This window comes from Aminobacter sp. UC22_36 (assembly GCF_044056035.1).
Classification (GTDB): Bacteria; Pseudomonadota; Alphaproteobacteria; order Rhizobiales; family Rhizobiaceae; genus Aminobacter.
Window position 1 is genome coordinate 1,848,742 of sequence record NZ_CP171996.1, and the last position, 107,653, is coordinate 1,956,394.

Annotated in this window: 120 protein-coding genes and 2 pseudogenes (1 of these 122 cut by a window edge); 63 read left to right on the plus strand and 59 right to left on the minus strand. The window is 63.3% G+C overall.

All coding sequences use genetic code 11. The annotated features are described in order from the left end of the window. Positions 1-47 precede the first annotated feature (47 nt). Together soxR and ACHMW7_RS12220 are read right to left on the minus strand one after the other, a co-directional pair. Positions 48-491 (minus strand): redox-sensitive transcriptional activator SoxR, encoded by a 444-nt coding sequence (soxR, locus tag ACHMW7_RS12215; protein ID WP_395450490.1) that lies wholly within the window; start codon positions 489-491, stop codon positions 48-50. Positions 492-654: 163 nt separating this feature from the next. Further along, positions 655-1,113 carry a tRNA (cytidine(34)-2'-O)-methyltransferase gene (locus ACHMW7_RS12220; protein WP_395450491.1) on the minus strand — a complete coding sequence of 153 codons (459 nt, stop codon included), beginning with the start codon at positions 1,111-1,113 and terminating at the stop codon, positions 655-657. 387 nt (positions 1,114-1,500) lie between these two features. Here ACHMW7_RS12220 and ACHMW7_RS12225 point away from each other — a divergent pair, with 387 nt between their 5' ends. The 9 genes from ACHMW7_RS12225 to ACHMW7_RS12265 all read left to right on the plus strand — a co-directional run bounded on the left by ACHMW7_RS12225 (position 1,501) and on the right by ACHMW7_RS12265 (position 11,936). After that, a complete protein-coding gene (locus ACHMW7_RS12225) occupies positions 1,501-1,719 on the plus strand; it encodes a hypothetical protein (RefSeq protein ID WP_395450492.1) in 219 nt (72 codons plus the stop codon). Positions 1,720-1,876: 157 nt separating this feature from the next. Continuing rightward, complete coding sequence (locus ACHMW7_RS12230; RefSeq protein WP_395450493.1) at positions 1,877-3,757, plus strand: ABC transporter ATP-binding protein; 1,881 nt, start codon at positions 1,877-1,879, stop codon at positions 3,755-3,757. Between the two features lie 202 nt (positions 3,758-3,959). Then, positions 3,960-5,837 carry an ABC transporter ATP-binding protein gene (locus tag ACHMW7_RS12235; RefSeq protein WP_395450494.1) on the plus strand — a complete coding sequence of 626 codons (1,878 nt, stop codon included), beginning with the start codon at positions 3,960-3,962 and terminating at the stop codon, positions 5,835-5,837. Positions 5,838-5,903: 66 nt separating this feature from the next. Next, the gene (locus ACHMW7_RS12240; RefSeq protein WP_395450495.1) at positions 5,904-7,772 is read left to right on the plus strand and encodes an ABC transporter ATP-binding protein; all 1,869 of its coding nucleotides are present in this window, start codon (positions 5,904-5,906) and stop codon (positions 7,770-7,772) included. Positions 7,773-7,781: 9 nt separating this feature from the next. Continuing rightward, a complete protein-coding gene (locus ACHMW7_RS12245) occupies positions 7,782-8,327 on the plus strand; it encodes a DUF6665 family protein (protein WP_395450496.1) in 546 nt (181 codons plus the stop codon). 150 nt (positions 8,328-8,477) lie between these two features. After that, entirely contained in the window at positions 8,478-8,981 is a 504-nt protein-coding gene (gene petA / locus ACHMW7_RS12250; RefSeq protein ID WP_395451315.1) for a ubiquinol-cytochrome c reductase iron-sulfur subunit, read from the plus strand. Between the two features lie 19 nt (positions 8,982-9,000). Continuing rightward, positions 9,001-10,302 carry a cytochrome bc complex cytochrome b subunit gene (locus tag ACHMW7_RS12255; protein WP_395450497.1) on the plus strand — a complete coding sequence of 434 codons (1,302 nt, stop codon included), beginning with the start codon at positions 9,001-9,003 and terminating at the stop codon, positions 10,300-10,302. Between the two features lie 30 nt (positions 10,303-10,332). After that, complete coding sequence (locus tag ACHMW7_RS12260; RefSeq protein WP_395450498.1) at positions 10,333-11,196, plus strand: cytochrome c1; 864 nt, start codon at positions 10,333-10,335, stop codon at positions 11,194-11,196. 194 nt (positions 11,197-11,390) lie between these two features. Then, positions 11,391-11,936, plus strand: coding sequence for an adenine phosphoribosyltransferase (locus ACHMW7_RS12265; RefSeq protein ID WP_395450499.1), 546 nt, complete (start codon positions 11,391-11,393; stop codon positions 11,934-11,936). A 120-nt stretch (positions 11,937-12,056) separates the two neighbouring features. Here ACHMW7_RS12265 and ACHMW7_RS12270 read toward each other — a convergent pair whose 3' ends face one another. Continuing rightward, positions 12,057-12,632, minus strand: a complete 576-nt coding sequence (locus ACHMW7_RS12270; RefSeq protein WP_395450500.1) for a dihydrofolate reductase family protein — start codon at positions 12,630-12,632, stop codon at positions 12,057-12,059. Between the two features lie 449 nt (positions 12,633-13,081). Between ACHMW7_RS12270 and ACHMW7_RS12275 the strand changes: the two genes are divergently transcribed. Then, positions 13,082-14,464, plus strand: a complete 1,383-nt coding sequence (locus ACHMW7_RS12275) for an FAD-binding oxidoreductase (protein WP_395450501.1) — start codon at positions 13,082-13,084, stop codon at positions 14,462-14,464. 213 nt (positions 14,465-14,677) lie between these two features. On the opposite strand, the gene ACHMW7_RS12280 is transcribed toward ACHMW7_RS12275, so the two are convergent. The 9 genes and pseudogenes from ACHMW7_RS12280 to ACHMW7_RS12320 all read right to left on the minus strand — a co-directional run bounded on the left by ACHMW7_RS12280 (position 14,678) and on the right by ACHMW7_RS12320 (position 21,825). Next, positions 14,678-15,136 (minus strand): MaoC family dehydratase, encoded by a 459-nt coding sequence (locus ACHMW7_RS12280; protein ID WP_395450502.1) that lies wholly within the window; start codon positions 15,134-15,136, stop codon positions 14,678-14,680. Beyond that, on the minus strand, positions 15,133-15,594 hold the full coding sequence (locus ACHMW7_RS12285; RefSeq protein ID WP_395450503.1) for a MaoC family dehydratase: 462 nt from the start codon (positions 15,592-15,594) through the stop codon (positions 15,133-15,135). Before ACHMW7_RS12285 ends, ACHMW7_RS12280 begins: the two co-directional genes overlap by 4 nt. Positions 15,595-15,677: 83 nt before the next feature. Next, entirely contained in the window at positions 15,678-16,652 is a 975-nt protein-coding gene (corA, locus tag ACHMW7_RS12290; RefSeq protein ID WP_395450504.1) for a magnesium/cobalt transporter CorA, read from the minus strand. A 233-nt stretch (positions 16,653-16,885) separates the two neighbouring features. After that, positions 16,886-17,681 (minus strand): annotated as a pseudogene (locus tag ACHMW7_RS12295) (APH(3')-II family aminoglycoside O-phosphotransferase). Between the two features lie 450 nt (positions 17,682-18,131). Then, a complete protein-coding gene (gene ychF / locus ACHMW7_RS12300) occupies positions 18,132-19,235 on the minus strand; it encodes a redox-regulated ATPase YchF (protein ID WP_395450505.1) in 1,104 nt (367 codons plus the stop codon). 74 nt (positions 19,236-19,309) lie between these two features. Further along, positions 19,310-19,852, minus strand: coding sequence for a dihydrofolate reductase family protein (locus ACHMW7_RS12305; protein ID WP_395450506.1), 543 nt, complete (start codon positions 19,850-19,852; stop codon positions 19,310-19,312). A gap of 100 nt (positions 19,853-19,952) precedes the next feature. Further along, a complete protein-coding gene (locus tag ACHMW7_RS12310) occupies positions 19,953-20,360 on the minus strand; it encodes a GFA family protein (protein ID WP_395450507.1) in 408 nt (135 codons plus the stop codon). A gap of 89 nt (positions 20,361-20,449) precedes the next feature. Further along, on the minus strand, positions 20,450-21,187 hold the full coding sequence (gene pth, locus ACHMW7_RS12315) for an aminoacyl-tRNA hydrolase (RefSeq protein ID WP_395450508.1): 738 nt from the start codon (positions 21,185-21,187) through the stop codon (positions 20,450-20,452). A gap of 26 nt (positions 21,188-21,213) precedes the next feature. Next, positions 21,214-21,825: a 50S ribosomal protein L25/general stress protein Ctc gene (locus ACHMW7_RS12320; protein WP_395450509.1), complete on the minus strand. Its 612-nt coding sequence runs from the start codon at positions 21,823-21,825 to the stop codon at positions 21,214-21,216. A 269-nt stretch (positions 21,826-22,094) separates the two neighbouring features. On the opposite strand from ACHMW7_RS12320, the gene ACHMW7_RS12325 reads away from it, so the two are divergent. The 3 genes from ACHMW7_RS12325 to chrA all read left to right on the plus strand — a co-directional run bounded on the left by ACHMW7_RS12325 (position 22,095) and on the right by chrA (position 25,119). After that, positions 22,095-22,859: a sulfite exporter TauE/SafE family protein gene (locus tag ACHMW7_RS12325; RefSeq protein WP_395450510.1), complete on the plus strand. Its 765-nt coding sequence runs from the start codon at positions 22,095-22,097 to the stop codon at positions 22,857-22,859. A gap of 120 nt (positions 22,860-22,979) precedes the next feature. Continuing rightward, complete coding sequence (locus tag ACHMW7_RS12330; RefSeq protein WP_395451316.1) at positions 22,980-23,783, plus strand: chromate resistance protein ChrB domain-containing protein; 804 nt, start codon at positions 22,980-22,982, stop codon at positions 23,781-23,783. A gap of 1 nt (position 23,784) precedes the next feature. Beyond that, the gene (gene chrA, locus ACHMW7_RS12335) at positions 23,785-25,119 is read left to right on the plus strand and encodes a chromate efflux transporter (protein WP_395450511.1); all 1,335 of its coding nucleotides are present in this window, start codon (positions 23,785-23,787) and stop codon (positions 25,117-25,119) included. Positions 25,120-25,191: 72 nt separating this feature from the next. Here the strand turns inward: chrA and ACHMW7_RS12340 are convergent, their stop codons facing one another. From ACHMW7_RS12340 to lgt, 6 genes are all read right to left on the minus strand, one after another. Further along, positions 25,192-26,127, minus strand: a complete 936-nt coding sequence (locus ACHMW7_RS12340; RefSeq protein WP_395450512.1) for a ribose-phosphate pyrophosphokinase — start codon at positions 26,125-26,127, stop codon at positions 25,192-25,194. 113 nt (positions 26,128-26,240) lie between these two features. Then, a complete protein-coding gene (locus tag ACHMW7_RS12345; RefSeq protein WP_395450513.1) occupies positions 26,241-26,837 on the minus strand; it encodes a hypothetical protein in 597 nt (198 codons plus the stop codon). Between the two features lie 43 nt (positions 26,838-26,880). Beyond that, on the minus strand, positions 26,881-28,032 hold the full coding sequence (locus ACHMW7_RS12350) for a M24 family metallopeptidase (protein WP_395450514.1): 1,152 nt from the start codon (positions 28,030-28,032) through the stop codon (positions 26,881-26,883). A gap of 4 nt (positions 28,033-28,036) precedes the next feature. Beyond that, complete coding sequence (gene pgeF, locus ACHMW7_RS12355) at positions 28,037-28,828, minus strand: peptidoglycan editing factor PgeF (RefSeq protein WP_395450515.1); 792 nt, start codon at positions 28,826-28,828, stop codon at positions 28,037-28,039. Between the two features lie 105 nt (positions 28,829-28,933). Next, positions 28,934-30,019: a class I SAM-dependent methyltransferase gene (locus ACHMW7_RS12360; protein ID WP_395450516.1), complete on the minus strand. Its 1,086-nt coding sequence runs from the start codon at positions 30,017-30,019 to the stop codon at positions 28,934-28,936. Next, entirely contained in the window at positions 30,016-30,870 is an 855-nt protein-coding gene (gene lgt / locus ACHMW7_RS12365) for a prolipoprotein diacylglyceryl transferase (RefSeq protein ID WP_395450517.1), read from the minus strand. Before lgt ends, ACHMW7_RS12360 begins: the two co-directional genes overlap by 4 nt. Before the next feature lie 204 nt (positions 30,871-31,074). Between lgt and ACHMW7_RS12370 the strand changes: the two genes are divergently transcribed. From ACHMW7_RS12370 to ACHMW7_RS12380, 3 genes are all read left to right on the plus strand, one after another. Next, complete coding sequence (locus ACHMW7_RS12370) at positions 31,075-31,389, plus strand: accessory factor UbiK family protein (RefSeq protein ID WP_192568600.1); 315 nt, start codon at positions 31,075-31,077, stop codon at positions 31,387-31,389. A gap of 320 nt (positions 31,390-31,709) precedes the next feature. Then, positions 31,710-32,210: a YbjN domain-containing protein gene (locus ACHMW7_RS12375; protein ID WP_214389781.1), complete on the plus strand. Its 501-nt coding sequence runs from the start codon at positions 31,710-31,712 to the stop codon at positions 32,208-32,210. A gap of 8 nt (positions 32,211-32,218) precedes the next feature. Beyond that, positions 32,219-32,578 carry a tRNA-binding protein gene (locus ACHMW7_RS12380; protein WP_395450518.1) on the plus strand — a complete coding sequence of 120 codons (360 nt, stop codon included), beginning with the start codon at positions 32,219-32,221 and terminating at the stop codon, positions 32,576-32,578. Between the two features lie 6 nt (positions 32,579-32,584). On the opposite strand, the gene ACHMW7_RS12385 is transcribed toward ACHMW7_RS12380, so the two are convergent. Continuing rightward, positions 32,585-33,589 (minus strand): glycosyltransferase family 4 protein, encoded by a 1,005-nt coding sequence (locus ACHMW7_RS12385; protein WP_395450519.1) that lies wholly within the window; start codon positions 33,587-33,589, stop codon positions 32,585-32,587. A 300-nt stretch (positions 33,590-33,889) separates the two neighbouring features. Here ACHMW7_RS12385 and ACHMW7_RS12390 point away from each other — a divergent pair, with 300 nt between their 5' ends. The 3 genes from ACHMW7_RS12390 (at position 33,890) to ACHMW7_RS12400 (ending at position 36,534) form a co-directional block, all read left to right on the plus strand. Then, positions 33,890-34,738 carry a MetQ/NlpA family ABC transporter substrate-binding protein gene (locus ACHMW7_RS12390; protein WP_395450520.1) on the plus strand — a complete coding sequence of 283 codons (849 nt, stop codon included), beginning with the start codon at positions 33,890-33,892 and terminating at the stop codon, positions 34,736-34,738. Positions 34,739-34,811: 73 nt separating this feature from the next. Then, the gene (locus tag ACHMW7_RS12395; RefSeq protein ID WP_395450521.1) at positions 34,812-35,897 is read left to right on the plus strand and encodes a methionine ABC transporter ATP-binding protein; all 1,086 of its coding nucleotides are present in this window, start codon (positions 34,812-34,814) and stop codon (positions 35,895-35,897) included. Further along, positions 35,878-36,534 (plus strand): methionine ABC transporter permease, encoded by a 657-nt coding sequence (locus tag ACHMW7_RS12400; protein ID WP_395450522.1) that lies wholly within the window; start codon positions 35,878-35,880, stop codon positions 36,532-36,534. Before ACHMW7_RS12395 ends, ACHMW7_RS12400 begins: the two co-directional genes overlap by 20 nt. Here the strand turns inward: ACHMW7_RS12400 and ACHMW7_RS12405 are convergent, their stop codons facing one another. The 4 genes from ACHMW7_RS12405 to ACHMW7_RS12420 all read right to left on the minus strand — a co-directional run bounded on the left by ACHMW7_RS12405 (position 36,535) and on the right by ACHMW7_RS12420 (position 39,938). After that, positions 36,535-37,947: an ATP-binding protein gene (locus ACHMW7_RS12405; protein WP_395450523.1), complete on the minus strand. Its 1,413-nt coding sequence runs from the start codon at positions 37,945-37,947 to the stop codon at positions 36,535-36,537. 391 nt (positions 37,948-38,338) lie between these two features. Beyond that, entirely contained in the window at positions 38,339-38,578 is a 240-nt protein-coding gene (locus tag ACHMW7_RS12410) for a hypothetical protein (RefSeq protein ID WP_395450524.1), read from the minus strand. 120 nt (positions 38,579-38,698) lie between these two features. Further along, a complete protein-coding gene (locus ACHMW7_RS12415) occupies positions 38,699-39,418 on the minus strand; it encodes a response regulator (RefSeq protein WP_395450525.1) in 720 nt (239 codons plus the stop codon). After that, the gene (locus ACHMW7_RS12420; RefSeq protein WP_067959459.1) at positions 39,408-39,938 is read right to left on the minus strand and encodes a MarR family winged helix-turn-helix transcriptional regulator; all 531 of its coding nucleotides are present in this window, start codon (positions 39,936-39,938) and stop codon (positions 39,408-39,410) included. Before ACHMW7_RS12420 ends, ACHMW7_RS12415 begins: the two co-directional genes overlap by 11 nt. Before the next feature lie 240 nt (positions 39,939-40,178). Here ACHMW7_RS12420 and ACHMW7_RS12425 point away from each other — a divergent pair, with 240 nt between their 5' ends. From ACHMW7_RS12425 to ACHMW7_RS12435, 3 genes are all read left to right on the plus strand, one after another. Beyond that, entirely contained in the window at positions 40,179-41,072 is an 894-nt protein-coding gene (locus ACHMW7_RS12425; protein ID WP_395450526.1) for a branched-chain amino acid aminotransferase, read from the plus strand. 151 nt (positions 41,073-41,223) lie between these two features. Next, positions 41,224-41,514: a hypothetical protein gene (locus ACHMW7_RS12430; RefSeq protein ID WP_184766852.1), complete on the plus strand. Its 291-nt coding sequence runs from the start codon at positions 41,224-41,226 to the stop codon at positions 41,512-41,514. 274 nt (positions 41,515-41,788) lie between these two features. Then, the gene (locus ACHMW7_RS12435; protein WP_395450527.1) at positions 41,789-42,430 is read left to right on the plus strand and encodes an MBL fold metallo-hydrolase; all 642 of its coding nucleotides are present in this window, start codon (positions 41,789-41,791) and stop codon (positions 42,428-42,430) included. A 227-nt stretch (positions 42,431-42,657) separates the two neighbouring features. Here the strand turns inward: ACHMW7_RS12435 and ACHMW7_RS12440 are convergent, their stop codons facing one another. The 4 genes from ACHMW7_RS12440 to ACHMW7_RS12455 all read right to left on the minus strand — a co-directional run bounded on the left by ACHMW7_RS12440 (position 42,658) and on the right by ACHMW7_RS12455 (position 44,518). After that, on the minus strand, positions 42,658-43,092 hold the full coding sequence (locus ACHMW7_RS12440; protein ID WP_395450528.1) for a BA14K family protein: 435 nt from the start codon (positions 43,090-43,092) through the stop codon (positions 42,658-42,660). Positions 43,093-43,298: 206 nt separating this feature from the next. Next, a complete protein-coding gene (locus ACHMW7_RS12445) occupies positions 43,299-43,511 on the minus strand; it encodes a cold-shock protein (protein ID WP_018428999.1) in 213 nt (70 codons plus the stop codon). 183 nt (positions 43,512-43,694) lie between these two features. Continuing rightward, complete coding sequence (locus tag ACHMW7_RS12450; protein WP_395450529.1) at positions 43,695-44,105, minus strand: hypothetical protein; 411 nt, start codon at positions 44,103-44,105, stop codon at positions 43,695-43,697. A gap of 200 nt (positions 44,106-44,305) precedes the next feature. Further along, positions 44,306-44,518 carry a cold-shock protein gene (locus ACHMW7_RS12455; protein WP_067959476.1) on the minus strand — a complete coding sequence of 71 codons (213 nt, stop codon included), beginning with the start codon at positions 44,516-44,518 and terminating at the stop codon, positions 44,306-44,308. 433 nt (positions 44,519-44,951) lie between these two features. On the opposite strand from ACHMW7_RS12455, the gene ACHMW7_RS12460 reads away from it, so the two are divergent. Continuing rightward, on the plus strand, positions 44,952-45,416 hold the full coding sequence (locus ACHMW7_RS12460) for a Kazal-type serine protease inhibitor domain-containing protein (protein WP_395450530.1): 465 nt from the start codon (positions 44,952-44,954) through the stop codon (positions 45,414-45,416). Positions 45,417-45,464: 48 nt separating this feature from the next. Here the strand turns inward: ACHMW7_RS12460 and ACHMW7_RS12465 are convergent, their stop codons facing one another. After that, positions 45,465-45,851, minus strand: coding sequence for a hypothetical protein (locus ACHMW7_RS12465; protein WP_395450531.1), 387 nt, complete (start codon positions 45,849-45,851; stop codon positions 45,465-45,467). 371 nt (positions 45,852-46,222) lie between these two features. Between ACHMW7_RS12465 and ACHMW7_RS12470 the strand changes: the two genes are divergently transcribed. Further along, positions 46,223-46,615, plus strand: coding sequence for a GFA family protein (locus ACHMW7_RS12470; RefSeq protein ID WP_395450532.1), 393 nt, complete (start codon positions 46,223-46,225; stop codon positions 46,613-46,615). A gap of 157 nt (positions 46,616-46,772) precedes the next feature. Here the strand turns inward: ACHMW7_RS12470 and ACHMW7_RS12475 are convergent, their stop codons facing one another. After that, entirely contained in the window at positions 46,773-47,402 is a 630-nt protein-coding gene (locus ACHMW7_RS12475; RefSeq protein ID WP_395450533.1) for a TetR/AcrR family transcriptional regulator, read from the minus strand. A 110-nt stretch (positions 47,403-47,512) separates the two neighbouring features. On the opposite strand from ACHMW7_RS12475, the pseudogene ACHMW7_RS12480 reads away from it, so the two are divergent. Both ACHMW7_RS12480 and ACHMW7_RS12485 read left to right on the plus strand, forming a co-directional pair. Then, positions 47,513-48,152, plus strand: a pseudogene (locus tag ACHMW7_RS12480) (glutathione S-transferase N-terminal domain-containing protein). A 20-nt stretch (positions 48,153-48,172) separates the two neighbouring features. Continuing rightward, positions 48,173-48,556: a nuclear transport factor 2 family protein gene (locus ACHMW7_RS12485; protein WP_395450534.1), complete on the plus strand. Its 384-nt coding sequence runs from the start codon at positions 48,173-48,175 to the stop codon at positions 48,554-48,556. An 11-nt stretch (positions 48,557-48,567) separates the two neighbouring features. On the opposite strand, the gene ACHMW7_RS12490 is transcribed toward ACHMW7_RS12485, so the two are convergent. Both ACHMW7_RS12490 and ACHMW7_RS12495 read right to left on the minus strand, forming a co-directional pair. Then, entirely contained in the window at positions 48,568-50,127 is a 1,560-nt protein-coding gene (locus ACHMW7_RS12490) for a serine hydrolase (RefSeq protein WP_395450535.1), read from the minus strand. 82 nt (positions 50,128-50,209) lie between these two features. Next, on the minus strand, positions 50,210-50,389 hold the full coding sequence (locus ACHMW7_RS12495) for a hypothetical protein (protein WP_395450536.1): 180 nt from the start codon (positions 50,387-50,389) through the stop codon (positions 50,210-50,212). 107 nt (positions 50,390-50,496) lie between these two features. Between ACHMW7_RS12495 and ACHMW7_RS12500 the strand changes: the two genes are divergently transcribed. The 9 genes from ACHMW7_RS12500 (at position 50,497) to ACHMW7_RS12540 (ending at position 57,888) form a co-directional block, all read left to right on the plus strand. Continuing rightward, positions 50,497-51,411 carry a LysR substrate-binding domain-containing protein gene (locus ACHMW7_RS12500; protein ID WP_395450537.1) on the plus strand — a complete coding sequence of 305 codons (915 nt, stop codon included), beginning with the start codon at positions 50,497-50,499 and terminating at the stop codon, positions 51,409-51,411. Between the two features lie 95 nt (positions 51,412-51,506). After that, positions 51,507-52,082: a hypothetical protein gene (locus ACHMW7_RS12505; RefSeq protein WP_395450538.1), complete on the plus strand. Its 576-nt coding sequence runs from the start codon at positions 51,507-51,509 to the stop codon at positions 52,080-52,082. Positions 52,083-52,190: 108 nt separating this feature from the next. Continuing rightward, positions 52,191-52,889, plus strand: coding sequence for an aspartate/glutamate racemase family protein (locus ACHMW7_RS12510; RefSeq protein WP_395450539.1), 699 nt, complete (start codon positions 52,191-52,193; stop codon positions 52,887-52,889). Between the two features lie 192 nt (positions 52,890-53,081). Continuing rightward, on the plus strand, positions 53,082-54,041 hold the full coding sequence (locus ACHMW7_RS12515; protein WP_395450540.1) for a helix-turn-helix transcriptional regulator: 960 nt from the start codon (positions 53,082-53,084) through the stop codon (positions 54,039-54,041). A gap of 182 nt (positions 54,042-54,223) precedes the next feature. Beyond that, a complete protein-coding gene (locus tag ACHMW7_RS12520; RefSeq protein WP_395450541.1) occupies positions 54,224-54,913 on the plus strand; it encodes an outer membrane protein in 690 nt (229 codons plus the stop codon). 161 nt (positions 54,914-55,074) lie between these two features. Then, the gene (locus ACHMW7_RS12525) at positions 55,075-55,785 is read left to right on the plus strand and encodes an outer membrane protein (protein WP_395450542.1); all 711 of its coding nucleotides are present in this window, start codon (positions 55,075-55,077) and stop codon (positions 55,783-55,785) included. A 246-nt stretch (positions 55,786-56,031) separates the two neighbouring features. Further along, entirely contained in the window at positions 56,032-56,676 is a 645-nt protein-coding gene (locus ACHMW7_RS12530) for a VOC family protein (protein ID WP_395450543.1), read from the plus strand. Positions 56,677-56,842: 166 nt separating this feature from the next. Next, a complete protein-coding gene (gene gfa / locus ACHMW7_RS12535; protein ID WP_395450544.1) occupies positions 56,843-57,415 on the plus strand; it encodes an S-(hydroxymethyl)glutathione synthase in 573 nt (190 codons plus the stop codon). A 179-nt stretch (positions 57,416-57,594) separates the two neighbouring features. After that, the gene (locus tag ACHMW7_RS12540; protein WP_395450545.1) at positions 57,595-57,888 is read left to right on the plus strand and encodes a GYD domain-containing protein; all 294 of its coding nucleotides are present in this window, start codon (positions 57,595-57,597) and stop codon (positions 57,886-57,888) included. 61 nt (positions 57,889-57,949) lie between these two features. On the opposite strand, the gene ACHMW7_RS12545 is transcribed toward ACHMW7_RS12540, so the two are convergent. Then, positions 57,950-58,741: a polysaccharide deacetylase family protein gene (locus tag ACHMW7_RS12545; RefSeq protein WP_395450546.1), complete on the minus strand. Its 792-nt coding sequence runs from the start codon at positions 58,739-58,741 to the stop codon at positions 57,950-57,952. Positions 58,742-58,979: 238 nt separating this feature from the next. On the opposite strand from ACHMW7_RS12545, the gene ACHMW7_RS12550 reads away from it, so the two are divergent. Then, positions 58,980-59,579, plus strand: a complete 600-nt coding sequence (locus tag ACHMW7_RS12550) for a class I SAM-dependent methyltransferase (protein WP_395450547.1) — start codon at positions 58,980-58,982, stop codon at positions 59,577-59,579. A 39-nt stretch (positions 59,580-59,618) separates the two neighbouring features. On the opposite strand, the gene ACHMW7_RS12555 is transcribed toward ACHMW7_RS12550, so the two are convergent. Continuing rightward, complete coding sequence (locus tag ACHMW7_RS12555) at positions 59,619-60,107, minus strand: hypothetical protein (protein WP_395450548.1); 489 nt, start codon at positions 60,105-60,107, stop codon at positions 59,619-59,621. A gap of 141 nt (positions 60,108-60,248) precedes the next feature. Here ACHMW7_RS12555 and ACHMW7_RS12560 point away from each other — a divergent pair, with 141 nt between their 5' ends. From ACHMW7_RS12560 to ACHMW7_RS12570, 3 genes are all read left to right on the plus strand, one after another. Then, positions 60,249-60,836, plus strand: coding sequence for a TetR/AcrR family transcriptional regulator (locus ACHMW7_RS12560; protein WP_395450549.1), 588 nt, complete (start codon positions 60,249-60,251; stop codon positions 60,834-60,836). Positions 60,837-60,900: 64 nt separating this feature from the next. Continuing rightward, a complete protein-coding gene (locus ACHMW7_RS12565; protein WP_395450550.1) occupies positions 60,901-61,473 on the plus strand; it encodes a helix-turn-helix domain-containing protein in 573 nt (190 codons plus the stop codon). A gap of 6 nt (positions 61,474-61,479) precedes the next feature. Beyond that, positions 61,480-62,007 carry a GNAT family N-acetyltransferase gene (locus ACHMW7_RS12570; protein WP_395450551.1) on the plus strand — a complete coding sequence of 176 codons (528 nt, stop codon included), beginning with the start codon at positions 61,480-61,482 and terminating at the stop codon, positions 62,005-62,007. Here ACHMW7_RS12570 and ACHMW7_RS12575 read toward each other — a convergent pair. Together ACHMW7_RS12575 and ACHMW7_RS12580 are read right to left on the minus strand one after the other, a co-directional pair. Beyond that, positions 62,004-62,843: a DUF2182 domain-containing protein gene (locus ACHMW7_RS12575; protein WP_395450552.1), complete on the minus strand. Its 840-nt coding sequence runs from the start codon at positions 62,841-62,843 to the stop codon at positions 62,004-62,006. The genes ACHMW7_RS12570 and ACHMW7_RS12575 overlap by 4 nt on opposite strands. Then, positions 62,840-63,484, minus strand: a complete 645-nt coding sequence (locus tag ACHMW7_RS12580) for a DUF1326 domain-containing protein (protein WP_395450553.1) — start codon at positions 63,482-63,484, stop codon at positions 62,840-62,842. Before ACHMW7_RS12580 ends, ACHMW7_RS12575 begins: the two co-directional genes overlap by 4 nt. Positions 63,485-63,816: 332 nt before the next feature. Here ACHMW7_RS12580 and ACHMW7_RS12585 point away from each other — a divergent pair, with 332 nt between their 5' ends. The 3 genes from ACHMW7_RS12585 (at position 63,817) to ACHMW7_RS12595 (ending at position 68,870) form a co-directional block, all read left to right on the plus strand. Then, positions 63,817-64,422: a TetR family transcriptional regulator gene (locus ACHMW7_RS12585; protein WP_395450554.1), complete on the plus strand. Its 606-nt coding sequence runs from the start codon at positions 63,817-63,819 to the stop codon at positions 64,420-64,422. Between the two features lie 53 nt (positions 64,423-64,475). Continuing rightward, positions 64,476-65,615, plus strand: coding sequence for an efflux RND transporter periplasmic adaptor subunit (locus ACHMW7_RS12590; RefSeq protein WP_395450555.1), 1,140 nt, complete (start codon positions 64,476-64,478; stop codon positions 65,613-65,615). Between the two features lie 111 nt (positions 65,616-65,726). Continuing rightward, entirely contained in the window at positions 65,727-68,870 is a 3,144-nt protein-coding gene (locus ACHMW7_RS12595) for an efflux RND transporter permease subunit (RefSeq protein ID WP_395450556.1), read from the plus strand. A 116-nt stretch (positions 68,871-68,986) separates the two neighbouring features. Here ACHMW7_RS12595 and ACHMW7_RS12600 read toward each other — a convergent pair whose 3' ends face one another. From ACHMW7_RS12600 to ACHMW7_RS12610, 3 genes are all read right to left on the minus strand, one after another. Continuing rightward, positions 68,987-70,189, minus strand: coding sequence for a serine hydrolase (locus tag ACHMW7_RS12600; protein WP_395450557.1), 1,203 nt, complete (start codon positions 70,187-70,189; stop codon positions 68,987-68,989). Continuing rightward, a complete protein-coding gene (locus ACHMW7_RS12605; RefSeq protein ID WP_395450558.1) occupies positions 70,170-70,295 on the minus strand; it encodes a hypothetical protein in 126 nt (41 codons plus the stop codon). Before ACHMW7_RS12605 ends, ACHMW7_RS12600 begins: the two co-directional genes overlap by 20 nt. Positions 70,296-70,499: 204 nt before the next feature. Continuing rightward, a complete protein-coding gene (locus ACHMW7_RS12610) occupies positions 70,500-71,705 on the minus strand; it encodes a diaminopropionate ammonia-lyase (protein WP_395450559.1) in 1,206 nt (401 codons plus the stop codon). A gap of 112 nt (positions 71,706-71,817) precedes the next feature. Between ACHMW7_RS12610 and ACHMW7_RS12615 the strand changes: the two genes are divergently transcribed. Beyond that, the gene (locus ACHMW7_RS12615; RefSeq protein ID WP_395450560.1) at positions 71,818-72,282 is read left to right on the plus strand and encodes an Lrp/AsnC family transcriptional regulator; all 465 of its coding nucleotides are present in this window, start codon (positions 71,818-71,820) and stop codon (positions 72,280-72,282) included. A gap of 29 nt (positions 72,283-72,311) precedes the next feature. Beyond that, positions 72,312-72,791, plus strand: coding sequence for a hypothetical protein (locus tag ACHMW7_RS12620; protein WP_395450561.1), 480 nt, complete (start codon positions 72,312-72,314; stop codon positions 72,789-72,791). Here the strand turns inward: ACHMW7_RS12620 and ACHMW7_RS12625 are convergent. The 3 genes from ACHMW7_RS12625 to ACHMW7_RS12635 all read right to left on the minus strand — a co-directional run bounded on the left by ACHMW7_RS12625 (position 72,788) and on the right by ACHMW7_RS12635 (position 74,516). Continuing rightward, positions 72,788-73,042 (minus strand): hypothetical protein, encoded by a 255-nt coding sequence (locus tag ACHMW7_RS12625; RefSeq protein WP_395450562.1) that lies wholly within the window; start codon positions 73,040-73,042, stop codon positions 72,788-72,790. The two genes, ACHMW7_RS12620 and ACHMW7_RS12625, sit on opposite strands and share 4 nt — an antisense overlap. Positions 73,043-73,162: 120 nt before the next feature. Beyond that, on the minus strand, positions 73,163-74,107 hold the full coding sequence (dapA, locus tag ACHMW7_RS12630) for a 4-hydroxy-tetrahydrodipicolinate synthase (RefSeq protein ID WP_395450563.1): 945 nt from the start codon (positions 74,105-74,107) through the stop codon (positions 73,163-73,165). Further along, a complete protein-coding gene (locus tag ACHMW7_RS12635) occupies positions 74,082-74,516 on the minus strand; it encodes a hypothetical protein (protein ID WP_395450564.1) in 435 nt (144 codons plus the stop codon). The genes dapA and ACHMW7_RS12635 overlap by 26 nt, the downstream gene beginning before the upstream one ends. A 233-nt stretch (positions 74,517-74,749) precedes the next feature. On the opposite strand from ACHMW7_RS12635, the gene ACHMW7_RS12640 reads away from it, so the two are divergent. After that, a complete protein-coding gene (locus ACHMW7_RS12640; RefSeq protein ID WP_395450565.1) occupies positions 74,750-75,361 on the plus strand; it encodes a glutathione S-transferase family protein in 612 nt (203 codons plus the stop codon). Positions 75,362-75,421: 60 nt separating this feature from the next. Here ACHMW7_RS12640 and ACHMW7_RS12645 read toward each other — a convergent pair whose 3' ends face one another. Both ACHMW7_RS12645 and ACHMW7_RS12650 read right to left on the minus strand, forming a co-directional pair. After that, the gene (locus ACHMW7_RS12645) at positions 75,422-75,850 is read right to left on the minus strand and encodes a VOC family protein (RefSeq protein WP_395450566.1); all 429 of its coding nucleotides are present in this window, start codon (positions 75,848-75,850) and stop codon (positions 75,422-75,424) included. Positions 75,851-76,049: 199 nt separating this feature from the next. After that, positions 76,050-76,922 (minus strand): LysR family transcriptional regulator, encoded by an 873-nt coding sequence (locus tag ACHMW7_RS12650; RefSeq protein WP_395450567.1) that lies wholly within the window; start codon positions 76,920-76,922, stop codon positions 76,050-76,052. 87 nt (positions 76,923-77,009) lie between these two features. On the opposite strand from ACHMW7_RS12650, the gene ACHMW7_RS12655 reads away from it, so the two are divergent. Then, positions 77,010-77,225, plus strand: a complete 216-nt coding sequence (locus tag ACHMW7_RS12655) for a hypothetical protein (protein WP_395450568.1) — start codon at positions 77,010-77,012, stop codon at positions 77,223-77,225. 179 nt (positions 77,226-77,404) lie between these two features. On the opposite strand, the gene uvrB is transcribed toward ACHMW7_RS12655, so the two are convergent. Together uvrB and ACHMW7_RS12665 are read right to left on the minus strand one after the other, a co-directional pair. Continuing rightward, positions 77,405-80,320, minus strand: a complete 2,916-nt coding sequence (gene uvrB, locus ACHMW7_RS12660) for an excinuclease ABC subunit UvrB (RefSeq protein WP_395450569.1) — start codon at positions 80,318-80,320, stop codon at positions 77,405-77,407. Between the two features lie 110 nt (positions 80,321-80,430). Beyond that, positions 80,431-80,865 (minus strand): SH3 domain-containing protein, encoded by a 435-nt coding sequence (locus ACHMW7_RS12665; protein ID WP_395450570.1) that lies wholly within the window; start codon positions 80,863-80,865, stop codon positions 80,431-80,433. 248 nt (positions 80,866-81,113) lie between these two features. Here ACHMW7_RS12665 and ACHMW7_RS12670 point away from each other — a divergent pair, with 248 nt between their 5' ends. The 3 genes from ACHMW7_RS12670 (at position 81,114) to ACHMW7_RS12680 (ending at position 84,401) form a co-directional block, all read left to right on the plus strand. After that, on the plus strand, positions 81,114-82,253 hold the full coding sequence (locus ACHMW7_RS12670) for a glycosyltransferase family 4 protein (protein WP_395450571.1): 1,140 nt from the start codon (positions 81,114-81,116) through the stop codon (positions 82,251-82,253). Then, the gene (locus ACHMW7_RS12675; protein WP_395450572.1) at positions 82,250-83,338 is read left to right on the plus strand and encodes a CapA family protein; all 1,089 of its coding nucleotides are present in this window, start codon (positions 82,250-82,252) and stop codon (positions 83,336-83,338) included. Before ACHMW7_RS12670 ends, ACHMW7_RS12675 begins: the two co-directional genes overlap by 4 nt. A gap of 109 nt (positions 83,339-83,447) precedes the next feature. Continuing rightward, a complete protein-coding gene (locus ACHMW7_RS12680; protein WP_395450573.1) occupies positions 83,448-84,401 on the plus strand; it encodes a DUF3137 domain-containing protein in 954 nt (317 codons plus the stop codon). Between the two features lie 14 nt (positions 84,402-84,415). Here the strand turns inward: ACHMW7_RS12680 and ACHMW7_RS12685 are convergent, their stop codons facing one another. After that, positions 84,416-84,673 (minus strand): SemiSWEET family sugar transporter, encoded by a 258-nt coding sequence (locus ACHMW7_RS12685; RefSeq protein ID WP_395450574.1) that lies wholly within the window; start codon positions 84,671-84,673, stop codon positions 84,416-84,418. 465 nt (positions 84,674-85,138) lie between these two features. Here ACHMW7_RS12685 and ACHMW7_RS12690 point away from each other — a divergent pair, with 465 nt between their 5' ends. Then, positions 85,139-85,381, plus strand: a complete 243-nt coding sequence (locus tag ACHMW7_RS12690; protein WP_395450575.1) for a DUF1344 domain-containing protein — start codon at positions 85,139-85,141, stop codon at positions 85,379-85,381. A 139-nt stretch (positions 85,382-85,520) separates the two neighbouring features. Here the strand turns inward: ACHMW7_RS12690 and ACHMW7_RS12695 are convergent, their stop codons facing one another. Continuing rightward, on the minus strand, positions 85,521-85,925 hold the full coding sequence (locus tag ACHMW7_RS12695; protein WP_395450576.1) for a hypothetical protein: 405 nt from the start codon (positions 85,923-85,925) through the stop codon (positions 85,521-85,523). 320 nt (positions 85,926-86,245) lie between these two features. Between ACHMW7_RS12695 and ACHMW7_RS12700 the strand changes: the two genes are divergently transcribed. Beyond that, a complete protein-coding gene (locus ACHMW7_RS12700; RefSeq protein WP_395450577.1) occupies positions 86,246-87,184 on the plus strand; it encodes a diacylglycerol/lipid kinase family protein in 939 nt (312 codons plus the stop codon). Between the two features lie 75 nt (positions 87,185-87,259). On the opposite strand, the gene ACHMW7_RS12705 is transcribed toward ACHMW7_RS12700, so the two are convergent. The 4 genes from ACHMW7_RS12705 to ACHMW7_RS12720 all read right to left on the minus strand — a co-directional run bounded on the left by ACHMW7_RS12705 (position 87,260) and on the right by ACHMW7_RS12720 (position 91,611). After that, positions 87,260-87,481: a DUF6500 family protein gene (locus ACHMW7_RS12705; protein ID WP_395450578.1), complete on the minus strand. Its 222-nt coding sequence runs from the start codon at positions 87,479-87,481 to the stop codon at positions 87,260-87,262. A 215-nt stretch (positions 87,482-87,696) separates the two neighbouring features. Next, positions 87,697-88,614, minus strand: a complete 918-nt coding sequence (locus tag ACHMW7_RS12710) for an NAD(P)-dependent oxidoreductase (RefSeq protein WP_395450579.1) — start codon at positions 88,612-88,614, stop codon at positions 87,697-87,699. Beyond that, complete coding sequence (locus ACHMW7_RS12715) at positions 88,611-89,822, minus strand: mandelate racemase/muconate lactonizing enzyme family protein (RefSeq protein ID WP_395450580.1); 1,212 nt, start codon at positions 89,820-89,822, stop codon at positions 88,611-88,613. The genes ACHMW7_RS12710 and ACHMW7_RS12715 overlap by 4 nt, the downstream gene beginning before the upstream one ends. Before the next feature lie 172 nt (positions 89,823-89,994). Next, the gene (locus ACHMW7_RS12720) at positions 89,995-91,611 is read right to left on the minus strand and encodes a GMC family oxidoreductase (RefSeq protein ID WP_395450581.1); all 1,617 of its coding nucleotides are present in this window, start codon (positions 91,609-91,611) and stop codon (positions 89,995-89,997) included. 181 nt (positions 91,612-91,792) lie between these two features. On the opposite strand from ACHMW7_RS12720, the gene ACHMW7_RS12725 reads away from it, so the two are divergent. Beyond that, positions 91,793-92,185: an acyl-CoA thioesterase gene (locus tag ACHMW7_RS12725; RefSeq protein ID WP_395450582.1), complete on the plus strand. Its 393-nt coding sequence runs from the start codon at positions 91,793-91,795 to the stop codon at positions 92,183-92,185. 469 nt (positions 92,186-92,654) lie between these two features. Here the strand turns inward: ACHMW7_RS12725 and ACHMW7_RS12730 are convergent, their stop codons facing one another. Beyond that, complete coding sequence (locus tag ACHMW7_RS12730) at positions 92,655-93,023, minus strand: winged helix-turn-helix transcriptional regulator (protein ID WP_395450583.1); 369 nt, start codon at positions 93,021-93,023, stop codon at positions 92,655-92,657. 101 nt (positions 93,024-93,124) lie between these two features. Between ACHMW7_RS12730 and ACHMW7_RS12735 the strand changes: the two genes are divergently transcribed. Beyond that, positions 93,125-93,730, plus strand: a complete 606-nt coding sequence (locus ACHMW7_RS12735) for an NADPH-dependent FMN reductase (RefSeq protein WP_395450584.1) — start codon at positions 93,125-93,127, stop codon at positions 93,728-93,730. Positions 93,731-93,779: 49 nt separating this feature from the next. Here ACHMW7_RS12735 and ACHMW7_RS12740 read toward each other — a convergent pair whose 3' ends face one another. Then, positions 93,780-94,175, minus strand: a complete 396-nt coding sequence (locus tag ACHMW7_RS12740; protein WP_395450585.1) for a winged helix-turn-helix transcriptional regulator — start codon at positions 94,173-94,175, stop codon at positions 93,780-93,782. Positions 94,176-94,406: 231 nt separating this feature from the next. On the opposite strand from ACHMW7_RS12740, the gene ACHMW7_RS12745 reads away from it, so the two are divergent. Then, on the plus strand, positions 94,407-94,703 hold the full coding sequence (locus ACHMW7_RS12745) for an alcohol dehydrogenase catalytic domain-containing protein (RefSeq protein WP_395451317.1): 297 nt from the start codon (positions 94,407-94,409) through the stop codon (positions 94,701-94,703). Then, positions 94,648-95,253, plus strand: a complete 606-nt coding sequence (locus tag ACHMW7_RS12750) for a zinc-binding alcohol dehydrogenase family protein (RefSeq protein ID WP_395450586.1) — start codon at positions 94,648-94,650, stop codon at positions 95,251-95,253. Before ACHMW7_RS12745 ends, ACHMW7_RS12750 begins: the two co-directional genes overlap by 56 nt. A gap of 43 nt (positions 95,254-95,296) precedes the next feature. On the opposite strand, the gene ACHMW7_RS12755 is transcribed toward ACHMW7_RS12750, so the two are convergent. From ACHMW7_RS12755 to ACHMW7_RS12775, 5 genes are all read right to left on the minus strand, one after another. Further along, on the minus strand, positions 95,297-96,607 hold the full coding sequence (locus tag ACHMW7_RS12755; RefSeq protein WP_395450587.1) for a hemolysin family protein: 1,311 nt from the start codon (positions 96,605-96,607) through the stop codon (positions 95,297-95,299). Positions 96,608-96,692: 85 nt separating this feature from the next. Further along, the gene (locus ACHMW7_RS12760) at positions 96,693-97,400 is read right to left on the minus strand and encodes an LssY C-terminal domain-containing protein (RefSeq protein ID WP_395450588.1); all 708 of its coding nucleotides are present in this window, start codon (positions 97,398-97,400) and stop codon (positions 96,693-96,695) included. Positions 97,401-97,554: 154 nt separating this feature from the next. Then, positions 97,555-98,556, minus strand: coding sequence for an extensin family protein (locus ACHMW7_RS12765; RefSeq protein WP_395450589.1), 1,002 nt, complete (start codon positions 98,554-98,556; stop codon positions 97,555-97,557). A gap of 95 nt (positions 98,557-98,651) precedes the next feature. Next, positions 98,652-99,359 (minus strand): extensin family protein, encoded by a 708-nt coding sequence (locus ACHMW7_RS12770; protein ID WP_395450590.1) that lies wholly within the window; start codon positions 99,357-99,359, stop codon positions 98,652-98,654. A 352-nt stretch (positions 99,360-99,711) separates the two neighbouring features. Beyond that, a complete protein-coding gene (locus ACHMW7_RS12775) occupies positions 99,712-100,137 on the minus strand; it encodes a DUF3775 domain-containing protein (RefSeq protein ID WP_395450591.1) in 426 nt (141 codons plus the stop codon). Positions 100,138-100,290: 153 nt separating this feature from the next. Between ACHMW7_RS12775 and ACHMW7_RS12780 the strand changes: the two genes are divergently transcribed. From ACHMW7_RS12780 to msrA, 4 genes are all read left to right on the plus strand, one after another. Further along, on the plus strand, positions 100,291-100,641 hold the full coding sequence (locus ACHMW7_RS12780; protein WP_395450592.1) for a DMT family protein: 351 nt from the start codon (positions 100,291-100,293) through the stop codon (positions 100,639-100,641). A 60-nt stretch (positions 100,642-100,701) separates the two neighbouring features. After that, positions 100,702-101,364, plus strand: coding sequence for a tetratricopeptide repeat protein (locus ACHMW7_RS12785; protein ID WP_395450593.1), 663 nt, complete (start codon positions 100,702-100,704; stop codon positions 101,362-101,364). 31 nt (positions 101,365-101,395) lie between these two features. Then, positions 101,396-101,935 carry a tetratricopeptide repeat protein gene (locus ACHMW7_RS12790; RefSeq protein WP_395450594.1) on the plus strand — a complete coding sequence of 180 codons (540 nt, stop codon included), beginning with the start codon at positions 101,396-101,398 and terminating at the stop codon, positions 101,933-101,935. Between the two features lie 205 nt (positions 101,936-102,140). Then, positions 102,141-102,647, plus strand: a complete 507-nt coding sequence (gene msrA, locus ACHMW7_RS12795; protein ID WP_395450595.1) for a peptide-methionine (S)-S-oxide reductase MsrA — start codon at positions 102,141-102,143, stop codon at positions 102,645-102,647. A gap of 80 nt (positions 102,648-102,727) precedes the next feature. On the opposite strand, the gene ACHMW7_RS12800 is transcribed toward msrA, so the two are convergent. Continuing rightward, positions 102,728-103,861: a PQQ-dependent sugar dehydrogenase gene (locus ACHMW7_RS12800; protein ID WP_395450596.1), complete on the minus strand. Its 1,134-nt coding sequence runs from the start codon at positions 103,859-103,861 to the stop codon at positions 102,728-102,730. 285 nt (positions 103,862-104,146) lie between these two features. Here ACHMW7_RS12800 and greA point away from each other — a divergent pair, with 285 nt between their 5' ends. From greA to ACHMW7_RS12820, 4 genes are all read left to right on the plus strand, one after another. Next, positions 104,147-104,620 carry a transcription elongation factor GreA gene (gene greA / locus ACHMW7_RS12805; RefSeq protein WP_395450597.1) on the plus strand — a complete coding sequence of 158 codons (474 nt, stop codon included), beginning with the start codon at positions 104,147-104,149 and terminating at the stop codon, positions 104,618-104,620. Positions 104,621-104,663: 43 nt separating this feature from the next. Then, entirely contained in the window at positions 104,664-105,749 is a 1,086-nt protein-coding gene (locus ACHMW7_RS12810) for a glycosyltransferase family 4 protein (RefSeq protein WP_395450598.1), read from the plus strand. 305 nt (positions 105,750-106,054) lie between these two features. Next, a complete protein-coding gene (locus ACHMW7_RS12815) occupies positions 106,055-106,912 on the plus strand; it encodes a glycosyltransferase family 25 protein (RefSeq protein WP_395450599.1) in 858 nt (285 codons plus the stop codon). A gap of 7 nt (positions 106,913-106,919) precedes the next feature. Next, positions 106,920-107,653, plus strand: the 5' portion of a protein-coding gene (locus ACHMW7_RS12820; protein WP_395450600.1) for a glycosyltransferase family 25 protein. Its footprint extends 49 nt past the window's final position; 734 of the gene's 783 nt are visible here — the first part of the coding sequence; the start codon lies at positions 106,920-106,922; the stop codon falls past the right edge of the window.

The following is a 107,653-nucleotide window of genomic DNA, read 5'->3' on the forward strand; positions in this document are numbered from 1 at the left end:
AGGCAGCCGTTGCCAGGCCGCGTGCTCCCGAATCATCTGCTTGCGAACTATTCCGCTGGAACCAGCAGTCGCCTCGGTCCCGGACCCTGGCGCGCCAGCCTGTCCTCGCGGTTGCGCAGCGGGCACTTGTCGATCGACATGCAGCCGCAGCCGATGCAGTCGGTCAGCCCGTCGCGCAGCTTCTTCAACTGTTCAATGCGGTGGTCGAGGTCGTGACGCCAACCCGTTGAAAGCAGACTCCAATCCTCGCGTGTCGGCGTGCGCCCGTCGGGCAGCGAGGCGAAAGCGGCGGCGATGTCGGCGAGCGAGATGCCGACGTCCTGCGCGATCCTGATCACCGCCACCCGCCTCAGCACATCGCGCGCATAGCGGCGCTGGTTGCCCGCCGTGCGATGGCTGTGGATCAGCCCGCGCGTCTCGTAGAAATGCAGCGCCGAAACGGCGACGCCGCTGCGCTTTGCCACCTCGCCGACAGTCAATTCGCTTGCCATCGAAATTCCTGCTTGACCTCAATATTAGTTGAGGTTGTACGAGAATATCCTTCACCTTGCAAGGAAGGATGACGACATGGCGAAAACAGCTGCAAACGACTGGAACGCCAGCCCGCCGGGAGGCTGTTTCGCCGCCGCGGCACTGCGCATGGCCGCGGCCCTGTCAGCCGAGCTGGCGCATCGCTTCGCCGGCCACCATGGCGGCACTGAGCGCGACGTTGAGGCTGCGGCCGCCGCCGGGCATCGGGATGATCAGCCGCTCGAAGGCGAGATCGTGGACGTGATCCGGCACGCCAGCCGATTCGCGGCCGACCATGACGACGTCGCCGGCCCGGAAGTGGAAATCCGTGTAGGGCAGGGTGGCTTTCGTCGACAAAAGCACGAGGCGACGGCCTTCGCGCTGCCGCCAGTCCTCGAAGCGGTCGAAGTCGATGTGCCGGGTCAGGGCCGCCATTTCGAGGTAGTCCATGCCGGCGCGTTTGAGCGCCCGGTCGGAAATGTCGAAGCCGGCCGGCTCGATCAGGTCGACCGCGATGCCGAGGCAGGCGGCCATGCGCAGGATCGTGCCGGTGTTGCCGGCGATATCTGGCTGGTAGAGCGCGATGCGGAATTTGCCGTTCATGTCGATGTCCTAATCTGTGGCGGCAGTGCCACAGCAAGTCGCGTCAAAACAAAAAATGAAGATGATGCTGTGGCGTTGTGCCGCGAATGGGAGTATACGGGCCGCCTTGTCAACTCGAACCGAAGGAGGAGGGCATGGGACTCATGATGGCCATAGACATTCACCGCCCCCTCTGTGGGCGACGTACTGCCTGAGGGCGGACCGGTTCGACGACTTTCCTGACAGTTCCAGGTATTTTCGCATCGCGGTCCGCAGAAGCCCTTATCCGGTTTTCGAAGGACAATTCCGATGTTTGCCTATTTCTCAAACGAGCACCACGCTCGTAACGAACCCGACTCTGCATTTTTCGTTCACCGCAACGACATAGCCGACGCCAGGCACCATGCCATGATGTTGGCTCTCGGTGGCCATCAACCCAAGGCGAACCCGCCGGTGCGGCAGCGTCCGCATCGCGGCATGCTGCCCGACGTCGACATGAGCAATGTCGTTGTCGACCCGAACTACCGGCCGCTGTTTGGCCGTTTCGTTGCCCTGATCGGCCGGCTTGCCGGCCGGTCGGGTGCGGCGAGGCCTGTTGCCAGAACGATGTCAGGAGACGGTCGCTGAGGATTCGCCGAATCCTCAGCGGTCCCCTACATTCCTGGGGCCCCCCGCCGCATCGCAACGACATGGATCCGGCGAACAATGGCCGTACCAGTGGCCCTCCAAGATACGTCCCACGCGGAATTCGCTGCGTGCCGCACACCGAAATCGAGAGACTGAAATGTTCCGCTGGTTTGAAAACAGACTGAATCCGTTCCCGTTGGAGGAACCGGTCGAGCCGCCGAAGACGCTTGTCGCGTTTTGCCTGCATTACACCAAGGGTGCGTGGACCTACATCGTCATCGCCGCCGTGCTGACGTCGCTGATCGCGCTCGCCGAAGTGTGGATGTTCGGCTTCCTCGGCAACATCGTCGACTGGCTGTCGAACCAGAACCGCGAGACTTTCCTGCAGAACGAAGGCTGGAAGCTCGCCGGCATGGCCTTCATCGTCATGGTCATCCTGCCGGGCATGGTGGTGGTGCAGTCACTGGTCAACCAGCAGACGCTGATGGGCAACTATCCGATGCGCATCCGCTGGCAGGTGCACCGCTACCTGCTCAAACAGTCGATGAGCTTCTACCAGGATGAATTCGCCGGCCGCATCGCCACCAAGCTGATGCAGACTGCGCTCGCCGTGCGCGAATGCGTAGTCAAGCTGATCGACGTGCTCAACTACGTCATCGTCTATTTCCTCGGCGTGCTGTTCATCGTCGGCTCCGCCGATATCCGGCTGGCTGCGCCCTTGATCGTCTGGCTCATCTGCTACGTGCTGTTGCTGCGCTATTTCGTGCCGCGCCTGGGCAAGCTCGCCGAAGAGCAGGCCGATGCGCGCTCGACCATGACCGGCCGCGTCGTCGACAGCTACACCAACATCCAGACGGTCAAGCTGTTCTCGCATTCGCGCCGCGAGGCGTCGTTTGCGAGGGAAGGTATGTCGCTGTTCATGGACACGGTTTATCGGTCGATGCGGCTGGTGACCTCGCTCTATGGCGCGCTCTACCTGCTTAACTCGACGCTTCTGCTGTCGGTCGGCATCCTGTCGATCTCGCTGTGGCTCAACGGTGCCGTTTCCATCGGCGCGGTCGCTGTCGTGCTCGGCCTCGTGCTGCGGCTGTGGGGCATGTCGCAATGGATCATGTGGGAAGTCTCGGGCCTGTTCGAGAGCATCGGCACCGTCCAGGACGGCATTACCTCGATCTCGATGCCGCGCCTCGTCGAAGACAAGCCCAATGCCAAGGAGATCGTCGTCGACAAGGGCGCAATCGCCTTCGACAATGTGCGCTTCCACTACGGCAAGAAAAAAGGCGTCATCGAGGATCTCAGCCTCACCGTCCGTCCGGGCGAGAAGGTCGGCATTGTCGGCCGTTCAGGCGCCGGCAAGTCGACTCTGGTCAACCTTCTGCTGCGCTTCTACGACATCGAGGGCGGGCGCATCGTCATTGACGGGCAGGATATCTCGATCGTCCAGCAGGACAGCCTGCGCGCCAATATCGGCATGGTCACGCAAGACACCTCGCTGCTGCATCGTTCGGTCGCCGACAACATCCTCTATGGCCGTCCCGATGCCACCGAGCCGATGATGATCGAGGCGGCGCGGCGCGCCGAAGCGCTCGACTTCGTCGCCACCCTTGCCGACCCCAAGGGCCGCAAGGGTTTCGAGGCGCATGTCGGCGAGCGTGGCGTCAAGCTGTCCGGCGGCCAGCGCCAGCGCATCGCCATCGCGCGTGTCATGCTCAAGGACGCGCCGATCCTGATCCTCGACGAGGCGACGTCGGCGCTGGACTCCGAGGTCGAGGCGGCGATCCAGGAGAACCTCTACCGCCTGATGGAAGGCAAGACCGTCATCGCCATCGCCCACCGGCTCTCCACCATCGCCGCCATGGACCGCCTGGTGGTGATGGACAAGGGCCGCATCGTCGAACAAGGCAGCCATGACGAGCTTGTCGCCAAGGGCGGGCTTTATGCGTCGCTGTGGCAGCGCCAGTCCGGCGGCTTCCTGCTCGACGACGTCGCTGGCGAGGTCGCCAACGACGTCGAGGCCAAGGGTCAGGCGGCGGAGTAGGGCGAGTAACGATCGAGGCCTTCTGCCGGTGCGGAAGGCCTCTTTCAATTCAAGAAGCCAGACCAGCCTTCATCGTAATGTGAACGCCGCCCAACATTCGCCCGGCTTGGCGGCACGTTTCTCCTGCCAGGCTGCGGTTGCCTCCGCGACCTGTTTGGGCCGAAAATAGCGAGTCGTTGCCGCCACATAGCCCAGAGTGCTGATGAACAGAATCTACAAATGGTTCGAAAGCTGGGTCTATCCCTTCCGCGAGCCTCAGAACCTCCGGCCCCCGGCCAGCGTCTGGGGCTTCCTCTGGCACTATGTCGGACAGGCAAAGTTCGCCTTCTTCGCCATGCTGGTCATCGGCGGCATCGCCCCGCTTGTCGAAGCGGGGCTTTTCTATTTTGTCGGCCGCCTCGTCGACATCCTTGATGGCTTGCCGACCGACCGCAGCTGGCAGGCGCTGTGGGACGTCGCCGGTCCGGAAGTGCTGTTCATGGCGGTCGTGGTGCTGGTGGTGCGCACGCTGATCGTTGGCCTCTCAGCGCTCGTCGACGAGCAGACGATTACGCCCGGCTTCTACAACCTCGTGCGCTGGCAGGCCCATCGCCATGTCTCGCGCCAGTCCTATTCCTTCTTCCAGAACGACTTTGCCGGCCGCATTGCCACTAAAGTCTGGCAAGCGGGGCAGGCGACCGGCGACCTGATGGAAAGCTTCATCGAGGTCGTGTGGTTCATGCTGGTCTACACCATCACCACGCTTGCCGTGGTCGCGGGTCTCGACTGGCGGCTTGCAGGGCTGGTGGTCGTGTGGATCGTCGCCTTCGGACTGCTTGCCAATCACTACTTGCCGTCGATCCGCAAGCATGCGGAGGCGACCGCCGAGGCCGGCTCGATGATCAATGGCCGCATCGTCGATTCCTATTCCAACGTGCAGACGCTGAAGCTGTTCGCCGCCGACGGCGACGACCGCTACATCCGCTCCGGCTTCAACATCTATCTCGACGCGCTACGCCCATTCACGCGGCGGCTGACCGGCGTGCGCCTGGCGCTGACCGCACTGTCGGGTGTCATGATCACGGCGATCGCCTGGTATTCGATCCATCTGTGGATCGAAGGCGCGATATCAGTCGGCGCCGTTGCCTTCACGCTCAGCCTCGTTTTGCGCCTCAACATGCTGCTTGGCCGCCTGATGATGCAGCTCAACGGCATCCTGCGAAATCTCGGCGTGCTGGAAAACTCCAAGGCCCTGATCTCGCAGCCGCTCGGCCTGACCGACAAGCCCGGTGCCACCGAGCTGGTGGTCAAGGGTGGCGAGATCCGTGCCGACAAGGTCGTTTTCCACTACGGCAAGGGTGGCGGCGTGCTCGACAGCATCGAGCTGACAGTCAAGCCGGGCGAAAAGGTCGGCATCGTCGGGCCTTCAGGTGCCGGCAAGACGACGCTCGCCAACCTCATCCTGCGCCTTTACGACCTCGAGGGCGGCCGCATCCTGATCGACGGCCAGGACATTTCGACCGTCACGCAGAATTCGCTGCGCGGTTCGATCGGCGTGGTCAGCCAGGACACGGCACTGTTCCACCGTTCGCTGCGCGACAACATCAAGCTCGGCAAGCCAGACGCGACCGACGACGAGGTCATCGCTGCGGCACGCAAGGCCGAGGCGCACGAGTTCATCGGAACACTTGCGGACAATCGCGGGCGCCAGGGCTACGACGCCTTTGTCGGCGAGCGCGGCGTCAAGCTGTCGGGCGGCCAGCGCCAGCGCGTGGCGATCGCGCGCGTCTTCCTCAAGGACGCGCCCATCCTGATCCTCGACGAGGCGACGTCGGCGCTCGATTCCGACATCGAGGCGGCGATCCAGCAAAACCTGCACGCGCTGATGCAAGACAAGACCGTGCTCGCCATCGCTCACCGGCTGTCGACGATCGCTGCTCTCGATCGGCTGATCGTACTCGACATGGGCGGCATCGCCGAACAGGGCACGCATGACGAGCTGCTGGCGCTCGACGGGCTTTACGCCCGGCTGTGGAAGCGCCAGTCCGGCGGTTTCCTGTTCCACGAGGACGGCGTTCTCGACGAATCGAGGCCGGCGTGATGGCGGTGATCATTGTGCCAGGTACCCCGGGCGGAGTGCCTTGCGTCAACCTGCGGGGAGCGCGCCATGACCCCTGATCCCTTCCAGCAAAAATTCTGGCGGCGCTTCGAAGGCGCCATCGACCCGTTCCAGGACACCGACCGCGAGGTGCTGCCCGAAAGCGCCTGGGCGTTCATTCTCTATTTCGCCCGACAGGCGAAGGGGCCGTTCACGCTGCTCCTGATCAGCGGCTTCCTCGCCGGTGCGATCGATGCGGCGCTCTACTGGTCGGTCGGTTGGCTCATCGACCTGCTCGATGCCACCAGCCCGCAACGGCTGTTCGCCGACCACTGGCCCGAGCTTGCCGGCCTGCTGGTGCTGATCCTCGTTGTACGCGCCGTCATCATCATCGGCTCGGCCATCGTCGAGCAGCAGGTCGTGGTGCCCGGCTTCTTCTCCATGGTGCGCTGGCAGGCGTTCCGGCGCGTCATCGAGCAGCCCTATGATTTCTACCAGAACGACTTTGCCGGCCGCATCGCTACCAAGATCGTGCAGGGCGGCGAGGCCGTCGGCGACTTCATCGTCAATGTGCTGCAGACGATGTGGGCGTTCCTGACTTTCGTGCTGTTGTCACTGACCATCCTCGTCTCGCTCGACCCGCTGATGGGTGCGGTGGTGCTTGCCTGGTTCGCCGGTTATGCCGCGATCATTTATTTCCTGTTGCCGGAGATGCGCCGCGCCGGCCGCGCCACTGCCGACCAGCGCTCGATCTTCAACGGCCGTCTCGTCGATGCTTTCACCAACATCATGGCGGTCAAGCTGTTCGACAGCGGCCGGCGCGAGCACGCCTATGTCCGCGACGGGCTCGAAAGCTATCTCGGTGCCGTCTTCAGGCTGACGCGCTCCATTACGACCGTGCGTTCGGCCGTCGCGGTGATCAACGGCGCGATGATGGCCGCGGTCGCCGCCATCTGCATCCTGAGCTGGACGCGCAGTGAAATCTCCACCGGGGCGATTGCCGCAGCGCTTGGCCTGGTCTTCCGGCTCAACCAGATGTCGGGCTGGATGATGTTCAACATCAACGGGCTCGTGCGCAACTACGCCACCATCCAGGACGCTACCCGCACCATCTCCGTACGCCCGGCAATCCGCGACGCCGAAAATGCCGCCGTTTTGCCGCGCGCTTCCGGCGACATCGTCTTCGACAATGTCTCCTTCCACTATGGCAAGGGCAGCGGCGTCATCGAAAACCTCAACCTGCACATCCACCCTGGCGAGCGCATCGCACTGGTCGGGCCGTCGGGCGCCGGCAAGACCACCATCGTCAACCTCGCGCTGCGCCTGTTCGACGTCGAGCAGGGCCGCATCATGATCGACGGCCGCGACGTGCGCGACATCACCCAGGCGTCGCTGCGCGCCCAGTTCGGCGTCGTCAGCCAGGATGCGATGCTGATGCACCGCTCGATCTCCGACAATATCGGCTACGGCCGGGCAGGGGCCTCGCAGGCCGAGATCGTCGACGCAGCCAAACGCGCCGCCGCGCACGACTTCATCGTCGATGTCGCCGATCCGCGTGGGCGCCGCGGCTACGACGCCCATGTCGGCGAGCGCGGCGTCAAGCTGTCGGGTGGCCAGCGCCAGCGCGTGGCGATCGCCCGCATGATGCTCAAGGACGCGCCGATCCTGATCCTCGACGAGGCGACCTCAGCGCTCGACAGTGAGGTCGAGGCGGCGATCCAGGACAATCTCGACAGGCTGATGGAGGGCAAGACGGTCATTGCCATCGCCCACCGGCTGTCGACGATCGCGGCATTGGACCGGCTAATCGTGCTCGACGAAGGCCGCATCGTCGAGGAGGGCAGCCACGACGCGCTGATCGCCAAAGGCGGGCTTTATGCCCAGCTGTGGAAGCGCCAGTCCGGCGGTTTCCTGGCCGACAGGCTCGCGGCGGAGTAGGATCGCGCCATGTCGTCCGTGCGCCCGCCCTCGATACTTTCGAACCGCTCCGAGCAGACGCTCAACGTGCTCGAATACGAGTTGCTCGCCGAAAAGGCGGCGGCCCTTGGCCGCGCCGGCGACCGTGTCGGCGAAGCGCTTGGCAAACTTCAGGCGCATCAGGGCGACGTGGACCAGCGCCGCGTGCTGGTCAAGGCGGCGGCCGAGGTCGTCTACGCCTATTTCATCCAGCGCGAGCTGTGCGGCCTGCGCAAGCATGACGACGCCATTCGCGACTATGCCATTCCGCGCGAGGTGCTGGTGCGAACTCGGCGCAAGCTGAGCGCCTGGCGGTGCTTTCCCGGCGCAAGCGTCGACCACGTGCGCTGGGGCAAAAGAGCGGCCACGGCAGCAGCCCCTGAAACACGCGAAAACCCACCGGAGCCGGCGCTTTGGCAGGGGTTTTCCACCGCTTCGCTTCATCCCCGCGACAATCTGCCCATGTGCCTTGTCGCGTCTGGACAAAAAGAGGCTTCACGCATAAACCGAAATCCAAATGCCGGAGGAATTCGCTAGCCTGGTTGCCATGCGCTGTCGGGCTTGCATTCATGAGCGGGGACAATTGCTCAGCCTCCGGTTGGAATTGAGGCAAAAGGATCAGGTCCCGTGAGCGCAACCGATACGAGCGAGCCCAATCGCCGCGATTTTCTCTACGTCGCTACCGGCATGGCCGGAGCAGTCGGCGCCGCCGCCGTGGCCTGGCCTTTCATCGACCAGATGCGCCCGGACGCCTCGACGCTCGCCGCTTCCTCGATCGAGGTTGACGTCTCGTCGCTCACGCCGGGCATGTCGCTGACCGTCAAGTGGCGCGGCAAGCCGGTGTTCATCCGCAACCGCACGCCCGAAGAGATCAAGGCCGCCCAGGACGTGGCGCTTGCCGATCTCAAGGATCCGGTCGCGCGCAATGCCAACATCTCTTCCGAAGCCCAGGCGACCGACATCGATCGCACCGCTGGCGAAGGCAAGGAAAACTGGCTGGTCATGGTCGGCGTCTGCACCCATCTGGGTTGCGTGCCGCTCGGCCAGCAGGGTGATTTCGGTGGCTGGTTCTGCCCGTGCCACGGCTCCCACTACGATACGGCTGGCCGCATCCGCAAAGGACCGGCGCCGGAAAACCTTCATATTCCGAATTTCCAGTTTATTTCCGACACGACGATCCGGGTAGGCTGAGGCAGGGGGACATAATTCCATGAGCGGTGGACACTCGACCTATTCGCCCAAGACCGGCATCGGCCGCTGGATCGATGCACGCATGCCGCTGCCGCGGCTGGTGCACGATTCATTCGTCTCCTATCCGGTTCCGCGTAATCTGAATTACGCCTACACCTTCGGCGGCATCCTTTCGATCATGCTGGTGGCGCAGATCATCACCGGTGTCGTGCTCGCCATGCACTATGCCAACGACACGACGCTGGCCTTCCAGTCGGTCGAAAAGATCATGCGCGACGTCAACTCCGGTTGGCTGCTGCGCTACATGCACTCCAACGGTGCGTCGTTCTTCTTCATCGCCGTCTACATCCACATCATGCGCGGTCTCTACTACGGCTCCTACAAGGCGCCGCGTGAGCTTCTGTGGATCCTCGGCTGCATCATCTACCTGCTGATGATGGCAACCGGCTTCATGGGCTATGTTCTGCCCTGGGGTCAGATGTCATTCTGGGGCGCGACCGTCATCACCGGCTTCTTCACCGCCATCCCGTTGGTCGGCGAGTGGGTCCAGCAGCTGCTGCTCGGTGGCTTTGCCGTCGACAACCCGACGCTGAACCGCTTCTTTGCGCTGCACTACCTGCTGCCGTTCATGATCGCCGGCGTCGTGGTCCTCCACGTCTGGGCGCTGCATGTCACCGGCCAGTCCAACCCGACCGGCATCGAGGTCAAGTCGAAGACCGACACCGTCGCCTTCACGCCCTATGCGACCATCAAGGATGGTTTCGCCATGGTCGTGTTCCTGGCCGTGTTCGCCTACTTCGTCTTCTACATCCCGAACTTCCTCGGCCACCCCGACAACTACATCATGGCCGACTCGCTGAAGACGCCGGCGCACATCGTTCCGGAATGGTACTACCTGCCGTTCTACGCGATCCTGCGCGCCATCACCTTCAACATCGGGCCGATCGACTCCAAGCTCGGTGGCGTGCTCGCCATGTTCGGTTCGATCGCGGTGCTGTTCGTCGTGCCGTGGCTCGATACCTCGAAGGTCCGTTCGGCTGTCTATCGTCCCTGGTACAAGCTGTTCTTCTGGCTCTTCGTCATCGATGCGATCTTCCTCGGCTGGCTCGGTTCCCGCCCTGCTGAAGGTGCGTATGTGATCATGTCGCAGCTGGCGACGCTGTACTACTTCGCATTCTTCCTGGTCATCATGCCGGTTCTCGGCCTGATCGAGACGCCCCGCCGCTTGCCCAACTCGATCACCGAAGCGGTGCTCGAGAAGAACAAGTCGGGTTCAGCTCATCCGGCTGGTGCGACCGCTGCACCCGAAACCCGCGGCTGAGCCAACGAGAAATCTGAGAGGGATTTTGGAATGAAAAAGATTCTCAATGGTCTGGCTGCCATCGGCTTCGTGCTCGCCGGCACCGCCGGCGTGGCCATGGCTGCCGAGGAAGCGCACAACGCGGCCGAGCCGACGCACTTCCCGATCCACAAGCCGAAGGAAATGGACTGGACCTTTGCCGGTCCGTTCGGCACCTACGACAAGGGCCAGCTGCAGCGCGGCCTGAAGATCTACAAGGAAGTGTGCTCGGCCTGTCACTCGATGAACCTGGTGGCGTTCCGCACGCTCGAGGATCTCGGTTACTCCGAAGCGCAGGTCAAGGCCTTCGCTGCCGAGTATGAAGTTCAGGACGGCCCGAACGGCGAAGGCGAGATGTTCACCCGCAAGGCTCTGCCTGGCGATCACTTCCCGTCGCCCTTCCCGAATGTGGTTGCCGCAGCAGCTGCAAACGGTGGCGCTGCTCCGCCCGACTTCTCGCTGATCGCCAAGGCGCGTGGTGTCGAGCGTGGTTTCCCGACCTTCGTCTTCGACATCTTCACCCAGTATGCCTCGAACGGTCCGGATTACATCCACGCCCTGCTGACCGGCTATGACGAGCAGCCGCCGGCTGGCATGGAAGTTGCCGCAGGCACGCACTACAACCCGTACTTCATCGCCGGCAAGTCGCTGGCCATGGCCAAGCCGCTTTCCGACGGCCAGGTGACCTACGAAGACGGCTCGCCCGAGACGGTCGAGCAGTATTCCCGTGACATCGCGGCGTTCCTGATGTGGGCGGCCGAGCCGCACCTCGAAGCACGCAAGCAGACCGGCTTTGCCGTCATGATCTTCCTGGTGCTGTTTGCCGGTCTGGTCTATGCCACCAAGCGCAAGGTCTGGGCCAACGTCGCCCACTGATCCGGCTCGCTGACATGAAATCGAAAGGGCGCTCATAAGGCGCCCTTTTCTTTTGCCGCCCAACCCGTCAAAACTGCCAACGCCCGCGAAAATCGAGATCGATCTTCGATCGGGATCCTGCAGAGTTTCACAGTGCTGCAGCACCTGTGCACGCCCACGGACGCGCATCGCTGCAGGCAACGGAGCCCCCGCCGATGAATACCTCGCTCGAACAGACATTGCTCGGCGCCATCAGGACCATTCCTGATTATCCCCGACCCGGCGTGATGTTCCGCGACATCACCACGCTGCTCGGCGACGCACGCGCCTTCCGCCGCACCATCGACGAACTCGTCCATCCTTATGCCGGTGCCAAGATCGACCAGGTCGCCGGCATCGAGGCGCGCGGCTTCATCCTCGGCGGCGCCATCGCCCACCAGATGTCGGCGGGTTTCGTGCCGATCCGCAAGAAGGGCAAGCTGCCGCACGAGACGGTGCGCATCGCCTACAGCCTCGAATACGGGCTCGACGAGATGGAGATGCACAAGGACGCCGTCAGGGCCGGGGAGAAGGTCATCCTCGTCGACGATCTGATCGCCACCGGCGGCACCGCCGAAGCCGCAGTCAAGCTGCTGCGCCAGATCGGCGCCGACATCGTCGCCGCCTGCTTCATCGTCGATTTGCCCGACCTTGGCGGCCGCAAGAAGCTCGAGGCGCTTGGCGTCGACGTTCGTACGCTGATTGCCTTTGAAGGCCACTGAGCAGCCTCCGAGACCCGTACAGCGTGGAGACATTCTCCACGCTGTCTTGTTTTCGGTCGAAGTTGCGGTCGGGGGCAGGATCACCCTGCTGTCACCACCGGCGTGCCGGGTCGCTAGCGGCTAGCCGATGCCGTAGGTCAGGCTCACACGTCCGTTGGTAAGCGGTTCGACCTTCCGCAACTCGAGCCCATGGCGACGCTCGGTGGTCGCAAAGAGCGCCTTGCCTTCACCGGCGATCAGCGGATAGACGATGACGCGGAGCTCATCGACCAGCCCGGCCTCGATGAGGCTTGTTGTCGTTCGGGCGCCTCCGACAAGGTAGATGTCCTTTCCGGGCTGCTGCTTGAGCGCCTTGACCTCATCAAGTCGCCTGAGGAAGCGCGTGTTCGGCCACAGCGTCGTCGTCAGAGTGCTCGACAGCACATAATGCGGGGTCTTGCTGATGAACCCTGCCCATTCCAGCTCTGCCGGGGTCGGTGCGTTGCCGGTGATCCAGGCGGGCGTCTCGGGCTCATTCTGGATCGACGTCCAGTAACCTTCGTAACCAGGATACATGCCGCCGCCGAGCAGGCAGGCATCGATCTGCGGCGTCAGGCCGTAATCCTCCGACCACGCCTCGACCCAGTCCGCGGTACCCTCGGGTCCCTCCATCTTGCCATCGACGGAGATCTTCATTCCAGCAATCAGCTTGCGCATTTCAGCCTCCACAGCATGCCGCCAGGGCCGACATGATCCGGCGGGACATTCAGCCATATGGTTGAATATAGGCTGCCGTGAAAAATAGTCAACCATATGGTTTAATGTTGTCGTGGCTGCCGCCGTCTGCGCCTTGGCCATGAGCCTCCAGGTCAGGGCCTTGCTGCGGCTGGCGGCGTGGAAGCGTTGAGACGGGGCAAGAACATCGGGCATGCGGCGGACAGCGCCAGGTGCCGCGGCCTCCTTGTCTCCGCCGCACGCTTGCCGCTGAAACAATCGAAACACTGCCGTGCCGGTACAGAAAAACACCTGAAATCGACGCGGCGTAGGACAGGACGTGCCGCGAATGCGGCAGGTTCAACCGGCCAAGCGCGCCCTCCACCGCCGGGACCGAAGGGTCTTCGGCAGCGGCAGCAGTGCGTCTTGCGGCCAAACACGAGTGTTCCAAAATGCTGAAGTCAACTGCTTCGCACGAGTTTCCCGACCGGCTCCGTACCAGCCTTATTGGCCAGGACCATCCCGGCTATGAGGCGTCGCGCGCGCTTTACAACGCCATGATCGACAAGCGACCACGCTGGATCGTCCCCTGCGCCGACGTCGGCGATGTCGTCGCGGCGGTCAATCACGCCCGCGACAGGCAGCTGCTCGTCGCCATTCGCGGCGGTGGCCACAACGGGCCGGGCTTCGGCAGCTGCGACGGCGGCATGGTCATCGACATGTCGCCGATGAAACGCGTTGATGTCGACCCGGCCGCGCGCACGGTTCGCGTCGAGGCTGGCTGTACCCAGGGCGATGTCGACCGGGCGACCAGCGCGCATGGGCTGGCGGTGCCGGCCGGTATCGTCTCGAGTACGGGCATCGCCGGGCTGACGCTTGGCGGCGGCACCGGCTATCTCACGCGCAAGCACGGCCTGACCATCGACAACCTGCTCGCGGCCGAGGTCGTGCTGGCCGATGGCAGCGTCGTCACGGCAAGCGCGGACGAGCACCCCGAGCTTTTCTGGGCGCTGCGGGGCGGCGGCGGCAATTTCGGCGTGGTGACGCGCTTCACGTTTCAGGCGCATCCGGCGAAGGATGTCTATGCCGGGCCGATCTTCTACGACATCGCGCATGCGGCCGAAATCATGCGCTGGTACCGCGACTTCCTGCCAGGGGCGCCACGCGAACTCGGCATGTTCTTCGGCATGAAGACGGTGCCCTCCTGCGATCCGTTCCCACGCGAAATCTGGGGACGGCGCATCTGCGCGCTGATCAGCTGCTACAACGGCACGGAGGAGGAAGGCATCCGGGCCATGCAGCCGGCGCGTGACGCGCTGCCTAAAGCGCTGATGGACGGCATGATGCGGCTGCCCTTCGTCGACCTGCAGGGGCTGTTCGATCCGTTGCTGCCGAAGGGGCTGCATTGGTACTGGAAGGGCGACTATGTCGACGAGCTGTCCGATGCCGCCATCGCTGCCCATGTCGCGCACGCCTCGAAGAGCCCGACTGAGCTGTCGCTGATGCATCTCTACCCCATCGACGGCGCCGTCCATGACGTTGCTTCAGAGGCCACCGCCTGGGGCGCGCGACAGGCGCGCTGGTCCATGGTCATCGCCGGCATCGACCCCGATCCGGCGAAGGCACCGGAGCTGAAGCAGTGGGCAAGCGCCTACTGGGCCGCGGTGCACAAGCACAACCCGCATGGCGGCGGCTACATCAACTTCATGATGGACGACGAAAGCGAGGCGCGCGTGCGTGCCGCCTACGGTGCCAACTACGAGCGACTGGTCGCCGCCAAGCGCCGCTACGACCCGGCAAACCTCTTCCGGGTCAACCATAACATCCGGCCGTAAGCCGGCGTTCTATCGCGACGAACACCCGACCACACGTGGAGACGTTTTCCACGTGTGGTCGGGTTTTTTTCGGGGTGCTCGCTTCGGCCTTAGACATCACGATCCTTCGCACCCTCCGAGAATTGCCTCGTAAGGCACAAGCGGCTGTCACCATCTGTCACCAACCACCGTGGATAGCCGCCCCCACCGTAAACGGAGCGAAGGAGAAGCGCGCTACCCGACCTTCACCAGCACCGCGCTGTCGAACTCGATGACCTTGTCGCCTTTGCTGTCGAATCCTTCGGAGTGCAGCGTCATCATGCGCCAGCCGGGACGCGTGGCGAGCGGCCGGTGGTCGAGGCCGCGCCGGGTGAAGGTCACGGTCTCACCGGCGAAAACCGGCTTCAGCCATTTCAGGTTCTTGAAGCCGGGCGAGGGGCCGAATTCGGGCTTCGGTCCGGGACCGTCCCAGGCGCGGCCGCGATGCGCCAGATTGAGCTTCATCCACGCCGCCGTGGTGTGCCAGCCCGAGGCACACAGGCCGCCGAAGACACTTGCCTTGGCTGCCTCCTCGTCGGTGTGGAAGGGCTGCGGGTCGTATTTGCGGGCGAAATCCTTGATCGCCTCGGCGCTGAAGTGATGGCTGCCGAGCGTGACCGTGACACCGATGCCGAGATACTCGTCGAGGGTCATTGCGCGGCCTCGCGGGTCAGGAACATGCAGCTGTTGACCAGTTCGAAGACGGGCTCGCCTTTCTGGTTGACCAGTTCGGCGCGCCAGCTGACGAAGCCAAGCCCGGGCTTCGAACGCGACAGGCGGCGGGACAGGATGGTCAGCTTGCCGCCCAGCGTGTCGCCTGCCAGCACCGGCTTTTTCCACTTGGCATAGTCGATGCCCGGCGCGCCTTGCGAGGTCGAGTCGAGCAGCAAGGCATCGCACAGCATGCGCATGAACATCGAGCAGGTGTGCCAGCCCGACGCCGACAGCCCGCCGAGAATGCTTGCCTTGCCGGCCTCCTCGTCGAGGTGGAAGGGCTGGGCGTCGAACTCCGAGGCGAATTCGATGATCTCCTGGGCGAGGACGGTTTTGCCGCCGAGGTCGATGACAACGCCCTCGCCAAGATCCTCATATGCCCATTTCCTGGTGCTCATCGGCAATCCTGTTCAAGCTTGTACGATAACCTTGAACCGGCCCTGCTGACAGCGCAAGGCCGGTTTTCGGGCAAATCCTTGGCTCAGAGCCAGCCGCGGCGGCGGAACCACCAGAACGGCAGGATGGCGGAGATGACCATCAGCCCGAGTGCCATGGGATAGCCGAGCATCCACCTGAGCTCTGGCATGCCGTCGAAGTTCATGCCGTAGATCGACGCGACCAGCGTCGGCGGCAGGAACACCACAGCCGCCACCGAGACGATCTTGATGATGCCGTTCTGCTCGATGTTGATCATGCCGAGCGTGGCGTCGAGTAGAAAGGTGATCTTCTGCGACAGGAACGAGGCGTGGTCGGTGAGTGACAGCACGTCGCGCGACAGCGTCTTCACCCGCGCCTTGGCGTCCTTGCCGTTCTTGGCCAGGGCCAGGGCATTGGCGAGGAAACCCGACAGGCGCTGCAGCGAGGTCAGGCTGTCGCGGATGTTCGAGGTCAGCAACTCCTTGCGGCCGAGGTCCTTGAGGATCTGCTGGAAGCCCCGGTCGCGGCTGGAAGCCTTGGTCGCGGTCGGGTTGAAGATGTCCTTCGACAGCAGCTCGATATCGCGCGAGACACGTTCCAGCACGTCGGCGAGGCGGTCGACGATCGCCTCCAGCAGCCCAACAAGGATCGTTTCGCCTGACGTGCAGCCGATCGCCGCTTTCTCGGCACGCAGCGGGAACGACAGGAACGCCTTCGGCTCGTGATAGCGGATGGTGACCAGCAGGTTGCGGCGCAAGACGAAGGTCACCGGCGACATGACGGGGTCGTCGCTGTCGGCCTGCGAGGGCAAGGTGGCGGTCATGAAGTAGGCACCGTCCTCGACATAGAGGCGGGACGAGATCTCGATCTCCTCCATCTCCTCGCGCGTCGGGACGCCAACGCCGAGCCACTGCTCGACCTCGACCTCTTCCTGCCTGGTCGGATTGAACAGGTCGGCCCAGACAATCCTGTCCTTTTCGGCCGCAATGGTGTCTGCAAGGCGCAGACGATCGTTTTCCACGACGAATGCCTTGATCATCGCCGGTCTCCCATACTGGAGCTGATATCGTGCCCGATCACGGGCGGGGTTGCTGGATTGCGCCGGCGGGGTCACGTGTGACCGGGTCAGCGCTTAGGCGCGATAGACCCAGGCGGCTGCGACGTCAAGTTGCAAATCGGTAAGGTGCGACGGGCATGCGGGCGCCGAGACCGAGGTGGCTGGGGGCGAAGTCCTCCATGGCAATCAAGGAGATCGTCGCCGCCCCGCCAAGCTCAGAAGAACTCGTCGAGCAGTTGGTAGTATGCGAGCCGCGCCGGTTCGGCGTCCGGCAGGCCGTAGAGTTCCAGAAACGGCGCCACCCATTGCTGGCCGAGATTGAAGTGGATGCTCCAACAGAGGATGCCGAGGTCCTGGTAGCGGTCGGCGACGCCGAGCCGGCTGCAGTCGATGAAGCCGGAGAAGCGGCCGTTGTCGGCGATGAAGTTCGGCATCGAGGCGTCGCCATGGGTCACGATGAGATCTTCGCCGATGGGCCGGCGCGCCAGCAATTGTTCGAACACGGCCTCGGCCGGCTGGCCCAGCCATTCGTCGTCGAAGTCCTCGACGTCGACCACGCCCGCTACCATGCGCGTCCGGGCAACCTCGATGCGTGCCGAAAGCCTGTGATCGAAGGGGCAGGAGGCGATGTCGAGTGCATGCAGCCGGCGCAGGGCGTTGGCCATGATGGCGACAGCCTGCTCGGGGGGAACCTCGTGTGAAACGAGGTCTTGTCCGGCGACGGCTGTCATCAGCAGCCAGTGCGTTCCGGCGTGAAGTCTCGAAAGCCAGGACCTCAGGGCAGGGGATGTCCTGGCCGTCCAACCAGCGTAGGCGGACCACCTCGTCGGGCAGTTCGGCGAAGTCGCCTGTCGCCTCGGTCTTGAGGAACAGTGTCGGCTTGCCGGCAGCCGCAAGCTTGAACACGCCGGCATTCGAATGGCCGATGGTCTGCCGGTCCCAGCTGTAACTAGCCAGTGCGTCGCGCAGCAACGCGGGAAGATCCATCTCGACATGTGCGTGCTGTGTCATCCGGCCCCTCAAGATACAATTGCTGCGCGGGCAGCATCGCCGCCGTGTCGCTTGGGGCGCAGATAGGTATTCGCAGCTGAGCCGTCGAGAACAATCCAGTTGATCGAGTCCAACGCTGGTGATGAGGCTGCCTGAAGAGAGCCTCGAGCCGGTCGAAGTGCTGGATTTGGCCGCATGACGTCGCCATCCTGGACAAACAAAAAAGGCCGGGATGCCCCCGACCTTTCTCTAGCGTCTCAACATCCAGTGCCAGTACATCCGTGGTCAAAGGTGGAGACGATCTGCAAATCTCCAAGCGACCGTAGCCAAGGTTGGTTAGCAAAAGGTTAACTCCGCGGGATGTGCGTGGACCGAAAGCCGGACGTGCAACAGACTGGCTCATCGCCCCGCGGCAAAAAGAAAAGCCCCGCGATGCGGGGCTTTTCGTATGTGGATGCGACGGCCAGGTGATCAGGTGTTGAACTTGAACAGCATCACGTCGCCGTCCTGGACGACATATTCCTTGCCTTCGTCGCGCGCCTTGCCGGCTTCCTTGGCCGGAACTTCGCCGCCGAGCGTGACGAAATCGTTGAAGGCAATCGTCTGGGCGCGGATGAAGCCGCGTTCGAAGTCGGTGTGGATGACGCCCGCCGCCTGCGGCGCCTTGGCGCCCTTGTGCACGGTCCAGGCGCGGGTCTCCTTGGGACCGACGGTGAAGTAGGTGATCAGGTGCAAGAGCTCGTAGCCGGCGCGGATGAGCTTATCCAGGCCCGGCTCGTCGAGGCCGAGATCGGCGAGGAATTCCTGGGCCTCTTCATCGGGCAACTGCGCCACTTCAGCTTCGATCGCAGCCGAGATGACGACGACGCCGGCGCCCTGCGCCTCGGCCATCTTCTGCACAGCCTGAGTGTGCTCGTTGCCGGTCGCGGCATCGCTTTCAGCGACGTTGCAGACATAGAGCACCGGATGCGAGGTCAGGAGGTTGAGCCCCTGCAGGATCTCGAGGTCTTCGGCTGATATGCCCTTGAGCAGCAGGCGCACAGGCTTGCCATCCTGCAGCAGCGTCAGCGACTGCTCCATCATCGGCAGAACAGTGGTCGCTTCCTTGTCCTTGCTGGCAGCGCGCTTGCGGAACTGCACGATGCGGCGCTCGAGGCTTTCGAGGTCGGCGAGCATCAGCTCGGTCTCGACCGTTTCGGCGTCGGCGACCGGATCGATGCGGCCCTCGACATGTGTGATGTCGTCGTCCTCGAAGCAGCGCAGCACGTGCACGATGGCGTCGACCTCGCGGATGTTGGCGAGGAACTGGTTGCCCAGCCCTTCACCCTTCGAGGCGCCGCGCACCAGGCCGGCAATGTCGACGAAGGAGATGCGGGTCGGGATGATCTCCTTCGACTTGGCGATATTAGCCAACTGCTTGAGGCGCGGATCGGGAACCGCCACTTCGCCGGTGTTCGGCTCGATGGTGCAGAACGGGTAGTTGGCCGCCTGCGCGGCAGCCGTGCGCGTCAGCGCGTTGAAAAGCGTCGATTTGCCAACGTTGGGCAGGCCGACGATGCCGCATTTGAAACCCATGGTCTTTTGGTCCTATCGGGAAATCGGAATTTGCTCAGGGCTATGGGCGATAGGGCCTAAGATCGTCAAGTCTTTCAGCGTCGCACGCGGTACTGCGCATGCACCGCGCCGTTGGCCAGCGGCTTGGCAAAAGCGAGATCGAGCCAGCGATCGGCCTGTTTGCCGCCGAAAGCCTGTAAGCCCGAGCCGAGGATAATGGGGATGGTGCCGACCTCGAGTGTGTCGAGCAAGCCGGCATCCATGAATTGGCGAGCCAAGTCGCCGCCGCCAAACAGCCAGATGCGGCCGGTGGCTCCACGTGCTCGAAGATTGGCCAGCATTTCGGCTGGTGTACCTGCCATGGCTTCGGCGTTCTCGGGAAGGTCCTCGAGCCGGCGCGAGGTGGCGATCAGGCAAGGGTACTTGGCGTAGGCCCATGCTTCGTGGCGGCGTACAACGTCATAGGTCGCACGACCCATGACGATGCCGCTCAGTGAAGCCATGAATGCGGAAAAATCGTAGTCGTCATCGGGTGGAAACTTGTCGAGCCAGTCAAAGGTGCCGTCCTCGCGGGCAATGAAGCCGTCAAGCGACATCGCGAACATATAGATGATGTCGTCAATGCCCGAAGCGACCATCCGAACCGTTCCTTGTTGCCAAGAGTGCTTCCTACCATGAGGTCTGTCGGACTTCTGTCAGGAGCCTTCACCGAGCGTACGGGACTTTGGATGACGCTTGTCAGTCTGGATCCTTGTCATAGGCCTTGGTCCCTGGGGGCAGGATAACCCATGAATGACGGCGGCAGTCGTAGACGGAGTCCTCGGGAGGGGGAAAATGCGGATCGGCGAACGCGCCGACCGCCACTGCCACAAATGCACTCTCGGCGCCGGCTTCGGTGTGGAACAGGTTGGTGCCGCAGACTGGGCAAAACCTGAAGGTGTAACGGGAGCCCCTGTCACCGACGCGCAAATATTCCGTCGCCGTACCCGTGGCCGCATAGGGCGGCGCAAAGGCGGCCAAAGCGGCAAAGACACTGCCGGTGCGGCGTTGACAGGCGAGGCAATGACAAACGCCGACGCCGAGTGGCGCGCCTTTGACCTCAATGCTCAGCTGCCCGCAGGTGCAGGATGCGGTTCTGGTTTGCATGTGACACCTCGCCGGACGGTTGCGTCGGACTGCGGGGGCATTGCGCGCCCTTATCGCACGAACGGAGGCGAAAGTCTTTGCGGGGTCGCTCAGTCCTTGCCGAGCAGCTTCTTCAACATCGCGGCCATCGGGCCCGTCTCGGGAACCTTGACGACAGGCTGGCTGGGACGGGCCTGGCGGATATGGCTCTGGGCCTTGGGCGTCTGCGGCTTGGGGGCCTTCGGCGGCGGAGTGTCGTTCGCGCCGGTCGGCTGAAGCTTGTCGCGCAGCCCCACCGTTACCTTGTTCATGAAGCCGTTGTCGTCGCCCTTGGTCAGCAGATCAGAGCTGTCGGCAACGAGGTCGAGCAGCGTCTCCAGCCATTCCTTGTCGGACTTGGCGAAGTCGCCGAGCACGTGGCCGTGCACCATCTCCTTGACGCCGGGATGGCCGATGCCGATGCGGACGCGGCGATAATCCTTGGCGATATGCTGGTCGATCGAGCGGATGCCGTTGTGGCCGCCGGCGCCACCGCCAATCTTGACCCGCACCTTGCCGGCGACGAGGTCGAGCTCGTCATAGAAGACGGTCAGCGCCGAGGGTTCGAGCTTGTAGAAGCGCAAGGCCTCGCCGACCGATTGGCCGGACAGGTTCATGAAGGTCTGCGGCTTGAGCAGGATGATCTTTTCGCCGGCAATGTTGCCTTCTGATATCAGGCCCTTGAACTTTTTCGTCCAGGGCGAAAACGAATGGCGGCGGGCAATTGCGTCCGCCGCCATGTAGCCGACATTGTGCCGGTTGTTCTGGTATTGCGTACCCGGATTGCCGAGACCTGCAAAGAGCAGCATGTTCGGGTCCTCCGGGTATGCGCCGATTATGCCTCGGGGGCAGCCTCGGTTGCGCCTTCTTCCGACTTCGATGCCGAGGTGCCGGCGATCGTTGCGATGGTGAAATCGCGGTCCGAGATGACGGGCTTCACGCCCTTCGGCAGCTTGACGGCCGAGATGTGGATCGAATCGCCGATTTCAGTGCCGTCGAGATCGACGGTGATGAATTCCGGGATCGCGGTGGCCGGGCAGTGGAACTCGACCTCGTGACGGACGATGTTGAGCGTGCCGCCGCGCTTGATGCCGGGCGACTTCTCTTCATTGATGAAGTGAACCGGAACCTGGACGTTGACTTCGGTGTTTGCGCCAAGGCGCAGGAAGTCGACATGCATCGGGAAGTCACGGACCGGATCGAGCTGGTAGTCCTTCGGCAGAACCTTGATCTTCTTGCCGTCGACTTCGATCGTCGCCACGGTGGTCAGGAACCCGCCGCCATGGATCTTGTAGAAGATGTCCTTGTAGGACAGGGCGATGGCCAGGGGAGGCTGCTTGTCGCCGTAAATAACTGCAGGCACTTTACCGTTGCGACGAACTTCACGGGCGGACCCCTTACCGACCAGTTCGCGTGCTTCGGCCTTGAGCTCGTATGTTTCGCTCATGGCATTTCCTTTCGGTTGTATGGAGCGCTCACGGCGGGCATGAAGCCTGATCCGTAAACGTCGAAAGCCGCCGGGTGAGGCGGCCTTCCGCCGCGTTGCCTCCAAGGGTGTCTACGCGGGTGGCGGCTCTATATCCGAAGGTGGCAAAAAGTGCAACCGCTGGAGCTGCCAGGGCTGGCTCCCCGTTGGTGCCGCCGTGGCTGCTCGCGCAAACGCCACCATCCCTGTATCACGCCGGTTCGAAACGTTCACGACAGCAAGTTCAGCCCATGCAAGAATTCCTGCCGCTCCATCTCTCGACGGCCACCATTGTGGTGCTTGTCGTGGCTGCCTTTGTCGCCGGCTGCGCGCGCGGCTTTTCGGGCTTCGGCGGCGCGCTGATCTTCGTGCCGGTGGCAAGCTCGCTGATCGGCGCCAAGCTTGCGGTGCCGCTGCTGTTGATCGTCGACCTGGTGTTGACCCCGGGGCTCATTCCGAATGCGTGGCGCGGTGCCGACCGCGGCAATGTTGGCGTCATGGCGTTGGGCGCCGCAATCGGCGTGCCGACCGGCACCTATTTGCTCACCCATGTCGACGGCGTTTTGATCCGATGGGCGATTGTCGCCATCGTCGTTGCGCTGCTGGCGCTGCTGATGTCGGGCTGGCGCTATCACGGCCGCCCGCATGCCAGCCTGACCGCCGTTGTCGGCATGACCTCGGGGCTGTTTTCAGGCGCCGCCCAGGTCGGCGGGCCGCCCGTCGTCGCTTACTGGCTCGGCGGCGCCTTCCTGCCGCAGACGGTGCGGGCCAACATCGTGCTCTACTTCGCCATATCGAGCGTGCTGTCGGTCACCAGCTATCTTGTGGCAGGGCTGCTGACCTGGGAGACGGTCGGGCTGTCGCTGACCATCGGGCCGACATTCGCGCTCGGATTGTTCATCGGCTCACGCCTGTTCAGTCGCGCCAACGAGGCCACGTTCCGCCGCATCTGCTACGGACTGATCGCGGCTGCGGCGATCATCGGGCTGCCAGTGCTCGACGGTGTGCTCAGGTGATTGAACTGGACGCTGCTTTCAAATAGAATTCACATATCGGGGGCATGGTGGACTTCCCCGTGAGGCCTAGTGGCCCAAGCTCCGCCTTCGCTGGATATGCGGAGGAAAACCATGCCCAGGATGATCTCACCCCAACAACTTATGCCACTTCTTGGTACCGACCGGTGTCCATTGATCGTCGATGTGCGCAGGGCAGCAGCCTTTGCGGCAGCGCCGACGCGCATCGCCGGTGCCGTGTGGCGGGATTACATGAAGTCGGCCGAATGGCTGCCGCTGTTGCCAGCTGGCCGGCCGCTCGTCGTCTACTGTGCCCATGGCCACAATGTCAGCGAGATCGCCACCGCTCGCCTGACCGCCGCAGGGGCCAATGTGTCGATGCTCGAAGGCGGCATCGACGCGTGGATTGCCGTCGGAGGGCTGCTCGTGGCTCGCGCAGCACCGGGCCTTGAACCCGGCTTGCCGGTATCAAGCGTCTGGGTGACACGGTCGCGGCCGAAGATCGACCGCATCGCCTGTCCCTGGCTGATCCGGCGCTTCATTGACCCACTGGCAGTCTTCCATTTCGTCTCTGCCGAATGGGTCAAGGACGTCGCCGACGAGATCGGCGCCACACCTTACGATATCAAGGACGTGCATTATTCGCATCGCGGCGACGAATGCACCTTCGACACGCTGATATCAGAGTTCGGGCTGACCGATCCGGCGCTGCTGCATCTCGCCCGCATCGTACGCGGCGCGGACACAGCCCAACTCGACATGGAACCGCAGGCGGCCGGTTTGCTCGCAATATCGCTGGGCCTGTCGGCGATCGAGGACGATGACCTGGCGCAACTGGAAAAGGGCATGACGATCTACGACGCGTTGTATGGCTGGTGCCGCTACGCCAGGTCGGAAGCCCACAACTGGCCGGCAAAGGCGACCTGACATGGACACAACGCCTTTCAAGGCTGCTTCTCCTTCCTTCGGCGAGGCGACGCGAACCTTCGCCAAGATCGGCCTGTTGTCATTTGGCGGGCCGGCCGGCCAGATCGCGCTGATGCACAAGGTCCTCGTCGATGAGAAGCGCTGGCTCGACGAGCCACGCTTCCTGCATGCGCTCAACTACTGCATGCTGTTGCCGGGACCCGAGGCGATGCAATTGGCGACCTATGCCGGCTGGCTGCTGCACGGCATCAGGGGCGGGCTGATGGCGGGGCTGCTGTTCGTCTTGCCCGGTGCGCTCGTCATCACAGCGCTTTCGGCGATCTACCTGACCGTCGGCCATGTCACTTTGGTGCAGGGGCTGCTGTTCGGCCTCAAGGCAGCGGTGCTGGCCGTCGTGCTCGAAGCACTGATCAAGGTGTCGAAGCGGGCTTTGAAGAACGGCTTGATGGTGGTGCTGGCGGTTGCGGCTTTCATTGCCATTGCCTTTCTCAAGCTGCCGTTCCCGCTGATCATCGCCGCTGCGGCGGTCATAGGTGCGCTGATGCACCTGTCCGGGGCCGCCGGGAGCAAGGCTTCAGCAGAAGCTGATCCGGAAATCACCTATGCCATGCCGGAATGGACAAAACCGAGCGCAGGGCGGTTGTTCTCGACACTGGGCATCTGGCTGGCGATCTGGTTCGTGCCCTTGATCGTGCTGTGGCAGTGGTTCGGACCTGGCCACGTCTTCACCGCCGAGGCGACATTCTTCTCCAAGATGGCGGCCGTGACCTTCGGCGGCGCCTATGCCGTGCTCGCCTATGTCGCCCAGCAGGCGGTCGAGGTCCATGGCTGGCTGAAGCCGGACGAGATGCTGACCGGCCTCGGCCTCGCCGAGACGACGCCGGGACCGTTGATCCTGGTGCTGGTCTTCGTCGGTTTTCTCGGCGGCGCGCGTCTTTCAACCCTGGCCCCGCTCGCCGGCGGTGCCGCAGGGGCCATGGTGACGCTGTGGTTTACCTTCGCGCCGTGCTTCCTGTGGATCTTCGTCGGTGCGCCCTATGTCGAGACGGTGCGCAACGTGCGCTGGCTGGCAAGCGCGCTATCCGCCGTGACGGCTGCCGTCGTCGGCATCATCGCCAACCTTGCTGTGTGGTTTGCGCTGCACGTTCTGTTTGGCAATGTCGATGAGGTGAATTGGGGGCCGTTTGCGCTGCCGGTGCTGGATTTCGGCAGTTTCGACTGGGCCGCGGCGCTCATTGCTGTTGCGGCAGGCGTCGCGCTGATCCGTTTCCACGTCAACATGATCGTCGTACTGGCCGTCTCCGCCCTTGCCGGCATGGCGTGGCATCTGTCCTAGCGCCCAAACGAAAGGCCCCATTCCGGTTTTCCGGAATGGGGCCTCAAAATGGGTAAGCCTGGGCTGTCCGGGTTAGTCGAACAGGCTCGACACCGACTCTTCAGTCGCCGTGCGCGAGATCGCTTCGCCGATCAGGTCGCCGATCGAGACGACGCGGATGTTGTGCGCGTCCATCACCGCCTGGGTCGGCTGGATCGAGTCGGTGATGACAAGTTCCTGCAGCTGCGAGCCGGCGATGCGTGCGGCAGCACCGCCTGAAAGCACGCCATGGGTGATGTAGGCGGTGACTGAGGTGGCACCCTTGGCGAGCAGTGCGTCGGCGGCGTTGCACAGCGTACCGCCGGAATCGACGATGTCGTCGATGAGCAGGCAGTCCTTGCCATGCACTTCGCCGATGACGTTCATCACTTCGGATTCACCCGGGCGCTCGCGGCGCTTGTCGACGATGGCGAGCTGGGCATCGATGCGCTTGGCCAGCGCACGGGCGCGGACCACGCCGCCGACGTCGGGCGAAACCACCATGACGTTGCCGAGCTGCTTGTACTTGGCCTTGACGTCGCGGGCCATGACCGGGACCGAAAACAGATTGTCGGTCGGGATGTCGAAGAAGCCCTGGATCTGGCCGGCATGCAGGTCGAGCGTCAGGACGCGGTTGGCGCCGGCGCGAGCGATCATGTTGGCGACGAGCTTGGCTGAGATCGGCGTGCGGCCCGAAGCGCGGCGATCCTGCCTTGCGTAGCCGAAGTAAGGAATGACTGCCGTGATGCGCCGTGCCGACGAACGCATGAAGGCGTCGATCATGATGAGCAGTTCCATCAGGTGATCGTTGGTCGGGTAGGCGGTCGACTGGAGGATGAAGACGTCCTCGCCGCGCACGTTCTCCTGGATCTCGACGAAGATTTCCTGGTCAGCGAAGCGCCTGACGCTGGCCTTGCCCAGGGGGATGTTGAGATAGCGAGCGACCGCCTCTGCTAGCACCCGATTGGAATTGCCCGCGAAGAGTTTCATGTACCGATCCTGGTAGAGATTATGAGCGGGCTTTTAGCGGTCCTTGCCGCTATTGCAAGCGGACTCGCCGCTGAATCCCAAAAAAGCGACATCGTGGGCGGGAATGTCGCGGTCTAACCGGGTTTTGCGGCCAGCCACTGGGCCAGTTGATCGATGGTGCTGTCGGCTATCGACTGCATGGTCGCGGGCGCCACAGCCGGCCAGCCTTCACCGCTGCCGGTGGTCGAAGCCGCGGTCTGCTGGCCGTTGATGCGGTGCAGTCTCGTGCCGGCCGGATCGTAGACGTCCCAGACATAAACGACTGTCGTGTCCTTGCCTTCGGTCATCGCCGAGAAGTAGCCGCGCATGATGATGCCGGGCGGGGTGGTGTCGGTGCTGCCGGCAAGCGTGATGCCGCGTTCGCGGGCGCGGGCGCCGAGACGCTGGGTGAGCGGCGTCGCAGCTTCGACGGTCGCGCCGACGATCGGGGCGAATTGAACGCGCGCCTTGGTCATGATGGCGGCCGTCTGGGCTGGAACGGCCGTTGCAGCGGCGGATGCCGCACCTGTTACCGCGGGTGCGGCCACATCGGTGCCCTCGGTCTGGGCAAGTGCTGCCGACTGTGCCGTGGGCGCAACGGCCGACGGTTCGAGGACGTCCTTGGCGCTGTTGCACGCGGACAGGGCGACACAGGCGGACAGACAGGCTGCCGCAAAAATCCAACGTCTCATTTGCCCGAACTCCCTGGCAAACGCCCCTCAGCACTCTGCGCAATCATCGTACGATCAAGTCGAGATCATGGCGGGAAAGCGGCTTGGGTGCGGATTCAGTGGTCAGATAGGTACGACCCAACGTCATCGCGGTCTCGGTTTCCGAATCCATGATGATCATGTGGGCGAACAAGGTCATATTGGGCGCGATCGGTTCGGGATTGCCCTGGTAGAACATCGGCATGTCCATCCAGGACGGCGTGAAGCGGGCGCCGACAGAGTAACCGCAGGCATTGAGCCGGTGCTTGGTCAGGTCATGCGCCTCGAGCGTGCGGGCGTGCGCGTCGAAGACGTCGCCGAAGGTGTTGCCGGGCGTCATCGCCTTTTCGACGGCGACAAGTGCGGCCAGCGAGGCGTCATAGAGCTCCTGGTGGCGCCGCGAGACCTTGCCGGTCAGCGCGGTGCGCATCATCGGCGCATGGTAGTGATTGAAGACGCCGGCCCATTCGAGCGTCAGCTGGTCGTTCTTGTTGAGCTTGCGGCGCCCGGCCTTGTAGCGGCACAGCAGGGCGTCGGCGCCCGAGCCGATGATGAATTCGTTGGCTGGATAGTCGCCGCCGCCGGTGAAGATCGCGCCTTGCATGGCCGCCAGGATCTTGGCCTCGTCGCCGCCTTGCTTGATCAGTGGCAGCGCCGCATCGAGCGCGTCATCGGCGAGGCTTGCCGCCTTTTCAGCCTTGTCGATCTCGGCCGGGCTCTTGAACAGGCGCAGGCGCCCGACGATACCAGAGGCATCGACGATCTGCCCAAACGTCTGCAACTGCTCGTCGAGGCGGCGACCGTTGAAGGCGGTCAGGCCATGGGTGTCGTATTCGACGCCGATGCGGGCGCCGAGCAGGCCGAGGTCGTTGAGCAGATTGCGCAGGTCGAGTGTCGGGTTGGCGTTGTCGCGGTCGGTCCACAAGACGATGTTTTCGATGATCGAGGTGTGGCGGGCCTGGCGCAGATCGGCCGAACGCGTCAGCAGCGTCATCGAGCCGTCGGCCATGACCACCAGCGACTGGAAGAAGCAGAAGCCGAACGTGTCGTAGCCGGTCAGCCAGTACATGCTCTCCTGCGCAAACAGGACAACAGCATCGAGCTTCTTTTCGGCCATCTCGATCATCAGCCGGTCGCGCCGGGCATCGAATTCGGTTCGTTCGAAATGCAGCGCCATGCTGTCAGTCCTCCAGTGCAATTGCCGAAATCTGCCGCCCGTAATCAGCTTCCTTGCGGTGCGTGGTGCGCCGGTAGGAATAAAACAGCTCTTCTTCCGCGTAGGTGCAGCGGTTCAGCGCCTCGGCCACAACGCCGGCGCGGCGCAGCCGGTCGACGGTGTAGAGGTTGAGGTCGAACATGTGGTGGCCGGCGTTGGCCGAGGGGGCGAAGTAACGCGCGTTGTCGACATCCGCTTCGGTGAAACGGGCGACGAACTCCGGGCCGACCTCGTAATTGGCGGCGCTGATGGAGGGGCCGAGCACGGCCAGGATACGCTCGCGCCGTGCGCCGAGGCCTTCCATGGCGGTGATGGTGTTTTCGAGCACGCCAGTGAACGCGCCCTTCCAGCCGGCATGGGCGGCACCGATGATGCGCGCCTCGGGGTCGGCGAAGAGCACGGGGCCGCAATCGGCCGACGAGGCGCCGAGCGCCAGGCCGGGCCGGTCGGTGACGATGGCGTCGGCCTTGGGGCGTCCGTCGGCAAATGGAGCGGTGGCGACAACGACATCTGGCGAGTGAACCTGGTAAAGGCTGAGCAGGTGATCTGCCGGCACGCCCATCCAGGTGGCGACGCGGCGACGATTCTCGGTAACACGGCTCTGGTCGTCGTCGGAGCCGACGCCGATGTTGAGACCTTGGTAGATGCCTTCGGAGACCCCGCCGGTGCGGGTGAAGTAACCGTGGCGGATGCCGTTGGCTTCCGCGCTGGCGAGCAAGTTGGACCGGATCGGATCCGGTTTCGAGTCGTTCAGCATTGCCGCCTTGTCTTCCTCGTCAGCGATTTCGTCAAGGCTGGGCCAGCCGCCACCGATCGCCTTGCCGTTTCGAGCGCGGACAGTGGGGCAGGCGCAAGCTCACTGTCAACTGACGGCGGGGAAGGGAAGTTTTGTGCCGCGCGGCGCAATGGCAAGCACCTTGAACAAGCTTCCCATGGCGTCCGGGCCGGCGAGGCGTTCGACCTCGCAGCTGATCTTTTCGCGCGCTGTCGCGTCGGCATTGGCACCGAGTTTGCCGGCGCGTTCAAGCAGGCCCATGGCGAGCAGGAACTCGCCCTGGGTCGCCAGATCCACGTCGAGGCCATGCGCGCGGGCAGCAAGCGCAAGGGCTGAGAAATCGACATGCGAGGTGAGATCGGCCTCGCCGGGATGGGCGAGCACGTCGTCATACTGATGCTTGCGCAATGCCTGCAGCGTGTCACCTATGCCTGGTTTGAGATGGCCGTAGTCGGCAAACAAGCCAGCGCCGCCTGTGGCCGAGATGCGCTCGGCGATGGCTTCCATGGTCGCGGTGCGAGCGGGGGCGAATTCGAAGATCGACCCTGCTGGGGCGTCCGCGGCTTCAGCCGGCAACATTGCCGCGTCGATGGTTGCCGGACCCGCGACAAAGGCGAGCTCGCCCGTGGCGTCGAGGCCGATGGCGCGCTCGTGCCAGGCGATGCCGATCTTGACGAACTGGCGCGTCGGAATGGCGTCGAACAGTTCGTTGCCGACGATGAATAGCGGGGCGAGAGGTAGGGTAGAGACCGTCTCGTGCCACTCGAGCTTGACGCTACCGGCTGCAAGCGTCTGGCGTTGCACCTCGCGCAGCCGCGGGCTGGTCTCGACCAGCGCCACCGAGGCGTTGGCGACGAAGGCGGCGTCGAGCGAGTGCAGGACCCGCAGTATATCCTTCATCAGCGTGCCGCGCCCGGGGCCGATCTCGGCCAGCGTCGCGTTCGCCGGGCGGCCCGATGCCTGCCATGCGGCGTAGAGCCAGACAGCGACGAGCTCGCCGAACATCTGGCTGATCTCGGGTGCGGTGGTGAAGTCACCCTCCGCCCCGAATGGCTCGCGCGTCGTGTAGTAGCCGTCAGCCGGGTCGAACAGGCACAACGCCATGTAGTCGGCGACGCTTATCGGCCCCGATGCGGCAACCAGGCTGGCGATGCGCGTCTTGAGCGCGGTCATGCCGGCTTTGCGGCGTGGCTCACCGGCTTGGCCGACAGCATCGCCCAGACACCGATCAGCACCATCGGCACCGACAGCACCATGCCCATGGTCAGCCAGCCACCGAGGAGATAGCCGATCTGCTGGTCGGGCTCGCGGAAGAACTCGACGAAGATGCGCGACAGGCCGTAGCCGCAAACGAAGGCACCGGCGACGAAGCGCGGCGTCTTCAGCTTGAGACGCGAGTGGGTGAAGAAGCGCAATACCAAAAACAGCACCAGGCCTTCGAGCAGGGCTTCATAGAGCTGGCTCGGGTGGCGCAGGAACGGGCCACCGGTGGGGAATTCGACCGCCCACGGCACGTTGGTCATCCGTCCCCACAGTTCCGAGTTGATGAAATTGGCGACGCGTACGAGCCCCAGGCCGACCGGCACGCCGGCTGCCACGACGTCGATCAGCGACCAGACGAGGATGCCGTGCTTGCGGGCGAACAGCACCATGGCGAGCGTGACGCCGAGCAGACCGCCATGAAACGACATGCCGCCTTGCCAGACAGCGAAGATGTCTAGCGGATTGGAGATGTAGCGGGCGAGGTCGTAAAACAGGATGTAGCCGATACGGCCGCCCAGCACGACGCCGACGGCAGCCCAGACGAGGAAGTCGTCGAGGGCCTCAGGCTTCATCGGCAGGTTGCCGTTCGGCCACAGCCTCACGTTGGTCACCAGCCGCTTGCCGTACCACCAGGCAAACAGGATGCCTACGATGTAGCCCAGCCCATACCAGTGGATGGCCAGCGGTCCGAGCTGGACGATGACCGGGTCGATGTTCGGAAAGGGCAGGGCTGCCAGCGGCAGGGCAAGGTATTCGCTCAAATCAGTCTCCAGGGCCAGGCAATCGCGGCGGACCATGCGGCAGCCATTTGGCAGGGTCAAGGCGGGCAAAGCTGAGGTAACCGAGAAGTCATTGCTTGCAGGCCGGCATCTTTGCCGCGGCATTTGGCACCTCGCCGGGGCTACGATATCCTTGCATTCCGGGCCTTGCCCCACTACGTCGAATGGACAACGCGAGGGTTTGCCATGACGACCGGACCGAACCGCATTCTGGATGAGTTCGCCAAGCTGATGACCGATGCCGCAGGTGCCGCCCAGGGTGTCAGGCGCGAGGTTGAAACCGCTTTCCGCTCACAGGCCGAACGGGCGATGAATTCGCTCGAGCTGGTGCAGCGCGAAGAGTTCGAAGCCGTGCGCGACATGGCGATCAAGGCGCGTGCCGAAAACAAGGCGCTGGTCGCCCGCATCGAGGCGCTCGAGTCGAAACTCGCAGCGTTGGGCGGCGAAGACGCCGACAAGGCCTCACCGGCGGCTCCGGCCAAGCCTCGTACAAAGAAATAATTCGTTAACTTTTCCACAAAGCGCCATCCGAAAAAGTGCTTTGTCGTGAATCGCTTACCGGCGCTTGATGAATCTGCGCCGCAGCCTGTTTCCACATCCCAAAGGGACGTTGCGAAAAATTGGGCTGTTCACGCGACTCCTGATCAATACACTGAATTTGTTGCATGATTCGTAGCGGGGTCATGCACCCGGATGGAGCGGTCCGGCTGGGGGTATTGAGTCTGGCAGCGCTGGTCGTCCGAGTTCAAGAACAAGTTTGTTCGTCGTGTGTGCCCTTTGCGCGGAGCGCGATGGCGCTCCCGGAACGACAGGAAGCATTTATGGAACTTCTCGAACTCGAGTTCTCGCGCGAAATCCACCCCGTGGATGTCATCGAGCAGGTGGCTCACAACAACGACTGGTCGTTCGAGCGTGCCGGCGATGACGAAATCTCGATTTCGGTTGTCGGCAACTGGACCGAATACCAGGTCTCGTTCTCCTGGATGGAGGATTTCGAGGCTCTGCATTTGGCCTGTGCTTTCGACGTCAAGGTGCCGGAAAGCCGTACGCTTGAAATCCTGCGACTGCTGTCGCTGATCAACGAACAGATGCTGTTTGGGCATTTCGACCTTTGGGAAACCGAAGGCGCGATCATGTTTCGCCAGTCGCTGCTTCTGGCCGGCGGTGTCGAGCCGACAAGCCAGCAGGTCGAAGTGCTGCTGTCGTCGGCGCTCGAAGCCTGCGAGTGCTATTTCCAGGCGTTCCAGTTCGTCGTCTGGTCGGGCACTTCAGCCAAGGATGCGCTGGCGAGCGTTTTGTTCGAGACGCATGGCAACGCCTGAGACTGCCCATGAGTTCGCATAACGAGCGCAAGCCCGAGATCAGCTTTGCGGATTTCGACAAGGTCGATATCCGTGCCGGCACGATCGTCGAGGTCGAGCCGTTTCCGGAAGCGCGCAAGCCGGCGTTCAAGTTGAAGATCGATTTTGGTGCTGCGATCGGCATCAAGAAGTCGTCGGCGCAGATCACCAAATATTATACGCCCGAGACGCTATTGGGACGACAGGTGTTTGCCGTCGTCAATTTCCCGCCACGCCAGATCGGCCCCTTCATGTCCGAGGTGCTGACGCTCGGGTTTCCCGATGCCGACGGCGATGTCGTGCTCGGCGCCATCGAGCGCAAGGTGCCGGACGGGGGTCGCCTGTTTTAGCTTGACCTAGGCCGAATAGGCCGCCTTCACATTGTCCAGGAACATCTCCGCGCAGGCATTCCAGGTGTAGCGCATGGCACGTTCGCGCGCCTCGGCGCGGTCGACTTTGAGCGCGCCGAGCGCTGCTTCGCGCAGATCCTCAGAGACCACGCCGCCTATGCCGTCGCCGACAATGTCGATCGGGCCTGTCACCGGGTAGGCCGCCACCGGCGTGCCGCTGGCAAGCGCCTCGATGATGACATTGCCGAAGGTGTCGGTGCGGGAAGGGAAGACGAAGACGTCTGCCGAGGCGTAGATCTCGGCCAGTTCGTCGCTCGGCCTGCGCCCAAGGAAATGCGCCTTCGGATATTTCGCCTTCAGCCTTTCCAGTTCCGGGCCGTCGCCGACAAGCACCTTGGTGCCGGGCAGGTCGAGGTCGAGAAACGCCGGCAGGTTCTTTTCGACGGCGATGCGGCCGACGCACAGGAAGATCGGGCGGGGCAGGTCGAGATCGGTCTTCTTGTCGGGATGGAAGTGATTGATGTCGACGCCGCGCGTCCATGGTCTCAGCTTTTCAAAGCCGCGCGACGCCAGATCGTCGGCGAGCGACTGGGTGGCGACCATGCAGCCCTGGCCGGAATTGTGGAAGTTGCGCAGCAGGCCGTAGGTCCAGCTCTCGGGCAGGGGCAGGCGAGCGCTGACATATTCGGGGAAGCGGGTGTGGTAGCTGGTGGTGAAGGGGCGCTTGCGCGTGAGGCAATAGCGCCGCGCCATCATGCCGAGCGGGCCCTCGGTGACGATATGGATGTGATCGGGCCGCCGCTCCTCGATGATGCGCGCGACATTGCCCGGCGTGGTCAGCGCCAGCCGGATGTCCGGATAGGTTGGCATCGGCAAGGTGCGAAAGATGTTGGGTGTCAGGAAGTCGGCTTCGGCATCGAAGGCGGTCAGCGTTTCGGCGAGCCGTTCGAGCGTATGCACGACGCCGTTGATCTGGGGCTTCCACGCGTCGGTGACCATCAGGATGCGCAAGAAATGTCTTCCCTGTTACCCGCGCCCCGGCCTGCCGGGAATCAGCGGTCCTCCATTCGTTGCGATGGCCTTTGAGCAGGATTGCATGACGTTGGGATGACGGTGGCTTTGTTCGCAAGTGCGAAGGGCGAGGTCGGTTCTGCCCAAACGGGCATTTTCTTTGTGACGTTTTTTCCCAAGGCAGGGCCTGGCGCGAAATCCGATCCTTTGCCGAAACGGGGGGCTTTGACGAGGATACGGCCAAGCTTCGCAATCGGCGGAGCGAGCCATCCTCCCAACGGCTCTCAGTGAGAATCCGAAATGACCGAGATCACCAAGTCACTTTCCAACCGCAATACGATCAGCCGGCGCACTGCCTTTGCAGCTCTGCTCGCCTCGGTCGTCACCGTCATCAGCTTCACCGTTCCGCACCAGGCCCTGGCCGAGGACAAGACCGCGATCAAGGTCGGTATCATCTCCGGCGAGGACGAGGATGTCTGGCGCGTCGTCAAGGCAGAGGCCGCCAAGCAGGGGCTCGAGGTGGAAACAGTCGTGTTCAACGACTACACCCAGCCCAATGAGGCGCTCGAGCGCGGCGAGATCGACGCCAACGCTTTCCAGCACCAGCCTTATCTCGACAACCAGATCAAGACGCAGGGCTATCACATCACCGCGGTGGGCTACACCGGCCTGTGGCCGATCGGCCTCTACTCCAAGAAGCACACCAAGATCGAGGAACTGCCCGAGGCCGCCGTCATCGGCGTACCCAACGATCCCTCGAATGAAGGCCGGGCGCTGCGCGTGCTCGCCGACGCAGGCCTGATCAAGCTCAAGGACGGAACCGGCATCCTGGGGACCGTCGCCGACGTCGTCGAAAACCCGAAGAAGTTCGAGATCAAGGAACTCGATGCCGGCATCGTCGGCCGTTCGGTCGAAGACCTCGATGCAGCCGTGGTCAACACCGACTGGGCGCTGAAGAGCGGGCTGACGCCCGAGAACCGCATCGCGCAGGAACCGGTGGCCGATAATCCCTACCGCAACTTCATCGCGGTCAAGACCGGCAGCGAGAATGAGGGCTGGGTCAAGAAACTCGTCGCCGCCTACCAGAACGAGACCGTCAAGGCCGAGTTCGACCGCGTCTACAAGGGCACCGGCGTCGCCGCCTACTAAGCGCGACCGGCCATTCAAGGCAGGCGGCTCGCCATTTCTGGTGGGCCGCCTTCCGCGTTCACCAGGGGACTTCATGACCCAGCATTTTACAGCCGTCGAAGGTGTGTCACAGCCCTTCGACGCCGTGCTATCCGAAACCGTCGTGCGCATTGTCGACCTCAAGCGCCGCTTCGGCCAGACACCGGCCGTCGATGGCGTTTCGCTCACTGTCCGCAAGGGCGAGATCCTCGGCATCATCGGCCGCAGCGGTGCTGGCAAATCGACGCTGATCCGCTGCCTCAACGGGCTGGAGCGGCCCGACAGCGGCCAGATCTTCGTCGAGGGCCGCGAGATCACTGGATTGAGCGAACGTGACCTGCAACCGCTGAGGCGGCGCATCGGCATGATCTTTCAGCATTTCAACCTGCTCTCCGCCAAGACTGTCGAAGACAACGTCGCCTTGCCGCTGAAGATCGAGGGCCGGCCAAAGGCCGAGCGGCTCAAACGTGCCGCCGAATTGCTCGAACTCGTCGGTCTCGCCGACAAGGCCAAGGCCTATCCGGCCTCGCTGTCGGGCGGGCAGAAGCAGCGCGTCGGCATCGCTCGCGCGCTTGCGGCGCGACCGGCGCTGCTGCTTTCGGACGAGGCGACCTCGGCGCTTGACCCCGAGACGACACGCTCGATCCTCGCTTTGCTCAAGGACATCAACCAGAAGCTCGGCCTGACCATACTGCTGATCACCCATGAGATGGAGGTGATCCGCACCATTGCCGACCGGGTCGCGGTCATCGATGCCGGCCGGATCGTCGAGGAAGGGCCGGTATGGTCGACCTTTGCCGATCCTCAAACCGAGGTGACGCGCAGCTTGTTGGCCGGCATCCGGCCGCAGCTTCCGCAATCGATTGCCGCCCGGCTCGCCGGCACCGGGCGCGAAGCGATGCTGCGCGTCGACATATCAGGCGAGGCTGCACGGCGTCCGCTGCTGTCCGAACTGGCAGCAGCGATCCCCGGCCGCTTCCGCCTGATCCATGGTGGCATCGACAACATACAGGGCCAGCCGGTGGGCACGCTCTTCCTCGGCGTTGAAACCGCATCCGGCAGTGTCGCTGAAACCGTGGAATTCCTGAATGCCCGGAACGCACGGGTGGAGGTGCTTGGTCATGTCACAGACGATGTTTGACCTGCTGCTGCGCTCGCTGTGGGAGACGGTGCTGATGACGGCGGCATCCGGCCTGATCTCGCTTGTCTTCGGCCTGCCGCTGGGCCTGGCGCTTGTCGCCACCGACCGCGGCGGAATCGCCGAGCAACGCTGGATCAACCGTATCCTCGGTGCCGTGGTCAACGGCTTCCGCTCGGTGCCGTTCATCATCCTGCTGGTGGCGCTGATCCCGCTGACGCGGCTGATCGTCGGCACCTCCATTGGTACCTGGGCGGCGATCGTGCCGCTGGCGATTGCCGCTACGCCTTATTATGCGCGTATCGCCGAAGTGTCGCTGCGGGAGGTCGACCGTGGGCTGATCGAGGCGGTGCGTGCCATGGGTGGCGGCCGCTGGGCGATCATCCGCGAGGTGCTGGTGCCCGAGGCGCTGCCCGGCATCGTCGCCGGCTTCACCGTCACGCTGGTGACCCTGGTCGGTGCATCGGCCATGGCCGGCGCCATCGGCGCGGGTGGTCTTGGCGACCTTGCCATACGTTACGGCTACCAGCGTTTTGAGACGGCGGTGATGGTGGCGGTGGTCGCGGTGTTGATCGTGCTTGTCTGCGGCATCCAGTGGATCGGCGACAGGCTGGTGGTGCGGCTCGACCGCCGCGCCTGATCAGGCCGGCACGCGGATCATCGCGCGCAGGCCACCCAGCGGACTGTCGCTCAACTTGATGTCGCCGCCATGGCTGCGGGCAATGTCGCGGGCGACAGCCAGCCCAAGCCCGGTACCGGTAGAGTCGAGATTGCGCGCCTCGTCCAGCCGGAAGAACGGCTTGAACACCTCTTCGCGCTTTTCCTCGGGAATGCCGGGGCCATTGTCGTCGACCATGACGACCAGCATGCCGCGATCATGGATCGCCTTGACCTCGACCTCCTTGGCATAGCGGAAGGCGTTGCCGACGACGTTCTGCAGCAGGCGGCCGAAGGCGTTGGGACGGACATGCACCTCGGGCTCGCCGACAAGCGTCACCTTGAGCTTGCGCTTGCGCAGCCGCGCCTCCTCGCCCAGCTTGTCGAGATAGCTGGTGAGATCGAAACGGCCGGGATCCTCCGAAGCCTCGCCGCGGGCAAAGGCGAGATAGGCCTCGAGCATCGACTGCATGTCGTCGACATCCTGGCTGAGCGCCTCGGTATCGACCTTGCTGCCCGACAGAGCCAGTTGCAGCTTGAAGCGGGTCAGGATGGTGCGCAGATCGTGGCTGACGCCGGTCAGCATCGCCGTGCGCTGGTCGATCTGGCGTTCGATACGTTCGCGCATCTGGATGAAGGCGAAGCCGGCACGCCGCACTTCCTCAGCACCGCGCGGCCGGAAGTTGGGCGGCATCGGTCGACCCTTGCCGAAACTTTCGGCGGCTTCGGTGAGCTGCAGGATCGGGCGGATCTGGTTGCGCAGGAACGGGATGGCGATCGTCAGAAGCACAAGCGAGGTGCCGACCATCCACAACAGGAAGATGTGGGTGTTCGAGGCATAAGCCTGGCTGCGGCGGACGAAGACGCGCAACACCTTGTCGTCGAGCTGGACGCGAACCTCGACGATGTTGGAATTGCCGACCGTGTCGAGCCAGAACGGCCGGTTGATCTGCCTGCGGATTTCGGTCGAAAGCGCCTGGTCGAGGATCGAGAAGAACGGCTTCGGGCCGGGCGGAGGCAGCGGCTCGGGCGGCAGCAGGTCGATCTTCAGCGACATGCGCTCCTGGGCGATGCGGATGATCTGCGCGTAGCTTTCAGGCTGCGGAAAGGTGTCGAGCAGGTCGATGATGCCGGCGATGTCGCGCGTCACCGCTTGCGACAGCCTGACGGTAACCGTCTGCCAGTGCCGCTCCATGAAGACGAAGGCGACGACCGATTGCAGCAGGATCATCGGGGTGATGACGATGAGCAGCGAACGCGCATAAAGCCGCTTCGGCATATAGAGCGACACGCGCCGCCAGAAGCGGTTCCAGCTTCGCGGCACAGCCGTCAGTGCACGCCAGCTACGTGTGCCGAGACCGCCGCCGCCAGGCCGTTCCATTTCGGTCGATGCCATCAATTCTTCCGTTCGCCGATACCCGGACGTCACTCCGGTTGGCTCGCCTTGATCCTAGTCCAAGCACAGCGGTTCTGAAACTGTCTTTGAAGTTCAACAGCTTACGTTGTCAAATGTTGCGTTGGCCCACGCTGAAAACATAGGGCTTTTTCCTGGATTTCCAAACTTTCGGGGCGATGGCCGCGTCACCTGCGACGATTGACGGCAACTGTGCCGACACTATGTCGGGCGATCAAGCATCAGAGCACCTGGGCTAGGCCAAGCAGGGTGGTTCCAAGCGGATAACGCCTCGCCGCTGGAAACCGCAATGATCACCCGCCCGCAGTGACGCTGCAGGATGAAACGAGAATGACAAAGCACCGGCGCTGACAGCCTGGACAGCGCGGCGCGTTCAGATGCCGAGTATTTTCTTGGCTTCGTTGAGCGCTGCCTCTGATCCGGCGTGATCGCCTGATGCATGCAACTGTTCGCCCTTGGCGCGAAGCTCCTTGACCTTCGTCATGTCCGCCTCGGCAAGGGTGGAAGCGGGCAGGGCGGCGTCGATCGCCGCCATGATGCTGGGGCAGGAATTGGCGAAAGCGGTTGCTGGAAAGACAGACAGGGCAAATGCCAGCGCAATTGCGCGTAACATGGCCGTTTCTCCCACGCTGGCCCGCGGAATGCGGCTGTAGTGTCGCCAGCGTGCGACACTACAATGGAGTGGCCGGCCACAACAACCGGCCCTGGGAAAGGCTGCGCAGGCTGGAGGCCTCTATTCCACGCTGAGCCGGTAGCCGATGCCGCGCACCGTCTGCAGCCAGACAGGGTTGGCCGGATCGCGCTCGATCTTGCGCCGGAGGCGGTTGATCTGCACGTCGATGGTGCGTTCGCCGACCTCGGAGTCGCCTGTCACCAGCTCGTGGCGCGGGATGGTCTCGCCGGCGCGCGCGGCAAAGATGGCCAGGATTTCCTGCTCACGGTCGGTAAGCTTGAGGGCTTCGCCGCCACGCTTGAGTTCGCGGCGCGCGATCTGGAAGGTGTAGGGGCCAAACACCAGTTGCTCGAGCTTCGGCGTCGTCGCCGGGCCGCCGCGGCGCAGGATGTTGTTGATCCTGAGGATGAGCTCGCGTGGGTCGAATGGCTTCGGCAGATAGTCGTCGGCGCCGGCCTCCAGGCCGGTGATGCGGCTGTCGGTCTCCGACAGCGCCGTCAGCATCAGGATCGGCACGTCCTTTTGGTCGCGCAGCGACTTGGTCAGTTCGATGCCGTTTTCGCCCGGCATCATCACGTCGAGGATCAGAAGGTCGAAGTCGAGCCCGGCGAGCTTGCGCCGTGCCTCGTCGGCATTGCCGGCGACAGTAACGCGAAAGCCGTTCTCGGTCAGATATTGCTTGAGCAAGTTGCGGATGCGCGTGTCGTCGTCGACGACGAGCAGATGCGGAGCATCGTCGCCCAGCGTGGCCGGATTGGCCGTCTTGTCGTTATTCTCCATGGTCTTTCCCCGGCGTGTTTCCGGGCAGATGATCAATCTGCGCCCTTAATTCGGGATTGACCATCGCCTTGAGGAATCTTTCGATCCAGGCGCGTTCGGTCTCTCCTGCGCCCTCCAGTGCCGCATGGATGCGGCGTGACTGTGGCCGCGCCAGCGCCAGCGTCAGTGTCCGGCCCTTGGGTGTCGGATAGAGTTCGCGCTGGCGCCGATCGCGCGGCCCCTGGACCTGGACGATGTAGCCGGCGTCTATCAACTGCTTGAGCACACGCGCCAGACTCTGCTTGGTGATCTTGAGCACGTCGAGCAATTCGGCGACCGTCAGCCCCGGCAGGCGGTTGACGAAGTGCAGCACGCGGTGATGGGCACGGCCAAAACCGTATTCGGCAAGGATCTGGTCCGGGTCCGAGGTGAAGTCGCGATAGGCGAAATACATCAGCTCGATGATCGAAAAGTCGATGCCTTCGTCTGCCGTCACCGCGGTGCGGATCGGTTGGGCGGTTGCGCCGCTGCGTTGTGCCATGGAATTCCTGTTCGTCAATTTATGTCAGCACTGTTGACATAAATTAGGTGCGATGGTAATTTTTGCCAAGCTTTTCGGCGGATTGCGAACGAAAAGGCAAGGTACGATGGTTTTTTCCGAAACATCGTGAGTTTGCTTTGGTATTCTGACCCGCCTACGCTTTATCCAGCAGGCCCCTTACGGGCCATTAAGAACGATACGAAACGATAGGCAGGCTCCCCGCCTGCGGGAAGGTTTACCATGGCATCCGTTCCTTTCGACCAGCTCGATGGATTCATCTGGATGAACGGCGAGTTCGTCCAATGGGCCGACGCCAAGATTCACGTACTAACCCATGGTCTGCACTATGCAAGCGCGGTGTTCGAGGGCGAGCGTGCTTATGGCGGCGAGATCTTCAAGCTGACCGAGCACACCGAGCGCCTGCATGAATCGGCCCGGCTCCTTGGCTTCACCATTCCCTATTCGGTGGACGTGATCGACGATGCCTGCCGCGAACTGCTGAAGAAGCAGGGCTTCAAGGACGCCTATGTGCGCCCGATCGCCTGGCGCGGCAGCGAGGAAATGGGCGTCGCCGCCCACAAGAACCGCATCAATGTCGCCGTCGCCATCTGGCAGTGGCCAAGCTATTTCGACCCGGCGCAGAAGCTGAAGGGCATCCGCCTCGACATTGCCGAATGGCGCCGGCCCGACCCGCGCACCGCACCGTCGAAGTCCAAAGCTGCCGGCCTCTACATGATCTGCACGCTGTCCAAGCATGCAGCCGAGGCCAAGGGCTATGCCGACGCGATGATGCTCGACTGGCGCGGCCAGGTCGCTGAAGCCACCGGCGCCAACATCTTCTTCGTCAAGGACGGCAAGGTGCACACGCCGAAGCCTGACTGTTTCCTCGACGGCATCACCCGGCGCACGGTCATCGGTCTGGCCAAGGACCGTGGCCTCGAGGTCATCGAGCGGGTGATCATGCCCGAGGAACTGGAAGGCTTCGAGCAGTGCTTCCTGACCGGCACGGCGGCCGAAGTGACGCCGGTTTCGGAGATCGGGCAGTACCGATTCGAGGTCGGCGAAATCGCCAAGACGCTGATGAACGACTATTCGGCGGCAGTTCAGCCCAAGCACGCGATTGCTGCTGAATAATAAGTCAAATCAATACCTAAGCACGGCAAAAGGGCGGGTTTCGAACCGCCTTTTTTGTTTGTGCCACGCTCAATTTGACTTTCCGGGATTTCCGCGTCTGATGTTGTTGTCGGCATTCTGAGGGCCGGCATGCAATTTGGAGGGAATTGTTATGGAATCGCTTCTTCCTATCATCATACAGATTGTGACCGGCGTTATCGGTGGACAGGCCGTCGGCGCGGCGATCAAGACTGCGGCGATGGGGCAGGTGACGAAGCTGATCGCCGGTGGCGTTGGCGGTATCGCCGGCGGACAGATCCTCGGCAGCCTTCTCGGCGGTGCGGCCGATCCGGCAACGGCAGGTGCGCTCAGCGGCATTCTCGGCGACGTGGTTGGTGGTGCTGGCGGCGGCGCCATCGTGACGGCCATCGTCGGCGCGATTATGGGTGCCATGAAGAAATAAGCACGCTTCAGATTGGAATTCGGATTGGGCGGCTACGGCCGCCCATTTCATTTTTGGGACAAGCAAACGGCTGGACCCAACTGCCGGCCTGCTAGCCAGACTACTAGATTGTGCATGGACGAATTGCGCGTCAGTCCTTATGTCGGGGCCAACTCGGCACATCGGCCTGAAAATCGGAGTCGATTTTCGAAAAGCGCGATGCGCAGATTCACAGAGTTGGAGCGTCCTTTGTGCGTCCTTTCGAACGCACGGTGCTCTAAGGAAAGGACCCGCCATGGGACAGCTCAATGCCGGGATCGTGCCGGTCACGCCCTTCCAGCAGAACTGCACGATCCTTTTCGATACCGACGACAAGACCGGTGTTGTCGTCGATCCGGGTGGCGATGTTGAAACCATCCTGTCGGTGCTCAAGGACAATGGCATCAAGATCACCGCCATCTGGCTGACGCATGGCCACATCGACCATGCCGGCGGCGCGATGGAGCTCAAGGAGGCGCTTGGCGTCGACATCGTCGGCCCGCACGAGGCCGACAAGCCGTTGCTCGACAATCTCGTGACCCAGGCCCAGAAGTTTGGCATGGCCGGTTCAGTACGTAACTGCGTGCCGGACCGCTTCCTCACCGAAGGCGAAACCGTGTCGTTCGGGGCTCATGTCTTCGAGGTCTTGCATTGCCCTGGCCACGCGCCCGGCCATGTCGTCTACTACAACCGTGACGCGAAGTTCGCTCATGTCGGCGACGTGCTGTTTCAGGGCTCGGTCGGTCGCACCGATCTATACGGCGGCGACCACGATACGCTGATCCGTTCGATCAAGGAGAAGCTTCTGCCGCTTGGCGACGAGATCGGTTTCATCTGCGGCCACGGCCCGGGCAGCCGTTTCGGCGACGAGCGCCGCAGCAATCCATACCTGGTCTGAAATCGGGCAGTCGCCGCCTGGCGACCTGCCCGTCATGAAAAACGGCGCCAACCCCAGGGTTGGCGCCGTCCTTGTCGTTGCTTCAGGCTTCGGTCCAACTGCAGCCGAAATCCGTGGCTGCGGTCAGCGACATCGGCCCGAAAATCGGAATCGATTTTCGGAAAGCACGATGCGCAGATTCAATGAGTTAGAGCGTCCTTTGTGCGTCCATTCGGACGCACGGCGCTCTAGTTGGCGGTGCAGAAGTGCTCCAGGCCGTCGTAACCGGTGAAGGTGCCGCTGCGCGGCTTGAAGCTGCGGTAGCGATCCGAGCAGTAGCTGTACCACTCAGGCGACCACGGCTCGACCCCATAGCTTTCGCGATAGACGACGCGGCGCTGTGGCGCGGGGCGGTAATAATCCTGGCGATATTCCTGCCGATAGACGCGGCGCGGCTGTGGCTCGTAATCGTAATAGTCGTCATAGACCGGCTGCGGGCGGTTGCTGCCGGCGATGACGGCGCCGGCGATCAGGCCAAGCGCGCCAGCAGCGACGATCGCGCCGGTGTTGTCGTGACGGTTGTGGCGGCGCCAGCGTTCACCGGCCTCGGCCGCGGGCAGTGCGGTCAGCGTGGTGGCGGCAACGGCTGCCGAAAGGACGAGGGTTTTGATGATGCGGTTCATGTCGGTCTCCTTCGCCGTCAGGCCTGTATCAAGGCCAGAAATTAGCGTCGACAATGTGTCTAAGGGAGCGAGCCTGAACGCAGCCTGAACGGATTTTCAGGCGCAAAGGGTCAAAGAAATCAGCGCCGACAAGCGCCAGCATGCGCGGCGGCGAAGGCAATGACGTACATGGCCGAAGCGTAAAACTTCGGCCGTTTCGAAGGCTCTTAGCCGACGGTCAGATTGACGGCCTTGGGACCCTTGCCGCGCTTGTCCGGCTCGGTGTCGAAAGAAACCTTCTGCCCATCCTCAAGACCGGGAAGACCCGACGCCTGCACGGCCGAGATGTGAACGAAGACGTCCTTCGCTCCGTCGTCCGGCGTGATGAAGCCGAAGCCTTTGGCATGATTGAAGAACTTGACGGTGCCGGTCTGCGGCATGGGAAACTCCTCTGATCCCATCAATTCCAAGTCTTCGGGCCGGCAAATGCCCGAAGTGGAAATTTGTCGTTTATTTTTGGATCATCGGCAAGCAAAAGTTTTGCGCCCCAGCAGCGCCCGAAAGCAGCACTTAAGCCCGGCAAATGCCGGGCTTAAGTGGCCGTCTGGAAAGCGTTTCGCGGCTTAATATTCGCAGTAGCGGATAGGGCCGATCTGGATGCATGACGGTGGCCGCGGGCGGTGCGGATCGAACCTGGAGTAGACCCGCACGCGGCAGTTGGGGCCGACATGGCGGTGAGGCACGTTGCCGTAGCGCGGCAGGAAATGGCGGCGAACCTCGCGGTGGCAATCGCGCACCTGCACCGGCGGGCGAACCCGTAACGGCCGGCAATCGGGCCGGCGGTGGTGATGCCAGACTGTCTGGCCGAATTCAGGAACGAAATGGCGCTGCGGGTCGCCGTGGCAACCGCGAACCTGGATCACCAGCCCGCCATCGATCTGCGGCAGGTCGCCTGCCGGCATGGCCGCCGCCGGAGCGCCATATCCAAGGCCTGCCGCAAGCAGGGCCGCACCGAGAGATTTCAGCAACTTCATGGTCTGCCTCCTCCAGGGTGGGAGGCGTTGCTGCCCCCACGGTGGGACTATGCCATGGTTCGGAGCGGGTCGCCAGAGTGCCGCTGTGCGGCTATCCCGTTGATTTGACGAGAGATAGTGGCAGAGCTGACCCGTCAAAGAAGAAGGGCGCGGTGGTAACCCACCGCGCCCTTCAACAAAGCAAAAAAACCTTACGCGGCTTAGCCGGCGCGGAGGTTAACAGCCTTAGGACCCTTGCCCATACGGTCTGGCTCGACGTCGAAGCTGACCTTCTGGCCGTCGACGAGCGTGCGCAGGCCCGAAGCCTCGATAGCGGAGATGTGGACGAAAACGTCCTTCGCGCCGCCGTCCGGCGTGATGAAGCCGAAGCCTTTGGTTGCGTTGAAGAACTTTACGGTACCGGTCTGGGTCATTGGGAGAACTCCTTCACCCGTTCAGTGGTCTGGACATGCCGACCGCCTGGCGTCGGCGGCACGTCGGTGGTTTTGCTTGGCGGTCATGCATTTGCGCACGATTAAACCCCCCGCCGAGTCACGGGGTCGTCAGAGATTCACAGTATCGGGGAAAGGGTCGTACAAAACGTTCCAGTCTCCGGGTCAGCAAACGCCCGAACTGAGACTGATATTGCATGGAAACGCGTAGGTTGCAAGATGTCGCGGCTAAGCCGAAGGCACTTCGCAGCGTCGCATAAATATACGACATTTCTAATAGCGCCATTGGCCAGATTGCCGCGCCTGTTGGGTGCAGTTGCGCGGTTGCGGATTGCATTCGTTGACAGAATCGCCAGGATCGGGGCAGGGGCTGGAACAATTCCCGCACGGGCGGGAACGAGAGGGAGCTATTTCCATGGTTTTTTCGGCAAAGACCTTTGCGCGAAAAGCAACAGTCGCGTCGTTGCTGTCGCTGATGCTGGCCTCCTGCGTGGTGGTCGAGGACGGCCCCGGGCCCGGCCCGCGGCCGCCGCGCCCGGGTCCGGGCCCGCAGTTCTGCACACGCGAATATGACCCGGTCTGCGCGCGGCGCGGCGGCGACCGCCAGACCTTCGCCAATTCCTGCATGGCCGAAGCAGCCGGCTACCGCATCATCCGTGGCGGCGAGTGCCGCGGCGGTGGTGGTGACGGCGGCTGGAATGGCGGGGGTGGCAATGGTGGCGGTGGTGGCTGGAACGGCGGCGGAGGCGGCAACGAGCAGTTCTGCACCAGGGAGTATCGTCCTGTCTGCGGCCAGCGCGGCGGCGCGCTCAGGACCTTCCCGAATGCCTGTGAGGCCGATTCCGCCGGCTTCCGCGTCGTCGACCAGGGCGCCTGCTGAGCGTATCGAACAGACATCTCCCGGCAACCGATGCCGGGAGATGTTGCTTCAGTTCCCGACGGATGAGCTTCTCACCTCGCGAATCCGGCAATCGTCACCGACATGGCGATGCCTGAGCATGACGCCGTCGACACGGTGGGTGCGGACATCGCGGTGGCAATCCGCCGACGGGCGCCGGCGCGTCTCGCGGTCGCCCTCGACAAGCACCGGCTGACAGTTGCCACGCAGATGGTAATGCGGCGCGCGGCGACCGACCTCGGCTATGTAGGCGTCGCGGACATCGCCGTGGCAGCCATTGATCCTGACGACGGGGCGGCCGTCGGATGCTGGCAAGGCGCGTGGCACCAAATGCCCTGATACCAATGGGCTCCCCGCCGCGGGCAGCATCGAAACTGCCAGCAGGGCGGCGAGCGAAACAGCCAGCAACTTCATCATTCGTCTCCGTGGAATGGCAGGCTGCCTGCCAAATTGCGCCGGGGCTCGGCCAGTTCAATGTCTGTTTTCGGCGAAGCCGGCATTTCACCACAGCAGGGTTACCGCTTCCTTGCGCGTCGCGACGGCTTGGCCCTTCGTCCGCAATGGCCGATCGCTCCTTCGAGGGCAGTGCAGGCAAGTATAGGCGCGGTCAGCCGGGCGTGGAGAAAACGGCGCAAAATATTTTTAAAAACGAGTGAGATCAAATGTTTGGGGAGATCTTGCGGCTGGATCTATCCACGCCTCGACAGGTCGCGTTGCTGGTGTTGTGAAGCTTCGTTTGTTCACGTATTGTTCTTGTAGATTCGCGTTTTGGGCAAAAGGAACCGCCTATGATCAATGGAAGTTGCTGCTGTGGAGCGGTCAAATTCGAGCTGCTGCGCCAGCCGTCGATGATGGGCACCTGTCATTGCTCAAGGTGCCGCAAGGTTGGTGCGAGCGCCATCGTGTTTGTCAGAAAAGAAGACCTGAGGTGGGTCGAGGGCCAGGAGCATGTCCAGTTGTTCCAGCCGAAAGCGCCCTACAAGTATGAACGATGCTTCTGCAAGATATGCGGCACATCGCTGGGCGAGATCCTGTCCGATATGGACAGCTTTCCTATCGCAGCCAATGCCCTCGACAGCGATCTGGAGGTCAAGAACAGCCTCCATGAGTTCGTTGACGAAAAGCCCTCATGGTACGAAATCTGCGACAATGCAAAGCAATCGAGGGGACATCCCTCTTAGCAGGATATCCGGGAGCCGCGAACGCAACGCTCACCTTGTCCGCGTGCCGACTTGCACGGCGCTTGACCGGCTTTGGGGGCCACGCCGAAAGCGCGGCTTCCCGTCTATCCACTGTTGCGGGGTAGGCCGGCCGATGTGTTCCAGTTTGCACGAAGACCTAGCTGATCGTGTCGGCGGGGTCCTTGCCGCCGCAGATCAAGTCAATCGCCGCCTTGCTCAACAGCTCTAGTGCCGCCCGCGGCTCGCCGGCGCGTGCGCGCACGGCCAGGGAGTGCATGACGGCTGAGGCGACGGAAGCGAGGCCTGCCGCATCCGCGTCAGCGCCAAGCTCGCCTTCTGCAATCGCCTTGCGCAGGCGCTCCTCCAAAATGGCGTTGAATTTGCTCAGGCTCTGCTGGAGGACCTGGCGCACTGCCGGGCGATGCACGGCCTCGACGGAGGCGGTGCCAATCAGCAAGCAGCCACGCGCAGCGTCATCAGATGCCAGATAGGAATCCGTCGATTTGGCGTAGACCTCGGCCAGCTCGGCTCGCAGCGGTCGCGCCGCGCTCAAGATGGTGTTCATCGCAGCGACGCTGGTGTCCCGGTAGCGCTCGAGCGTTGCGATGTAGAGTGCTTCCTTGTCACCGAAGGCGCCCGACAGGCTCGGTCGCGTCATCTCGGTCACCTCGCTCAATGCGTCGAGCGAACTTGCTCCAAAGCCGACCGACCAGAAGAGGTCGCCCGCCCGCCGCAAAGTGAGGTCGCGGTCGTATTCGATCGGGCGTCCACGTTTGGCATTGCTCATTATATGCGACCTTGCATAAAAATATTGACAGTCTCGAGTATTATATGCGATGTCGCATAAAAGTCGAGCTGCCAATCGCAGTTCGTCGCGCACCGGCAGGAGGGACCAGAATGAAGCTCTATATCCACCAGGCAGCGTGTTCGCTGTCGCCCCATTATTGTTGCCCGGGAGCTCGGGCTCGACGTTGAAATCATCCATGTCGAGCGGGCCACGCAGCGGACCAGCGACGGCCAGGATTTTCTTGCAATCAACCCGAACGGCTATGTCCCGGTGCTGGTGCTCGACGATGGTGAGATCGTCATCGAAGGGCCGGCGATCGTCCAGTTTCTTGCCGATCTCAAGCCGGAAGGCGGGTTGGCACCGCAGACCGCGCAGGAGCGCCGGAAAATCCAGTCGCTGCTCAATTTTGTATCGACTGAAATCCATAAGCCCATGGGGCAGATGTTTGCGTCTGCCTACGCGCCGGTGAAGGAGGTGCTGCACAAGCATGTCGCGGCGCGGCTCGACTGGGTAGCGTCGCGGCTCGAGGACGGTCATCTCACTGGTGGCACGCTGAGCGTGGCCGACATCTACCTGTTCGTCTGCCTTAACTGGTCGCAATGGCTCGGCATCGACCTGTCGCGCTGGCCGCAACTGGAAGCCTTCATGAAAGGCATCGGCTCGCGGCCGAGCGTGCTTGAAGCACTCAAGGCGGAAGGTCTCTACCCCAGTTCGAACGGCGTCTTCTTTGCGCCACGCCTTGCGGCCTGACCCAGGAAATGGAGCCCATCATGACAAGCGGAAGTTTTTCCGACACCGAGAGCCTCCAGACCGAAACGATCCTCGAGAGGTTTAACCAGGTATTCTTGGCCCGTGATCCTGCGGCGCTGGACGATCTCGTTGCCGACGATTGCGTCATTGAAAACACGCAGCCGGCGCCCGACGGCTCGCGCCATGAAGGCAAGGCTGCCTGCATCGCGCTGTGGCGCGGGATTGCAACGATGCAGGGCGCGCATTTCGAACCGGAAAGCATCATCGCCCGCGGCGACCGCGGCGAGATCAGGTGGCGGCTGGTGTGGGGTGCTGACCACGCAAGCTCGGTGCGCGGGGTCAATCTGATGCGCGTGCGCGACGGGCGGATCGTCGAGGCCCAGGGCTACGTCAAGGGAGCGTGAGGCCGGCAGGCTTAGTCTCCGACGCGCTGCAGCGTGCCAAGTCCGTTGCCGTCGAGCGACTCGATCGTCACGGCGGATGCCTTGCCGCCGGGGCCGATCGCGAAGCTGACCGCCGCTGGCATGTCGGGTAGCTCCGCATAAGGCAGGCTCAGGAACAGGTCGCGATCGAAATGGCGCAGCGGATAGGACTTGGCGCCATCAGGGCCGACCTTGAGGACAAGGCCATCTGCGGTGGCGGCGACAACGGCATCGCCGACGAAGTCGTTGGCATAGCGGCCGGTATAGGCCTCGCCTGAAAGAGCCGGCGTCGCCGGCGAAGGCGGCTTGGCATAGGTCGCCTTGGCTGCCGCGACCGCCGGGCCAAACAGGCCGGCATAGATTGCATCCCAGTCCTTAACCCAGTCCTTTGCGACCTTGCCGTCGAAGGCGAGGTCGGCGAAGGCGTCCGACAGGCCTTCGGGCACGCCGGTGGGGAAGGCGTTGGCCAGGATGACGACGCCGAGCTGCTGTTTCGGAAACAAGGTGACGAGGCTGCGGGCGCCGACGCTGAAGGCGCCGGCATGGCCCCAGCTCAGGCCATGGCGGCCGAACTCGACATTCCAGCCGAGGCCGTAGAAGGACTGGCCGCCGCTGACCGGGTTGAGGCCGCGCGCCATCAGCGGGAGATGGGTCTGGTCGAGTGCCGCGGCTGCGATCAGCTGCTTGCTGTCATGGCTGCCGTTGGCGAGTTCGAGGCGAAGCCACTGGACGAGGTCGCGCACTGTCGAACTGACGCCGCCCGCCGGTGCCTGCGCATCCGGCCGGCGCTCGACCCTGGCTACCCAGGCGCCGTCGGCCTTGATGTGGAGCGCGGCGCGATTGGCGTGGCTGACGAAGTCGGCGTGGCGGGAGCTCGTCGAGGTCATGCCGAGCGGACGGTAGAGCCTTTCCTCGGCAATCGCCTCCCAGGGCTTTCCCGTCGGTTTGGCTGCGGCGATTGCTCCCTGTGTCAGACCGAAATTGCTGTAGGAATAGCCGGCCCGGAAGCTTGACGAGGGCGACACGAACCGGAGGCGCCGCAGGATTTCGGCGCGGTCGAAGCCGATGTCTTCGAGATCGTCGCCGGCGGTGCCGGGAAGCCCGCTGCGATGCGCAAACAGGTCGCGGACGGTGAGCTCGCTGCTCGGATACGGATCGGCGAGCCGAAAGGCCGGGTCGAGGTCCGATATCTTCGCATCCCAAGAGACGATGCCGTCGCTGACAAGCGCTGCCACGACAGTTGCCGAGATGGGCTTGGACATCGAAGCGATCTGGAACACCGTGTCGGCGTCGACCTTTTCGGGTTTGCCTGCCTCGCGCACGCCAAAACCCTTGAGGAAGACGACCTTGTCGTCATGCACGACGCCGATGGCGAGCGCCGGCACGCCGCCATCGGCAACGGCTGATTCGGCCAGCTGTTCGAGTTTCGCCAGCGCGGCGGTGACCTGCTCGGCTGTCACTGTCTGGGCAGATGCGGGGAACGGCGCCAGCGCGATGGCGGGCAACAGCCATGTCAGGCAGCGGCGGGCGAACGACCTTGCGGACAGCTGCATGCGCCGGATCCCTCTGCAATGTGGCCTGCATTCGAAGCTACAGCTTGCCGCTGGGGAAGCCAAGCATCGTGCCACCGTTCGGCTATTTCACCGACCCGGCCGGCTCCTTGCCGTCGAGATAACCGAGGTCGCGGTTGAGGTGGACCGACACGTCGCGCGGATCGAACCTGCCGCGACGCCGGCCGCAGCGGGTACTCGTCACGAGCAGCGTCAGCCATGTCTGGAGTGGGCCGAGTGTTGCGGCCAGGGTTGCGGTGTTCATGCACCTAACTTTCGATGGTCAAATTCTGTTGAGGGGGTATCGCCACTTTCCCTCTGTTTTTGCTATGAATCCAACTGAACCTCGGCATGAGTGCATAAGGAAATCTTATGACTATCAACCAGCTGCCGCCGCTGACGGCGATCCGCGCCTTCGAGGCAGCGGCGCGGCTCGGCAACTTCACCCGCGCGGCCGAAGAGCTTGGTACGACGCAGGCTGCGGTGAGCTACCAGATTAAGATTCTGGAGGAGCGTGCCGGCACGCCGCTGTTTTTGAGACGGCCCAAGCAGACCGAGCTGACCGAGGCAGGTCGGGCACTGGCGCCGAAGGTCAGCGCCGCCTTCGAGCTGCTGGGCGAGGCCTGGGGCGAAACGCGCGGCGGGGCACGCGGCGTGCTGGTCGTCTCGACGCTGCCGACATTTGCCGCCAGCTGGCTGGCGCGCCATCTCGGCGCGTTCCAGATGGTGCAGCCTGATCTCGCGGTGCGGCTCGAGACGACCACCCGCACCACCGACTTCCGGTCGGACGAGGTCGACGTCGTCATCCGCAGGGACGACGGAAACCTGCCGCCGGGACTGGCTGGACAGTTGATCGTGCCGACCGATTTTGCGCCGATGCTGAGCCCGAAGCTCGCCGCGACGATCGGCGGGATCAAGGCGCCGTCCGACCTGCTCAGGCTGCCGCAGATCGATCCCGGCGACCTGTGGTGGGGCGAGTGGTTCGTGGGCGCCGGCTTGCCAGCCGACATGCTGCCGCAGCGCCCGGCGCCGAAGATGGGCTCGCAGGCCTATGAGGCGATCGCGGCCATCGCAGGCCATGGCGTGGCGATGCTGACGCCGATCTTCTATCGTGACGAGCTTGCCAATGGTACGCTGATCCAGCCTTTCGAGCATGTCGGCTCCGACGGCTCCGGCTTCTGGCTGGTCTATCCCGAGGAGCGCCGCAACGTGCCCAAGATCAAGGTTTTTCGCGAGTGGATCCTGGCCGAGGTCGAGCGCACGCTGGGGAGGGGCGGACAGCGATAAGGGGGACGCAGCCGACATCAGGCCCTTAGCTGCCATCTCTTGCGCGGTTTCGAAGCGCCGGCAAAAATCCGAGAACGTCAATGTGTGAGGTTACTGTGAACATCAGCGATATTCAAAAACGGGCGCAAGGGGTGAAAGCGGGAACCGTCAGCTCGCTTGAGGTGGATTACGCGCGCGGCATCCTTCGAGCGCAGCGGGGTAACATCAGTTCAGCCTTGTATGTCGTTGGGCTTTGCGGAACCGCCGACGATGCCTTGTTGATCGAGCCTTATCTTCACGGTCCTGAACGTGACGTCTATGGCGAAACAGCACTCAAGGCGTTGGTCCGTTACCTCGGCCTCGTCAATCGCTACCGTCCGCTATTGCGGAAGCTGATCATGTCTGCGACCGATCTGGGTTTTAGAAACAGCCGTATGTCGGCGATACATCTCGCCAAGGACTACTTCAAAAAATTCCGCGACGATGAGCTCGGGTGCGAGCTCGTTGCAATATTCTGTAACCCGTCTGATCAGGACCAGCCGTCGGCACGTTACACGCTCGTCGACATACTGGGCATCAGGGATGAGATCGGAGATCCTTTCGGCCTAAAGTTGGAAGCTGGCGATGCAGATGCCGGCTACATCGTGAAAATGGCCCGGCAACGCTTCAATTGCCCCGGCGGATTGCACTGACGCCTGGTCATCGCGGCAGATGTCCTCTCGCGCTTGTCCCCTCCGGGGATACCGCGATAGACCGGCCGGGTTGGAAATCGCGGTCGAGCGAGCGGAGGCAGGGGCGGCATGGCGCAGAAGGTCATTGGTCTTATTGGCGGCTTGAGCTGGGAGAGCTCGGCGGAATATTACCGCATTATCAATGAGCGGGTGCGCGCACTGCGTGGCGGGCTGCATTCGGCGCGCATTTTGATGTGGTCATTCGATTTCGCCGAGATCGAGGCGCTGCAGAGCACCGATCGCTGGCAGGAGGCGACACTGGAGATGATCGACGCGGCGCGGCGGCTGGAGCGCGGCGGGGCTGACGTCGTCGTCATCTGCTCCAACACCATGCATCGCATGGCTGATGAGGTGCAGGCCGCCATCGCAATACCACTGCTGCACATCGCCGACCCGACCGCCGAACGCATCCGCGCCGCCGGGCTCGGCCACGTCGGCCTGCTCGGCACCGCCTTCACCATGGAGCAGGATTTCTACAAGGGAAGGCTCGCCGAACGCCACGGGCTCGAGGTGCTGGTGCCTGATGCCGGCGACCGGGCCGTGGTGCATCGCATCATCTATGAGGAACTGGTGCAGGGGCGGATCGAGGCTTCGTCGCGGCAGGCCTATCGCGAAGTGATCGCGCGCCTCGTCGCGCGCGGCGCCGAGGCGGTGATCCTTGGCTGCACCGAGATCATGCTGCTTGTCGGGCCCGAAGACAGTGCGGTGCCGTTGTTCGACACCACCGGCATACATGCCGAAGCGGCGGTGGAGTGGGCGCTGGCGTGAGAGCTGCCTGATTCTGCCGGCGATGGCGGCAGCTCACGACCAAAGCGGCCAAGACAGACCGAATTGTTGTCTTGTACAGCAATGGAATTGACCTCGACGGCACTGAAATTGCTTGCTCTGGACAAGAGGTGAATTGGTCCCATAGGCTGCTTTTCCAAAGAAGATGGACGTGCAGCGGGGGCCGGTTATTCTTTGAAAAAGAATGTTTTCTCATCCAACGACCTGCCCCAGCACCTCACCGAACAGGCGAGGTTCGCGCTTTGGCAAGACATTCATGTCGCCGAGATCTGGTCGGTCGAGTACTCGATCTCGGGCAACCTGCCGTTTGAAGCGGATATCGAAGCAACCGCCATGGGGCCGCTGGTGCTCGGGCGGATGGCCGGGACGATCAAACACGCCTCCCGCAAGGCCCGCAACATCGCCGACGATGGCCGCGATGGCTACCTGTTGCTGGTCAACAATGGCGACACCCTGCTGAGCGGCACGCAGGTCGGCCGCGACTACAGCATCGGCAAGGGCGAAGCTGCCCTGGTTTCGGCCTCGGAGGCGCTCAAGATGACCGGCGGCGACAAGAACATCTGGATGAATGTGGTGGTCCCCCAGGCGCTGCTCGACAATGCCCTTGCAGATGCCAACGACCGGCTGGCGCTGCCCATCGGGGCCGACAATGAAGCGCTCGCCATGCTCAAGCGCTATTGCAGCTTTCTGGAGAACGGCCCGGCTATCGTTTCGGAAGAGCTGATCGGGCACGCGACCGAAACGATCGTCGATCTGATCGGCCTTGCGATCGGGGCGAAAGGCGAGACAGCCGAGCTGGCGGGCATGCGCGGACTGCGCGCGGCAAGGCTGCAGGCGATCCTGGCGAAGATGCGGGACAATTTCGCCGACCCTGCGATCTCGGCCCAGCGCGTTGCCGAGCAATTGCGGCTGTCGGTGCGCTATGTCCATGATCTGTTGCAGGAAGCCGGAGTGAGTTTTGCCGAACGCATTTTGGAGTTGCGCCTGCAACGGGCGCACAAGATGCTTTCGGACAGGCGTTGCGACCAGATGCGGATCAGCGAGATCGCCCTGTTGTGCGGCTTCAGCGACGTATCCTATTTCAACCGCTGCTTTCGCCGCCGCTTTGGCACGACGCCGAGCGGAGCGAGGTAAGCGTCAGCCGGCGGCAGCTTCGCCTGGACCGAGGCTGAATGGCCACACCGGCCGAAAATGCACGGCATTGCTTTCCACGACAATTGTGGTGCGGCCCAGCCCAAGACACCCGCAACTGACAATGCAACACCGGGGTTCGAAGCCCGCGGGGATGCGCGGGGTATCCTGGGGGCAAGGCATAGATGAAAACGATGGTTGTCGCGGCAGCGCTCATCCTTTGGGGTTCGGGTGAGACGCTCGCCGCCGATGCGGCGGCAAGCGAGATTGCACCGGCCGGCTTTGTCTGGAGCGGTGGTTATGTCGGCCTGCAGGCCGGGCATGCCTGGTCCCAATCGCACTACATCCGTTCGTACGGCACTTATTCCGATCCCGATCCCGACGGCTTTTTCGGAGGTGCTTATGCCGGTTACAACGTGCAGCTTCAAAACAATGTCGTGCTGGGCATAGACGCCGACATAAACGTCACGGGGATCGACGGAAAGGCCCCTGCGCTTTTTGCGGATGGTACGTCCGACCTGGATCATGCGCTGGTTTCCAACGTCAATTGGAATGGTGCGCTTCGCGCTCGTCTTGGCTATGCCATGGACCGCTTCATGCCTTACATTGCAGGCGGCCTGTCTGCGGCGCGATACGAGTTCACATTGCGCCACATGGATGGATCGGACCATACGCCGATCAAGGGCACATGGACCGGCTGGAACCTCGGCGCGGGCCTGGAATACGCTGTCACCGAGAATTTTCTGCTCAGAACCGAGTATCGCTACACCGACTATGGCAGCCAGGAATTTGGCACGACATGGTTTGGTGAACAGTGGATCAAGGCCAGCCTCAAGAGCCACGATCTTCGGTTGGGTCTCGCCTACAAGTTTTGATCGCGACATTGCACCCAGTGGCGGGAGGCGGCTGACGCAGTCCAGCCACGTCAGCCAAGAAAATCGCCACGCTGCTTTCGACGACAATTCCGATGCGGTGCGGCCCAAGACGCCGGCGCCGGACAATGCAACACCGGGGCTCGAAGTCTCGAGGACACAAAATGAAAATAGCGATCGTGGCCTTCGCCCTCATTGTCGGAGGAGTGACCAACGTGCTTGCCGGCGAGGCGGCCGTCGAACAGATCGCACCGGGCGACCCCTTTGACTGGTCGGGCATCCATGTTGGTGCGCATCTCGGGCATGGTTGGAGCAACACCGACTTTACCGATGTCGACGGCTGGAACGTCGAGGGCGAGGTATTCGGCGGCAATTCCAATGGCTTCATCGGTGGTGTTCAGGCCGGCTACAGCTTCCAAAGCGGTTCATTCGTTTACGGCGCGGAAGTCGAGCTGGGCTATCTCGGCATCGATGAGACCTTCGTGCAGCCGTCTTCGCCGGCAGACTCCTTCGCCAGCATCGATGGCGGGTTCTACGCCGCTCTGACCGCCCGGTTGGGTTATGCCGCAGACCGCACGCTGTTCTTTGCCAAGGGCGGCGTCGCCTACCTCAATGCCGATGTCAATTTCGATGATGATTGCAAGAACGACGGCCCATGCGGGATCGGCCTGGTCAATGCCTCGGGCGGGAACTTCACCGGCTGGACTCTCGGTGCAGGCGTTGAGCATGCATTGACCGATCGATGGACCGCAAGGGTCGAGTACGCCTACTACGATTTCGGAACGGCGACCGCCTCGTCGCAAGATGGTTGGACGCGCTATGACGCCGACTTGACGACCCATGCGGTGAAGGTCGGTCTCAACTACAAATTCTGATCTCGACAATTCCGAAGCCCCGCGGCCCAAGACGCCGGCGTTGGACAATGCAACACCGTGAACACGGCAAAACTGAAGCCCCTGGACGCGCAGGGCGCGGGGCGATCAAGCCACCGCGGCGCGTCTTGCCCGGCAATTGACAAGGGCGAACCGGGCGGGGCAGGATTTCGGGGCTGCGTAGGGCGCATCGGCGAAGGCCGAAAGGGCAATGCCCGCCTACTGTTCAGATATCCAACAGTTGCGCCCATGCCGAACCTCGAAAACCTCAAGAAGCAGGCCAAGCAATATCTGCGCTGGCATCGCGAAGGCTATCACCCTGTTGCCGCCGAGATCAGGGCGGCTTTGCCGCGATTTCATCATCTCGACGACATCGAGGTGATGCAGGCTGCCTTCAAGCTCGCCGACGCGCAGGAGCTTGTCGCGCGGCAGCGCGGTTTTGCGGGTTGGCAGGCGCTCAAATCAGGAGCCCTCGTCATGAACGATCCCATCAAGGCCACATCACGACCCATTCTGAGTTCGACCGCAGCGCAGCTCTTCGTCGCCGACATCGAGGCGTCGTGCGCGTTCTTCACCGCCAAGCTCGGCTTTGGCGTCGACTTCGTCCATGGCGAGCCGCCATTCTACGGACAGGTCGTCAGGGACAAGGCGCAGCTTGCACTGCGGCTGGTGTGCGAGCCGGTCTTTGCAGGCGATATCCGCGAACGCGAGCACCTGCTGTCCGCCTCGATCACCGTCGACAGCGCGGACGAGATCAAGCAACTGTTCCTCGACTTCCAGGCGGCAGGCGTGGGCTTCCACCAGGGGCTGCGGAAAGAGCCCTGGGGTGCCAGGAATTTCATCGTTGTCGACCCCGATGGAAACCTGATCCTGTTTGCCGGCCCGGCCGCCTGAGGCGGTCGGGCGGCCAGGGTTGAGGCCCAAACTCACGGCAATCTGAACGACGGATATGCACAAACGCGCCCGCGACATGTATCGTATGGGACCAGCCTCATAGAGTTCTTTGCCGCATAGCTTTTGTTGGTGTCCGCCAGGACGCCAGAACAGGGAGGAACAGGACATGGCTTCAGTATCGATACATCCGGCACTCGACGGCGGGGTCAAACCCGGCAGCTCAAGCTTCACAGGTGGCACGCTTGTCTGCGCCTGCGCCGACAAACCGGTGAAGGTGGCGATCAAGGGGCAGGTTGCCCACAACCACGCCTGCGGCTGCACCAAATGCTGGAAGCCGGAAGGCGCCAAGTTTTCGGTCGTCGCGGTGACCGCGCATGAAAACGTGACGGTGCTGGAGAACGGCGACAAGCTTGCCGTCGTCGATCCTTCAGCACTCATCCTGCGCCATGCCTGCAAGGGTTGCGGTGTGCACATGTATGGTCCGGTCGAGCGCGACCACGCCTTCAAGGGCCTCGACTTCATCCATCCCGAGCGCTTCGAGGAAGCCGGCTGGGCCGAGCCCGGCTTTGCCGCTTTCGTGTCGTCGATCATCGAGGCGGGCGTCGATCCCGCGGAGATGGACGGCGTGCGTGGCCGGCTGAAGGAACTCGGGCTTGAGCCCTATGACTGCCTGTCGCCCGGGTTGATGGACTACATCGCCACCTGGACGGCGAAGAAGTCGGGTGTGCTGAAAGCCTGAGCAGCATTCGCGCTGGCGCGGGCCTGCGCCAGCCGGCCGGGCCGCGACATGCGGCCCTAGCTCCTAAAGCCTATGCCCCGCCTGCATCCAGCCACGGCGACCCGTGCTAGTGTGCAGGCGGGAGAAACGGCGGCAACGCCTGATGCGCCCGCACGCCTCCTCAACAGAGGGAGGTCAGCATGGCATATTATGTTTTCCTGGTGAACTTCACCGAACAAGGTGCCCGGACCGTACGGGAGACGACCAAGCGGGCCGATGCATTCAGGGCGATGGCCGAAAAGGGCGGGGCCAAGGTGCACACGCTGTTGTGGACACTTGGCAAGCACGACGTCGTCAGCGTCATCGAAGCGCCCGACGACCTGACAGCGACGGCACTCAGCCTGTCCATTTCAGAACTTGGCAATGTGAAAGCCCAGACACTCAAGGCTTTCGACGCCGCTGAAATGCGCCAGATCATCGCCAAGATGGGCTGAATTCATCGTCACTGCGGGGCGGCGGCCTCGGGCGTGTCAGCCTCTCAGGCTCTGCCCCGCTCTACTTCAATGGATCGTAATCGGGGATTTGTCCGAAGCCGTAGCCCCGCTGCTTGAGCGCCTGGATGAGGGCGGTGAGATTGGCCGTGCCATCGAAGGTGTTCTGGAACATCTCGTCATGCATCAGCAGGATGAGCTTGTTTGGGCTGACAAAGCGGAGCTTGCCGCTGAACATATGGTCGATTTCGCTGACAAGCCTCGTGACGCTCTGCACCGGTTTGCCGGTGCCGTCGTGAACCCATTCGTGATCCCAGCCGTAGAGCCAGAAGCCGGTGGCGGCGACGAACTCGTAGTCCGGTTGCTCGATGCCAATCTCGATCCGGTCGATCGACAGGTCGTTGGTCGAGATGTTGGGCAGGCGAAAGACGTTGCGGCCGGGTAGCCGGGCATGGGTCGGCGCCTCGAGCCCGAGCACCGCATTGGCCCGCACCATGTCGGCGACAACCGCCTCGGTGTCGGCGTAGAATTTGCGGTACCTGTCGTAGGCGTGGCTGTAGCTGTGGTTGCCGACGGTAACCAGCGGCATGGTCCTGGCGCGGGCGACCAGCGCCTTGCTTTGCCGGCTGGATCTGGCGTGCAAGCCGACCATGAACATGGTGGCCGGGACGTTTTCAGCCTCAAGCACGTCAAGGATGTTGCCGGTGCCGTCGAGCGGACCGTCGTCGAAGGTCAGATAGATCGTGCGGTCTGTCGCTTGCGCCGGCCAACAAGCCAAGACGAAAACAGTCAAGAACCATAGGACGGCAGTGCCGAAGGCGGTGGCGCCATGCCTTTTGCTTGCTGTTATCAGCATAGTCGCGCCTGTTCCTCCAACGGATGTCGCCGGCGATATCGGTATCCTGTCGCTGCCGGCTGTGCAAAGGCGGCGGTCGGGGGCTCTACATTTCTGCGGCACGTCTGGCCGGCCGCGTGCTAGACCTCGACGCATCGTAGCTACGGTTTGGGACCGGACATTGAATCACCAAGGCATTGGGCAGGACAGACAAACGGAAACCGCTGATTTCATCCGCACCAATTTGCATGTGGTAGCGGTGGCGACGGTTCCCGAGATCAGGCTCTATGCGGCGCATCCGGGAAGCGGGCTGTGGCGGCTGGCCGGCGATGCGGACAGCGAGGGCGACGATCCGCCGCCGCCCTATTGGGCCTATCAGTGGGCCGGCGGGCTGGTGCTGGCGCGGCATTTTCTGGAGAGGCCCGAAACGGTGCGGGGGTGGCGCGTGCTCGATCTTGGCGCCGGGTCGGGGCTGGTCGGCATTGCCGCCGCCAAGGCAGGTGCGAGCGCTGTGTTTGCCGCCGAGATCGACCGCAACGGGATAGCCTCGATCGGGCTCAATGCGACGCTGAACGGTGTCGAGGTCACCGCTGTCAGCGGCGACCTGACCGGCGGTCCGGCGCCCGAGGTGGATATCGTTGCGGTTGGCGATCTGTTTTACGACGCCGGTCTTGCGGAGCGTGTGACTGCCTTTCTCGACCGCTGCGTGAGCGCGGGCATCGAGGTGCTTGTCGGCGATCCCGGCCGGGCGCATCTGCCACACGGACGGCTTCAGCTGGTCACTGAGTATGCGGTGGCGGATGTCGGCACCGGCCATGTCGCGACGACAAAGCCGAGTGCCGTATTTTCGTTCGGCTGAGGGCTCAGCGGGCCCGACGAGCTTTGGCGGTGCGCGCCGTCATTTCCCGAAGCTCCTGAGCATGCGAATGGTCACGACAGTAGTCAGCACCGAAAGTGGGAACTGGGCTATGCCCGTGACCTCGAAGAACAGGTCCTTCGGCATCTCGTAGGGCGGGGTCGGGAAGATGGCGTGGAAGGCCGCTTCGCCGAAGCCGAAATAGACGATGTTCTTGACGACATGGTTGTAGCCGCCCTCGACATAGCCGACGAGGACGATGGGGACGACAAAGACGATTGCCGCCGCGGCCCAGGTCAGCAGACGCGCCGACTGCCCGTTCGAGGCAACCCAGCCAGCATAGAGCAGGACGGCGATGACGATCGCTGCGGGCACGACGAAAACCAGGACGTGCAGGCGCCAGGGTGTGCCGAAGGCGGCGGCGCCATAGGCATGATGCAGCGAGGTCAGCGCAAGCAGCAACAATGCGCTTGTCGCCACGCGCAGGTGGGTGTTGACCGAGATCGCCGGCGTCGAAGGGGCAGTTGTCATGGCAAATTCTCCTGGATTGACGGAAGGCGCCCGAGCTATCACGATACCGAACACGGTGTTCGGAAATTGCCGGACAGTGGAGCGGCCAGAGTTCCGAAACGGACTGGTGGCAGGCAACGTCCGGAAAAATCGGAGACGGCAATGGGCATCGATCGCCGGGTAGCGCGGACACGCACGGCCCTCTACGACGCGCTGGTGGCACTGATCCGGCGCAAGGACTACGCCGCAATCACCGTCGAGGACATCCTCGCCGAGGCCAATGTCGGGCGCTCGACCTTCTATGCGCATTTCACCTCCAAGGACGACCTGCTGCAGCGCAGCCTCGACCGGCTGCGCGATCTTTTGGTCGAGGTCCAGCAAGGGCAGGCGAGCAGCCATGCAGCCGGCTGGGATCCGGCGCGGGCGCTGTTCGAACATGTCAGCGAATATGCCGACGTGCAGGCGGCACTTGCCGGCGGCCATGGCGGCGCGGTCTTGCGCGAGGCGGTGGACAAGGTGCTGGCCGATGTCCTGCGCCAGGCGATGAGCGCCGGTCCCGTCGGTGGGCTGCCGCGCGAACTGGCGATCCAGCACGTGGTGGCGACCTTCAACACGACGCTGCGCTGGTGGTTCGAGCATCGGCCGGAGATGGCTCCAGCCGAGGTCGACGCGCTGTTCCGGCAATTGCTGCTGTGCGGGCTGCCGGCGGAATCTGCTGCGCCGTTCATCGTCTCGGCCGACCAGGCCTAGCCTGCCAGACAACGCCGTCACGAAGCGCTTGACTTGATCTCTGTTGTGAGAATATTTCTCACATATGGAAATTTCACTCTTTGACGAAGCCGGCATCGACCGGCGTATTGCCCAGCGGCTGCGGTCGCTCAGGGCCGAGCGCGGCTGGCCGCTGGATGAACTGGCCAAGCGCAGCAGCGTCAGTCGGGCGACGCTGTCGCGGCTGGAAAATGCCGAGGTCAGCCCGACGGCGAGCGTGCTCGGCAAGCTGTGCGCCGCCTATGGCCTGACCATGTCGCGGCTGATGCACATGGTCGAAGGCGAGTTCGCACCGCTGGTGCGCCGCGACGAGCAGGCGATCTGGTCCGACCCGGAAATCGGCTTTCGCCGCCGTTCGATTTCGCCGCCGGCGCAGACGCTGGCCGGCGAGGCGCTGGAATGCGAGCTCGATGCCGCCGTCACGATCACCTATGACGCGCCGCCGCGGCCGGGGCTCGAGCATCATCTGGTGCTGGTCGATGGGCAGCTCCAGGTGACTGTCGACGGCAGGGCCCATGAGCTGCGGCCGGGCGACTGCCTGCGCTACCAGCTGTTCGGCCCGAGCGCCTTTGCCACGTCGGCCGGCGCCGGCGCTAAATACTTTCTTTTCGTTGTGTGAGGCATCATGACCACCGCCATCTCGACTTTTTCCGCCGACGACATCGCAAGCCATCTCGGCGAGCTTGGCGCGCTGCTGCATGCCTGCGTGCATGACGGCGCGAGCATCGGCTTCGTGCTACCCTATTCACAAGGCGAGGCCGAGGCGTTCTGGCGCGACAAGGTGCTATCTGGCGTGCGCGAAGGGACGCGGATCGTGCTGGTGGCCAGCAAGGACGGGCGGATCGCCGGCACCGTGCAGCTCGGCTGCGATACCATGCCCAACCAGCCGCACCGCGCCGACGTCAACAAGCTGATGGTGCATCCCGACTTCAGGCGCCAGGGCATCGCGCAATTGCTGATGCGGGAGCTCGAGGCGCGGGCGCGGGACCTGGGACGCAGCCTGATGACGCTTGATACACGCACCGGCGACAATGCCGAGCCTTTGTACACGGCACTCGGCTACAAGACGGCCGGGGTGATCCCGGCCTATGCGCGCGATCCCTTTGGCAGCGGCCGGCTCGATGCGACGACGGTGATGTACAAGCTGCTCTAGTTCAAGAACAGCATCCATGCACCGGCGACGATCAGCGTGGCACCGGCCGCCCGTGACAGCAGGCGGCCGGGAGCGACGAGTTTTTCCAGCAGGATGAAGGCGGCGATCGCCGCGACCCAAAGCAGGTTCATGATGCCGATGACGAACAGGATCGCCATCAGCGCCCAGCAGCAGCCGATGCAGTAGATGCCGTGTTCCGCGCCCAGGTTCATCGCACCGAGCGGGTCCGGGCGGAAGCCACCATGGCGCATGATGAACTGCAGCGGGCTCTGGCAGGCCGACAGGCAGACGTCCTTGAGCGGTGTGCACTGGTAGACCCCGGCCACGATGAGCACAATGCTGCCGAGCTTGGCGCCGATGCCGGTCATCGGCGCCAGCAACAGGGCGCTTTCGAGCGCCCATTGCGCTGATGTGGCGAGCATGGAGAAAGCTGTCCAGGCCAGCAGGTAGCCGGTGGCGAACCATGCGGTGGCGGCGAAGGGCTTGCCGCGCGAGCCAGCCTGGCGCGCGACACCGGCATAGATCAGCAGCATCGGCGCCACTGAAGGCAGCATCATGCCGACCATCATGATGGCCCACATGGCGAACATGAAGGCGAAATCGCCAACGCTCCAGCCGCGCAGGGCGGGGGCGAGCACAGTGCCCATCTCCATGCCTGGCATGGTCATCCCGGGCATTGTCATCCCGGGCATGTCGGGGCCCGCAGTGGGCGCTGCCCCCATGTTCGCGGCAAGCCAGATCACATAGGCCCACGCCAGAGCGGCAACAGCAGCGATGGCGCCGAGAACGACGGCCCGATCTCGCCTCAATATCAGCTCGAGGCGGGAAGTGCTCATGGGGTTGCGCGGACAACCCCGCTTTCAGTCATGTGCATCTGGGCGAAATGCGCATGCGAATCGTTGAGGTCGAGCTCGATCGCGCCCGACGTCTTGACCCAGCCACGCCCGACTTCGGCGACAGTGTATTCGAAGCCGTTGGGAAGATTGATGCGGGCGCGGTGGGTCTCCGAAGTCACCGGGTTCAGGATCGGCTCGCCGCGTGCGTCCATGACGCCGGGAATGTTCACACGGGCGGTGCGCCCGTCGATGTCGACCTGAATGTCGATCTTGGCAAAGACGGGGTCGTGAACCTTGTCGAAGGTCGTCGAAAAGACCTGGAAGAAGGTCGCGCCCGGTTCGGTGTCCTCACCGGTCATGATCCGGAGCAGCGCCTCCCGCTGGTCAGGCGTCGCCCGTTCGTCGACGATCGCAACAACTTGCCCGTGGCCATGATGGATCGCCCCGGGCCAGGCCACGATCATGGCAATGCGCAGGCCATCGAGACTGGTCGCGCCATGATGGCCCTGTTCGATATCGATGGCGCCGATGGCGCGGCAGTGGCCCTGGGTGGGCAGGGCATTGAACTGGCACGGGCAGCCATAGGCGCAGTTGCAGTGCAGGAATTCACGTCCCTTGAGTGTCCATGTGACGGCCGGCATCTTCACCTCCTTGCGTTTGCAAGCTCGGCAAGTCGTTTGCGGGTTCATTCCGGTGGGTTCGCTGAATGGCACACCGGAACGTTTGGCACCGTTCCCAGAAGACATGCACTGTAGCAGAAAATGGCAGTCTCCATAACCGGCTTGCGGAGTGTTTGCCGCCTTGCCAACTCCCAGGGGTGACGCCCAAGTGGGTGGGCGTATCGGGCTGGCAGCTTCCTGCCCGATGGCAGCTTATGTCAGTTTTTGCAGTGCAGCGGATTGACGGCGGGCGATTTACGTTTTACGAATGACGAAATTTGAAAATCGTCAGTCGTAAAATCGAGCAGCCCGAAATGAGCGATGTAGCCGAAAGCCCCGTGGATCTGGCGCGACAGGAAACTGTCGGGCGCATCCTCGATTCCGCCGAGCGGCTGTTCAGGCACTACGGCTACACCAAGACCAATGTCGCCGACATCGCCCGCGACCTCGGCATGTCGCCGGCCAACATCTACCGCTTCTTTGCCTCCAAGGTCGAAATCCACCAGGCGATCTGCGGCCGCATGCTTGGTGCCGTCTATCAGATGGCCTGCGAAATCCTGCGCGCCGAAGGCAGCGCCACCGAGCGCTTGCGCCGCTTCATCTATGCCCAGCACAAGCTGACCGTCGAGACCATGCTCGACCAGGAAAAGGTGCATGAGATGGTCGTCGTTGCGCTGGAGCGCGATTGGCACGTCATCGAAAAACACATTGACCGGCTTCATGACCTGATGGCGGAAGTCATCTCCCAGGGCATCGCCGCCGGCGAGTTCTCCAAGCAGGACCCTCAGATAGCCGCGCGCTGCTTTGGTGCTGCGACGGCGACACTGTGCCATCCGCAGATGGTGTCGCAGTGCGTCAACAAGCCGAACCGCGCGACCTACGAAGAACTTACGGAATACGCCCTGAGGGCGCTGAAGTAACAGGCGGCCAGCGGGCCGACATCAAGATCAATAGACAACCAGGAGTGCGAACGATGATTTCGTTCAAAACCTTCAATGCGAACCTGCGTCCTCTTGCCAGCTTGGCTTTGGTGTCGTTGCTTGGCGTTGGCCTTTCCGGCTGCTCCGAAGCCAAGACCGAGACGGTCGAGGCGATCCGCCCCGTCAAGGTTGTCGAGATCGCCAGTATGGGCACAACCCGCGAGCTCGACTATTCGGGTGCCGTGAAGGCGCGAACCGAGATGAATCTCGGCTTCCGCGTCGCCGGCAAGATCACCGAACGGGTGGTCAATATCGGCGACAAGGTGAAGTCGGGCGACCTGCTCGCCCGCATCGATGCGACCGACTACCAGCTTGGCGTCAGCACTGCGGAAGCCAATCTGCAGGCAGCCGAAAAGCAGGTCGAGACCGCGCGCCTGGTCGATGATCGCGCAGCGCAGCTATTTGCCAAGAAGTTCGCATCCGAAGCCCAGCGCGAGCAGGCATCGCTTGCCTACAAGCAGGCCTCGTCGCAGCGCGACGCAGCGCTTTCTTCGCTGCGCCAGGCCAGGAACCAGGTCGGTTATGCCGAGCTTCGTGCCGACCAGAACGGCATCGTCACAGCAGTCAACGCCGATGCCGGCCAGGTGGTTGGCGCTGGAACGCCCGTCGTCGCTGTCGCTGTCGACGGCGACAAGGAAGTGCAGATCGCCGTTCCCGAGCTGGAGATCGCCCAGTTCCAGCCCGGCAAGCCGGTCAAGGTCAGCTTCTGGTCCGACGACAGACTGGTGCTCGACGGCACCGTGCGCGAGGTTGCCGGCAGTGCCGATGTGCAGTCGCGGACGTTTTCGGTGCGCGTCAGCCTCCCCGACGACAACAGGGTGCTGCTCGGCATGAGTGCGACCATCGCGGCGTCGGTCAACAACGGCAAGGAATTCGTTTCGATCCCGCTCAGCGCATTGGCCAAGCAGGACGGCAAGGACATCGTCTGGGTCGTCAATGACGAACAGGTGCATGCGCGTGGCATCAAGGTCGCGAGCTTCGCCGACGCCGGCGTCCAGGTCGCCGACGGGCTGAAGCCGGGCGACATCGTTGTCGCCGCCGGAACGCAGTTCATGGCCGAAAACCTCAAGGTCAAGCTGCCGACGCCGGAGCAGCGTGCCGCGTCGAACGAAGCCACCGCGGCAATTCGCTAAACAATGCCTCGTGACGGCGGCCGATGGGCCGCCGCGACCGCCATCCAAAATTGAACCTGCGCATCTGCTGTGCCGGATACCGGTCGCGTGCGCCAGCGTGGAACCACGGCCATGGACAATTCCAGCCAGAACAAGCAGCCCTTCAACCTGTCGCGCTGGGCGATCGGGCATCCAAGCATCGCACGCTTCCTGTTCGGGCTGATCATCATCACCGGCGCGCTCGGCCTGATGCGCATGGGCCAGAGCGAGGACCCGGAATTCACCTTCCGCGTCATGGTGATGCAGGCGGTGTGGCCGGGTGCCTCGATCGAGGAAATGCAGGACCAGGTCGTCAACAAGATCGAGCGCAAGCTGCAGGAAACGCCGCATCTCGACTGGGTCAAATCCTACACGCGTGCCGGCAGCGCCATCATCACCGTGCAGGTCAAGGGCGACACCAACACCGCCGAGGTGAAGGACGCGTTCTACCAGGTGCGCAAGAAGGTTGGCGACATCTCGAGCGAGCTGCCGCAAGGCCTGCTCGGGCCCTATTTCAACGACGAGTTCGGCGACACCTTCATCACGCTGCATTCGATCGCGGGCGAGGGCTACAGCTATCCCGAGCTCAAGGCGCTGGCGATCAAGGCGCGCGACATGCTGCTGACGACGCCGGGCGTCGAAAAGGCCGTCATCCTCGGCGACCAGCCGCAACGCATCTACATCGACGTCTCCTCCAAGGCGCTGGCCGAGCGCGGCCTGACGCTGAACGACGTGCGCAACACAATCGCCGGCCAGAACAACATTGACCCGGCGGGCGCTGTCGACACCGGCACGCATTCGGTGCGCATCTCGGTCGAAGGCGACCTGTCCAAGACAGCCGACATCCGCGAACTGCGTCTGCGCGCCGGCAACCAGGTTACCCGCCTCGGCGACATCGCCACGGTGACGACGGGGCTTGAGGATCCCTACCAGCGCAAGTTCCGCTACAACGGCCAGGACAGCGTCCAGGTCGGGGTGGTGATGGCCAAGGGCTTCAAGGTCACCGACGTCGGCAAGGCCGTGGAGGAGACCTACAAGCGCTTCGAGGAAGCGCTGCCCTATGGCGTTTCGGTCGACCAGATCTCCAACCAGCCGGAAGTGGTGACAGAAGCCATCGGCGAGTTCATGAAGGCGCTGATCGAAGCACTGCTGATCGTGCTGGTGGTATCGTTCCTGTCGATTGGCTGGCGCTCGGGCCTGGTTATCGCGATCACCATCCCGCTGGTGCTCGCTGCGACCTTCGCCGTCATGTACCAGCTCGGCATCGACCTGCAGCGCATTTCGCTCGGCGCGCTGATCATCGCGCTCGGACTGCTTGTCGACGACGCGATGATCGTGGTCGAGATGATGGAGCGGAAACTCGAGGAGGGACTGGTCAAGGTCGAGGCGGCTTCCTTTGCCTATTCGTCGACGGCCTTCCCGATGCTGACCGGCACGCTGATCACCACCGCCGGCTTCATCCCCGTTGGCTTCGCCGAATCCACGGCGGGCGAATATGTCCGCTCGCTGTTTTACGTTGTTGGCATCGCTTTGGTGATCTCTTGGTTCGTGGCGGTCTATTTCACGCCATGGCTCGGCAACATGATCCTGAAGCAGCGCCAGCATGCCGGCAGCCATCACGATGCCTTCGACACCAACTTCTACCGCCGCCTGCGCGCGACGGTGAGCTGGGCCGTGCGCCACCGCATCATCGTGCTTGTCATGACGCTGGTGACGTTCTTCGGCTCGCTGTTTGCCTTCCAGTTCATTCCGCAGAACTTCTTCCCGCAGTCGTCGCGGCCTGAAATCCTCGTCGACCTGTGGCTGCCCGAGGGCACCAGCATCAAGGAGGTCGAAAAGCAGGCCGAGGCGCTGGAAGCCAAGATGATGGCCGATCCGGACAAGAAGTTCATCGCCACCTATATCGGCGAGGGCGCGCCACGCTTCTTCCTGCCGCTCGACCAGCAGCTGCGCAACCCGAACTACGCCCAGCTGTTGATCATGGCCAATGACGAGCCGGCGCGCGAGCGGCTGATCGTCAAGCTGCGCGGCATCCTGGCCGAGGATTTCCCCTCGATCCGCGGCAAGGTCGATCGCCTGTTCCTCGGGCCGCCGACCGGCTGGCCGGTGCAGCTGCGCGTGACCGGTCCCGATCGGGCCGAGGTTCGCCGCATTGCCGACGAGGTCAAGGCGAAGTTTGCCGCAACCCCCGAACTCGCCGCCATCCACGACGACTGGCTGGAGCAGGTGCCGGGGATGAAGCTAATCGTCGACCAGGACAGGGCGCGGGCACTGGGCGTTTCCTCGCAGCGTATCCGCCAGATGCTGCAGGCGACAATGCAGGGCGCACCGCTGGACAACTTCCGCGACGGCGAGGAGACGGTGTCGATCGTCGCTCGCGAGCCGGAGGCCAACCGTCACCTGCTGACCGCGGTCAACTCGGTCTACATCCCGACCGACTTCGGCGGTTTCGTGCCGCTGTCGCAGGTGGCCAAGGTGGTGCCGGTGATGGAGCAAGGCATCGAATGGCGCCGCGACCGCCTGCCGACGATCACCGTGCGGGCGACGCTGCCCGACGGCATCCAGCCCAACGACGTGGCGATGAAGCTGTTCCGCGACCTCAAGCCGCTGCGCGACAGCCTGGCTGCCGGCTACAAGGTCGAGATCCAGGGCGGTGCCGAGGATGCGGCCGAAAGCCAGGCGTCGATCGCCGCCAAGGCGCCGGTGATGCTGCTCGTCATCGTGCTCCTGCTGATGGTCCAGCTGCAGCACTTCGGCAAGGCGATGCTGGTGCTGGCGACAGGTCCGCTCGGCATCATCGGGGCGGCCGCGGCACTGTTGATCTCAGGCGCGCCGTTCGGCTTCGTCGCCATTCTCGGTGTCATCGCCTTGCTCGGCATCATCATCCGCAACTCGATCATCCTGATCGACCAGATCGACCAGGACATCGCGGCGGGCATGGAGCGTTCGGAGGCGATCATCGGCGCTGCGGTGCGCCGCTTCCGGCCGATCGTCTTGACCGCGATGACGGCGGTGCTGGCGCTGATCCCGATTTCCTGGGGCGTGTTCTGGGGCCCGCTCGCCTATTCGATGATGGGCGGCATCCTGGTGGCGACGGTTCTGACGATCCTGGTGCTGCCGGCCGGCTATGCGCTGTTCTTCGGCCGTGAGCCGAAAAACAAGCCGGCCGAACCGCAGGCGGAGAAGGGCGAAAACACCGCCGCGGTCATTCAGCACCCGGCGCTGGCGGCGGAATAGACGCCCGCCCAGCGCTGAGCTTTCAGCCGGCTCCTGCCTCATCACGATTGTGGTGGGGCAGGGCCGGTCTTGTTTGTGTGCAATCTTTTTCGGGCTGCTGCCACTGTGCATGCCAGCTAGGCCGCCACCCGCGGTGCCGGCTGGTCGATGCCGTTCTGGTGCAGGGTCAGGCCTTTCGCCCGGCCGTCGGCACCGACATCGAAGGTGATCTGGGCGTTGACAGCGGTACTGAAGAACGCGGTTTCGCTCTCCGGCAGGATTTCCAGCTTCGACTGTCCCGTAGCCTGGACAAACAGGCCGTTGCCCCGGCGGGTGACGGAGAGCACGAAGTCGGGGCTGAGCGGGTAGTCGCCGACATAGCCGTCATAGATCGCCGGATCGACCGTGACAGCGACGCGTTCCCTTGGCGGCCGGACCAGCGGATGACTGCTGTCGAGTAGGTGCCGGCCGATGTCGTCGACACCGACTTCGGTCGAGGTGTTGGAGAGCGCGATGACGCCGGCGCCCTTCGCCGGCATGTAGCCGAGGAAGGCGCGATAGCCGCCAGTGCCGCCATTGTGCCAGACGATCTGGCTGTCGCCACTGCCCGATATCACCCAGCCGAGCCCGGTCTCGTCGGTTGCGACACCGATCGGGCGCCGGATCGCCAAGGTGGTGGCGAGGGCTGCATGAAGTGGCGAGGAGGGCGCATCCACCAGCATCTCGATGAAATTCAGCATGTCGTCGGCAGTGGACAAAAGGGCGCCCGCGCCGGCGAGGGTCGGCAGGTCCCAGTTCAGCACCGGCATCAGCTTGTCGTCATGGCCGTTGGCGAGCCGCGACTTCATGTAGACGGCCGGAGTGTCGGCGGTGGAACGCATGTTGAGCGGCGCCAGGATGCGCTCGCGGACCAGCGCGCCGTAGCTCATGCCGGCACGGCGGGCGAGCACATGGCCAAGCAGGCCCATGCCGAGATTGGAGTACTCGTACTGGCTGCCGATGTCGCGCGGCAGCTCATAGGCGGACAGGAACGCGTACATCTGCTCGATGCTGTAGTCGGCATAGGGGTTGTCGTCGTCCGCCGGTGCCAGGTTGGCGGGCAGGCGCGGTAGGCCCGAAGTGTGGGTGGCGAGGTCGGTCAGGGTGATGTCGTGGCCGCCGCGCTGCGGCATGTGGACCGTGGCGGGCAGATACATGGCGACCGGGTCGTCGAGCCCGACCTCACCGCGACCCGCCATCTCGGCAAGCACAAGCGTGGTGAAGACCTTGGTGACCGAGCCGATCTCGAAGGCGGTATCGGCATCGACCGGACGGGCATAATCAGGCGCCGAAATTGCCATGCGCGACGATGCCGCGGCCTTCCGGACCAAACGTGCCGACGACGATGCCAACGCTCTGGCGCTGCTCGTCGATGCGTTCGACGAGGATACGCTTGATCTCGGCCATGGATGGAAAATGCGATCTGGAGGAAACTGCCGTGGCAGAAAAGGTCATCTCGGATGTGCCCTCATGTCAGACGTGGAGCGTGGCTGATACGAGGCGGACATTGCACTAGCATGGCGCGAAATGGGGCAGGACGAAGCGGGCTTGCCCTGTCCCCTTGTGGGAGAAGGTGGATCGGCGCGGAGCGCCATTGCCGGCTTCGTTCCGTCACTTGCCGGCGGCAGCGTTGCTCATGAGGTCAGCCGGGGTGAGGCCGACGAGTTCGCGATAGCGGTCGGGGTCCGTGGCGCCTTCAGTGACGACGAGCAGCACGCGCGAGTTGGCGCCGAGGCCAATGGCTTCGCGCATCTCGGGATTGCGGGCAGCGACGAGCAGGCCGGCGAGGCCGGCACCGCCGCTTTCACCCGCGACAATCACCGGGTCGTGGCCGAGCGGGCGGGCGAGAAGGTTCATGACTTCGATCGCGGTCTCGTCCTCGACGGTCATGAAGGCGTCGGCGACACGCGACAGCACGCGCCAGGCGAGTAGGGAGGGTTCGTAGCATTCGAGCATCGCCATGACAGTCGGTTCGCCATGCTGGAGCTTCGCTGGCTGGCCGGTACGTGCGGTCTCGAAGATGCAGGCCGCGCGGGCGGGATCAACCACCACGAAGGTCGGACGCGCCGCGCCGAAGCGGCAGGCAAGGTAACCCGAAGCAGCAGCGGCGATGCCGCCGACACCCGACTGGATGAAGACATGGGTCGGAGCGAGCGGCAGCTTTTCCAGCGCTTCGCGGAAGATTGCGGTATAGCCCTGCATGACCAGGCCGGGGATGCGCTCGTAGCCCGGCCATGAGGTGTCGGAGACAACGGTCCAGCCATTGGCGGCGCAGACACGCGCGGCTTCGGCAACGGAATCGTCATAGGTGCCGGCGACGCGCACCATCTCGGCGCCATAGCGGGCGATGGCAGCGATCCGCGCGTCGCTGACCCCGCCATGGACGAAGATCACCGACCTTGCGCCGACAAGCTGCGCCCCTTGCGCGACCGAGCGGCCGTGATTGCCGTCGGTGGCGCAGCCGAAGGTCATCGTGGCGGAGATTTTCGCGACTGCGGGGTCATGCAGCTCGGCGATGTCGATCGGGCGACCGAGCTCCTGCTCTGCCGCTTCGAGCACCAAGCGGATGACCGCATAGGCGCCGCCCAGCGCCTTGAAGCTGCCGAGGCCGAGGCGATAGCCTTCGTCCTTGAGGTAGATGGCGCCGAGGCCCAATTCCTCGGCGAGTGCGGGCAGCGAACGCAGCGGTGTCGGGCGGTGGTTGGGGCGGCGCGCTAGGAAGCGCTCGACAGTTTCGCCGGCGGCAACGCCAAGGGTCTCGGCATCGATCGTTTCAAGCGGCTTTTGGTAGTCGGCGTGCTGGTTGCGGATGAGCATTGGGGTCTCCTCTGTCGGTGCATTTATATTGCACCGACGTCGAGAAATGCGCTCTTATCTGGCTGTATTGGTGCAAGTTTGTATCGTGAAGGGTGGCGTCTTGAGGAATGTAGTGAACGACCTCGACGAGTTCGACCTGAAGATCCTCGACATCCTGCAGCAGGACAACGCCACGCCGCAGCGTGAAATCGGCGAGGCGGTGCACCTTTCGGCGCCGGCGGTGCAACGGCGCATCAAGCGCATGGAGGAGAATGGCGTCATCGCTGCGAATGTCGCGGTGATCGACCCCGACAGGGTCGGACGGCCGATCACCGTCATCGTCGAGATATCGGTGGAAAGCGAACAGATCGGCCTGCTCGACGCGACCAAGGCCAGCTTCGCCGCGGCGCCGGAAGTGCAGCAATGCTACTACGTCACCGGCGAGGCGGATTTCGTGCTGGTGGTGACGGTCGCATCTATGGCCGAATACGAGGCGCTGACCCGGCGGCTGTTCTTCGCCGATACCAACATCAAGAAGTTCCGTACGTTGGTGGCGATGGACCGGGTCAAGGTCGGGCTGACGGTGCCGCTGGGATAAAAAAAGGCCCGCCGGAGCGGGCCTGTGAGGTGTTGGGGTCTGGTACGGAAAACTGGCTGAAGCGATATCGAGGTCAGTTCGAGTTTGTCGAACTGTTCGAGTTGCTCGACGAGCTGGTGCTCGTCGAAGTGCTGGTCGAGGAACTGGTGCCGGAATTGCTCTGGGAGTCGCTATCCGTGCTGCAACTGCCGTTGGAGCAGCTTCTTGAGCGCGAGGACGACTTGCTCGACGATTTCGAGACGGTGACCGACTTGCTGCCGACCAGGATGAGTCCATCGATGGACAGCGCTGCCGGGTCACCCGGCGCTGATACCATCGGTGCCGCGTTGGCTGGCGAAAATGCCAAGACCGTGCCGAGGATGCTTGCTGCGAAGGCGAATGTGCCGGGACCTGCCATGGCACCTGCTCCTTTCCCACTGGCGGCCCCGAAGGGGGCGGCCATCAGGGCATTTGAACACGGACGGGCCGGCGGCGTGAATTCGCACATTGGAGCTAGTGCGCCTAGCTAGTGGCGGCCGTTGGCGGTTGCCTCGGAGATCGGGTCGAGGTTGAGCGTGACCTCGCAGGGGGCGCAGAATACGGCGCCGGGCATGTGGTCGCTCTCGCTCAGGGCAAAGCGCACGGCAGATTCCTTGTCGGCGAAGATGCCGCCGACCATGCCCATTTCGTCACTGACAACCCAGCGCCCATGGGGATCGCGGCCGACCACGAAACGGTGAGAGTGAAGTGCCGGATGGATGTCGCGAGCCAGAGTGCCCATTGTGGTGTGCCTTTCCTGATTGTCCTGGGGCATGTCGTGCTGAGCCAGGCATTGCTGTGGTGATGTGATACCCGCGCCATAAGAATTCGATTGGCGAGAAGGCACGAAGACATTCGGATCTCATAAATGCCGAGCGTTCGCCTGTGGGGCGCGGGCTGTGTCGAGCACCACCGGCAGGGCATCGCGGATCGCGGACGCCGTGCCAGGTTCGGCCTCGACCAGCGGCAGCCGGACATCGGATGACATCTTGCCCATCAAATGCAGCGCGTGCTTGACCGGCACCGGGTTGGTTTCGAGTTCGAGCGCGGCAATGAGCGGACGCAGCCGGTTGTGGATTTCGCGCGCCGCGTGCGGGTCGCCGCGCCGGCAGGCGTCGTGGACGGCAACGCAAAGGCGTGGCGCCACATTGGAAACCACCGAGATGGTGCCGCTGCCGCCCATGGTGTTGAAGCCGAAGGCGGTGGCGTCGTGACCCGACAACCAGATGAAGCGGTTGCCGAACCTTTGGGCGAACGCCATGGGGCGCGACAGGTCGCCGGTCGCATCCTTGAAGCCGACGATACTCGGGATCGCGGCCAGTTGCTCGATGGTGGCGGGTGTCAGGTCGACGCCGGTGCGGGCCGGCACGTTGTAGACGATAACAGGGATGTTGACCTTGGCCGCGATGGTCTCGAAATGCCTGACGATGCCGGCCTGGGTCGGCTTGTTGTAATAGGGCGTGACGATCAGCGCGGCATCGGCGCCGAAATCGCGTGCCGCCGCGGTGAAGGCGACTGTCGATTCCGTGCTGTTGGTTCCTGTGCCTGGGATGACCGGCACACGCCCGTTCGATACAGCCACGGTCTTGCGGATCACCATGATGCGCTCATGCCAGGACAGGGTCGGGGCTTCGCCGGAGGTGCCGCAGGGAACGAGGGCGTTGATGCCTTCTGCGATCTGCCATTCGACGAGCGCGGCGAGGCTTTTCAGGTCGACTTCGCCGTTCCTGAAGGGGGTGGGGAGCGCGGATATGGCGCCGAAAAGGCGCGGATGAATCTGGTCAGTGGTCACGGATTTGGGTGTCATGGCGGTGGGCCCGTTCGTGCTGGAGGAAAGGGATGGCTCGGCGGCGGCGCGCCGTGGACGGCTGCTGAAAACTCGCCAGCAGTGCTGCGAGAACCGCAGCGGCGAGGTCGGCATGTTCGGACTTGCACGACCGGCTGCAGCGCGCGCTGGCGTAGCGCATGCGGCATTGCCAATGCCCGGCGTGGTTGCTGATGCTTTCGACTGATCGTGGTGGCTCGGCGCTGGCAGCAAGCAGCAGCACCGCATCGAGCAGCGCGTCGGCCTCCATCAATGCCCTGAACTTGCGGCGCGACCTGTCGTCGAGGTCATCGAAGTCGAATATGTCGGCGGCGGCCCAGACGTGGTGCTCGCGCAGGATCCTGATGTCGGCGACACGGTCGGCCAGCGCAGGGATGTTTTCTGGCTTCATGATGAGAAGACAGATAGTCCTCCATCGCGTGTGAATTCGAGAGCGGGAAGGGAGCCGTTTTATAGGAATCGCATAGGGGCGGGAGCGAGCTGGGGCGCTGCGGCGTGCGAAGCAGAAACACATCGAACGGGACGCTGGCGCGAAACGAACTTGCAAGGGCAAGGCGCAATGAGAGCGCAATTCTCGCCGCCCAGGGGCTAGAAAGGCCGACCGCCAGCCTGCACGGGAAAACGATGATCCTCTATTACCAGACCCATTCGCCCTTCGCCCGCAAGGCGCTGGTCTTCGCCCATGAGATCGGCATCGCCGGCCAGCTCGAGGTGATCCACCACGAAACCAGCCCGACTTTGCGCAATATGCGCGTCTATGCCGAAAACCCATTGGGCAAGGTGCCGGTGCTGCTACGCGCCGATGGTGGACCTGTCTTTGATTCCGACGTCATCTGCGCCTATCTCGACACGCTGCATGACGGTCCGAAGCTGATCCCCGCAGAGGGCGAGGCGCGCTGGCAGGCGCTGCGGCTGCAAGCGGTGGCGCAAGGGCTGGCGCAGACCGGCATCGGATTGCGCTGGGAGACGGAGCGGCGGCCCGAGCATCTGCGTTATGCGCCGCTGGCCGAGGGTTTCAGGGACAAGATCGAGGCGACTTATGACTGGCTCGAAGATGCGCTGGATGACGCTGCGTTGCATGTCGGGCACGTCGCACTGGCGACAGCGCTGTCGTGGATGGCGTTTCGCGAGCTGCCGTCGTTTCGCCAGCGGGCGCGGCTGACATGCTGGTTCGACGCGTTCGAGAAGCGTCCGTCGATGTTGGCGACGCCTTTGTCGGGCGAGACGCACGACTGACGGTCAGTAGAATGCTGCGCGTCGAAGGGGACGCGCAGCATGTCTGCGGAATGCAAAATATCAGGCCGGCTTGACCGGCGCGTTCATCGCCCAGGCGACGCCAAAGGGGTCGCGCAACTGGCCCCAGCGGTCGCCCCAGAACATGACGTCGAGCGGCACCACCACCTCGCAGCCGGCATCGACGGCGCGCTTCCACCAGGCGTCGATGTCGTCGCCGAGGATGAGCTGCATGGTGTAGCCTTGGGCCTTTTCGTGCGCATGGCCGTGCTCTGGATAGGCGTCGGACAGCATCATCGAGCTGCCGTTGACGTAGAGGTGGATGTGCATGGTCCGGCCCTGCTCGTCGGCGGGATAAGCGAAGACCTGCTCGGCGCCGAAGGCGCGCTTGTAGAACTCGGCGGCCTTGAAGGCGCCGTCGACCTGGAGGTAGGCGATCAGGCCGCCAAGGACCTTCGGGGCGGGGTATGCTGGGGTTTGAGCTTCCGACATCTGTTGTCTCCGTTCCTCGCTTGAGCCAATCGCCGCTTGTGGCGGCGGCTTTCAGGGCATCGCAGCCGTCGTCGGCCGATGCCTCGCTGCAAGGACGAGCGACGCCGGCCGGATCCGACAAGGTCTGCGAGGATTTTTTCGGCTGGAGCCGAAGCAGGCCGAAGGCGTGCGGTTGCGCTGCCGCAAACAACGACCTGAATCACGCAACCAACTGCGAACGGGTGCCGACCACGTCGCGTATGTGCAGTGCCAATTCTGCAGATAGGCGCGTCGGGCCTGCATGTGGCTGATAGAGATTGATCCAGAAGCTTGGCAAGGACGGCAGCCCATGCCGCTCGCCTAATATTTCAAAGCCCGGCGGTATGGTCGAGGCCAGCAGCGGTGCTACCGCAATATCGGCGTCGAGTGTCGCCAGGATGGGATCGAAATTGCTGTCTTCGCAGACCCAGCGCCAGACGCGTCCGTGGTCTGCCAGTGCCTTGAGCGCGAAGGGTCGCAGCATGCAGGTTTCGTCGTCTGTCGATATGGGCAGCGGATCGCGTTCGAAGGCCTGGCCACCCTTGGCGCCGACCCAGACCAGTGGGTCGGACAGCAGTGTCTCGCCATTGTGGCCGCATTTTTTCTCCACCGCGAAGGTCAAGTCGACCTCGCCGCCATCGAGCTTTTCAAGCAGGCGCTGGCTTGTGTCGCAAATCAGCGACACCCGCACGCGCGGCCAAGCCTGGTCGAACTGCCTAAGGATGGGGGCGCCGAAGCAGCGGACGAAATCGGAAGGTATGCCGAGATGGATCTCTCCCTCGAATTCGGCTTCGTTCATCGCCGACCATACCTCGTCATTGTTGCGGACAAGGCGGCGCGCCTGGACGACCAGGCGCTGGCCCGTTGGCGTCAGTTTCAGTCCCTTGCGGTCGCGTTCGAAGAGTGCGCAGCCGAAACAGTCTTCGAGCCGCTTCACCTGCTGGCTTACGGCCGCCTGTGTGAGGTTCAGCACTTTGGCCGAACTGGTCATCCCGCCGGTGTCGACCACGGCCAAGAATGCCCTCAGCAAGGCGATATCGATATTACGGGCCATAAGAACCTCTTATCGATGCCATAATATACATTCGATATCATTATGTAAATCGGACCGTTAGCCTGTTCCCAATCTTGGAGAACGGCCATGACGACCATGATCGAAAATCAAGGCAAGGCCTCACATCGTGGCAGGCTCGCCCGCGCTATGCTGGTATCAGTCAGTTCGGCGGCGTCGGCCATAAGCGAATGGCGGGCTACGCGGAGACTGTCGCGCCTGGACGATGCCGCATTGAAGGATCTCTGTATCTCGCGCGGCAATATCGAGTGGCTCGTGCGGCATCGAACGGATGGGCGGTGCTAGCGATCGTTCTTTGTCGCTGTCAGTGAACCTGCGCTTTGCTTACTTCCCCGGCCGCCCTGACTTGCTCGGTCGTTTCTTCTCGCGCGCTGCTTCGGCCGGATCCTCGTAGGAGCCTGCACCGATCTTGGCCCGCTTGACCGGCTTGACGCTCTCGACAGGCTTCTCTGTTCGGCGGACGGTCATCTCGTCGAGGCCGTTTTCTTGAACAGCGATTTGGACGCGTCGTCCGGCACGCCATAGTCGGCACCATGTGCCTCGTCAGCCGACTGCTTCTTGAACAGCGAACGCGAGATGGCGCCGGCGGGCGTCGCCATGTCGGTGCCTGGACCCATGTCGTCGATATGAGGTTTGACGAACAGCGACTTGCCGGCGGGAACCGCGCCGTCGGCGCCCATTTCGTCAAGATCGGGCTTGCGGAACAGGTTCGGCCGGGCAGCCTTGGCGGCTTCTTCAGCGACACGCGCCTCGTCGAGCTTGCGGAAACGCTCCTGTTCCTCGACCGTGCGATGCTTGGCCACGCCCTTGTTGTGCTTGCCTTTTTCGCGGCCGGAAGCCGGGCTTTCCATGTCGACATACTTGGCCAGCGGGTCGTCGGAGATGGCGAGTTCCATCTCGCGCAGGCGCTTGATCTCGTCACGGATGCGGGCGGCCTTCTCGAAGTCGAGATCGGTGGCGGCGTTGCGCATCTGCTTTTCGAGCGCGTCGAGATGGGCCTTGAGGTTGTTGCCGATCATCGCACCGGCTTCGTCGGTGAATTGCGAGATGTCGGCGCGGACATGGTCCTTCTCGTAGACCGAATCGAGGATGTCGGAGATGCGCGACTTCACGCTTTCCGGCGTGATGCCGTTGGCCTCGTTCCACAGCATCTGCTTTTCGCGGCGGCGCGACGTTTCGGCCATGGCGCGTTCCATCGAGCCGGTGATCTGGTCGGCATAGAGGATGACCTTGCCGTCGACGTTTCTCGCCGCGCGGCCGATGGTCTGGATGAGCGAGGTCTCGGAGCGCAAGAAACCTTCCTTGTCGGCGTCGAGGATGGCGACGAAGCCGCATTCGGGAATATCGAGGCCTTCGCGCAGCAGGTTGATGCCGACAAGCACGTCGAACGCCCCGAGCCTGAGATCGCGGAGAATCTCGATGCGCTCCAGCGTGTCGATGTCGGAGTGCATGTAGCGCACGCGCACGCCATGCTCATGCAGGTACTCGGTCAGGTCCTCGGCCATGCGCTTGGTCAAAACCGTGACCAGTGTGCGGTAGCCGGCCCTGGTCGTCTCGCGGATCTCGCCGACGACGTCGTCGACCTGGGTCTTGGCCGGACGGACTTCGACGGGCGGATCGATCAGGCCGGTCGGGCGGATGACCTGCTCGGCGAAGACGCCGCCGGCTTCTTCCATCTCCCAGTTGCCCGGGGTCGCCGAAACGGCAACGGAGAGCGGGCGCATGGCGTCCCATTCCTCGAAGCGCAGCGGCCGGTTGTCCATGCAGGACGGCAAGCGGAAGCCGTATTCGGCCAGCGTCGCCTTGCGCCGGAAGTCGCCGCGATACATGCCGCCGATCTGCGGCACGGTGACGTGGCTTTCGTCGATGAAGACGAGCGCGTTGTCGGGGATGTATTCAAACAGGGTCGGTGGCGGATCGCCGGGGCGGCGGCCGGTGAGATAACGCGAATAGTTTTCGATGCCGGCGCAGGAGCCGGTGGCTTCCAGCATCTCGAGATCGAAGCGGGTGCGCTGCTCCAGGCGCTGTGCTTCGAGCAGACGGCCAGCCTTTTCAAGCTCTTGCAGGCGGTGCTGCAGCTCTTCCTTGATCGACTTGATGGCTTGATTCAAGGTCGGGCGCGGCGTCACATAGTGCGAGTTGGCGTAGATCTTGACCGATTTGAGATCGCCGGTTTTTTGCCCCGTGAGGGGATCGAATTCGGTGATCGAGTCGATCTCGTCGCCGAACAGCGAGATGCGCCAGGCCGAATCTTCCAGGTGGGCGGGGAAGATTTCGATGGTATCACCGCGCACGCGGAACGAGCCGCGGACGAAATTGATGTCCTGGCGCTTGTATTGCTGGGCGACGAGGTCGGCGAGCAACTGGCGTTGGTCGAGCCGGTCGCCGACCGCCATCTGGAAGGTCATGGCGGTATAGGTTTCGACCGAGCCGATACCGTAGATGCACGAGACCGAGGCGACGATGATGACGTCGTCGCGTTCGAGCAGCGAGCGCGTCGCCGAGTGGCGCATGCGGTCGATCTGCTCGTTGATCGTCGATTCCTTCTCGATATAGGTGTCGGTGCGCGGGACGTAGGCCTCGGGCTGGAAGTAGTCGTAATAAGAGACGAAATACTCGACCGCGTTGTCGGGAAAGAACTTTTTGAACTCGCTGTAGAGCTGGGCTGCGAGCGTCTTGTTCGGCGCCAGGATCAGTGCCGGGCGCTGGGTCTGCTCGATCACCTTGGCCATGGTAAAGGTCTTGCCGGAGCCAGTCACGCCAAGCAGCACCTGTGTGCGCTCGGCCGAGTTGACGCCCTCGACGAGGTCCTTGATGGCAGTGGGCTGGTCGCCGGCCGGCTCGAACTCCGACTGCATGACGATTGCGATGCCGCCTTCTGATTTGTCCGGGCGGGCGGGGCGGTGCGGCACCCAGATTTCGCCGCCCTTGTGCAGCGGGTTGCCGCTCTCGATCAGCGCCGACAGAGCGGCTACGGTGGCGGTGACGCCGGAGTTGGACAGTGAAGCCGCGTCTTCGAGCGAGATGTCGAGGCCGGCGACCGGGTTGAGGCCGGCGGCGGCACGATCCTTGGCCGAAGCAGCGCCACCCATCGAGGTGCCGCGCGACGAGCGCGTCGGCGCCGAACTCTTCTCTGGGATCTTCTTCGGCTTGGGCTGTGGCTTCTCGGCCTCCTTGGCGATCTGATCGGCCCAGTCGGCGATCGAGCCTGAAAGCGGCGCGCCTGAAAATTCGGCCTGCGGCGCTTCGCCGAAGCCAGGGCGATGCAACGGCTCCGAGGCGTCGAGGAAGTCGGTTACGCCATTGCCGCCGCGCTTGCGCGGCACGGCACGGTTGTCGCTTCCCGAAGCGGGCGATTTCTTTTCAGGAGATTTGGCCATGGGCGAAATATGGGCGGTATCAGCTAAAATGGAAAGGGCGCGGATGCCGGAAAGCCGGCACCCGCGCCGATCAGCAATCGTACTCCTGACATCAGGCTGTCAGGAAGTTGTCACCGCGGGCAGGGGAAGCCGGGAGCGATCTTGCAGTGTGCGCCGGGCGGACGCGGCCTTGGAGGCCGTGGCTTGGGTGGGCGATTCCAGTGTGGCGGCCGGTTCCAGTGCGGCGGGCGGTAATGCGGCGGCCGCACGACGATTGTCGGGGCCACGACCACGGCCGGCGGGCGGCCGACATAGTCGGAGAGATAGTTGGCGGAGACCCAGCCGCGCAGCCCGTCGCCCCGGATGTTGCACCAGTTGCTTTCGCAGCCGCGCAGATCGACCCGCGTGCCTTCGTAGAGCGTGCCGACCTTGGCGTAGCCAGTGCCGGGACCGGTGCGGACATTGACGTTGCCGGTGGTGTAGGCATCGGCGGCCATGGCGACAACAGGCAGTGCCACCATTCCGGCCAGCAAGGCCACAGTGGTGACAAGTCTTCGAAACATCATGGGCAGTCCCTCCAGGCCTGAATCATTCCGAACTGCTTGAGATTACTGCCTTTTGTCACGCGCGCCAGTGTGTGACCGAGAATATCCTTTATGCCTGGGTAACAGAGCTGCAACAGCCTGAGGCGTAGCGCCATGACGTGCAGAAGCTGAGTATGCTTGATCGTTTTGGAATGTTAGAGAGCGTCCATTCAGTTCCGGAACCGGCGACAGATGAACTTCCTGACCTCCCGTTTGCAGACGCCAGCGCAATGAAGATCGCGCATCTTGTCGGCCATGGCGCGCTGAACGGCGTTGCCACCAGTTCGCGGATCCTGATCCAGGCACAGCTCGACGCTGGGCATGAGGTGATGCTGGTGCATTCGCTGGGCTCGTGGATCGAGCAGCAGCAATTTAGCGGCCCGATCCGGATGATGGGCTCGAACTTCGCCACGACGCCGAAGGAGCTTCGCCGTGTCGGCTACGCGATTCGCGACTGGGGCGAAGACGTGGTGCACACCCATGGCAGCCGCGGCAACAAGTTCGGGCTGGTGTTCCGCTGTGCCGCCGGAACGCCGATCGTGATGACGGCGCATGCGCGCCAGTACCAGCTGCCGTGGCTTTTCGCCCATGAGGTGATCGGGCTCAGCCAGTGGACAGTGGACTATTACATCAAGTACTGGCTGGTTTCGCGCCGCCACATCCACCTGCTGCCCAATATGTTCGACGTCTCCAGGGTCGAGCCTGTGTCGGCGACCTCCCGGGCGCGGGCTCGCGCGGTCCTCGGCATTCGTGAGCAGGCGTTCCTGGTCGGCTCGGTCGGGCAACTCGGCCGGCGCAAGAACCAGAGCGACATGGTGCGCGTGCTGCGCCAGCTGCTGGGCAAGGGTGTCGATGCCGAGTTGCTGGTCGTCGGCTCGACCCAGCAGGGCAACGACATCATGCCCGAGTGGGATGGAGCGATCGCCGCACCGGAAATGCAGGGACGAATCCATCTGCCGGGGCTGCGCACTGACGCGCTCGACCTGCTGCCGGCCTTCGACGTTTTCCTGATGACCTCGCGCGACGAGCAGGCGCCGATCGCGCCGCTGGAGGCGATGGCGGCGGCTTTGCCGGTGCTGTCGACGCGAGTCGGCAACATGGTCGACCTGCTGCCGGAAGAGCAGACCTTTGCCGTCGGCGACGTCGACGGCATGGCGGCGGCCGCGCTGGAATTGCGCGACGAAGCCAGGCGACGGGCGGTGGGGCAGGCGGGGCGGCAGGAATCCCACGCCAGCTCGACCCGCGGCGCATCGTTGGCGAGATCGACGGGATCTACCGCCTGGCCATCGAGCGGTCGAGCAAAAAGCGCCGGCAAAAATAGCGCCGGCCCGGAACCGCCAGCTGTGCGCAATGAAATGCTGCTAGTGTGACAGTGGTCAATTTCAGGCGCAGCGTGTCCAACTATCCCTTCTCCTACAAGATTTCCTGGCCGGCGCGGTTCGTGAAACCGTCGCTGCGTGGCGCCGCCGCCGGCTGTCTGCCCGATCAGGTGCGGTTCCTGCCCAAGCCAGGACAAAGTGTGCGGCTGGCATTCGTTGGCGACATTTCCGCCGTCGCCAACCGACAGCCGCCGGTTTTCGACCGCGAACTGGTTTCGCTTCTGGCCTTGGCGGATCTGGTCGTCGGCAATTGCGAAAGCCCGGTGGTGGACATGCCGCGCGCCCGGTTTGGGACGCGGCTTGGAACGCATCACGCGATGACGCGGGAATTTCTCCAGGGCGCGCTGGCGGCAGCGGCGATCGCGCCCGAACGGCTGGTGCTGTCGCTCGCCAACAACCACATGCTCGACCAAGGCATCGACGGTTTCGAGGCGACGCGTTCGGCGCTCGATGCGCTGGGCGTAGGGACGATCGGAAATACGCCCACGGTCACCAAAGTCGCGGTGGGGTCACTGACGCTGGGGCTGACCGCATTCACGCAATGGCGCAACGCGCCGGCTTCCGAGTTCGCCGGGCGCGTGGCCATGGCCGATGCGTTCTTTGCTGCTGCCGGCAATGGGCTCGCGGGGGTGGAAGGCGTTGATCTCGTTTGCGCCGTGCCGCATTGGGACTGGGAGTTCCGCCATTTCCCGCGCGCCGACACGCGCGCCTGGGCGAAAAGGCTGGCGCAATTGGGCGTCGGGCTCGTTGCCGGGCATCACGCCCATGTCGTGCAGCCGATGGCGCGGATCGACGACACGCTGGTGGCTTATGGGCTGGGTGATTTCCTTGGCACCGCCTTGGCGCGACAGCCCTGGCCGGGGCGGATCGCGGCGATCTTTCTCGTCGACGTCAGCGCCGATGCGGCAACGCGCGGCGAGATCGCGAGCTACCGGCTGGTGCCGTTCATGCGCCAGCGCGACGGCGAGCGCGAAAAGATGGTACCCCTCGACAAGGTGGACGGGGAACTGGGCGTGAAGGCGCGGGCACGCTGGCAAGCGGTCTACGGGACGGGCTCAGCCGGCCTCACAAGCTGAGTTCCGGTTATCGCGCCATCTCCTTGTTTACGCCGCGACATTTGACGAAAAGCCGTTATCATCCAGCCGGCGCGTCCGGCACGATGCCGGCGCGCCTTTGGGGGCAGATATGAGCGCAACCGGTTTCATGCCCGACGATGCGGCGATCGCGGGCATCAGGAAAAACCTCGAGACCTATGAAGCCGAGCGCAATTCGATCCGGCGTTCGACATTCTGGCGGGTGCCGCTCTATCTCGGTGGCCTGGTCGTTACCGTTGTTGCCCTGGCGCTGGTGTTCAATCTCGTTGCCGACCCTGCGGAGGTCTGGCTGTCGACGCCGCATGTCTATCTTTATGTCGTGGCTTTCATCGCCGCCTTCTTCGTCTACTTCCGCGCGACGAAGCCACTCGACGCTGCCAACGCTTCGTTTCGCAACAAGTTGCTGCCGATCGTCTTTGGCTTCATCAAGAACATGAAACATGAAAGAGGCGCGACGCCGCCCTCCTTTGGAAAGCTGCCGGGCGCGACGGTCGGCAAATTCAACATCCTCGAAATCGACGACTTCATTTCGGGCAACTATGAGGGCTTTAACTTCGAGCTCTACGAAGCGCTGCTGACACAACGGGCAGACAAGCACGACTCGACCGCCTTTCAGGGTGTGATCGTGGCATTCGGGCTGGAAAAGCCTTTTCCTGGCATTCTGATCGCAACAGTCCGAACCAATGCGGTTTTGAGTTTTTTCGGCGAACTCTTCGGCAGCGGGTTGAAAGAGATCAGGTCGGGCGTGTCCGAACTGGACATGGCCTATGACTTCCGCACCAGCAATGTCGAGTTGGCGCAGCCGCTGGTGTCAGGGCAGATGGCGCAGGCGCTGACCTGGCTCAAGGAAGCATGGCCGGGCGAGCCGGCGCGCATCGCGCTTTCCGACAAGGATGGCTTCCTGCTGCTGCCAGACAAGAGAAATTTCTTCGAGCTGCCGGCTGCGAACGTGCCGCTGGACTACAAAACGCATATCGAGCCAATGATCGCCGACATGGCGACGATGCTGGCGATCACCTCGCTGGTGCGCAAGATCGGGACTTGAGCCTTCGGGCAGCGTCAGCCGAAGCGCAGCTTCAACCCGACGATGGCGAGGATGAAGACCAGGGTGATCGCGTTGGACAGGATCACCGGCAGCGAGCCAAGCGCCACGCCATAGACGATCCACAGCGAGATGCCGGTGGCGAGCGCCGCGTTGGTGCCAAGCGAGATGTCGCTGGTCTTGCGCTCGCGCAGGATCTTGGCGATCTGCGGCAGCCAGCAAAGCGTGGTCAGGATGGCGGCGACGGCGCCGACGATTTCAAACAGGGGGTTCAAGGCGGGAGCTTCCCAAAAGCACACATCGTGCGGCGCGAGCTATGCCAGAATCACCGGCCGCTGTGAAGCGGACCGAGCGAGTTGGACCAACGATACGACGGCGCAAAACGTCGCGGCACGGTGCATCGGCCGCCATGCGAAAATGTTCCCGGCCGGCCTCGAAACGACGTTTTGTGATCGGGGGGGGTTGAAATCCGGCCTTGAGGTGGCGAGGCGATGACAGGGGTGTGACGGCCACCGGCGCATGCGAGCCAAGGGTGGAAGCCGCATCGCACGATGCCGAAGCGGCCGCAACAGGGCCGGTTGCTGCCAAATACGGCAGAAATAAGCCTATGATTCTGTTCGATAATTTCACGCAACGTGATTTGCGCCGAGCCGGCTCGACAGTCAGTCTCCATCTCGTTCGGCGGGCCTTGCTGCGAAAGCGAAGCCCGCGAGGACGAAGACAGAACGGGAGTATCTGACATGAAGAAGTTCCTTGCAACGACCGCCGCTTCGCTCGCCTTCATCGGTGCCGCCTATGCCGCTGATATCGAAGGCACCGTCCAGTCGGTCGATCCGGCGACGCGTTCGATCACGCTTGAGGACGGCAAGACCTATGTCGTGCCCGAGAGCATCAAGGTCGACGGCCTGGCCGCCGGCGCCAAGGTCAAGGTGACGGTGGACGACACAACGGGTGCCGTGACCGCGATCGAAGCGGCGTCGTAGTACTGAATTGCGAGTTCGCCCTGCCAGCTCTGCCATGTGCCAGGGCGAGCGCCATTCTCGACACCTTCCAAGACGCATTATCAAACTGCGGCCGGCCTCTTCAGGGGTCGGCCATTTTTTCAACTGGCTGGATGTTGGCTCAGAAGCCGATGTTTGCGGCAAGCCAGCTGGATGAGCGCTTGGCCACCGCAAGCGTGCCATCGGCGAAGCGGTCGAGCCCGGAACGAACCAGCGCATAACCATTGGCCGTGCGGTAGAGCACGGAGCCATCGTCTTGCGGTGTGCCGAGATAGGCGGCCGGCAGGACTTGAGGCTGTGTCGCCGGAGCAGCGGCGAGCTGCGGGTCGGCGAAAGCGGTGGTGCGGCAGATGCCTGTCACCAGCGGATAGGCGTGATTGCCTTCGCGCAGGATGCGGCTTTTCATCGACGCCTCGCAATCGGCGACGGAGGTCCACTGTGCCGGCGTCTCGCCGATATATTCGCAAAGCTTGGCGTCGCAGTCGCAGCCGACGATGGTCATGGCGACAAGGGCTGACTTGATCACGGTCCGAATCCTCAGGGATTGTTGACGAAGCGATTTCTCTGCTCTGATCACGGCGCCAGTTGGCCGCAATCATGGCATGATGGTGGCGCCGGACATTCCCGGTGACGTTGTGGCCGCGAAGGCTCGCTGGATGTGAGTTTCGCAACCTTTTCCTTGCGCATTTGCTTGCCATAGCGTCGCGCGTCCTGGATGTGCGAAGGAGGCTGTAACACTTTGAATCGGTAGATGATCCGTTCCGAAAAACGATTCCGATTTTCGGGGTCATGTACTAACAATAAGCGCGGAGGCGGTGGCGCGTTGCTGCCGGGGAGGGTGCGTTGGTGAAGGTCGGCGTTGTCAGGAATCCGGTGGCCGGGGGTGGCAGGCTGGACACGCACTGGACCGAGGTTGCGGCGGTACTGGCCGCGCGCTTCGGCGAGGTGGAGTTTCGCGAGACCTCGGAGCCCGGCGACGGCGCGGTCATCGCCCGCGACCTTGTGGCACTTGGCTGCGAGCTGGTGGTCGCTGCCGGTGGCGACGGCACGATCAGCGAGGTCGCCGACGGGCTGCTGCAGATGCAGGCCGAGGCGGGCGCCGGCGCTGTGCTCGGCGTCTTGCCGTGCGGCACCGGGTCGGATTTCGCTCGCGGCATGGGAATCCCGGTCGAGATCCAGGCGGCAATCGCGCGCATCGCCGAGGGTGAGGACCGGCTGATCGATGCTGGACGCATTTCCTTCATCGACGACCACGGCCGGCTGGCGAGCCGGCATTTCGTCAACATCGCCAGCCTCGGCATGTCGGGTGCGACGGTGCGGGCGGTCAACACTGACCGGCGCAAGCGCTGGGTGCCGGCCAAGGCGCTGTTTTTCTGGCGCACGGTGACCGAGTTCGTGCGTTACCGTTTCCAGGACGTGCGCATCAGCGTCGACGACGGCGAACCGGTCGAGGCCAGGGTGGCGCTGGTGGCGGTGGCCAACGAGCGCTTCTTCGGCGGCGGCATGATGATCGCGCCCGATGCCGTGCCCGACGACGGGCTGTTCGACATCGTCATCCTGCGCGCCGCGAGCAAGATGAAGCTGATCTTCGACCTGCGCCTGCTCTATGGCGGGCGCCACCGCAACCACCCTGCGATCACCATCCTGCGCGGCCGCAAGGTCGTGGTCGAGCCGCTTGGCGATCCGCTCGCCAATGCCGCGCTCGTCGACATCGACGGCGAGTCACCGGGGCATATTCCTGCGACCTACGAGATGGTGCCGAAGGTGCTGAAGGTCAGATGTTGATTCAAGCGGTTCGGAGACCGAGTCCGGGAACTGTCGTAAGCTGCTGAAATTGAAGAGGTGGGCTCTGAGCGGTAGCTAGGCGTCCATCACCCTGACCATCGCCTGGATCTTCGTCGCCTTCTCGAAATGATCGAGACTGTGAGTGCGGATCCACCATTCGGCGGCTTCCATGAGCAGCTCCGGATCGTCGTTGCGGTTGGCGAAAAACGCGTAGAACGACAGCCCGACATCGGACCCCTTGGCCGCGATCTTGCGCGCGCAGACGTCGAGTATCTTTGCTCTCAGGCTCGGCCGCATCGGAGAATCCCTTTTCGTATGCTGGCGAGAGCTAAGTCGTGTCGAGGCCGGGAGTCAAAGGGGGCGGGCAGGCGGCGCCGCGTCTACCCTCCCCCTTGTGGGAGGGTCGATCTGCGAAGCGGAGCGGGGTGGGGGTACTCTCACGCGTTGCCGACCCCCACCCCGGCGCTTCGCGCCGACCCTCCCCACAAGGGGGAGGGTAAAGAGGCGGCGCCTCACAGCTTCGCTGGGAAACCCGGTGCGCGCAGGTCGCTGCCGGTCGAGTCCTCCAAAAGCTTGACAACCATCGTCGACCAGGCGTCGCCGCCATAGGCGGCCTTGCCCTGTTCGAAGATCGCGGCGACGCGGGAAGCGAGGTCGAGCGGCACGCCGAATTCGTCGCCCATGCCGAGGGCGAAGCCGAGATCCTTGAGCGCCAGATCCATGGTGAAGCCGATGTCATAGGAACCGTTGAGGACGAGCTGGCTTTCGGTCTCATGCACAAAACTGTTGCCCGATGAGGCGACGATGGCGTGGTAGGCTTGGGCGAGGTCGAGCCCGCCCTTCCGGGCCAGCATCAGCGCTTCGCCGGCGGCGACCAGGTGGATGAAGGCCAGCATGTTGGTGATGACCTTGATCACCGCCGCCGAGCCGACCGGTCCCATCAGGAACGATCTGGCACACATCGCCTCGATGGCAATGCGGTGGCGGGCGTAAAGGGCGGGATCGCCACCGACAAGCGCGGTGATCTTGCCTTCTGCCGCGAGATGGACGCCGCCGGTGACAGGGCATTCGAGCGTGTAGATGCCGCTATCGGCGGCGAGATCGGCGAGGCGCAGGATGTCGTCGCGGCCGTTTGTCGACATCTCGATCCAGGTCGCACCCTTGGGCAGGCCTGACAGCAGTCCGCCCGGTCCCGTTAGCACCGCCTCGCTGACCTTGGGCGAGGGCAGGCAAGTGATGGCGTTGCCGGCGCGGGCGGCGGCTTCGGCAGGACTTGCGGCAGATGCGGCACCGAGCGCGACGAGACGAGCGATGGCGGCCGGGTCGCGGTCGAATACGGTGATCGCAAAACCACTGCGCAACAGGCTGGCTGCCAGATTGCCACCGAGGTGGCCAAGGCCGACAAAGGCGTAGGCGAGTGGTTCTGTCACGGCATCAACGGCGTCTGCACCATCTGCAGGTGCAGGTGGGGACCGTCATAAGGATTGGCCTCGCAGACCGCCTCGTCGAGCTCGACGCCGAGGCCGGGCTCCTTCGAGGGGATGACGTGGCCGTCCTGCCATTCGATCTTCTTCTTCAGCAGCGTTGCGTGGAAGCCGTCCCACTGCTTGAGCGATTCGAGGATGAGGAAATTGGGCAAGGTGACGGCGAGCTGAATGTTGGCGGCGCCAACGATCGGCCCGCAATAGCAATGGGGCGCGATCTGGATGTGATAGGCCTCGGCCATGGCAGCGATCTTCTTGGTCTCGAGGATGCCGCCCGAGCGGCCGAGATCGGGCTGCAGGATGGCGGCGGCGCGGTTTTCGATGACCCGGGCAAACTCGAACTTGGTGGTCAGCCGCTCGCCGGTGGCGATCGGGATCGAGGTGCCGCGCGCGACTTGCGCCATCACCTCGGGCATGTCTGGCGGTACCGGTTCCTCGAACCACAGGGGACCGTAGGGTTCGATGGCCCGCGCCATGCGCAGCGCGCCGGAGGCGGTGAACTGGCCATGCGTGCCGAACAGGATGTCGGCGCGGGTGCCGACAGCTTCGCGGATCGCCTTCATCATGCGCGTGGAGAGATCGATGTCGGCGAGCCGCGGCTGGTGGCCGTCGAAGGCTGTCCACGGGCCAGCCGGGTCGAGCTTCACGGCATCAAAGCCCTGGTCGACATAGAGCGCCGCGCATTCGGCCGCCATGTCGGGGTCATTGTAGACGTTCTTCGGCGCGACGTCCTCGGTGTGGACACTGCCCGAATGCGGGTAGAGGTAGGTGTAGGAGCGCAGCGTCTCGTGCACCTGGCCGCCGAGCAGCTTGTATACGGGTTTGCCGGCCTCCTTACCGATGATGTCCCAGCAGGCCATCTCCAGCGCCGAGAAGCAGCCCATGGCCGATACGTCGGGCCGCTGCGTGAAGCCGGAGGAATAGCAGCGGCGAAACAGGTTTTCGATGTCGTGCGGGTCCTGTCCCAAGAGGTAGCGCTCGGCCATGTCCTCGATCATCCGCGCCGTGACATGAGCGGAGAAGGTGGCGTTGTAGGCCTCGCCATAGCCGACGACGCCGCCGTCGGACGTGAGCTTGACGAAGATGAAGTATTTGCCGCCGATGCCGGGCGGCGGGTTGTTGACCACGAAGGTCTTGACGTCGGTGATCTTCATCGATGCTCCTCCCGGGAAATCGTTGACGTCTGGGGCCGCCCCTCATCCCCTGCCGGACCTTCTCCCCGTAAGAACGGGGCGAAGGAGGCTGGCTGCAAGGCTGGCGAACCCTCTCCCCGTCCTTCACGGGGAGAGGGCAAGGTTGAGGGGCTGCGCGAGCTCTCGGAGCTGTTCACCCTGCATCCTCCAGCACCAGCTCCGCGCCCTTCCAGCCGGTCATGATCGCGGTGGCGTTGGTGTTGCCGGTGATGTTGTCGGGAAAGATCGAGGCGTCGATGACGCGCAGGCCAGCCAGCCCATGGACGCGCAAGCGGGCATCGACCACCGACGTTGCCGGGTCGGGACCCATGCGGCAGGTCGAAACGGGGTGGTAGACGGTGCCAGAGCGCTTGCGGAAATCCTGAATCAAGTCGGCGTCGGAAGTGATTGACGGGCCTGGCAAAACCTCGTCCGCGATGATCTCGGCGATGGGCGACTGCGAGGCGATCCGGCGCAGGAACTTGACCGCATCCAGCATCTCGGCGACGTCGCTCTCGGTCGAGTAGGCGTTGACGGTGATGCGCGGGTGGACGGTCGGGTCGGCCGAGCGGATCATGATCTCGCCGCGGCTTGATGGCCGGCAGTTGGACAGGCCGATGGAGAAGCCGGGGAAGGGGTCGGGCGTCAGGATCGGGCGCTCGCCGGCCTTGGGCAGCACGGTCGAAAAGACCTGGAAATAGAGCTGCATGTTGGGCCGCGCGCGGCCCGGGTCGGAGCGGAAGAAACCGCCGCCCTGGTTCATGCTCATCGACAGCGGGCCGGAGCGGAGCAGCAGATATTGCATGCCGGCCAGCGCCTTGCCCCACCACGGCCGCAAGAGCTGGTTGAGCGTCGGCACCTTGGCCTTCCAGGTGTAGTTGACGCCCTGGTGGTCCTGCAGATTGCGGCCGATATGTTCGTTGGCGTGCAGCACCGATATGCCGAGTTCGCTGAGCAGCGCTGCCGGACCGATGCCGGAGAGCTGCAGCAGTTGCGGCGTGTTGACCGAGCCGCCGGAGAGGATGACCTCGCGGCCGGCGCGGGCGGTGAATTTTTTCCCATTCTGCAGATACTCGACGCCGACGGCGCGCTTGCCCTCGAACAGCACTTTGGTCACCAGCGCATTCGTTTCGACACGAACGTTGGGGCGCTTCATCGCCGGGCGTAGGAAGCCGCGCGCCGCAGACATGCGGCGGCCGTCCCGGGTGGTGATTTGATAAACGCCGACACCCTCTTGGGCCTCGCCGTTGAAGTCCTGATTCAAAGCGAGGCCGGCCTGCTGTCCCGCCGCCAGGAAGCGCTGGGTAAGCGGATGGACCTTCTTCCTGTTGTCGGTGACATGGATCGGGCCGCCGCTGCCGCGCAGCGTGTTGCCGCCGGCTTCGTTGTCCTCGATCGCCTTGAAGGCCGGCAGCAGGTCGTCAAAGCCCCAGCCGGGATTACCGGCATCGCGCCAGGCGTCGAAATCATCGCGCGCACCGCGGATCCACACCATGGCGTTGATGGAGCTGGACCCACCCAGGACCTTGCCACGTGGCCAGTGGTCCCTGTTGCCGGCAAGACCGGGATCGGCTTCGGCGGCGTAGTTCCAGTTCACTTCAGGGTCGAAGAAGGTCTTGCCGTAGCCAAGCGGCATCTGGACGAAGAAGCGGCGGTCGGTGCCGCCGGCCTCGAGCACCAGCACGGAATGACGGCCGCTTGCCGAAAGCCGTTCGGCCACCACCGAACCGGCGGAGCCTGAACCGACAACAATGAAATCGAACGTCTGCATGTGGGCGGCGGCCTGTCGGAATTCCTCGATGCGGCCAGACTATCGCCTCGGCGAAAGGCTTCGGCGTCGGTTACGGCATGGCCTGTGAAAAATGCGACCGGCCGATACAACAGATGCGGCGTTGACGCGGCCGCCGCAGCAAAGTTACGGGTGGAGAGCATAACGGTTCAGGGAAAAGACGATGGTTCAGTATGCCGATGGCCAGCCGACAGGCGAACTCACGCTGAGGACGCTGGCGATGCCCGCCGACGCCAATGCCGCCGGCGACATCTTCGGCGGCTGGGTCATGGCGCAGATGGACCTTGCCTGCGGCATCCGCGCCGCCGAGCGCGCGCGGGGCCGCGTCGTGACGGCGGCGGTCAAGGAAATGGCCTTCGCCAAGCCGATGAAGATCGGCGACACGCTGTGCATCTACACCCATGTCGACCGCGTCGGCCGCACCTCGATGACGCTCAAGGTCGAAGCCTGGGCGCAGCGTTATCTCTCCGACATGATGGAAAGGGTGACTGACGCCGATTTCGTCATGGTGGCACTGGATGGCGAGGGCAAACCGAAGCCGGTGCCAGCGGAATAGGGCCGCTGTTGGGTGCGTCCTTGGGCTCGCCTTTGATAAGGGACGTGGGCTTTGTCGCAATCTGCTGGGCGTTGGGCATAATATTCGGCCAGTTCGTTGGCTGAATTCCCGGCCCCCTGAGCCTGGACCGTGGGTGACGGCGTCGCGGTCACGGCATGGATTCCCGACACACTCCGCTCGTTTCACTCGCTCACGAGGGTCGGGAATGACAAGCTGACAGTGCCGTCACCGCCAATCGCAGATGTCGGAGATTTGCGGACGTCTCCCCGCGATCCGTCATTCCCGACCTCTTGAGCGACCATAGGGAGCGGAGAGTGTCGGGAATCCATGCCGTTAAGTTAGAGAAGCCAGAGACGGTCCAAGCGTTGGCGCTGGAGTGGTCCAGGCGTTCGCGTCGTCTCCGAGAGTGTTACATAAAGCCAGCCGGAAAGACTGCGCCGGGGCAACATCAAGTCCAGACGAGGTGTTTCTACTCTACCGCCGCGTCGAATCTCGTCCGCGCTTCGGCGACGCGGCGCTGGTTGAGACGCGCCCATTCGCCGAGTGCGAAGACGGGAACAAGCAGTTCACGGCCGAGATCAGTGAGCTCGTAGTCGACGCGTGGCGGGATCGTCGGGAAGACGGTGCGGGTGACGAAGCCGTCGCGCTCCAGCCCGCGCAATGTGGTGGTCAGCATCTTTTGCGAAATGCCGCCGACGGCATGACGCAACTCGTTGAAACGCATGGCGCCGTCGCCGAGCTTGCCGACGACGAGCACCGTCCATTTGTCGCCGACACGCTGCAGGATATCGCTGACGGCGCGGCAATCTTCGGTGCGGTGCGGGTGCCTCGGTATCAAAAAAGTGCCTCCTTGTGCACGTGTTTTTCAGTCACCTATATAGCGTGGGTATCCATTAGTTACCAGTATCGCTTCGATACTCACGCCCGAAAGGTTCCTCCATGTCCAAGCCCAAGATCGCCATCATCGTCGGCTCGACGCGCGCCGCCCGCTTCGCCGACACGCCGGTGGAGTGGATTGCCAAGATCGCAAAATCCCACGCAGATATCGAGGTCGAAATTGTCGACCTGAGAGATTTCCCGCTGCCGTTCTTCGACGAGGTCGCCTCGTCCGCCTGGGTGCCGTCGCAGAACGAGGTTGCTCAGCGCTGGCAGAAGAAGGTCGCCGAGTTCGACGGCTACATCTTCACCGCCGCCGAATATAATCATGGCCCGACCGCCGTGCTGAAGAACGCGCTCGATTACGCCGCCAAGGAGTGGAACAAGAAGCCGGCCGGCTTCGTCGGTTATGGCGGCGTCGGTGGGGCACGTGCCGTCGAGCAGCTGCGCATGCATGCCGTCGAGCTGCAGATGGCGCCGACCAAGGCTGCCGTGCACATCGTCTGGGCCGACTTCCTGGCTGTGCGCCAGGGCGAAAAGAAGCTGTCGGATTTCGAGCACCTCAACCAGTCGGCGAACGGGCTGGTCGAAGAGATCACCTGGTGGGCAAAGGCATTGAAGATCGCACGCGACGCCGATGTGTTTGCCGAAGAAGCCAAGGCTGCCTGATCAGCGACTTCCTCCCAAGCAACTTCAGGGCGGCCCTGAGCCGCCCTTTTCATGCCGCCTGAGCACCAGAGCGCGCCAGGCGCGGCCGGATCACGCAATCGGCGACGTGGTCGAGTTCGTTCTGCTCCTCGGCGTGGCGCTGGCCCCATTGGCAAAGCGCAAGCAACACCGGCTCCAGGCTGAGGCCGAGCGGGGTCGCGGCGTATTCGACGCGCGGCGGGATCTCGCGGAAGATTTCGCGGTCGACGAGACCGTGCTCCTCCATCTCGCGCAGCTGCTGGATCAGGACCTTCTGGGTGATGCCGAGGACAAGCCGCTTCAGTTCCGACAGCCGCCGCGGCCGGTCGAACAGATGGTACAGGATCACCGCCTTCCAGCGGCCCGAAATCACCTTCAGGGCACGTTCCGCAGGCAGTGCGGGCAGTCGCTTGGTCGACCCGGCCATGGTCACCTCCTGGTGGGTATGGAACGAAAGAGTTTGTAGTTCGGACGTCGGAGATAGTGGCACACAACGCTCGTTGCCATAGCCATCGAGGTTGTCATGCGAGCTGTTCAATTAAAGCGTTTTGGCGATCCGGATGTTTTGCAGATTGTCGAAATTCCAAAACCCGCGCCGGGTCCAAGCGAGGTTCTGATCCGATCGCACGCGGTCGGGATCAATTTCTTCGAAGTGCTGATGCGTGCAGACCGTTATGCGGAGACGCCGGAACTGCCGATCATCCTCGGCGTGGAGGCTGCCGGCATCGTCGAGGCCGTTGGGCCTGGAAGTCGATGCTTCCCTACTGGGCAAGCGTGTCGCCGCGCTGCTGTTCATGTCGAAAAGGCCGTATGGCGGCTATGCCGATTATGTGACGATCGATGCGCATCTCGCTGTGCCGTTGCCCGAGGATCTGGCTTTCGATCAGGCGACGGCGCTGATGGTGCAGGGCCTGACGGCACTGCATCTGCTCCGGGAAAGTCCACCGCAGGGTAAGTCGATCCTCATCAATGCGGCTTCCGGTGGCGTCGGCACGCTTTTGATCCAGCTGGCAAAACGCGCCGGCGCCAGGCAGGTGATTGCCGCGGCAGGCACTCCAGGCAAGCTCGACCTCGTTTCATCGCTCGGTGCGGATGCCGGAATCGACTACAGCAAGCCGGATTGGCCGGCGCGCACGAGGAAGGCCAGCGGCGATGCGGGCGTCGATATCGTCTACGATATGGTCGGCGGCACGATGACGGCGGCAGCGCTCGATGCGCTGGCGCCAGGCGGCGAATTGGTGTTTGGCGCGATGGGCAGGTTTGCGCTCGATACAGCACACATCGAGGCGATGCTGGCGGCCAACCAGTCGCTCAAGGGGTTTGCGCTGTTGCCGCTGCTTTCGCTGGAGCTGCTCTGCAGCGATCTCGGCGAACTCTTCCAGTTGGCTTCGACAAGTGAGCTCAAGGTTGTGCTGGGCGCGCGTTTCCCGCTCGATCGTGCAAGCGATGCGCACCGCGCCATCGAACAGCGGCGCTCGTCGGGAAAAGTCGTGCTGGTGCCATAAGATTGGCGGCGATTGCCACCAATCTCAGAGGTTGGCGGTGCTCCTACCGTGCCGGTTCGCGGTGGGTGCCGGGCAGCCTTGACGCCAGCACCTTGTCGATGCGGCGGCCGTCAAGATCGACGACTTCGAAGCGCCAGCCCTGCGCGTCGACGCATTCGCCGGTGGCGGGCAGGTGGTGCATGTGAGAGAGCACGTAGCCGGCAACGGTTTCGTAGTCGCGGTTCTCCGGCAGGTCGATGCCGAGCTGGTCTGCCATCTCGTCGGCCTGCATGTAGCCGGCGAGCAGCCAGGAGCCGTCCTCGCGCTGGACAGCGTTGTCGACATCGTCCTCGTCGAGGTCGGAGCGGAACACCCCGGTGATGGCCTCGAGAATGTCGGCGGGCGAGACGACGCCTTCGAAATGGCCGTATTCGTCATGGACCAGCGCCATCGGCACGTCGGACTGCTTGAGCGTGGCGAGCACGTCGAGCGCATCGGCCTGATCGTGGACGATGGGTGCTGTGCGCACATGCTTGCGCGGGTCGAAGGCGCGGCCGGCAAGCAGCGAGGCGAGCAATTCGCGGGTCTGGATAACGCCGACCATGGCGTCGACCGAACCTTCGCCGGCGGGCAGGCGCGAGTGCTGGGTTTCCATCAGGAGCTTGCGGGTGGCCGTCTCTTCGGCCTGGAGGTTGATCCAGTCGACCTCGGTGCGCGGGGTCATGACGGCGCGCACAGCGCGGTCGCCCAGGCGCATGACGCCGGCGATCATACGGCGCTCGTCGGACTCGATCGTGCCGTGATGCTCGGCTTCGGCGACAAGCATCTTGATCTCTTCGTCGGTGACCTTTTCCTCGCTCTCGCCGCGCTGGCCGAGCAGCCACAGGACAGAGCGACCGGAAATGTCGAGCAGCCAGACCAGCGGCAGCGCGACCTTGGCGAGCAGCGCCATGGCGGGTGCGACGCGCGAGGCGACGCCCTCGGGGTCGCGCAGGGCGATCTGCTTAGGCACCAGTTCGCCGATGATCAGCGAGCCATAGGTGATGATGGCAACGACGATGCCGACGCCGAGCGCGTCGGCGACACGGGAGCTCACGCCCGAGTCCGCAAGGACGATGCTCAGCCTCTGGCCGAGCGTGGCGCCGGAAAACGCGCCGGAGAGCACGCCGACAAGCGTGATGCCGATCTGCACGGACGACAGAAATTTGCCCGGGTTGGCGCCGAGCTCGAGCGCGCGGCCGGCGCCCTTGACGTTGCGGTCGATCATCGCCTTGAGGCGGGCGGGGCGGGAAGAAACGATGGCAAGTTCGGACATTGCCAAAAGGCCGTTCACACAGATGAGGACGACCACGATACCGATTTCAGCGTATAACATGATGGTCGCTGCATAGCATTGCTTAAGCCCCTTCGAAAAGACGGCTTGGAAAATACTCTTCCCCTGCGACAGGGCGATGATGCCGCTATTTATCCGGCACAAGCACGGCCATCAGGACCTTCCCGTCGGTGAAATAGGGATCGCCGCCCCCATTGCGGCCGGCCTTGGTCAGGCCAATGCCAGGGATCGTCTTCACCGACTCGATATGTCCGGCAGCGGTCAGATCGCCGATCAGCGAATTGCGCTCGGCATCGATGTCCGGCCCGATGTGGTGGGTGATCGCGCCCGTGTCGTGACTGACGCCAACGCCGCGATCGAAGCTCGCGGCGCCGTACCAGGTCGGCCGACCGTCGGCGCCGGGGGTAAATGTCAGCCACAGGCGAATGTGGTGGCGGACGTCGGGGCTGTCGCCAACGGGCTTTTCGAAAGCGAGATCCTGTCGACGGCCATTGAACAGCAGCGTGCTGACAGGCGCGTCGACATAAGGGCGGTCGAGTAGCACGCTTTCACCGATTTCAACCGCGGACGTCACCGACAGGCGATCGGCGCGGTCCCAACCGGCGGCGGTGAACGCAGCGACGACGTCTTCCTCGGTGCCGACAAGGCCGATGTTGATCGGGTCGCCGGGGATGCCTTGTTCGGTGGTGGTCAGCAGGGCCTCAGGCTTGAGGCCGTCGCGCAGGAAGCGAAACGACCAGAATTCGGGGGCGGCGAAATAGGCGAGCGCGAGGTAGCTCGCGCATAGAGCGGCGAACCACAGGGCTGCCTGTCGGTGCAGTTTTCCCCGTATCATCCAACCCCGCTGCCGATGGGCCGCGCCAGATTGCGGCGCGAACTGGAACCCGGAAAAACCATGGGTTGCATTAGAAAAATAAGTATTAGCAGTAACTTTTGCAGAGCGCACGGTGCATTCGACCGGGACGCAGCCCGATCGACGGAGAAATGCGCTAGCGGCAGGCGCGGTAGCCGTTGCGGCGTTGCTTGATGTCGAAGTGGAAATGGTTGCGGTGGTCGTAATTGTAGCCGGGGCCGAGCACGGTGTTGAAATAGCTGCAGCCGTCGGAGCGGATGGTGTTGAGGAAGCCGCGCGTCCGGAACGCAAACAAGCCGGGCTTTTCGACGTCGATGTCGCGGCCGCTGTTGAGCTCGATGCGCATGATGTCGAGCGCGTTGCCCTTGCCGTGTTCGGACAGCGTGCGCGAGCCGGCGATCTTGCGGCAGGAGTAGCTCGAGCCCTGGTGGATGGTCTTGACGCCGGAGAAGTAGCGCAGGCGCGCCGCCGGCACCAGATCGCGCTTGGTCCAGGCGGCGAAGCTGGCCGCCATCTGGCAGGTGACGGTGGCAGCCGGTTTCATCTGCACCGACCCGATGGCCGAGACCTTGACCGGATAGTCGATGCCGCAGGCCGCACCTTCGCGGATTGGCGGCAGGTCGCGGTATTGCACGTCGAGCTTCTTGAGGTCGCTGCGGCAATCGACCTCGTCGGCCGGCATGACGGCGGGCCGCATCGGCGCTGTCTGCGGCATATCAGAGGGATCGTTGAGCTTTGGATAAGCGACCATGTAGGGATTGGATGGCACCAGCGTCTGCATGCCGCGCCCCTGGGCCGGTGCAAGGGCGGCGGTCTGTACCGGCTGCGGTGCCGCGGGTTCGATCTCTTCGAACTGCGCAGCCTGCGCATCGAGGGTCGGCTCTATCGCCGGAGCTGACTGGGCGACCAGTGCCGGGTCGGACTGTTGATCGACCATCACAGGTGCTGTTTCGACAGGGCCTAGTGACGCGGTCTGCGAACCGACGTCGACGGCGGGCTGGAGCGCGAAGACATCGCCAGTCGTGCAGGAACTGACGCCAAGGCCGGCGACGACCAGGGTCGTGGCGAGCAACAGGGCGCGCTGGCGCGCGGTACGCGGCGATCCGACCGGGATGGTGGCGCGCGAATCTGCGGCCATGCGAAGGCTCCTGTCCCCTTGAGCAGCAAAGCCTAGCCGCCAAGGGTAAAGGAAAGATCAGCGCCGGCGTTTACGGCTGCGGCCGAATTGCGGCGCTACTGGCAAAACGTGCCGCCGTTGCGCCGCGGCGCAAGGTCGAAGTGGAAATGCTGAGCGTGGTCGGCATCGCTGCCGGGGCCGAGCACTGTCTTGAACGGCCCGCAGGCGGCCTTGCGCACGACGCCAAGGAATTTCGCATTCTTCTCCGGCGGTGCCGGTTCGACATCGACGGCCGTGCCCTTGGCGAGCGTGAAACGGGCGATGTCGAGGGCGTTGCCGAAGGCATGTTCGGACAGCTTCCTGGTGCCGTTGCGCGGCCGGCAGACATAGGCCGAGGCCTGACCGACAACGGTCAGCTCATCGCCGAATTCGGCCTTCGCCGCCGGCGCGATGATGTTGGCGGCAAAGCGGGCCGAGGCCTCGGCGGTGGCGCAGTTGATGATCGCGTCGGGCTCGATGTCGATCTGTCGGGACAGCCGCTGGAGCTTGAGTGCAAAAGGCAGGGCACAGCCTTCCACGTCGCTTTGCGGGGCAAATTCCTCGAACTCGACGCCGAGCACCTTCAGCCGCGTGCGACACGCGGCCTCTTCGAGCGGCATCGTTGCGGGACGCGGCGCGCTGGAGCGCTTGTCGGGTAGCATCCTCGGCGCCGGCGGGCCAAATATCTCCCGGTCGGACGGCGCTTCGGTGCCATCGGGGCGGGACGGCGGGATCGGGACCGCCTTGGCATTCGCGGGCTCTTCCGGCATTGGCGGGCCGAACATCGGTCGATCTGGACGCTGGCCCAGAAGGTCCGGGCGTGGCTCGGGCCTGGGGATCGACACCTGCCCGGATTGCGGCTGCGCCGCGGACGATTGTTGGGGCAGGGCCGACGCCGGGGCCGCCTGTGGCACGGGTGCGCGATCGGGCAGTGGAGGCTTTGGCGCTTCGGCGAAGCCGTGCGGGATCGCTGCGAAGGTCGCCAACGGCAATACAAGGATCAGGGAAAGCAGGCGGGGCTTGCATCTGTGCATCGCCGGTCAACGTCGCCGACGGTCTGCGGGTTGCCGAAACCCACCTTGCGAAGCGATCACATTCAGTGACGCGCTGTCATCAGCGCATGCGGCCGGCGCGCGTTTACGCGCCCAAGGCCTCGAGACCTTCTTCGAGCCAGTCGCCCAGCATCGGCATGCCAAGCAGGTATTTGGCGGTACGGCGGTTGCCGCGCTGCCGCGCTTCGGCGACCGCGTCCTGCCACTCCGCGGCGTCGTAGTCGCCGCGCCCGACCCATGCAAGTGCCACCAGTTCCGCCGCCTGGTCGACATTGAGGTCGGCGATCAGCCCGCGCAGTTCCTTTTCGGTGAGGTTTTCGGACTCTTCCTCGGCGAGCCCGTCGTGACGATGGTTGTCGTGGGTGTCGCCGTCATATTCGACCTCGTGTTCGGCGCCGTCTTCATAATCCTCATTGACGCCGGCGCTGATCGCCTTGGCCTTGAGGATGAACAGCCGGACGGTGTCCGGCCCGATGGTCAGGTCCCACTCTTTTTCGCGCCGCTGCTGCACGAGCGTGCTCCTGTGTGCCTTCCCCCCATCTGATGATAGCGCATTTGGCGGCAACGTCACTGCCTCGATATTCGCGGCGTGGTTGCCGTGGTTGACACGCCGCAGCGTGAGGCAGAAATAGCCCGGTCTTCCTCCCTCCAGACGGTATCTCCCATGGCTTTTCTGCTTTCGCCCAAGGTTCTTCCCGTGCTGATGCTGATTGCATCCAATGTGTTCATGACGTTCGCCTGGTACGGGCACCTGAAGTTCAAGGCCGCCCCGCTCTACGCTGCGGTGATCTTTTCCTGGTTGATCGCGTTTTTCGAATACTGGCTGGCTGTGCCGGCCAATCGCATCGGCCACGAGTTTTACACGGCGGCGGAACTCAAGACGATTCAGGAGGTGGTGACGCTCAGCGTCTTCGTCATCTTCTCGGTGTTCTACCTCAAGGAAGGCATCACCTGGAACCACGCCATGGGCTTCGCGCTGATCACCGGCGGCGCGGCGCTGATTTTCCGCGGCTGAGGACGAAAGGCCTGCTCCGATGCGTTTGCCTCGATGGGGGACGCATCGGTGGAGGTAACCATGCAGATCCGATATCTGAAGCTTCTGGCCAGCGCGCTGGTGGCGCTGCCGCTGTTTGCCGTTCCCGTGATGTCCGCTGACGGAGGCGGGGGCGGAGGAGGAGGCGGTGGGGGCGGCGGCATGGGCGGCGGCAGTGGCGGTGGCGGCGGCGCCGACCCGGTGAAATGCCGCACCGGCCTCGTCTACAACAAGAAGACCAAGAAGTGCGAACCGCCCAAGGCCGGCATGATCGACGACGACAGCCTCTATCTGGCTGGACGGGCGCTTGCCATGGATGGCAAGTATGATGAGGCGATCAAGGTTCTGGCACTTGCCGCGGACAAGACCGATGCGCGCATCCTCAACTATCTCGGCTATTCGCACCGCAAGGCGGGACGCATCGTCGTCGGCCTCGGCTACTACCAGGAAGCTATCCTCAACGATCCCGACTACATGCCCGTCCGCGAATATATGGGCGAGGCGCATCTGACGCTCGGCGACGTCGCCGGCGCGCGGCTGCAACTGGGTGAAATAGCCAGCCGCTGCGGCACCGGTTGCCGCGAGTACGGACTCTTCGAGAGAGCAGATCGACGGCTATCTGAAAGGATAGGAAGGGGAAGTTCGCGGGCCGACATTCGCGTGCGATACGTTCGTCCGGATGAAATGCGGCCTCAAATGCGTTAGTCTGTCGATGGGCGCACTCTAGGAGGTAGCGATGCAGACCCGAATTGCGAAAGTGCTTGCTGGCGTTTTGGTGTCGCTGCCGTTGCTGGCGGTGCCGGTGTTCTCGGCCGATAGCGGCGGGAGCAGCAACGGCGACGAGGTGAAATGCAATAACGGCATGGTCTACAACAAGAAGACCAAGAAATGTGAACCGCCCAAGGCGGGCATGATCGACGATGACAGCCTCTATTCGGCCGGCCGGGCGCTCGCCATGGACGGCAAGTATGACGAGGCGATCAAGGTGTTGACGCTTGCCAGCGACAAGACTGACCCACGCATCCTCAACTATCTCGGCTATTCGCACCGCAAGGCGGGACGCGTGCTTGTCGGCCTTGGCTACTATCAGGAAGCGCTGCGCAACAATCCTGATTACACGCTGGTGCGCGAATATATGGGCGAGGCGCACTTGATGCTCGGCGACGTCGCCGCCGCACGGGCCCAGCTGTCAGAGATCGAGAAGCGCTGCGGCAAGGGCTGCCGCGAATACGGCATGCTGGAAGAGCACATCGACGCCTATTTGCGCGCCGGCTGAGCCAGCACGATTTTGAACAGGGACCGGGTCGGTGGCCCGGTCCTCGTTATGTCCAACCCGAACAATTCAGCCATTTTCAACGCAAGTGTGCAGCCGACGGCGGAGCATCAGTGTTCAGCGATCACGCGTTCGTTTGCATCGACGAACTCGAAAATCGAACCCTTGATCATTATCTAAGGCCCATCACCAACAAGGGAGAAGCCGCATGAAGACCGAGCAGGCAATTCTGGCTGGCGGGTGTTTCTGGGGAATGCAGGATCTGATCCGACGCCTTCCAGGCGTCGTCTCCACGCGTGTGGGCTATTCGGGCGGCGACGTGGCGAACGCGACCTATCGCAATCACGGCAGCCATGCCGAGGCGATCGAGATCGTTTTCGATACGTCGAAGACGGATTTCCGCAACATGCTGGAGTTCTTCTTCCAGATCCACGACCCCACGACGCGGGACCGCCAGGGCAATGACCGCGGTACGAGCTATCGCTCGGCGATCTTCTACACGTCCGACGAGCAGCGGCAGGTTGCCGAAGAGACGATCAAGGACGTCGATGCCTCGGGATTATGGCCGGCCAAGGTGGTGACCGAACTGGCTCCTGCCAGCGATTTCTGGGAGGCCGAGCCGGAGCATCAGGACTATCTGGAGCGTTTCCCGAATGGCTACACCTGCCACTTCGTTCGCCCGGGCTGGAAGCTGCCACGTCGAAGCGCTGCCTGACGGCGACGTTTGTCGACACTGAACAAAGGAGGGATCGGGCGCTGCCCGGTCCCTTTTTCGTCGAAATGCCTGGTGCTTGCCTAGTCGCCGCGTGACAACCTGACGATGGCGCCATTGCCTTCGTCGGTGAGGAGCCAGATCGAGCCATCGGGGGCGACATTGACGTCGCGGATGCGGCCGAAGGCGCCGTCGAGAATGCGTTCCTCGTCGAGGATGTTGCCCTTGGCGTCGCGGTCGAGGCGGCTGAGAAGTTCGAATTTCAAAGAGCCAACGAGCAGGTCGCCCTTCCATTCCGGGAACATGTCGCCCTGGTAGCTGGCGAGGCCGGAAGGCGCGATCGACGGATCCCAGTAATAGAGCGGCTGCTCGTAGCCCTTGGCCGATGTGCCGACGCCGATCTTTTCGCCGGAATAGTCGCGGCCATAGGTGATCACCGGCCAGCCATAATTCTTGCCGGCCAGCGGCCGGTTCAATTCGTCGCCACCCATGGCGCCATGCTCGACGGTGATGAGGCCACCCAGCACGGGATCATAGGTCGCGCCCTGGAGGTTGCGATGCCCCTTGGACCAGATCTCTGCTGCCATGGCCTTGCCGTCGGGCGCGGGATTGTCTGAAGGGATGGAGCCGTCGGCGTTGATGCGGATGACCGCACCTGCATGGTCCTGCATGTCCTGGGCGCGATCGCCCTGTCCGCGGTCGCCGGTCGTGACAAACAACGTGCCGTCGTCATTGACGACGATTCGCGAGCCGAAATGATGGCTGGTGCCACTCTTGCGGTTCATCGAGAAGATAACCTTAACGTCGTCAAGCCGCGCCCCAGCACCGTCCCGAACTAGCTTGGCACGGGCAAGTGCCGTGCCCGCGCCGCCACGTCCAGGCTCGGAAAAGCTGAAGAAGATCGTGCCGGATCGCTCGAAATCGCGGGCGACGGCGATGTCGAGCAGGCCGCCCTGGCCACGTGCCGCGACTTCGGGCACACCGGCCACCGGTTCCGACAATCCGCCTTGCGACAGGATCCGGATGCGGCCCGTGCGTTCGGTGACGATGGCTTCGTTGCCGGGCAGGAAATCGAGGCCCCAGGGATGGTCGAGGCCGTCGGCGACGACATCGGCGCGTAGCGTCACATCCTCAGTGTTGAAGCTCTGGCTCTCGGCGAGGGCAGGCGAAGCAGCCAAAGCGAGCATGAATGCGAATGACGGTGTGTTGTTGCTCATCTATCCGACATAGGTGCAATGGCTGATGCGGCAACCATGACAGAGCATCAAAGCGGCGCAACTTCAATCACAAGCGGGTGAATGGGAATGCCGTCAGGTTCTGTGCGCCAAAAGGTCTATGGTGGTAAACGCATTTTTTGACGTGAATTCTGCGACAGGGTTGCTATATTCGTCGGAGATAGAGGTGAGACGGTCCCGTTAGCCGAGGCTGCCGGACCGTTTTCTTTTTTGTGCCTCGCGGCAACAACAGGCAGGCCGCGCGGCAAAGGCCAGGAGAGGTCGACTATGAACAAGGTTCCGATGACGGCGGGTGGATTCGTCGCGCTGAAGGAAGAGCTGCGCTGGCGCCAGCAAGAAGAGCGTCCGCGCATCATCGAGGCCATTGCCGAGGCACGTTCGCACGGCGACCTTTCGGAAAATGCCGAGTATCACGCGGCCGAGGAATCGCAGAGCCTCAACGAAGGCCGGGTCAACGAGCTCGAGGACTATATTGCGCGTGCCGAGGTGATCGACGTTGCCAAGCTCAATGGCGACAAGATCAAGTTCGGCGCCACTGTCGTTCTGCTTGACGAGGACACCGAAGAAGAAAAGACCTACCAGATCGTCGGCGACCAGGAAGCCGACGTGAAGTCGGGCCGCATCTCGATCTCCTCGCCGATCGCACGCGCGCTGATCGGCAAGGAAGTGGGCGATGCCATCGAGGTCAATGCACCGGGCGGCGCACGCGGCTACGAGATCGTCCAGGTCCAGTTCATCTGAGGCAGCAGGCGGCATTGGCTGTGGCGATGCCGGATCAGACACGATGAACAAAGCAGACAACCGCGCCGAACATGCCGGCGCGGTCGACATGGCGCGCATCGAGGTGATCGCGCCCAATCTCAAACAGCGGCTTTCCGGCGTCACCAGCACCATTGTGCAGCTGGTGCCGGTGCAGGCGCGCGAACTCGGCATTGCCGTGTTCGGGCCGGGCCTGCCCGAAAGCCTGCCCAAGATGCGCTGGTGGCAACTGCCTTCGCTGCTCAGGCGTCCGGCTTCCGGGCGGCCGCGCATCTGGCATGCCAGGCGCAACACCGAGATGGTGGCCGGGCTTGTGCTGCGCCATATCTTTCGGGCGCAGATCAGGCTGGTGTTCACCTCCGCCGCGCAACGCGACCACAGGGCCTTCACCAAATGGCTGATCCGCCAGATGGATGGGCTGATCGCCACCAGCCGGCTGTCGGGGCGTTTCCTCGACGTGCCGCACAAGGTGGTGATGCATGGGGTCGATCTCGACAAATTCCATCCGCCGCGTACGGCTAATGACGAATTCGCGGCTTCTGGCTTGCCCGGCAAATATGCCATCGGCTGCTTCGGCCGCGTCCGCCACTCGAAGGGCACCGACCTGTTTGTCGATGCGATGATTGCACTGCTGCCTGAGCACCCCGGGTGGACGGCCGTCATCACTGGCCGCGTCACATCAGAACACAAGGGGTTCGCCGATGAACTCAGGCAACGGATCGCTGCAGCCGGGCTGTCGGAGCGCATCGTGCTGCTCGGCGAGGTCCCTGACGTTGCCGTGTGGTATCGCCGGGTGAGCCTCTACGTTGCGCCGTCGCGCAATGAAGGTTTTGGGCTGACGCCGCTGGAGGCGATGGCCTCGCGAACGGCTGTCGTTGCCAGCGACGCCGGTTCCTATTCGGAGATCGTCACGCCTGGTGTGACCGGCGATTTCGTTGCCGCTGGCGATGGCGACGCGTTGCGCGATGCGATCAGGCCCTATCTTGCCGATCCGGCGCTGGCCGAAGCACATGGCGTTGCCGGGCTGGAGGATGTCGCCCGGCGATTCCGACTCGAAAACGAGGCGGCCAGCCTGCGCGAGGTTTATGACCTGGTGTGGGCGAAGGGCTAGCGGACCCTGGGATTGTGCGCCGGCTTGCTATGATGACCTTGCTGGGCTTCTCTAAATCTTAATGCAAGTGCCGCTTAACTATTTGGCATTTCTCGCATCGCGGTCGATTTGTTTTCCGTTTCTCCACCAGTGGCTGCAGCAGAAGGCAATTTATGCGGGAAAACACTTGGTCGCCTGAAATAGTGCTGAATTCTTAGGCGGGGTTGCTCTATGTTGAGCCGTCATGCGCCCCCGGCTTGCTGCCCGCCCTCGCTTGCCTTATGGCAACCACGGGCCGGGGGTACGATTATGGTAGAGATCGTGCTTTGAAGATCTATTTTATCAACCTCGACCGGTCGCCAGGCCGGCTCGACTGGTTCATGGCGCAGGTTGCCGGCATGGACGTCGCGACGGTTCGCGTGCCGGCGGTCGACGCCAAACAACTGCCCGAACACGAGTTCGAGCGGCTGCGGTGCTTGTCTTCCGGCGTCAATTCGATGTCGCCTGCCGAGATGGCTTGCCTGCTCAGCCACCGCAAGGCTTGGGCACTGGTGGCGACAGGCGAGGACGAGTGGGCTTTCGTCGCCGAAGACGACATCCATTTCTCTGCTGACGCGGCAAGTTTCCTGAAGTCCGACCGCTGGATTCCGGCAGGCGCCGATATCGTCAGGGCCGAAACGGACCTTGCTCGGGCCGAACTGTCTCACAAAACCTGGGGTGAGCCTGCCGGGCACGAACTTCGCAGGCTGAAGTCCGCTCAATTGGGATCGGCGGGTTATTTCGTATCGAGGGTGGCAGCGCGTCGTTTGCTCGATTACACGGAGCGTCACTGTGAGCCGGCCGACGTCATTCTCTATTCACCTGAGGATGGCATTCTTGAAGAGGCTGTGGTGCTGCAGCTGGTGCCGGCGTTCTGTATTCAAGACATGTGGGCGCAGGGTGCGACTGTGGGCGGCTCGTTGACGAGCCAGATTGCTCAGGATCGACGCCAGTTTCACCGTAGCGATCCTCGTTCTGCACGCCGACGGGGTATGGTAAAGCTCACTCATGAATTTTGGCGAGTTGGGCGGCAGTTGGTGAGGCCCTTCCGCATGGCCTTGCTGGCGATTGCCAGGCAGTCGGTTTTCAAGAAGGTATCTATCGACTTGACGGCGCAATCGAACCTCAGCGTGCAGGGTAAGTGATGCAGGGATGAAGATCTTCGTCATCAACCTGGACCGTGCACCGCAACGCCTCGAGCGCATGGCGTCGCTGTTTGCCGGGTTAGGACTCGATTTCACCAGGGTGCCTGCCGTCGACGGCCGGGACTTGGCGGACCGCCAGGGGAGCGGCTCCCGGAAAGGCATGTATTACGATCTCGGCAGCGGCGAGATCGGCTGTTTCCTTAGCCATATCAAATGCTGGGACGCTGCCTTGCAACAAGATACCGAATACAGCGTGATCTTTGAGGATGACGTGCACTTTGGATCGGGTGCGCGCGCACTGCTTGTCGATCCCGGCTGGATACCTGCCGATGCTGACGTGGTGAAGCTCGAAACGACAATGGTGCGGACACTGATGGATCGCAACAGCGTCGCATGTGCAGGCGACCGGTCAGTTCGAAGATTGCGGGACACGCACCCGGGAACGGGAGCCTACATCGTCTCCCGCAAGGGCGCACGCAAACTGCTTGATCTCAGCACCGATTTTGCCGATCCGGTCGATCAGTTCATATTCAACCCGGTGTCTGAAGCATGGGACGCATTGACCACTTATCAGGTCGATCCCGCCATATGCGTGCAAGAAGTCGTCATCGGCAAGGATGGCTCTACCCAGGCGCTTGCCAGCGGACTCAAGCATGAGCGGCCAGTGCAGGAAAAAGCCCGCGGCGGGAAAAAATTGATCAAGGAGCTTGCGAGACCGCTAGGGCGCCTTGCCACATCCAT

Excerpts from the sequence above, each read along its gene's own strand:
- soxR (WP_395450490.1), bottom strand. The coding sequence starts at position 491 with ATGGCAAGCGAATTGACTGTCGGCGAGGTGGCAAAGCGCAGCGGCGTC.
- ACHMW7_RS12220 (WP_395450491.1), bottom strand. The coding sequence starts at position 1,113 with ATGAACGGCAAATTCCGCATCGCGCTCTACCAGCCAGATATCGCCGGC.
- ACHMW7_RS12225 (WP_395450492.1), top strand. The coding sequence starts at position 1,501 with ATGATGTTGGCTCTCGGTGGCCATCAACCCAAGGCGAACCCGCCGGTG.
- ACHMW7_RS12230 (WP_395450493.1), top strand. The coding sequence starts at position 1,877 with ATGTTCCGCTGGTTTGAAAACAGACTGAATCCGTTCCCGTTGGAGGAA.
- ACHMW7_RS12235 (WP_395450494.1), top strand. The coding sequence starts at position 3,960 with ATGAACAGAATCTACAAATGGTTCGAAAGCTGGGTCTATCCCTTCCGC.
- ACHMW7_RS12240 (WP_395450495.1), top strand. The coding sequence starts at position 5,904 with ATGACCCCTGATCCCTTCCAGCAAAAATTCTGGCGGCGCTTCGAAGGC.
- ACHMW7_RS12245 (WP_395450496.1), top strand. The coding sequence starts at position 7,782 with ATGTCGTCCGTGCGCCCGCCCTCGATACTTTCGAACCGCTCCGAGCAG.
- petA (WP_395451315.1), top strand. The coding sequence starts at position 8,478 with ATGGCCGGAGCAGTCGGCGCCGCCGCCGTGGCCTGGCCTTTCATCGAC.
- ACHMW7_RS12255 (WP_395450497.1), top strand. The coding sequence starts at position 9,001 with ATGAGCGGTGGACACTCGACCTATTCGCCCAAGACCGGCATCGGCCGC.
- ACHMW7_RS12260 (WP_395450498.1), top strand. The coding sequence starts at position 10,333 with ATGAAAAAGATTCTCAATGGTCTGGCTGCCATCGGCTTCGTGCTCGCC.
- ACHMW7_RS12265 (WP_395450499.1), top strand. The coding sequence starts at position 11,391 with ATGAATACCTCGCTCGAACAGACATTGCTCGGCGCCATCAGGACCATT.
- ACHMW7_RS12270 (WP_395450500.1), bottom strand. The coding sequence starts at position 12,632 with ATGCGCAAGCTGATTGCTGGAATGAAGATCTCCGTCGATGGCAAGATG.
- ACHMW7_RS12275 (WP_395450501.1), top strand. The coding sequence starts at position 13,082 with ATGCTGAAGTCAACTGCTTCGCACGAGTTTCCCGACCGGCTCCGTACC.
- ACHMW7_RS12280 (WP_395450502.1), bottom strand. The coding sequence starts at position 15,136 with ATGACCCTCGACGAGTATCTCGGCATCGGTGTCACGGTCACGCTCGGC.
- ACHMW7_RS12285 (WP_395450503.1), bottom strand. The coding sequence starts at position 15,594 with ATGAGCACCAGGAAATGGGCATATGAGGATCTTGGCGAGGGCGTTGTC.
- corA (WP_395450504.1), bottom strand. The coding sequence starts at position 16,652 with ATGATCAAGGCATTCGTCGTGGAAAACGATCGTCTGCGCCTTGCAGAC.
- ychF (WP_395450505.1), bottom strand. The coding sequence starts at position 19,235 with ATGGGTTTCAAATGCGGCATCGTCGGCCTGCCCAACGTTGGCAAATCG.
- ACHMW7_RS12305 (WP_395450506.1), bottom strand. The coding sequence starts at position 19,852 with ATGGTCGCTTCGGGCATTGACGACATCATCTATATGTTCGCGATGTCG.
- ACHMW7_RS12310 (WP_395450507.1), bottom strand. The coding sequence starts at position 20,360 with ATGCAAACCAGAACCGCATCCTGCACCTGCGGGCAGCTGAGCATTGAG.
- pth (WP_395450508.1), bottom strand. The coding sequence starts at position 21,187 with ATGCTGCTCTTTGCAGGTCTCGGCAATCCGGGTACGCAATACCAGAAC.
- ACHMW7_RS12320 (WP_395450509.1), bottom strand. The coding sequence starts at position 21,825 with ATGAGCGAAACATACGAGCTCAAGGCCGAAGCACGCGAACTGGTCGGT.
- ACHMW7_RS12325 (WP_395450510.1), top strand. The coding sequence starts at position 22,095 with ATGCAAGAATTCCTGCCGCTCCATCTCTCGACGGCCACCATTGTGGTG.
- ACHMW7_RS12330 (WP_395451316.1), top strand. The coding sequence starts at position 22,980 with ATGATCTCACCCCAACAACTTATGCCACTTCTTGGTACCGACCGGTGT.
- chrA (WP_395450511.1), top strand. The coding sequence starts at position 23,785 with ATGGACACAACGCCTTTCAAGGCTGCTTCTCCTTCCTTCGGCGAGGCG.
- ACHMW7_RS12340 (WP_395450512.1), bottom strand. The coding sequence starts at position 26,127 with ATGAAACTCTTCGCGGGCAATTCCAATCGGGTGCTAGCAGAGGCGGTC.
- ACHMW7_RS12345 (WP_395450513.1), bottom strand. The coding sequence starts at position 26,837 with ATGAGACGTTGGATTTTTGCGGCAGCCTGTCTGTCCGCCTGTGTCGCC.
- ACHMW7_RS12350 (WP_395450514.1), bottom strand. The coding sequence starts at position 28,032 with ATGGCGCTGCATTTCGAACGAACCGAATTCGATGCCCGGCGCGACCGG.
- pgeF (WP_395450515.1), bottom strand. The coding sequence starts at position 28,828 with ATGCTGAACGACTCGAAACCGGATCCGATCCGGTCCAACTTGCTCGCC.
- ACHMW7_RS12360 (WP_395450516.1), bottom strand. The coding sequence starts at position 30,019 with ATGACCGCGCTCAAGACGCGCATCGCCAGCCTGGTTGCCGCATCGGGG.
- ACHMW7_RS12370 (WP_192568600.1), top strand. The coding sequence starts at position 31,075 with ATGACGACCGGACCGAACCGCATTCTGGATGAGTTCGCCAAGCTGATG.
- ACHMW7_RS12375 (WP_214389781.1), top strand. The coding sequence starts at position 31,710 with ATGGAACTTCTCGAACTCGAGTTCTCGCGCGAAATCCACCCCGTGGAT.
- ACHMW7_RS12380 (WP_395450518.1), top strand. The coding sequence starts at position 32,219 with ATGAGTTCGCATAACGAGCGCAAGCCCGAGATCAGCTTTGCGGATTTC.
- ACHMW7_RS12390 (WP_395450520.1), top strand. The coding sequence starts at position 33,890 with ATGACCGAGATCACCAAGTCACTTTCCAACCGCAATACGATCAGCCGG.
- ACHMW7_RS12395 (WP_395450521.1), top strand. The coding sequence starts at position 34,812 with ATGACCCAGCATTTTACAGCCGTCGAAGGTGTGTCACAGCCCTTCGAC.
- ACHMW7_RS12400 (WP_395450522.1), top strand. The coding sequence starts at position 35,878 with ATGTCACAGACGATGTTTGACCTGCTGCTGCGCTCGCTGTGGGAGACG.
- ACHMW7_RS12405 (WP_395450523.1), bottom strand. The coding sequence starts at position 37,947 with ATGGCATCGACCGAAATGGAACGGCCTGGCGGCGGCGGTCTCGGCACA.
- ACHMW7_RS12410 (WP_395450524.1), bottom strand. The coding sequence starts at position 38,578 with ATGTTACGCGCAATTGCGCTGGCATTTGCCCTGTCTGTCTTTCCAGCA.
- ACHMW7_RS12415 (WP_395450525.1), bottom strand. The coding sequence starts at position 39,418 with ATGGAGAATAACGACAAGACGGCCAATCCGGCCACGCTGGGCGACGAT.
- ACHMW7_RS12420 (WP_067959459.1), bottom strand. The coding sequence starts at position 39,938 with ATGGCACAACGCAGCGGCGCAACCGCCCAACCGATCCGCACCGCGGTG.
- ACHMW7_RS12425 (WP_395450526.1), top strand. The coding sequence starts at position 40,179 with ATGGCATCCGTTCCTTTCGACCAGCTCGATGGATTCATCTGGATGAAC.
- ACHMW7_RS12430 (WP_184766852.1), top strand. The coding sequence starts at position 41,224 with ATGGAATCGCTTCTTCCTATCATCATACAGATTGTGACCGGCGTTATC.
- ACHMW7_RS12435 (WP_395450527.1), top strand. The coding sequence starts at position 41,789 with ATGGGACAGCTCAATGCCGGGATCGTGCCGGTCACGCCCTTCCAGCAG.
- ACHMW7_RS12440 (WP_395450528.1), bottom strand. The coding sequence starts at position 43,092 with ATGAACCGCATCATCAAAACCCTCGTCCTTTCGGCAGCCGTTGCCGCC.
- ACHMW7_RS12445 (WP_018428999.1), bottom strand. The coding sequence starts at position 43,511 with ATGCCGCAGACCGGCACCGTCAAGTTCTTCAATCATGCCAAAGGCTTC.
- ACHMW7_RS12450 (WP_395450529.1), bottom strand. The coding sequence starts at position 44,105 with ATGAAGTTGCTGAAATCTCTCGGTGCGGCCCTGCTTGCGGCAGGCCTT.
- ACHMW7_RS12455 (WP_067959476.1), bottom strand. The coding sequence starts at position 44,518 with ATGACCCAGACCGGTACCGTAAAGTTCTTCAACGCAACCAAAGGCTTC.
- ACHMW7_RS12460 (WP_395450530.1), top strand. The coding sequence starts at position 44,952 with ATGGTTTTTTCGGCAAAGACCTTTGCGCGAAAAGCAACAGTCGCGTCG.
- ACHMW7_RS12465 (WP_395450531.1), bottom strand. The coding sequence starts at position 45,851 with ATGATGAAGTTGCTGGCTGTTTCGCTCGCCGCCCTGCTGGCAGTTTCG.
- ACHMW7_RS12470 (WP_395450532.1), top strand. The coding sequence starts at position 46,223 with ATGATCAATGGAAGTTGCTGCTGTGGAGCGGTCAAATTCGAGCTGCTG.
- ACHMW7_RS12475 (WP_395450533.1), bottom strand. The coding sequence starts at position 47,402 with ATGAGCAATGCCAAACGTGGACGCCCGATCGAATACGACCGCGACCTC.
- ACHMW7_RS12485 (WP_395450534.1), top strand. The coding sequence starts at position 48,173 with ATGACAAGCGGAAGTTTTTCCGACACCGAGAGCCTCCAGACCGAAACG.
- ACHMW7_RS12490 (WP_395450535.1), bottom strand. The coding sequence starts at position 50,127 with ATGCAGCTGTCCGCAAGGTCGTTCGCCCGCCGCTGCCTGACATGGCTG.
- ACHMW7_RS12495 (WP_395450536.1), bottom strand. The coding sequence starts at position 50,389 with ATGAACACCGCAACCCTGGCCGCAACACTCGGCCCACTCCAGACATGG.
- ACHMW7_RS12500 (WP_395450537.1), top strand. The coding sequence starts at position 50,497 with ATGACTATCAACCAGCTGCCGCCGCTGACGGCGATCCGCGCCTTCGAG.
- ACHMW7_RS12510 (WP_395450539.1), top strand. The coding sequence starts at position 52,191 with ATGGCGCAGAAGGTCATTGGTCTTATTGGCGGCTTGAGCTGGGAGAGC.
- ACHMW7_RS12520 (WP_395450541.1), top strand. The coding sequence starts at position 54,224 with ATGAAAACGATGGTTGTCGCGGCAGCGCTCATCCTTTGGGGTTCGGGT.
- ACHMW7_RS12525 (WP_395450542.1), top strand. The coding sequence starts at position 55,075 with ATGAAAATAGCGATCGTGGCCTTCGCCCTCATTGTCGGAGGAGTGACC.
- ACHMW7_RS12530 (WP_395450543.1), top strand. The coding sequence starts at position 56,032 with ATGCCGAACCTCGAAAACCTCAAGAAGCAGGCCAAGCAATATCTGCGC.
- gfa (WP_395450544.1), top strand. The coding sequence starts at position 56,843 with ATGGCTTCAGTATCGATACATCCGGCACTCGACGGCGGGGTCAAACCC.
- ACHMW7_RS12540 (WP_395450545.1), top strand. The coding sequence starts at position 57,595 with ATGGCATATTATGTTTTCCTGGTGAACTTCACCGAACAAGGTGCCCGG.
- ACHMW7_RS12545 (WP_395450546.1), bottom strand. The coding sequence starts at position 58,741 with ATGCTGATAACAGCAAGCAAAAGGCATGGCGCCACCGCCTTCGGCACT.
- ACHMW7_RS12555 (WP_395450548.1), bottom strand. The coding sequence starts at position 60,107 with ATGACAACTGCCCCTTCGACGCCGGCGATCTCGGTCAACACCCACCTG.
- ACHMW7_RS12560 (WP_395450549.1), top strand. The coding sequence starts at position 60,249 with ATGGGCATCGATCGCCGGGTAGCGCGGACACGCACGGCCCTCTACGAC.
- ACHMW7_RS12565 (WP_395450550.1), top strand. The coding sequence starts at position 60,901 with ATGGAAATTTCACTCTTTGACGAAGCCGGCATCGACCGGCGTATTGCC.
- ACHMW7_RS12570 (WP_395450551.1), top strand. The coding sequence starts at position 61,480 with ATGACCACCGCCATCTCGACTTTTTCCGCCGACGACATCGCAAGCCAT.
- ACHMW7_RS12575 (WP_395450552.1), bottom strand. The coding sequence starts at position 62,843 with ATGAGCACTTCCCGCCTCGAGCTGATATTGAGGCGAGATCGGGCCGTC.
- ACHMW7_RS12580 (WP_395450553.1), bottom strand. The coding sequence starts at position 63,484 with ATGCCGGCCGTCACATGGACACTCAAGGGACGTGAATTCCTGCACTGC.
- ACHMW7_RS12585 (WP_395450554.1), top strand. The coding sequence starts at position 63,817 with ATGAGCGATGTAGCCGAAAGCCCCGTGGATCTGGCGCGACAGGAAACT.
- ACHMW7_RS12590 (WP_395450555.1), top strand. The coding sequence starts at position 64,476 with ATGATTTCGTTCAAAACCTTCAATGCGAACCTGCGTCCTCTTGCCAGC.
- ACHMW7_RS12595 (WP_395450556.1), top strand. The coding sequence starts at position 65,727 with ATGGACAATTCCAGCCAGAACAAGCAGCCCTTCAACCTGTCGCGCTGG.
- ACHMW7_RS12600 (WP_395450557.1), bottom strand. The coding sequence starts at position 70,189 with ATGGCAATTTCGGCGCCTGATTATGCCCGTCCGGTCGATGCCGATACC.
- ACHMW7_RS12605 (WP_395450558.1), bottom strand. The coding sequence starts at position 70,295 with ATGGCCGAGATCAAGCGTATCCTCGTCGAACGCATCGACGAGCAGCGC.
- ACHMW7_RS12610 (WP_395450559.1), bottom strand. The coding sequence starts at position 71,705 with ATGCTCATCCGCAACCAGCACGCCGACTACCAAAAGCCGCTTGAAACG.
- ACHMW7_RS12625 (WP_395450562.1), bottom strand. The coding sequence starts at position 73,042 with ATGGGCACTCTGGCTCGCGACATCCATCCGGCACTTCACTCTCACCGT.
- dapA (WP_395450563.1), bottom strand. The coding sequence starts at position 74,107 with ATGACACCCAAATCCGTGACCACTGACCAGATTCATCCGCGCCTTTTC.
- ACHMW7_RS12635 (WP_395450564.1), bottom strand. The coding sequence starts at position 74,516 with ATGAAGCCAGAAAACATCCCTGCGCTGGCCGACCGTGTCGCCGACATC.
- ACHMW7_RS12640 (WP_395450565.1), top strand. The coding sequence starts at position 74,750 with ATGATCCTCTATTACCAGACCCATTCGCCCTTCGCCCGCAAGGCGCTG.
- ACHMW7_RS12645 (WP_395450566.1), bottom strand. The coding sequence starts at position 75,850 with ATGTCGGAAGCTCAAACCCCAGCATACCCCGCCCCGAAGGTCCTTGGC.
- ACHMW7_RS12650 (WP_395450567.1), bottom strand. The coding sequence starts at position 76,922 with ATGGCCCGTAATATCGATATCGCCTTGCTGAGGGCATTCTTGGCCGTG.
- ACHMW7_RS12655 (WP_395450568.1), top strand. The coding sequence starts at position 77,010 with ATGACGACCATGATCGAAAATCAAGGCAAGGCCTCACATCGTGGCAGG.
- uvrB (WP_395450569.1), bottom strand. The coding sequence starts at position 80,320 with ATGGCCAAATCTCCTGAAAAGAAATCGCCCGCTTCGGGAAGCGACAAC.
- ACHMW7_RS12665 (WP_395450570.1), bottom strand. The coding sequence starts at position 80,865 with ATGATGTTTCGAAGACTTGTCACCACTGTGGCCTTGCTGGCCGGAATG.
- ACHMW7_RS12670 (WP_395450571.1), top strand. The coding sequence starts at position 81,114 with ATGAAGATCGCGCATCTTGTCGGCCATGGCGCGCTGAACGGCGTTGCC.
- ACHMW7_RS12680 (WP_395450573.1), top strand. The coding sequence starts at position 83,448 with ATGAGCGCAACCGGTTTCATGCCCGACGATGCGGCGATCGCGGGCATC.
- ACHMW7_RS12690 (WP_395450575.1), top strand. The coding sequence starts at position 85,139 with ATGAAGAAGTTCCTTGCAACGACCGCCGCTTCGCTCGCCTTCATCGGT.
- ACHMW7_RS12705 (WP_395450578.1), bottom strand. The coding sequence starts at position 87,481 with ATGCGGCCGAGCCTGAGAGCAAAGATACTCGACGTCTGCGCGCGCAAG.
- ACHMW7_RS12715 (WP_395450580.1), bottom strand. The coding sequence starts at position 89,822 with ATGAAGATCACCGACGTCAAGACCTTCGTGGTCAACAACCCGCCGCCC.
- ACHMW7_RS12720 (WP_395450581.1), bottom strand. The coding sequence starts at position 91,611 with ATGCAGACGTTCGATTTCATTGTTGTCGGTTCAGGCTCCGCCGGTTCG.
- ACHMW7_RS12725 (WP_395450582.1), top strand. The coding sequence starts at position 91,793 with ATGGTTCAGTATGCCGATGGCCAGCCGACAGGCGAACTCACGCTGAGG.
- ACHMW7_RS12735 (WP_395450584.1), top strand. The coding sequence starts at position 93,125 with ATGTCCAAGCCCAAGATCGCCATCATCGTCGGCTCGACGCGCGCCGCC.
- ACHMW7_RS12740 (WP_395450585.1), bottom strand. The coding sequence starts at position 94,175 with ATGGCCGGGTCGACCAAGCGACTGCCCGCACTGCCTGCGGAACGTGCC.
- ACHMW7_RS12745 (WP_395451317.1), top strand. The coding sequence starts at position 94,407 with ATGCGTGCAGACCGTTATGCGGAGACGCCGGAACTGCCGATCATCCTC.
- ACHMW7_RS12750 (WP_395450586.1), top strand. The coding sequence starts at position 94,648 with ATGGTGCAGGGCCTGACGGCACTGCATCTGCTCCGGGAAAGTCCACCG.
- ACHMW7_RS12755 (WP_395450587.1), bottom strand. The coding sequence starts at position 96,607 with ATGTTATACGCTGAAATCGGTATCGTGGTCGTCCTCATCTGTGTGAAC.
- ACHMW7_RS12760 (WP_395450588.1), bottom strand. The coding sequence starts at position 97,400 with ATGATACGGGGAAAACTGCACCGACAGGCAGCCCTGTGGTTCGCCGCT.
- ACHMW7_RS12765 (WP_395450589.1), bottom strand. The coding sequence starts at position 98,556 with ATGGCCGCAGATTCGCGCGCCACCATCCCGGTCGGATCGCCGCGTACC.
- ACHMW7_RS12770 (WP_395450590.1), bottom strand. The coding sequence starts at position 99,359 with ATGTTCGGCCCGCCAATGCCGGAAGAGCCCGCGAATGCCAAGGCGGTC.
- ACHMW7_RS12780 (WP_395450592.1), top strand. The coding sequence starts at position 100,291 with ATGGCTTTTCTGCTTTCGCCCAAGGTTCTTCCCGTGCTGATGCTGATT.
- ACHMW7_RS12785 (WP_395450593.1), top strand. The coding sequence starts at position 100,702 with ATGCAGATCCGATATCTGAAGCTTCTGGCCAGCGCGCTGGTGGCGCTG.
- ACHMW7_RS12790 (WP_395450594.1), top strand. The coding sequence starts at position 101,396 with ATGCAGACCCGAATTGCGAAAGTGCTTGCTGGCGTTTTGGTGTCGCTG.
- msrA (WP_395450595.1), top strand. The coding sequence starts at position 102,141 with ATGAAGACCGAGCAGGCAATTCTGGCTGGCGGGTGTTTCTGGGGAATG.
- ACHMW7_RS12800 (WP_395450596.1), bottom strand. The coding sequence starts at position 103,861 with ATGAGCAACAACACACCGTCATTCGCATTCATGCTCGCTTTGGCTGCT.
- greA (WP_395450597.1), top strand. The coding sequence starts at position 104,147 with ATGAACAAGGTTCCGATGACGGCGGGTGGATTCGTCGCGCTGAAGGAA.
- ACHMW7_RS12810 (WP_395450598.1), top strand. The coding sequence starts at position 104,664 with ATGAACAAAGCAGACAACCGCGCCGAACATGCCGGCGCGGTCGACATG.